The sequence below is a fragment of the Uliginosibacterium sp. 31-12 genome (genome assembly GCF_030548425.1).
Taxonomy (GTDB): Bacteria; Pseudomonadota; Gammaproteobacteria; order Burkholderiales; family Rhodocyclaceae; genus Uliginosibacterium; species Uliginosibacterium aquaticum.
On the sequence record NZ_JAUOOA010000003.1, the window covers coordinates 283190 to 387570 of the forward strand.

103 protein-coding genes and 1 pseudogene (1 of these 104 cut by a window edge) are annotated in these 104381 nt (G+C 63.5%); 57 read left to right on the forward strand and 47 right to left on the reverse strand.

All coding sequences use genetic code 11. The features are described 5' to 3' along the window. Window positions 1–186, reverse strand: partial view of a hypothetical protein gene (locus tag Q3Y64_RS08440; protein ID WP_303560936.1) — the 5' portion only. The gene continues 411 nt to the left of window position 1, outside the view; the window shows 186 of its 597 coding nt (coding positions 1–186); its start codon is at window positions 184–186; its stop codon lies beyond the left edge, outside the window. 204 nt (window positions 187–390) lie between these two features. Further along, the gene (locus Q3Y64_RS08445; RefSeq protein ID WP_303560939.1) at window positions 391–1614 is read right to left on the reverse strand and encodes a murein transglycosylase A; all 1224 of its coding nucleotides are present in this window, start codon (window positions 1612–1614) and stop codon (window positions 391–393) included. 118 nt (window positions 1615–1732) lie between these two features. Between Q3Y64_RS08445 and Q3Y64_RS08450 the strand changes: the two genes are divergently transcribed. From Q3Y64_RS08450 to Q3Y64_RS08460, 3 genes are read left to right on the forward strand one after another with little or no spacing between them, the layout of a single operon-like run. Next, window positions 1733–2599 carry an ATP-binding protein gene (locus Q3Y64_RS08450; protein WP_303560941.1) on the forward strand — a complete coding sequence of 289 codons (867 nt, stop codon included), beginning with the start codon at window positions 1733–1735 and terminating at the stop codon, window positions 2597–2599. Window positions 2600–2609: 10 nt separating this feature from the next. Continuing rightward, window positions 2610–3308, forward strand: a complete 699-nt coding sequence (locus tag Q3Y64_RS08455) for a M15 family metallopeptidase (RefSeq protein WP_101942124.1) — start codon at window positions 2610–2612, stop codon at window positions 3306–3308. 12 nt (window positions 3309–3320) lie between these two features. Further along, the gene (locus Q3Y64_RS08460) at window positions 3321–4256 is read left to right on the forward strand and encodes a Nudix family hydrolase (RefSeq protein ID WP_303560944.1); all 936 of its coding nucleotides are present in this window, start codon (window positions 3321–3323) and stop codon (window positions 4254–4256) included. A 63-nt stretch (window positions 4257–4319) separates the two neighbouring features. Here the strand turns inward: Q3Y64_RS08460 and Q3Y64_RS08465 are convergent, their stop codons facing one another. The 4 genes from Q3Y64_RS08465 to Q3Y64_RS08480 all read right to left on the reverse strand — a co-directional run bounded on the left by Q3Y64_RS08465 (window position 4320) and on the right by Q3Y64_RS08480 (window position 8437). Next, window positions 4320–4523 (reverse strand): DNA gyrase inhibitor YacG, encoded by a 204-nt coding sequence (locus tag Q3Y64_RS08465; RefSeq protein WP_101942126.1) that lies wholly within the window; start codon window positions 4521–4523, stop codon window positions 4320–4322. Further along, window positions 4520–6313, reverse strand: coding sequence for a diguanylate cyclase (locus tag Q3Y64_RS08470; RefSeq protein WP_101942127.1), 1794 nt, complete (start codon window positions 6311–6313; stop codon window positions 4520–4522). Before Q3Y64_RS08470 ends, Q3Y64_RS08465 begins: the two co-directional genes overlap by 4 nt. A gap of 11 nt (window positions 6314–6324) precedes the next feature. Continuing rightward, the gene (gene argA, locus Q3Y64_RS08475; protein WP_170021278.1) at window positions 6325–7653 is read right to left on the reverse strand and encodes an amino-acid N-acetyltransferase; all 1329 of its coding nucleotides are present in this window, start codon (window positions 7651–7653) and stop codon (window positions 6325–6327) included. Between the two features lie 61 nt (window positions 7654–7714). Beyond that, complete coding sequence (locus Q3Y64_RS08480) at window positions 7715–8437, reverse strand: 16S rRNA (uracil(1498)-N(3))-methyltransferase (RefSeq protein ID WP_101942247.1); 723 nt, start codon at window positions 8435–8437, stop codon at window positions 7715–7717. 94 nt (window positions 8438–8531) lie between these two features. Here Q3Y64_RS08480 and Q3Y64_RS08485 point away from each other — a divergent pair, with 94 nt between their 5' ends. The 7 genes from Q3Y64_RS08485 to fba all read left to right on the forward strand — a co-directional run bounded on the left by Q3Y64_RS08485 (window position 8532) and on the right by fba (window position 17639). Further along, the gene (locus Q3Y64_RS08485; protein WP_170019528.1) at window positions 8532–9332 is read left to right on the forward strand and encodes an inositol monophosphatase; all 801 of its coding nucleotides are present in this window, start codon (window positions 8532–8534) and stop codon (window positions 9330–9332) included. Continuing rightward, window positions 9329–10213, forward strand: a complete 885-nt coding sequence (locus Q3Y64_RS08490) for a phosphoribulokinase (protein WP_170019526.1) — start codon at window positions 9329–9331, stop codon at window positions 10211–10213. Before Q3Y64_RS08485 ends, Q3Y64_RS08490 begins: the two co-directional genes overlap by 4 nt. 163 nt (window positions 10214–10376) lie before the next feature. Beyond that, window positions 10377–12383: a transketolase gene (tkt, locus tag Q3Y64_RS08495; protein ID WP_303560949.1), complete on the forward strand. Its 2007-nt coding sequence runs from the start codon at window positions 10377–10379 to the stop codon at window positions 12381–12383. Window positions 12384–12512: 129 nt separating this feature from the next. Further along, window positions 12513–13523 (forward strand): type I glyceraldehyde-3-phosphate dehydrogenase, encoded by a 1011-nt coding sequence (gene gap / locus Q3Y64_RS08500; RefSeq protein WP_170019522.1) that lies wholly within the window; start codon window positions 12513–12515, stop codon window positions 13521–13523. A gap of 63 nt (window positions 13524–13586) precedes the next feature. Further along, window positions 13587–14768, forward strand: coding sequence for a phosphoglycerate kinase (locus tag Q3Y64_RS08505; RefSeq protein ID WP_303560952.1), 1182 nt, complete (start codon window positions 13587–13589; stop codon window positions 14766–14768). Window positions 14769–14947: 179 nt separating this feature from the next. Next, window positions 14948–16375 carry a pyruvate kinase gene (gene pyk, locus Q3Y64_RS08510; protein ID WP_101942135.1) on the forward strand — a complete coding sequence of 476 codons (1428 nt, stop codon included), beginning with the start codon at window positions 14948–14950 and terminating at the stop codon, window positions 16373–16375. Window positions 16376–16574: 199 nt separating this feature from the next. Then, entirely contained in the window at window positions 16575–17639 is a 1065-nt protein-coding gene (fba, locus tag Q3Y64_RS08515) for a class II fructose-bisphosphate aldolase (RefSeq protein ID WP_101942136.1), read from the forward strand. Window positions 17640–17698: 59 nt separating this feature from the next. Here fba and Q3Y64_RS08520 read toward each other — a convergent pair whose 3' ends face one another. Beyond that, entirely contained in the window at window positions 17699–18061 is a 363-nt protein-coding gene (locus Q3Y64_RS08520; protein ID WP_101942137.1) for a hypothetical protein, read from the reverse strand. A gap of 133 nt (window positions 18062–18194) precedes the next feature. On the opposite strand from Q3Y64_RS08520, the gene Q3Y64_RS08525 reads away from it, so the two are divergent. From Q3Y64_RS08525 to Q3Y64_RS08550, 6 genes are all read left to right on the forward strand, one after another. Next, window positions 18195–20210, forward strand: coding sequence for a helicase-related protein (locus tag Q3Y64_RS08525; protein ID WP_303560957.1), 2016 nt, complete (start codon window positions 18195–18197; stop codon window positions 20208–20210). A 66-nt stretch (window positions 20211–20276) separates the two neighbouring features. Beyond that, entirely contained in the window at window positions 20277–20549 is a 273-nt protein-coding gene (locus tag Q3Y64_RS08530; RefSeq protein WP_101942139.1) for an oxidative damage protection protein, read from the forward strand. An 88-nt stretch (window positions 20550–20637) separates the two neighbouring features. Continuing rightward, window positions 20638–21534, forward strand: coding sequence for a phosphoribosylaminoimidazolesuccinocarboxamide synthase (locus tag Q3Y64_RS08535; RefSeq protein WP_101942140.1), 897 nt, complete (start codon window positions 20638–20640; stop codon window positions 21532–21534). Between the two features lie 83 nt (window positions 21535–21617). After that, a complete protein-coding gene (locus tag Q3Y64_RS08540) occupies window positions 21618–22040 on the forward strand; it encodes a hypothetical protein (protein WP_303560960.1) in 423 nt (140 codons plus the stop codon). Window positions 22041–22051: 11 nt separating this feature from the next. Beyond that, window positions 22052–22522, forward strand: coding sequence for a hypothetical protein (locus tag Q3Y64_RS08545; protein ID WP_303560962.1), 471 nt, complete (start codon window positions 22052–22054; stop codon window positions 22520–22522). A 63-nt stretch (window positions 22523–22585) separates the two neighbouring features. After that, window positions 22586–23572 (forward strand): triacylglycerol lipase, encoded by a 987-nt coding sequence (locus tag Q3Y64_RS08550; protein WP_303560964.1) that lies wholly within the window; start codon window positions 22586–22588, stop codon window positions 23570–23572. Window positions 23573–23600: 28 nt separating this feature from the next. Here Q3Y64_RS08550 and Q3Y64_RS08555 read toward each other — a convergent pair whose 3' ends face one another. Next, window positions 23601–24458 (reverse strand): HDOD domain-containing protein, encoded by an 858-nt coding sequence (locus Q3Y64_RS08555; protein ID WP_158239195.1) that lies wholly within the window; start codon window positions 24456–24458, stop codon window positions 23601–23603. Window positions 24459–24549: 91 nt separating this feature from the next. Between Q3Y64_RS08555 and Q3Y64_RS08560 the strand changes: the two genes are divergently transcribed. The 5 genes from Q3Y64_RS08560 to Q3Y64_RS08580 all read left to right on the forward strand — a co-directional run bounded on the left by Q3Y64_RS08560 (window position 24550) and on the right by Q3Y64_RS08580 (window position 30518). Then, window positions 24550–26607, forward strand: coding sequence for a M3 family metallopeptidase (locus Q3Y64_RS08560; RefSeq protein ID WP_303560967.1), 2058 nt, complete (start codon window positions 24550–24552; stop codon window positions 26605–26607). Between the two features lie 19 nt (window positions 26608–26626). Next, window positions 26627–27088, forward strand: coding sequence for a glutaredoxin family protein (locus Q3Y64_RS08565; protein WP_303560969.1), 462 nt, complete (start codon window positions 26627–26629; stop codon window positions 27086–27088). Window positions 27089–27378: 290 nt separating this feature from the next. Then, window positions 27379–28221 (forward strand): hypothetical protein, encoded by an 843-nt coding sequence (locus Q3Y64_RS08570; RefSeq protein WP_101942146.1) that lies wholly within the window; start codon window positions 27379–27381, stop codon window positions 28219–28221. A gap of 2 nt (window positions 28222–28223) precedes the next feature. Further along, on the forward strand, window positions 28224–29501 hold the full coding sequence (locus Q3Y64_RS08575) for a hypothetical protein (protein WP_303560972.1): 1278 nt from the start codon (window positions 28224–28226) through the stop codon (window positions 29499–29501). A gap of 27 nt (window positions 29502–29528) precedes the next feature. Continuing rightward, a complete protein-coding gene (locus Q3Y64_RS08580; RefSeq protein WP_303560974.1) occupies window positions 29529–30518 on the forward strand; it encodes a GGDEF domain-containing protein in 990 nt (329 codons plus the stop codon). A 15-nt stretch (window positions 30519–30533) separates the two neighbouring features. Here the strand turns inward: Q3Y64_RS08580 and Q3Y64_RS08585 are convergent, their stop codons facing one another. Beyond that, the gene (locus Q3Y64_RS08585; RefSeq protein ID WP_101942149.1) at window positions 30534–31847 is read right to left on the reverse strand and encodes a hemolysin family protein; all 1314 of its coding nucleotides are present in this window, start codon (window positions 31845–31847) and stop codon (window positions 30534–30536) included. A 112-nt stretch (window positions 31848–31959) separates the two neighbouring features. Here Q3Y64_RS08585 and Q3Y64_RS08590 point away from each other — a divergent pair, with 112 nt between their 5' ends. Next, window positions 31960–32880, forward strand: a complete 921-nt coding sequence (locus Q3Y64_RS08590) for a class I SAM-dependent methyltransferase (RefSeq protein ID WP_303560977.1) — start codon at window positions 31960–31962, stop codon at window positions 32878–32880. 508 nt (window positions 32881–33388) lie between these two features. Here the strand turns inward: Q3Y64_RS08590 and Q3Y64_RS08595 are convergent. Next, the gene (locus Q3Y64_RS08595; RefSeq protein WP_303560979.1) at window positions 33389–33790 is read right to left on the reverse strand and encodes a hypothetical protein; all 402 of its coding nucleotides are present in this window, start codon (window positions 33788–33790) and stop codon (window positions 33389–33391) included. A gap of 115 nt (window positions 33791–33905) precedes the next feature. Here Q3Y64_RS08595 and Q3Y64_RS08600 point away from each other — a divergent pair, with 115 nt between their 5' ends. The 5 genes from Q3Y64_RS08600 to Q3Y64_RS08620 all read left to right on the forward strand — a co-directional run bounded on the left by Q3Y64_RS08600 (window position 33906) and on the right by Q3Y64_RS08620 (window position 39541). After that, window positions 33906–35009, forward strand: coding sequence for an autotransporter outer membrane beta-barrel domain-containing protein (locus Q3Y64_RS08600; RefSeq protein ID WP_303560981.1), 1104 nt, complete (start codon window positions 33906–33908; stop codon window positions 35007–35009). Window positions 35010–35167: 158 nt separating this feature from the next. After that, window positions 35168–35926 (forward strand): exodeoxyribonuclease III, encoded by a 759-nt coding sequence (gene xth, locus Q3Y64_RS08605; RefSeq protein ID WP_303560984.1) that lies wholly within the window; start codon window positions 35168–35170, stop codon window positions 35924–35926. A 101-nt stretch (window positions 35927–36027) separates the two neighbouring features. Next, entirely contained in the window at window positions 36028–38352 is a 2325-nt protein-coding gene (locus Q3Y64_RS08610) for a heparinase II/III family protein (RefSeq protein ID WP_303560986.1), read from the forward strand. A 71-nt stretch (window positions 38353–38423) separates the two neighbouring features. Further along, window positions 38424–38792, forward strand: coding sequence for a VOC family protein (locus Q3Y64_RS08615; RefSeq protein ID WP_303560988.1), 369 nt, complete (start codon window positions 38424–38426; stop codon window positions 38790–38792). 50 nt (window positions 38793–38842) lie between these two features. Further along, entirely contained in the window at window positions 38843–39541 is a 699-nt protein-coding gene (locus tag Q3Y64_RS08620) for a YafY family protein (RefSeq protein WP_303560990.1), read from the forward strand. 39 nt (window positions 39542–39580) lie between these two features. Here the strand turns inward: Q3Y64_RS08620 and Q3Y64_RS08625 are convergent, their stop codons facing one another. The 17 genes from Q3Y64_RS08625 to Q3Y64_RS08705 form a co-directional block, all read right to left on the reverse strand. Further along, window positions 39581–41203: a methyl-accepting chemotaxis protein gene (locus Q3Y64_RS08625; protein WP_303560992.1), complete on the reverse strand. Its 1623-nt coding sequence runs from the start codon at window positions 41201–41203 to the stop codon at window positions 39581–39583. A gap of 165 nt (window positions 41204–41368) precedes the next feature. After that, entirely contained in the window at window positions 41369–42388 is a 1020-nt protein-coding gene (locus Q3Y64_RS08630; protein WP_303560994.1) for an acyltransferase, read from the reverse strand. Beyond that, window positions 42381–42824 (reverse strand): energy transducer TonB, encoded by a 444-nt coding sequence (locus Q3Y64_RS08635; RefSeq protein ID WP_303560997.1) that lies wholly within the window; start codon window positions 42822–42824, stop codon window positions 42381–42383. The genes Q3Y64_RS08630 and Q3Y64_RS08635 overlap by 8 nt, the downstream gene beginning before the upstream one ends. A 19-nt stretch (window positions 42825–42843) precedes the next feature. After that, a complete protein-coding gene (locus Q3Y64_RS08640; RefSeq protein WP_303560999.1) occupies window positions 42844–43848 on the reverse strand; it encodes an energy transducer TonB in 1005 nt (334 codons plus the stop codon). Between the two features lie 11 nt (window positions 43849–43859). Beyond that, window positions 43860–45785 (reverse strand): ribonuclease catalytic domain-containing protein, encoded by a 1926-nt coding sequence (locus Q3Y64_RS08645; RefSeq protein WP_303561001.1) that lies wholly within the window; start codon window positions 45783–45785, stop codon window positions 43860–43862. 60 nt (window positions 45786–45845) lie between these two features. After that, window positions 45846–46730: an EamA family transporter RarD gene (rarD, locus tag Q3Y64_RS08650; RefSeq protein WP_303561003.1), complete on the reverse strand. Its 885-nt coding sequence runs from the start codon at window positions 46728–46730 to the stop codon at window positions 45846–45848. Further along, window positions 46727–47299, reverse strand: a complete 573-nt coding sequence (locus Q3Y64_RS08655; RefSeq protein WP_101942249.1) for a YqiA/YcfP family alpha/beta fold hydrolase — start codon at window positions 47297–47299, stop codon at window positions 46727–46729. The genes rarD and Q3Y64_RS08655 overlap by 4 nt, the downstream gene beginning before the upstream one ends. Before the next feature lie 122 nt (window positions 47300–47421). Next, entirely contained in the window at window positions 47422–48510 is a 1089-nt protein-coding gene (locus Q3Y64_RS08660) for a hypothetical protein (protein ID WP_303561007.1), read from the reverse strand. A gap of 9 nt (window positions 48511–48519) precedes the next feature. Beyond that, on the reverse strand, window positions 48520–48756 hold the full coding sequence (locus tag Q3Y64_RS08665; protein WP_303561009.1) for a hypothetical protein: 237 nt from the start codon (window positions 48754–48756) through the stop codon (window positions 48520–48522). A 219-nt stretch (window positions 48757–48975) separates the two neighbouring features. Continuing rightward, a complete protein-coding gene (locus tag Q3Y64_RS08670; protein WP_303561012.1) occupies window positions 48976–49797 on the reverse strand; it encodes an undecaprenyl-diphosphate phosphatase in 822 nt (273 codons plus the stop codon). 175 nt (window positions 49798–49972) lie between these two features. Then, entirely contained in the window at window positions 49973–50224 is a 252-nt protein-coding gene (locus Q3Y64_RS08675; RefSeq protein WP_101942174.1) for a YkgJ family cysteine cluster protein, read from the reverse strand. Between the two features lie 65 nt (window positions 50225–50289). After that, the gene (locus tag Q3Y64_RS08680) at window positions 50290–50607 is read right to left on the reverse strand and encodes a DUF3325 family protein (RefSeq protein WP_303561014.1); all 318 of its coding nucleotides are present in this window, start codon (window positions 50605–50607) and stop codon (window positions 50290–50292) included. After that, the gene (locus Q3Y64_RS08685; protein ID WP_303561016.1) at window positions 50600–52300 is read right to left on the reverse strand and encodes a PepSY domain-containing protein; all 1701 of its coding nucleotides are present in this window, start codon (window positions 52298–52300) and stop codon (window positions 50600–50602) included. The genes Q3Y64_RS08680 and Q3Y64_RS08685 overlap by 8 nt, the downstream gene beginning before the upstream one ends. Window positions 52301–52310: 10 nt before the next feature. Continuing rightward, window positions 52311–52619, reverse strand: coding sequence for an iron uptake protein (locus tag Q3Y64_RS08690; protein ID WP_303561019.1), 309 nt, complete (start codon window positions 52617–52619; stop codon window positions 52311–52313). 98 nt (window positions 52620–52717) lie between these two features. After that, window positions 52718–55096: a TonB-dependent receptor gene (locus Q3Y64_RS08695; RefSeq protein WP_303561021.1), complete on the reverse strand. Its 2379-nt coding sequence runs from the start codon at window positions 55094–55096 to the stop codon at window positions 52718–52720. 133 nt (window positions 55097–55229) lie between these two features. Then, entirely contained in the window at window positions 55230–56384 is a 1155-nt protein-coding gene (locus Q3Y64_RS08700) for a FecR domain-containing protein (RefSeq protein ID WP_303561022.1), read from the reverse strand. 105 nt (window positions 56385–56489) lie between these two features. Beyond that, complete coding sequence (locus Q3Y64_RS08705) at window positions 56490–57011, reverse strand: sigma-70 family RNA polymerase sigma factor (RefSeq protein WP_303561024.1); 522 nt, start codon at window positions 57009–57011, stop codon at window positions 56490–56492. Window positions 57012–57215: 204 nt separating this feature from the next. On the opposite strand from Q3Y64_RS08705, the gene Q3Y64_RS08710 reads away from it, so the two are divergent. From Q3Y64_RS08710 to Q3Y64_RS08750, 9 genes are all read left to right on the forward strand, one after another. Next, entirely contained in the window at window positions 57216–57665 is a 450-nt protein-coding gene (locus tag Q3Y64_RS08710; protein WP_303561026.1) for a hemerythrin domain-containing protein, read from the forward strand. Beyond that, window positions 57665–57898: a DUF2249 domain-containing protein gene (locus tag Q3Y64_RS08715; protein ID WP_303561028.1), complete on the forward strand. Its 234-nt coding sequence runs from the start codon at window positions 57665–57667 to the stop codon at window positions 57896–57898. Before Q3Y64_RS08710 ends, Q3Y64_RS08715 begins: the two co-directional genes overlap by 1 nt. Before the next feature lie 126 nt (window positions 57899–58024). Beyond that, window positions 58025–59320, forward strand: coding sequence for a hypothetical protein (locus tag Q3Y64_RS08720; protein ID WP_303561030.1), 1296 nt, complete (start codon window positions 58025–58027; stop codon window positions 59318–59320). A 191-nt stretch (window positions 59321–59511) separates the two neighbouring features. Then, window positions 59512–59817, forward strand: a complete 306-nt coding sequence (locus Q3Y64_RS08725; RefSeq protein WP_170019451.1) for a chaperone NapD — start codon at window positions 59512–59514, stop codon at window positions 59815–59817. Beyond that, on the forward strand, window positions 59814–62441 hold the full coding sequence (napA, locus tag Q3Y64_RS08730) for a nitrate reductase catalytic subunit NapA (protein WP_101942185.1): 2628 nt from the start codon (window positions 59814–59816) through the stop codon (window positions 62439–62441). The genes Q3Y64_RS08725 and napA overlap by 4 nt, the downstream gene beginning before the upstream one ends. Before the next feature lie 55 nt (window positions 62442–62496). Continuing rightward, entirely contained in the window at window positions 62497–63294 is a 798-nt protein-coding gene (napG, locus tag Q3Y64_RS08735; protein ID WP_303561035.1) for a ferredoxin-type protein NapG, read from the forward strand. Then, a complete protein-coding gene (gene napH / locus Q3Y64_RS08740; RefSeq protein ID WP_303561038.1) occupies window positions 63291–64151 on the forward strand; it encodes a quinol dehydrogenase ferredoxin subunit NapH in 861 nt (286 codons plus the stop codon). Before napG ends, napH begins: the two co-directional genes overlap by 4 nt. After that, window positions 64148–64609, forward strand: a complete 462-nt coding sequence (locus Q3Y64_RS08745) for a nitrate reductase cytochrome c-type subunit (RefSeq protein ID WP_101942188.1) — start codon at window positions 64148–64150, stop codon at window positions 64607–64609. Before napH ends, Q3Y64_RS08745 begins: the two co-directional genes overlap by 4 nt. Window positions 64610–64759: 150 nt before the next feature. Continuing rightward, on the forward strand, window positions 64760–65437 hold the full coding sequence (locus Q3Y64_RS08750; protein WP_303561042.1) for a NapC/NirT family cytochrome c: 678 nt from the start codon (window positions 64760–64762) through the stop codon (window positions 65435–65437). A gap of 67 nt (window positions 65438–65504) precedes the next feature. Here the strand turns inward: Q3Y64_RS08750 and Q3Y64_RS08755 are convergent, their stop codons facing one another. Then, window positions 65505–66494 (reverse strand): succinylglutamate desuccinylase/aspartoacylase family protein, encoded by a 990-nt coding sequence (locus tag Q3Y64_RS08755; RefSeq protein WP_303561045.1) that lies wholly within the window; start codon window positions 66492–66494, stop codon window positions 65505–65507. A 139-nt stretch (window positions 66495–66633) separates the two neighbouring features. Between Q3Y64_RS08755 and yciA the strand changes: the two genes are divergently transcribed. Together yciA and Q3Y64_RS08765 are read left to right on the forward strand one after the other, a co-directional pair. Beyond that, window positions 66634–67077 (forward strand): acyl-CoA thioester hydrolase YciA, encoded by a 444-nt coding sequence (yciA, locus tag Q3Y64_RS08760; RefSeq protein WP_101942191.1) that lies wholly within the window; start codon window positions 66634–66636, stop codon window positions 67075–67077. Window positions 67078–67183: 106 nt separating this feature from the next. After that, complete coding sequence (locus Q3Y64_RS08765) at window positions 67184–68098, forward strand: diguanylate cyclase (protein WP_303561047.1); 915 nt, start codon at window positions 67184–67186, stop codon at window positions 68096–68098. Window positions 68099–68364: 266 nt separating this feature from the next. On the opposite strand, the gene Q3Y64_RS08770 is transcribed toward Q3Y64_RS08765, so the two are convergent. Next, window positions 68365–69843: a diguanylate cyclase gene (locus tag Q3Y64_RS08770; protein ID WP_303561049.1), complete on the reverse strand. Its 1479-nt coding sequence runs from the start codon at window positions 69841–69843 to the stop codon at window positions 68365–68367. 200 nt (window positions 69844–70043) lie between these two features. Here Q3Y64_RS08770 and Q3Y64_RS08775 point away from each other — a divergent pair, with 200 nt between their 5' ends. Further along, the gene (locus Q3Y64_RS08775) at window positions 70044–71648 is read left to right on the forward strand and encodes a methyl-accepting chemotaxis protein (protein WP_303561050.1); all 1605 of its coding nucleotides are present in this window, start codon (window positions 70044–70046) and stop codon (window positions 71646–71648) included. A 5-nt stretch (window positions 71649–71653) separates the two neighbouring features. Here Q3Y64_RS08775 and Q3Y64_RS08780 read toward each other — a convergent pair whose 3' ends face one another. Further along, window positions 71654–73240, reverse strand: a complete 1587-nt coding sequence (locus tag Q3Y64_RS08780) for a YdiU family protein (RefSeq protein WP_303561052.1) — start codon at window positions 73238–73240, stop codon at window positions 71654–71656. Window positions 73241–73381: 141 nt separating this feature from the next. On the opposite strand from Q3Y64_RS08780, the gene Q3Y64_RS08785 reads away from it, so the two are divergent. Further along, on the forward strand, window positions 73382–73885 hold the full coding sequence (locus Q3Y64_RS08785; RefSeq protein ID WP_101942197.1) for a DUF1993 family protein: 504 nt from the start codon (window positions 73382–73384) through the stop codon (window positions 73883–73885). On the opposite strand, the gene cadR is transcribed toward Q3Y64_RS08785, so the two are convergent. Then, complete coding sequence (gene cadR, locus Q3Y64_RS08790; protein ID WP_303561055.1) at window positions 73870–74340, reverse strand: Cd(II)/Pb(II)-responsive transcriptional regulator; 471 nt, start codon at window positions 74338–74340, stop codon at window positions 73870–73872. The two genes, Q3Y64_RS08785 and cadR, sit on opposite strands and share 16 nt — an antisense overlap. Before the next feature lie 100 nt (window positions 74341–74440). Between cadR and Q3Y64_RS08795 the strand changes: the two genes are divergently transcribed. The 3 genes from Q3Y64_RS08795 (at window position 74441) to Q3Y64_RS08805 (ending at window position 76494) form a co-directional block, all read left to right on the forward strand. Next, on the forward strand, window positions 74441–75058 hold the full coding sequence (locus Q3Y64_RS08795; protein ID WP_303561058.1) for a cation transporter: 618 nt from the start codon (window positions 74441–74443) through the stop codon (window positions 75056–75058). Window positions 75059–75123: 65 nt separating this feature from the next. Then, window positions 75124–75438, forward strand: coding sequence for a YbjQ family protein (locus tag Q3Y64_RS08800; RefSeq protein ID WP_101942200.1), 315 nt, complete (start codon window positions 75124–75126; stop codon window positions 75436–75438). Window positions 75439–75447: 9 nt separating this feature from the next. Beyond that, window positions 75448–76494 carry a YbjQ family protein gene (locus tag Q3Y64_RS08805; RefSeq protein WP_101942201.1) on the forward strand — a complete coding sequence of 349 codons (1047 nt, stop codon included), beginning with the start codon at window positions 75448–75450 and terminating at the stop codon, window positions 76492–76494. A gap of 10 nt (window positions 76495–76504) precedes the next feature. On the opposite strand, the gene Q3Y64_RS08810 is transcribed toward Q3Y64_RS08805, so the two are convergent. Further along, entirely contained in the window at window positions 76505–77365 is an 861-nt protein-coding gene (locus tag Q3Y64_RS08810; RefSeq protein ID WP_303561062.1) for a M48 family metallopeptidase, read from the reverse strand. A gap of 87 nt (window positions 77366–77452) precedes the next feature. Here Q3Y64_RS08810 and Q3Y64_RS08815 point away from each other — a divergent pair, with 87 nt between their 5' ends. The 11 genes and pseudogenes from Q3Y64_RS08815 to Q3Y64_RS08865 all read left to right on the forward strand — a co-directional run bounded on the left by Q3Y64_RS08815 (window position 77453) and on the right by Q3Y64_RS08865 (window position 87345). Then, entirely contained in the window at window positions 77453–77668 is a 216-nt protein-coding gene (locus Q3Y64_RS08815) for a VF530 family DNA-binding protein (protein WP_101942203.1), read from the forward strand. Next, window positions 77665–79011, forward strand: coding sequence for a chromate efflux transporter (gene chrA / locus Q3Y64_RS08820; RefSeq protein ID WP_303561066.1), 1347 nt, complete (start codon window positions 77665–77667; stop codon window positions 79009–79011). The genes Q3Y64_RS08815 and chrA overlap by 4 nt, the downstream gene beginning before the upstream one ends. 8 nt (window positions 79012–79019) lie before the next feature. Further along, window positions 79020–79379, forward strand: coding sequence for a YbaN family protein (locus Q3Y64_RS08825; protein WP_303561068.1), 360 nt, complete (start codon window positions 79020–79022; stop codon window positions 79377–79379). A 61-nt stretch (window positions 79380–79440) separates the two neighbouring features. Continuing rightward, a complete protein-coding gene (locus Q3Y64_RS08830; RefSeq protein WP_101942251.1) occupies window positions 79441–80940 on the forward strand; it encodes an AMP nucleosidase in 1500 nt (499 codons plus the stop codon). 92 nt (window positions 80941–81032) lie between these two features. After that, window positions 81033–82766 carry a DUF4037 domain-containing protein gene (locus tag Q3Y64_RS08835; protein ID WP_303561070.1) on the forward strand — a complete coding sequence of 578 codons (1734 nt, stop codon included), beginning with the start codon at window positions 81033–81035 and terminating at the stop codon, window positions 82764–82766. Window positions 82767–82881: 115 nt separating this feature from the next. Beyond that, the gene (locus tag Q3Y64_RS08840) at window positions 82882–83484 is read left to right on the forward strand and encodes a DUF4125 family protein (protein WP_303561072.1); all 603 of its coding nucleotides are present in this window, start codon (window positions 82882–82884) and stop codon (window positions 83482–83484) included. A gap of 53 nt (window positions 83485–83537) precedes the next feature. Further along, window positions 83538–84398: an SPFH domain-containing protein gene (locus tag Q3Y64_RS08845; protein WP_303561073.1), complete on the forward strand. Its 861-nt coding sequence runs from the start codon at window positions 83538–83540 to the stop codon at window positions 84396–84398. A 12-nt stretch (window positions 84399–84410) separates the two neighbouring features. Continuing rightward, window positions 84411–84875, forward strand: a complete 465-nt coding sequence (locus Q3Y64_RS08850; RefSeq protein WP_303561075.1) for a hypothetical protein — start codon at window positions 84411–84413, stop codon at window positions 84873–84875. Window positions 84876–84908: 33 nt separating this feature from the next. Then, window positions 84909–85277 carry a YajD family HNH nuclease gene (locus Q3Y64_RS08855; protein WP_368506646.1) on the forward strand — a complete coding sequence of 123 codons (369 nt, stop codon included), beginning with the start codon at window positions 84909–84911 and terminating at the stop codon, window positions 85275–85277. Window positions 85278–85630: 353 nt separating this feature from the next. After that, window positions 85631–86995: a choice-of-anchor tandem repeat GloVer-containing protein gene (locus Q3Y64_RS08860; RefSeq protein ID WP_303561076.1), complete on the forward strand. Its 1365-nt coding sequence runs from the start codon at window positions 85631–85633 to the stop codon at window positions 86993–86995. After that, a pseudogene (locus tag Q3Y64_RS08865) lies at window positions 86992–87345 on the forward strand (YajD family HNH nuclease). Before Q3Y64_RS08860 ends, Q3Y64_RS08865 begins: the two are co-directional and overlap by 4 nt. Before the next feature lie 98 nt (window positions 87346–87443). Here the strand turns inward: Q3Y64_RS08865 and Q3Y64_RS08870 are convergent. Further along, entirely contained in the window at window positions 87444–88214 is a 771-nt protein-coding gene (locus Q3Y64_RS08870) for a hypothetical protein (protein ID WP_303561078.1), read from the reverse strand. An 828-nt stretch (window positions 88215–89042) separates the two neighbouring features. On the opposite strand from Q3Y64_RS08870, the gene Q3Y64_RS08875 reads away from it, so the two are divergent. Then, a complete protein-coding gene (locus Q3Y64_RS08875) occupies window positions 89043–89525 on the forward strand; it encodes a hypothetical protein (protein WP_303561080.1) in 483 nt (160 codons plus the stop codon). A 165-nt stretch (window positions 89526–89690) separates the two neighbouring features. Next, window positions 89691–90197 carry a hypothetical protein gene (locus tag Q3Y64_RS08880; RefSeq protein ID WP_303561082.1) on the forward strand — a complete coding sequence of 169 codons (507 nt, stop codon included), beginning with the start codon at window positions 89691–89693 and terminating at the stop codon, window positions 90195–90197. A 183-nt stretch (window positions 90198–90380) separates the two neighbouring features. Here Q3Y64_RS08880 and Q3Y64_RS08885 read toward each other — a convergent pair whose 3' ends face one another. The 8 genes from Q3Y64_RS08885 to Q3Y64_RS08920 all read right to left on the reverse strand — a co-directional run bounded on the left by Q3Y64_RS08885 (window position 90381) and on the right by Q3Y64_RS08920 (window position 95357). Then, complete coding sequence (locus tag Q3Y64_RS08885) at window positions 90381–90833, reverse strand: Hsp20 family protein (protein WP_303561084.1); 453 nt, start codon at window positions 90831–90833, stop codon at window positions 90381–90383. A 205-nt stretch (window positions 90834–91038) separates the two neighbouring features. After that, window positions 91039–91425, reverse strand: coding sequence for a VOC family protein (locus Q3Y64_RS08890; RefSeq protein WP_303561086.1), 387 nt, complete (start codon window positions 91423–91425; stop codon window positions 91039–91041). Window positions 91426–91492: 67 nt separating this feature from the next. Beyond that, complete coding sequence (locus Q3Y64_RS08895) at window positions 91493–91852, reverse strand: DUF1304 domain-containing protein (protein ID WP_303561088.1); 360 nt, start codon at window positions 91850–91852, stop codon at window positions 91493–91495. A gap of 16 nt (window positions 91853–91868) precedes the next feature. Further along, window positions 91869–92168, reverse strand: coding sequence for a putative quinol monooxygenase (locus Q3Y64_RS08900; protein ID WP_303561091.1), 300 nt, complete (start codon window positions 92166–92168; stop codon window positions 91869–91871). Between the two features lie 78 nt (window positions 92169–92246). Beyond that, the gene (locus Q3Y64_RS08905) at window positions 92247–92885 is read right to left on the reverse strand and encodes an NAD(P)H-dependent oxidoreductase (RefSeq protein ID WP_303561093.1); all 639 of its coding nucleotides are present in this window, start codon (window positions 92883–92885) and stop codon (window positions 92247–92249) included. A gap of 48 nt (window positions 92886–92933) precedes the next feature. Next, on the reverse strand, window positions 92934–93614 hold the full coding sequence (locus tag Q3Y64_RS08910; protein WP_303561096.1) for a type 1 glutamine amidotransferase domain-containing protein: 681 nt from the start codon (window positions 93612–93614) through the stop codon (window positions 92934–92936). A gap of 27 nt (window positions 93615–93641) precedes the next feature. Then, complete coding sequence (locus tag Q3Y64_RS08915; RefSeq protein ID WP_303561098.1) at window positions 93642–94670, reverse strand: NADP-dependent oxidoreductase; 1029 nt, start codon at window positions 94668–94670, stop codon at window positions 93642–93644. Window positions 94671–94766: 96 nt separating this feature from the next. Next, a complete protein-coding gene (locus tag Q3Y64_RS08920; RefSeq protein WP_303561100.1) occupies window positions 94767–95357 on the reverse strand; it encodes a TetR/AcrR family transcriptional regulator in 591 nt (196 codons plus the stop codon). A gap of 264 nt (window positions 95358–95621) precedes the next feature. Here Q3Y64_RS08920 and Q3Y64_RS08925 point away from each other — a divergent pair, with 264 nt between their 5' ends. Further along, on the forward strand, window positions 95622–95957 hold the full coding sequence (locus Q3Y64_RS08925; protein WP_303561102.1) for a hypothetical protein: 336 nt from the start codon (window positions 95622–95624) through the stop codon (window positions 95955–95957). A gap of 445 nt (window positions 95958–96402) precedes the next feature. On the opposite strand, the gene Q3Y64_RS08930 is transcribed toward Q3Y64_RS08925, so the two are convergent. From Q3Y64_RS08930 to Q3Y64_RS08955, 6 genes are all read right to left on the reverse strand, one after another. Further along, window positions 96403–98499, reverse strand: a complete 2097-nt coding sequence (locus Q3Y64_RS08930; RefSeq protein WP_303561104.1) for a TniQ family protein — start codon at window positions 98497–98499, stop codon at window positions 96403–96405. A gap of 4 nt (window positions 98500–98503) precedes the next feature. Further along, entirely contained in the window at window positions 98504–99574 is a 1071-nt protein-coding gene (locus tag Q3Y64_RS08935) for a TniB family NTP-binding protein (RefSeq protein ID WP_303561106.1), read from the reverse strand. After that, window positions 99571–100299: a hypothetical protein gene (locus tag Q3Y64_RS08940; protein WP_303561108.1), complete on the reverse strand. Its 729-nt coding sequence runs from the start codon at window positions 100297–100299 to the stop codon at window positions 99571–99573. The genes Q3Y64_RS08935 and Q3Y64_RS08940 overlap by 4 nt, the downstream gene beginning before the upstream one ends. Continuing rightward, window positions 100296–101654, reverse strand: a complete 1359-nt coding sequence (locus tag Q3Y64_RS08945; RefSeq protein WP_303561110.1) for a DDE-type integrase/transposase/recombinase — start codon at window positions 101652–101654, stop codon at window positions 100296–100298. Before Q3Y64_RS08945 ends, Q3Y64_RS08940 begins: the two co-directional genes overlap by 4 nt. Continuing rightward, window positions 101590–102357: a hypothetical protein gene (locus Q3Y64_RS08950; protein ID WP_303561112.1), complete on the reverse strand. Its 768-nt coding sequence runs from the start codon at window positions 102355–102357 to the stop codon at window positions 101590–101592. Before Q3Y64_RS08950 ends, Q3Y64_RS08945 begins: the two co-directional genes overlap by 65 nt. Before the next feature lie 1491 nt (window positions 102358–103848). Further along, complete coding sequence (locus Q3Y64_RS08955; protein ID WP_101942211.1) at window positions 103849–104295, reverse strand: DUF4085 family protein; 447 nt, start codon at window positions 104293–104295, stop codon at window positions 103849–103851. Window positions 104296–104381 lie beyond the last annotated feature (86 nt).

A 104381-nucleotide genomic window follows, 5' to 3' on the forward strand; every position in this document is an offset into this window, starting at 1 on the left:
CTCGCGCGCCGTCAGCACCACCAGCGCGCCACGTGACTGACGATAGGGCCGTATCTGGCGCAGGCGCAGCGGCGACTGGCAATACGCCCGCCAGCCCAGCCACAGGGCCAGGCACAACAAACTCACAGTCAGGATCCGGGGCAGCAGTTCGATCATGATGGTCAGCGAGGAGCTTCCTGCTGCCATTCAAGCCGCGCTTTGCCCCCGGCGCCATGATCTGCCTCGGACGGGCAGTGCCACCTGCAAGGCAGGCACCGCGTGCAAAACCAGCGCTCAAGCGCCTCTTCACGGATATCCCGGCGCCCCCTGCCCCGACGGGTTTAAGCCGGAAGCGATGTTTCCTGCCGGTCGCGCCAGCCGCGCCGTGTCAGGTTTGGTCCGACCTGCGTCTCATGGCGCCACCGGCAGGGCGGCCCCCTTGGGCCACAGCAGCCACATCTTGCCCTGCTGACGCATCTTGCCGGCCTGCGCGCCGGCTTCCGCACCGAAGCCCCAGAAGAAGTCCGCCCGCACCCGGCCACGGATCGCGCCGCCGGTATCCTGCGCCAGCATCAGGCGGCGCACCGGCTTGCCATCGGGCATCGCAAAGCTCAGGAAGACCGGCGCCCCAAGCGGCACCGTGCGCGTATCCACGGCAATCGCGCGTCCGCCCGTGAGCGGCACGCCCAGCGAGCCCTTGGGGCCTTCACCATTAGCTGCCTCCTCGCGGAAGAACACATAGCTCGGGTTGGCATTCAGCAGCTCGGACAGGCGCTGCGGATTCTCCCGCGCCCACTTCTGGATACCCTGCGCGCTGGCCTGCGCCAGGGTCAGCTCGCCACGGTCAATCAGCCAGCGGCCAATGGACTTGTAGGGGTGGCCGTTCTGGTCGGCATAGGCGATGCGCACGCGGCTGCCATCGGCGAGTTGCACCTGTCCCGAACCCTGCACCTGCAGGAAGAAAAACTCCACTGGGTCGTGCGCCCACAGCAGCACCTTGGCCGGGAAAGCCTCGCCGGCCGCTTCAATCTGCGCCCGCGACCAATAAGGCAGCACCTTGCGCCCCTCGATCCGCCCGCGCAGGCGCAAGCTCTTCGTCTCCGGATAGACCTCGGCCAGATCGAGTTGCAGTAAATCCTCCGGCACCGCATGTACCGGCACCGGATTCTTGGCACTCTTCCAGCGGCTACCCTGGATCAGCGGCTCGTAGTAGCCGGTGATCAGGCCTTCCTGCGAGCCATCCGCATTCTGGATCTGCAGCGGCTGCAGACGTTCCTCAAGGAAGCTGCGCACCTGCGCACTGGAGGGCTTGTCACCCAAGATCTTCGCGGCTTCGCAAGTGGGCGCCCAGGCGGCCTTCACCTCGGCCTGGCGGATCGCCCGGCACGAGGCCAGCAAGCCCGGCCACGCTTCGCTCAAGGTGTCACGCGACCAGTCCGGCAACTCGCTCCAGGCGGCTTCTCGGAAGGCCGGCGCGGCCGGCGCTGACTGGCTCACCGGTGGCTCAGGCTTCTTCTCCGGCTCGGGACACACCGGGCACACCGGACAGCTCTCGCCACTCGCCGGCTCAAGCGGCACGCTTTGCGAAGCACAACCTGCGATCAACAGCCCTGCCAGAATCCACGCCTGCTTCATGCTTGCCGCCCTCGTTGGTGAAGCCGGGAAGTATACTGGGCGGCCCACGCCAATGTGTGGGAGCGGCCATCGGCCGCGCAGGGTTCGCGGCCGATGGCCGCTCCAACAGGAAAATCGCATGAGCCCCGAACTTGAACGCCTGCTGCTCCGCGCCGAACACGTACTGGCGCACTTCGAAGCCCTGCTCCCCCCTGCCCCACCCGCACCGGACTGGAACGCCTTGGCTCACCGCTGGCGCACCCGTCAGGGCCGGGGCTGGCTGGAGCCACTGCACAACCTGCACAGAATCCGCCTCACCGACCTGTGCGACATCGACGAGCAGAAAGAACGCGTCGCCACCAACACGCGCCAGTTCGTACTCGGGCGCCGTGCCAACAACGTACTGCTCACCGGCGCACGCGGCACCGGCAAGAGCTCGCTGGTGCGGGCCGTACTCACGGAATACGCCGAGCAAGGGCTGCGTGTGATCGAAGTCGACAAGACGGATCTCACCGACCTGCCGCACATCGTCGAGCTGGTCGCAGCTCGGCCAGAGCGCTTCATCCTGTTCTGCGACGACCTCTCCTTCGAAGATGGTGAGCCGGCCTACAAGGCCTTGAAAAGCGTACTAGACGGCAGCTTCGCGGCGGTGCCGGACAATGTGCTGATCTATGCCACCAGCAATCGCCGCCACCTGATGCCGGAATACATGAGTGACAACCTGCAGGCCCGCCATGGCGACGCCGAGATCCATCCGGGCGAAGCCGTCGAGGAAAAGATCTCGCTGTCAGACCGCTTCGGCCTCTGGGTGAGCTTCTACAGCTTTACCCAGGATGAATACCTTGACATCGTGCGTCACTGGCTCACAGTTTTCGGCGTCAGCCTTGCCGCGTGGGAGGACAGCATCCGTGCCGAAGCCCTGCTCTGGTCGCAGATGCGGGCCTCGCGCACCGGCCGGGTGGCCTGGCAGTTTGCGCGGGATTTTGCGGGACGCACCAACGCCTGACGACACCCCCATGCTTGACCCGCTTCAGCTCACCGGTCGCAGCGACAGCCACATCCGCGAATTCCAGTTCGCCGATGGCACGACGTTTCGCGCCCACTCCGAAGCGGCCTTCGCGTTTCTGCGCATGCGCGAGGCCGCCGCTGCCGAACGCATCGATCTGCGCCCGGCCAGCGCCTTCCGCAGCTTCGATGCGCAGCTCGGCATCTGGCAACGCAAGTGGCGCGGCGAACTGCCTTTGTACGACGAGGCCGGCAAGCTGATCGACGGCAGCACCCTGGACGACGCCGGACGCGTCAGCGCGATCCTCGAATGGTCTGCCCTCCCCGGCGCCAGCCGACACCACTGGGGTAGCGATTTCGATGTCTTCGATCAGGCCGCGCTGCCCAGCGGCTACCGCCTGCAACTGCTGCCCGAGGAATACGCCGCCCACGGCATCTTTGCCTATCTGAATCAGTGGCTGGACCAGAACATGACCCGCTTCGGCTTTTTCCGGCCCTATGATGCCGAGCGTGGCGGCCTGCATCCAGAACCCTGGCACCTCTCCTACGCGCCCGTCTCGCAAGCTGCGCTCGCCTCACTGAATCTCACGCTGCTCGAAGAAGCCATTCGCCCGGCAGAACTCCCGGGTAAATCCATCGTACTGAATCGTCTGGCCGCCATTCATGCCCGCCAGGTCTGTCTCGTCTCCAATGCCAATGCTCTGGCCTGACTCCTCCCTATCATGAAAAAAATCACTCACGTCGCCGCCGCCGTCATCACCCGCCCGGACGGCTCATTCCTCCTCGGCCAGCGCGCGCCAGACACCTTCTACCCAGGCTACTGGGAATTCCCCGGCGGCAAGGTCGAAGCCGGCGAAACGCCGCGTGAGGCGCTGGTGCGCGAGCTCGCCGAAGAGCTCGCCATCGAGGTCGAAGTGGCCCACCCCTGGCTGACCCGCGAGCATGTGTATGAGCACGCCCATGTGCATCTGCACTTCTTCGAAGTCACACAGTGGCGGGGCGAAGCACACGCCAAGGTGCACAGCGCGCTGGCCTGGCAACAGGCCGATGCACTTGAGGTAGGCCCGATGCTGCCGGCCAACGGCCCGATCCTGAAAGCCCTGCGCCTGCCGCGCGTGATGGGCGTGACGCAGGCTGCGCAGGTCGGCGTAAAAGCCCAGCTCGCCGCGCTGGATCGGGCGCTGGCCAATGGCCTCAAATGGGTACAGGTGCGCGAGCCGGACATGCCGCCCGCCGAGCGCGCCGCCTTCATCGCGGAAGTCGAAGCCCGCTGCGCCAAGGCCGGGGCCCTGTGCAGCCTGAATGCTGCCGAGATCGAAGCCTCAGCTCACCCTGGCGCAAACCTGCACCTGCCGGCCCGCCTGCTCATGCAGCTCACCGCGCGACCGGAATCTGAATGGGTCGGCGCCTCCTGTCACACCCGCGCCGAACTGGAAAAAGCCGCCGAGCTCGGGCTGGACTACGCGCTACTGGGGCATGTGCAGCAGACCCCCAGCCACGCCGGTCAGCCTGATCTGGGCTGGGTGCGCTTTGCCGAACTGTGTGCCGGGCTGCCTCTTCCGGTGCTAGCCATTGGTGGCCTTACGCCGACGGACATGGCTCACGCCCGCGCGCATGGTGCGCACGGCATGGCGATGATTCGCGGGGCGTGGGGCTGACTTGCAGGAGCGCGCGCGGCCACTGGCCGATGCTGCATGAAACCCAGCAGCCAGCTACGTTACTCAGTCCTTGTCGCTGTCATCCGACAGCGGCTCTTCCTGCCCCGGCACCACATAGGCACCCGACGCCCAGGCGCCTGTGTCAATGAGTTTGCAGCGCTCGGTGCAGAAGGGGCGGTACTTGTTTTCGGGCGCAAACAGCGCGGGTTTGCCGCATTGCGGGCAGGTAACAGTACGGGGCTTGGCGGGGCTGGAGGGCTGACTCACTGCAAGGTCTCGGGAGCGTTGGAAATGAAACGGGCTACATGCGGCTCTTCGCCATTCCAGCGGAAAGCCATGCGCCAGCAGTTGCGGCCATCGGCCTTGGCCTGATACAGCGCACGATCTGCAGCCTGCACCAGGCTGTCGACATCATGCGCGTGCAATGGGGCCAGCGCGACACCGATACTGATGCTGAGCTGGCAGGCTTCGTCGTTGAATTCGAGGCGGAGTTGTTCGGCGCGCTGGGCCACTCGCCGCGCGATATAGGCGACGCTCTCGAGGGTCGGCTGGGCCACCAGAATGGCGAACTCGTCACCACCGAGGCGGAACAGCAACTCGTTGCGGCGAATCACCTGACGCAGCTCGGTAGCCAGCGCACAGAGCATCTGGTCACCGCTCTGATGACCATGGGCCTCGTTGATGTCCTTGAAGTTGTCCACGTCAAAGATCAGCAAACCCAGCGCCTCCTTGCGCCGGTTGCTCTCGGCGAGCATGCGCCCCAAGTCTTCATGAAAGCGGCGCCGGTTATAGAGACCGGTGAGCGGATCGCGCTCGGCCAGTTCGGTGAGGCGCGCCTGGGTCTGCAGGGTTTCGGTGATGTCCTCGAAGATCCATACCCGTCCGATCAGCATGTCGCCTTCAGCGGAGGGCACGCCTGACGAGCGCTCGCGGATCACCCGGCCATCGCTGCAGTAGATGTCGTAGACGGTGTTCTCCTGCTGCTGGCTGACGACCTCTTCAACGTGCTGCAGGTAGGCCTGGTTGTCGACACGCTGCGCCCCGGTCTTGGCCAGAACGATCTCGTCGCGCACGCCCACCATGTCGTTGCGGTCGCCCAGCCCCCACATCGCCGCACAGCGCTGATTGGCATACACCACGCGGTGGTCGTGATCGACGAACAGGATGCCCACGCTGAGCATTTCCAGCAACGCCGCCAGACGCATGCGTTCATCATTGCTGCGTTTGAGGTAGTGCTCCTTGAGCGCCTGGGCGCGGCGCAAGGCAGCCACGTTTTCGAGCAGTTTGAGCTCGGCATCCTTACGCGCCTGCACATCCTGAGCGGACATGCGGATGCCGCAGATGCCGCCCTGCGCATCACGCAGTGAATACCAGCGGCAGGCATACCAGCGCAGCGTGCCGTCGCGATGCTGCACACGCAATTCCTGGCCCTCTCGCGGCTCGCCCTGCAGCGCAGCCGTCAGCATGGCCCGCAGGCTGCCGTGATCCTTGGCATACACCCACAGACAGGCCGGGTCAGCGGCCTGGAGGCATTCAGCCGCACTGTAGCCGGTCAGCGTGTGGACCGCCGGATTGGCCCACACCAGGCGCCCATCCAGATCGAAGAGCAACTCGAGGCCAGGCATGTCCTCAGCCAAGGGGCGGTAGAACTCCAGCTCGCGCTGCAGACTGGCGATCTTCTCGTCACGATCTTCCAGCAAGCGCAGCGTGGCCTCGCGGCCGCGATCAAAGAGTTCCCAGCCAAGGCTCGGCATATGCGGCAGGCTACCGTCAATGACCGAGTCTTCCAGCCGCCGGATCATGCGGCGGGCATTGTTCTGGGCGATCTCGCGCGATGCGAGAAAAGCGCCAGTCACCAGCAGGATCGTGACCAAGGCCGTGATACTCGCCGCCAGCAGCGTGGTCGCTTCGACGCCCCCATTGGCCAGGCTATCCACCACGAGGTCCACCGAGCCAGCGACAAGGCCTGCGCTCAGCGCATAGATGCGCAGCATGCGCAACCAGCGGCGATAGTGAAGGTCTTCCGGAAAGAGGCGCTTGCGCAGGTCGTGCAGCACGCGTCTGATCCTCAGCCCGGCAGCAGGGATTTGATGAAAATCTTGGAGCGACGCTGGAAGTTGTACAGATCGCGCTTGCGCTCGGGCAACTCCTCCGGCCCGGCCTCGCGGAAGCCCCGCTCGCGGAACCAGTGCTGGGTGCGTGTAGTGAGCACGAAGAGCTCCCTGTAGCCAGCGCTGCGCGCGCGCTCGGTGATGTGCTGCATCAGGCGCTCACCGAGACCGGCGCGACGGAATTCAGAAGTCACCGCAAGACAGGCCATCTCGGCCATGCCATCTTCAGGGAAGGGGTACAGCGCAGCGCAACCGACCACCACACCATCGTGCTCGGCGAGCACGAAACGATCGATCTCCATCTCGATCAGCTCGCGGCCGCGCCGTACCAGGGTGCCATCGGCTTCGAGCGGGCCGAGCAACTGCAGCAGGGTGGCCACATCGTCGATGGTCGCGTCGCGCAGGCGATGCAAGGGCTCACGGCTGACCATGGTGCCCACACCCTGACGGGTGAAGAACTCCAGCAGCAGCCCGCCGTCCTTGTCGCGATCGATCAGGTGGGCACGTGCCACGCCGCGCCGCACAGCCTTGATGGCGCGCGGCAGGAAGAGGTGCAGATCCTCGGTTAGACCGACGCCGGCATTGAGCTTGCGCTCGGCCTCTTCGGCGGTGATCGCCTCGATCAGGCGACCTTCTTCATCCAGCAAACCCGGTGCATCGCACAGGTAGATCAGCTTTTCGGCCTGCAGGGCAATCGCCACCGCTTCGGCGACTTCTTCCATCACGAGGTTAAAAATTTCGCCGGAGGGTGACACGCCGAGGTTGGAAATCAGCACCACGTTCTGCTGATCCAGATCGGCCTTGATTTCCTCGGCAATCACACGCCGCACGGTGCCGGTATATTGATAGTCGACTCCGTCAACGACACCAATCGGCCGCGCGGTAATGAAGTTGCCGCCAGTCACACGCATGTAGGCGCCGGCCATGGGCGTATTCGGCAAGCCTTGCGACAAGGCCGCCTCGATATTGATGCGGGTGACACCAACCGCCGCCTTGACGCACTCCAGCCCGGCTTCGTCGGTGATGCGCAAGCCCTTGTGATAACGCGACTCCTGCCCGCGCCGGGCCAGTTCGGCCTCGATCTGCGGCCGAGCGCCATGCACCAGCACCAGACGCACGCCCAGCGCGGCCAGCAGATTGCAGTCGTGACACAAGTCTTCCATCAGCTCGCCCTGCGCCACTTCACCGCCAAAGGCGAGCACGAAGGTCTTCCCACGGAAGGCATGGAAGTAAGGCGCGGCGCCGCGCACCCAGTCTACGAAGCGAATCGCCTCGTCATCGCCCATGCGCACCGCGGCGGAGAGGTTGGCGCTGAGTACCCGGTTTTCCTGATTCATTCTGTCCATCTCAATAGTCGCCCCACAGGGCCATCATCGCGGCCAGCGCCGCCAGACCCGCCGTCTCGGTACGCAGCACGCGCGGTCCGAGGCTCACGGGTTTGCACCCAGCGGCCTGCGCAGCCGCCAGCTCCTTGTCACTCCAGCCCCCTTCGGGGCCGATCAGCAGGCTCACTGGCTCCGTCGGGCGCGGCATCACCGACAGCTTAGTACCGCCCTCCGGCGCCAGAATCCAGCGCTCACCGGCCATCGGCTGTGCCAGCCAGGCCGGCAGTTTCTGCAGCTCACCCACCGCACATAGATGACTGCGCCCGCATTGCTCAGCGGCGGAAACCGCCACCTGCCGCCAATGCTCGATGCGCTTGCCAGCGCGATCGCCGGCAAGCTTCAGCACACAGCGCTCGGCATCCACCGGCTGAACGCCCACCGCACCGAGCTCGACCGCTTTCTGCACGATCCAGTCCATCTTGTCGGCTACCGCCAGCGCCTGTACCAGCGTTACCGCCAATGGCGCCTCACGCTGCACATCCAGCTTTCTGTCGAGGCGCACGGCCGCCTCACCATCAAGTTTGATCAGCTCGCCAAGATACTCCGTGCCCGCACCATCGAACACCACGATCGGCTCGCCATAAGTCAGGCGCAGCACGCGCAGAGCATGGTGCGCCACTTCGGCGGGCAGGCGCAGACTCTGGTTGGCAGCAAGTGGCAGGGGGCAATGGAAGCGTGGGGGCATGGTGCTATGATCGTTCAGCTCGCACGCGCGAGCGTCGAACATTATATGGCCGGGCATCCCTGGCTGCCTCGCCGAATCCACCCGAGAGTCCGCCATGCCTCTGCTTGCCCGTGCCCGTGCGCTGGAATCCGTCGTCCGCGATGTCGCCCGCGAGGCCATCATGCCGCACTTCCTGCGTGCCGCCCGTGAGTTCAAGGACGACGGCAGCTCGGTCACCGCCGCCGATCTGGCCTCGCAGCAGGCCTTGCTTGAACGCCTGCCGGAAGTGCTCGACGCCCCGGTGATCGGCGAAGAGATGACGCCCGAGCAACAGCTCGAGTGCTGGCAGGCCGGCCAGGAAGGTGTGTGGTGCATCGATCCGATCGACGGCACCACCAATTTTGCCAACGGCGTCCCGCTCTTCGCCGTCTCTGTTGCCTATCTGGTGGGCGGCGAAACCCAGTTCGGAGTGGTCTACAACCCCACCACCGACGAATCCTTCTACGCCGCCAAGGGCGCCGGAGCCTGGCTCAACGGAAAACGCCTGCCGCTGCGCGCGCCCGCCAAACGCCTGGCCTTTTCGGTGGCCGGGATCGACTTCAAACGCATTCCGAACAAGCTGGCGGCCAATCTGGTCATGACGCCACCGTATTACTCGCAACGCAACTTCGGCTCCTCGGCGCTGGAGTGGTGCTTTGTCGCGGCCGGCCGGCTGGACGTTTACCTGCATGGCGGCCAGGCCCTGTGGGATTACGCAGCCGGGCGCCTGATCCTTGAAGAAGCCGGTGGCGTGTATGGCGTGCTGGATGGCGGCCCACTGGAAGCGGCCCCGCTGCCCAAACGCGCTGTGGTGCTGGCGGCGGACCCCGGCCTCTACGGCGAATGGTTGGCCTGGCTGCAGGTTCATCGTCAATGAGCGCTCGTCACCCGATCATCGCCGTCACCGGCTCCTCCGGCGCCGGCACCAGCACCATCTCGCGCACCTTCGGCCACATTTTCCGCCGCGAGGGCATCCGCGCCGCCTGCGTGGAAGGCGATGCCTTTCACCGCTACTCACGCAGCGAAATGCAGGAAAAGATCCTTGCTGCCGAGCTACGTGGCGAGCGCGGCCCGAGTCATTTCGGAATCGCCGCCAATCTCTTCGACGAGCTCGAAGCCCTCTTTGCCGGTTATGCCGAAACCGGCCAGGGCCTCAACCGGCGCTATTTGCATGACACCGAAGAAGCCCTGCACCGCGGCCTGCCACCGGGCAGCTTCACCCCCTGGGAAGCCTTGCCCGAGGATAGCGAGCTACTCTTCTACGAAGGTCTGCACGGCGGTGTGGTGACCGACAAGGTGGATGTGGCGCGGCACGTGGATCTCCTGATCGGCGTAGTACCCACCATCAACCTGGAATGGATCCAGAAGCTGATGCGCGACATGCAGGAGCGTGGCCACAGCCTGCCTGCCGTGCAGGACACCATCCTGCGCCGCATGGACGACTATGTGCACACCATCGTGCCGCAGTTCTCGCGCACCCATATCAACTTCCAGCGCGTGCCGATCGTCGATACATCCAACCCTTTCGCCGCCAAGGATGTGCCACTGCCCAACGAAACCCTGGTGGTGGTGAGTTTCCGCAACCCTGCCGGCGTCAACTTCCCGGAACTGCTCACTCTGCTGCACGGCAGCTGGATGACCCGCCCAAATACCCTGGTCATGCCAGGCCCAATGCTGGAGCTGGGCCTACAGGTGATTTTGCTGCCTCGAATCAAGGCTTTGCTGGAGAAACGCGCTGCAGCGCAGCATTCCGGGTAAACCCGAACAGCTTGAGTTCCATCAATTCCAGCACACCCCGGCTCAGCTATCGTTTCTACGAAAATTCGTAATTCAAGGCTATCAATCGCCGGTGGCGAAGCAGCGGGGCTTGTCAGATAATGCAAGGTTCCCGACCCCTGATGGCGCACCGCCGAGATCCAACATGAGCACCCGCACCCCCAGCATCGAATTCACTCCCCTTACCGGCGCCATCCGTGCGCTGGCCATGGATGCCGTCCAGCAAGCCAATTCAGGCCACCCCGGCGCGCCCATGGGCATGGCCGAGATCGCCGAAGTGGTGTGGCGCCGCCATCTGCGCCACAACCCGGCCAACCCGGGCTGGAGCAATCGCGATCGTTTCGTGCTCTCCAACGGCCACGGCTCGATGCTGCTCTACGCGCTGCTGCATCTCACTGGCTACGACCTGCCGCTCGACGAGCTGAAAAAATTCCGTCAGCTCGGCTCCAAGACCCCTGGCCATCCTGAAGTGCATTACACCTCGGGCGTGGAGACCACCACCGGCCCGCTGGGTCAGGGCATCGCCAATGCCGTCGGTTTCGCGCTGGCCGAGAAGATGCTCGCCGCCAGCTTCAACCGCCCGGGCTTTGAAGTGGTCGACCACCGCACCTGGACCTTCCTCGGCGACGGTTGCCTGATGGAAGGCATCAGCCACGAAGTCGCCTCGCTCGCCGGCCTGTGGAGGCTCGGCAAGCTCACCGCTTATTACGACGACAACAACATTTCCATCGACGGCGAAGTCGGCGGCTGGTTTGCCGACGACACCAAGAAGCGCTTCGAAGCCTATGGCTGGCAAGTCATCGGCCCGATCAACGGCCACGATGCCGCCGCCCTGCAAGCCGCGACCGAAGAGGCCAAGGCCGACAGCGAACGCCCGGCCCTGATCATCTGCCGCACCACCATCGGCGCCGGCGCCCCGACCAAGGCCGGCACCTGCGACGCCCACGGCGCCCCGCTCGGCGCCGCCGAGATCGAAGGCGTGCGCAAGGCCATCAACTGGCCGCACGCGGCGTTTGAAATCCCCGCCGACATCTACGCCCAATGGGACGCCAAGGCCGCTGGCGCCAAGGCCGAAGGCGAATGGAACACCCTCTTCGCCGCCTATGCCGCTGCGCATCCGGAACTGGCCGCTGAACTCAAGCGCCGCGTTGCTGGCGAACTGCCGGCCAGTTTCAAGACTGCCGCTGACGCGCTGATCGAAAAGGTTCAGGCCAAGGCCGAAACCATCGCCACCCGCAAGGCTTCGCAGAACGCCATCGAAGCGCTGGCCCCGAGCCTGCCCGAACTGCTCGGCGGCTCCGCTGATCTGGCTGGCTCGAACCTCACGCACTGGTCTGGCACCAAGGATTTCCTGCCGGGCGTGACTGACGCCAACTACATCAACTACGGCGTGCGCGAGTTCGCCGAGGTAGCGATTGCCAACGGCATCGCGCTGCACGGCGGCTTCATTCCCTACACCGCGACCTTCCTGGTGTTCTCGGATTACTGCCGCAGCGCGATCCGCATGGCCGCGCTGATGCACATCCGTCAGGTGATGGTGTTCACGCACGATTCGATCGGCGTCGGCGAAGACGGCCCGACCCACCAGCCGGTGGAGCACACCGCCTCCCTGCGCCTGATCCCGAACCTGAATGTCTGGCGTCCGGCCGACACCACTGAAGCCTCGGTGGCCTGGATCCACGGCATCGAGCGCGCCGATGGCCCGACCGTGCTAGCCCTGACCCGTCAGAACCTGCCTTTCAGCGCTCGCAGCGCTCAGCAACTGGCCGACATCCGCAAGGGTGGCTATGTGCTGGTGGATGCCGCCGACGCCAAGGCCGTGATCATCGCGACCGGTTCCGAAGTCGGCGTGGCGCTGGCTGCGCAGAAGCAACTGGCAGAAGCCGGCGTACCGGTGCGCGTGGTGTCGATGCCTTGCAACCGTTTGTTCGACGCACAAGACAAGGCCTACCGCGACAGCGTGCTGGGCAAGGGTCTGCCGCGCGTGGCCATCGAAGCCGGCGTGTCGGACGGCTGGTACAAGTATGTCGGTTTGGATGGCATCGTCATCGGCATGGACCGCTTCGGTGAATCCGGCCCCGGCGGCACGCTGTTCAAGCACTTCGGCTTCACGCCCGAGAAGGTGGTCGAAGCCGTCAAGAGTCTGGTTTAGACTGTTTGTTTTTCGCGCACCGGGGTGCTCCCCCGCTCCGGTGAAGCCGGCAGGATTCAACAGTCCGGCGCAGCACGCGATGGTGGTGGATTGTTCAACAATTATTTTTGTTCTCAGGAGTAAGACAAGATGGCAATCAAAGTCGGCATCAATGGTTTCGGTCGTATCGGCCGCATGGTGTTCCGCGCCGCCGTGCAGAACTTCAAGGACATCGAGATCGTTGGTATCAACGACCTGCTCGAGCCTGATTACCTTGCTTACATGCTCAAGCACGACTCCGTGCACGGCAAGTTCAAGGGTGAAGTCTCCGTTGAAGGCAACACCCTGATCGTGAACGGTCAGCGTATCCGCCTGACCGCCGAGCGCGATCCGGCCAACCTGAAGTGGAACGAAGTCGGCGCCGATGTCGTCGTCGAGTCCACCGGCCTGTTCCTCGAGAAGAGCGGCCAATGGGGCGCTGACAAGCACCTCGCCGCCGGCGCCAAGAAGGTCGTGATGTCGGCTCCGTCGAAGGACGACACCCCGATGTTCGTGTACGGCGTGAACCACGCTAGCTACGCCGGTGAGGCCATCATCTCCAACGCATCCTGCACCACCAACTGCCTGGCTCCGGTCGCCAAGGTGCTGAACGACACCTTCGGCATCAAGCGCGGCCTGATGACCACGGTGCACGCAGCTACCGCTACCCAGAAGACCGTTGATGGCCCGTCCAACAAGGACTGGCGCGGTGGTCGCGGCATTCTGGAAAACATCATCCCCTCCAGCACCGGCGCCGCCAAGGCTGTGGGCAAGGTGATCCCCGAGCTGAACAAGAAGCTGACCGGCATGTCCTTCCGCGTGCCGACTTCCGACGTTTCCGTGGTCGACCTGACCGTGGAACTGAACAAGGAAGCCAGCTACGAAGCCATCTGCGCCGCCATGAAGGCTGCCTCTGAAGGCGCCATGAAGGGCGTGCTGGGCTACACCACCGAGAAGGTCGTGTCGACCGACTTCCGTGGCGAATCCTGCACCTCCGTGTTCGATGCCGACGCCGGCATCGCCCTGGACTCGACCTTCGTCAAGATCGTGTCCTGGTATGACAACGAGTGGGGCTACTCCAACAAGGTGCTGGAGATGGTCCGCGTCGCAGCCAGCAAGTAAGACCCGAACGAGCCGCTGAGAACCAGCGGCTCGTTTTTTTCGGCTCCCGCCGGGAGGTTGGCCATGCAGTTCCGGAAACTCAGCGATCTCGATCTCGCCGGCAAGCGCGTGTTCATCCGTGCCGACCTCAATGTGCCGCTCGACGACAGCGGCAACATTGGTGACGACACACGCATCCGCAGCGCACTACCGGCGCTGCAGATGGCCCTCGCTCAGGGCGCAGCGGTGATGGTCACCTCGCACCTGGGACGCCCCGCCGAAGGTGAGCCAAACCCTCAGGACTCACTGGCACCAATCGCTACGCAACTGAGCCGCTTGCTGGGCCGCCCTGTACCGCTGGTTCCGAACTGGATCGGCGGAGATTTCGAACTCGAACCCGGCCAGATCGTACTGCTCGAAAACTGCCGCCTCAACAAAGGCGAAAAGAAGGACAGCCCCGAACTCGCCGCCCGCCTCGCGAAGCTCTGCGACATTTACGTCAACGACTCTTTCGCCACCGCCCACCGCGCCGAATGCACCACCCACGCCCTGGCGCTGGCTGCGCCGATCGCCTGTGCCGGCCCATTGCTGGCCGCCGAGCTGGAAGCACTCAGCAGCGCCCTGGAAACGCCAGAACGCCCCTTGCTGGCGATTGTTGGTGGCTCCAAGGTATCCACCAAGCTCGCCATCCTTGATAGCTTGGCCGACAAGGCCGATCAGCTGATTCTTGGCGGCGGGATCGCCAATACCTTCCTGCTGGCGGCCGGTTACCCGATCGGCCGCTCGCTGGTGGAGACCGATCTGGTGCCTGACGCCCGGCGCATTCTCGACAAGATGGTCGCACGTGACGCAGCAGTGCCCCTGCCGGTGGACGTGGTGGTGGCGCGGGAATTCTCGCCGCACGCCGAAATTTCGATCAAAAGCGTCGCCGATGTGGGCGATGAAGACATGATTCTTGATATTGGTCCGGAAACCGCTGGAAAACTCACGGCACAATTGCAGACTGCCCGTAGCATCGTGTGGAACGGACCGCTCGGCGTCTTCGAATTCGACGCCTTCGCCGAAGGCACCCGCATGCTGGGCAAGGCGATTTCAGAATCCTCGGCCATGAGTCTGGCAGGTGGTGGCGACACCATCGCCGCCATCGCCAAATTCGGCATCGCAGAACAGATCGGTTACATCTCGACCGCCGGCAGTGCTTTCCTCGAGTTTCTCGAAGGCAAGACTCTGCCAGCCATTGAAGCCCTGCAGCAACGCGCACACTGAACCGCCCGGAATTCACTACTACCGCTAAACTCCGCCTCCCGATGAGCAAACAAGATACTCCGGCTGCCAAGCCTGCAAAGAAACCCGCCGCGCCGCGTAAAGCTGCGCCCAAGGCTGCCCAGGCAAAAACCGCCACTCAATCCCCCTCTCTCCAAAACACTTCCAACGAAGGAGTCTCCATGCAACGTCACACCAAGATCGTCGCCACCCTCGGCCCGTCCTCCAATGATGCCGAAACCCTCGAGCGCATGATCCGCGCCGGTGTCGACGTCGTGCGCCTGAACTTCTCGCACGGCAAAGCCGAAGATCACATGAACCGTGCCAACGTGGTGCGCGAAGCCGCCAAGCGCGTCGGCAAGCCGGTCGCCATCCTCGCCGACCTGCAAGGCCCGAAGATCCGCGTCGGCAAGTTCGCCAACGGCAAGACCTTCCTCGAGAAGGGTCAGAGCTTCATCCTCGACGCTGAATGCGAACTGGGCAACGACGAGCGCGTCGGCCTCGACTACAAGGAACTGCCCAACGACGTGAAGCCGGGCACCATCCTGCTGCTGAACGACGGCGCCATCGTGCTGGACGTGGAAAAGGTCATCGGTGCCGAGATCCACACCCGCGTGCGTCATGGCGGCGAGCTGTCCAACAACAAGGGCATCAACCAGAAGGGTGGCGGCCTGACCGCTCCGGCGCTGACCGCCAAGGACATGGAAGACCTCAAGACCGCTGCCGCCATCGGCATCGAGTACGTGGCCGTGTCTTTCCCGAAGAACGCGGCGGACATGTACATGGCCCGCACCCTGCTGCGCGCTGCCGGCTCCAATGCCCTGACCATCGCCAAGATCGAGCGTACCGAAGCGGTTGAACCGCAAACCCTGCGCGAAATCCTCGAAGCCTCTGACGGCCTGATGGTCGCCCGTGGTGACCTGGCTGTGGAAGTCGGCGAAGCTGCCGTGCCGGCCCTGCAGAAGAAGATGATCAAGCTGGCCCGCGAGATGAACAAGCTGGCCATCACCGCGACCCAGATGATGGAGTCGATGATCTCCAGCCCGGTGCCGACCCGCGCCGAAGTGTCCGACGTGGCCAATGCCGTGCTGGATGGCACCGATGCCGTGATGCTGTCGGCCGAAACCGCTGCCGGCAAGTACCCGGTTGAAGTGGTCGAAACCATGGCCCGCGTCTGTGAAGAAGCCGAGAAGTCCTACCCGAACACCCTGGACCAGGACTTCCTGAACCGCAACTTCACCCGCATCGACCAGTCGATTGCCATGGCCGCCCTGTTCTCGGCCCACCACCTCGGCGCCAAGGCGATCGTGGCCCTGACCGAATCGGGCTCCACTGCGCTGTGGATGAGCCGCATGCACTCGGGCACCCCGATCTACGCCCTGACCTCGCAGCAAGACACCGTCGGCAAGACCGCGCTGTACCGTGGCGTGTTCCCGATCGCCATGCCGCGCATCACCGACAGCAGCGAACACCTGCTGCACGAAGCCGAACTCACCCTGATCAAGCACAAACTGGTGCAGCCGGGTGACATCGTGGTCGTGACCGTGGGCGAACCGCTGGGCCAGTCCGGTGGTACCAACAGCCTGAAGATCGTCAAGATCGGCGGCTGAGCCTAAGCCCGCTATGCGGGTTTATGCAGCAGCCCGCCTGAAGGCCAAAAACGGCTCTCCTTGCAAAAGGGGGGCCGTTTTTTCATGAGGCGGGAATTGTGCACATGCGATAACAAGTTCAGCACGGTAGAATCGCGTCCTGCAGGGTGGCTGCCAGCAGTCATCACGAACACTTCGACAATCCCAGAGGACTCCCATCATGGCTCTCGTTTCCATGCGCCAGCTGCTCGACCACGCAGCCGAATTCAGCTACGGCCTGCCCGCGTTCAACGTAAATAACCTTGAACAGGTCACCGCCATCATGGAAGCCGCCAATGAACTGGACAGCCCGGTGATCATGCAAGCCTCCGCCGGCGCCCGCAAATACGCCGGTGAAGCTTTCCTGCGCCACCTGATCGACGCCGCCGTCGAAGCCTATCCGCACATCCCGGTCGTCATGCACCAGGATCACGGCCAGAGCCCGGCCGTGTGTATGGCCGCAATCAAGAGTGGCTTTTCCTCGGTGATGATGGACGGCTCCCTGCTGGAAGACGGCAAGACCCCGTCCTCCTATGAATACAACGTCGAAGTCAGCCGCGAAGTGGTGAAGTTCTCGCACGCCATCGGCGTTTCCGTGGAGGCTGAACTGGGCTGCCTCGGCTCGCTGGAAACCGGCATGGCCGGTGAAGAAGACGGTATCGGCGCCGAAGGCAAGCTGGATCACAGCGCCATGCTGACCGATCCGGATCAGGCCGTCGACTTCGTCAAGCGCACCCAGTGTGACGCACTGGCGATTGCCATCGGCACCAGCCACGGTGCCTACAAATTCACCCGCAAGCCCACTGGCGACATCCTCGCCATCGACCTGATCAAGAAGATCCACGAGCGCCTGCCCAACACCCACTTGGTGATGCACGGCTCGTCCTCCGTGCCGCAGGATCTGCTGGCAATCATCCGCCAGTACGGCGGCGACATCGGCGAAACCTACGGCGTGCCGGTCGAGGAAATCGTGCAGGGCATCAAGTACGGCGTGCGTAAGGTGAACATCGACACCGACATCCGCCTGGCCATGACAGCCGCCGTCCGCAAGTACCTGTTCGAGAATCCTTCCAAGTTCGACCCGCGCGACTACCTCAAGCCGGCCCGTACCGCCGCCCAGGCCATCGTCAAGGCGCGCATGGAAGCTTTCGGTTGCGCCGGTCAGGCCAGCAAGATCCGCCCGATCGCGCTGGACAAGATCGCCGCGGCCTACAAGAGCGGCGCACTGGCCCAGCAGGTCAAGTAAGCAAGTACTTGCCGCACTGACAAGGCCTCCCGCGCGGAGGCCTTGTTCTTTTCAAGGACTCAGTAACGCCCGGTGCGCCGATCGTAGGCCTGTGAAAACCGCTGGCTCAGATCCGGATCACGCTCGACCGGTCCTTTGGCATCGAACTGCACGCGCACGCTACCATCGGCCTGCCGCCAGACCTGAATCGTCACCGCGATACCTTCGCGCGAGCCCCGGATCACGCCACTGGCCTGATCCTGACTGCTCAGGGTGATCCCGGCATCCTGTGCTGCGGCCAGCGCACCGTACCAGGCCCGCTCGAAGTTGCTTGGCGAAGCCGAAAGCTGGCCAGGGCCAGGGGGCGATTCGTAATAAACACACGCCGCCAGCACGCTGGTGGTCAGTGCCGCAAGAAGAGCGGAGCGAAGAATTCTATACATGCGACCTCCCGACAACGCGTGCTTGGCAGCCGCATTGTGCCATCAGGCCGCAGCCGTCTCGCGCAATAAGCCCTCACCTGCACCAAGGTCCAGCTAAGATCGGCCTCACGCCTCGTACCGACAGATCATCACCTTGCCACATACCGCTCCCCCTTCCGACGCAGCCGAAGAACTCGAACTCGCCGCCTCTGACGACGCCATCGAGGCCTATCTCGCCCGCTTCAATGCCCGCCTGATCCACGGCAACGACGCCATCTCCATCGAAGTGAGCGGCGAAGCCGCTGGCGTGCCCTTCCGGCTGGTGCCGGATCGAGGCTCGCTGGCGCGGGTGATGAAGTGGCGCAAGCTGCATGCGGTGCAGCGTCTGGCCCTAGTACAGGAGCGCCTGAATGCCGACACCCTGGCCGAGTTGCAGGTCGAGATCGAGCACTTCATCGCCGGCGTTGAGCGCCGCGCACGCCAAGCGGGGCTGGATGCGCTGCCTTTACTCGGCGCGCTGCAAACCGGCCGCGAGCTCGCCAGCCGGCGCTTCCAGGTGGTGGAAGACCGCCTCGCCGAGGCGCTCTTCCAGCAGAAAGAACACAGCCAGGCCGAGGCCGCGCTGCACTCCGTGCGCCTCGCCCGTTACCCGGAATCCTTCGAGCTGGCCACCGGCATGCGCCGCCGCTTCATCGCCATTCTCGGTCCGACCAATTCCGGCAAGACCCATCAGGCCATGGAAGCGCTGGCCGCGGCCGCAAGCGGTGTGTACCTCGCACCACTGCGTCTCTTGGCACTGGAGAACTACGAGCGTCTGGTGGATCGGGATGTGGCGGTGAGCCTCGTCACCGGTGAAGAGCGCCGCCTCACCGAAGGTGCTACCCATGTCGCCAGCACCATCGAGATGATGGACGCAACGCGCGCAGTGGAAATCGCCATCATCGACGAGATCCAGATGCTCGAAGATCTGGAGCGCGGCTCGGCGTGGACCGCTGCGGTCTGCGGCGTACCGGCAAAAACCGTGTACCTGCTCGGCTCACTGGCGGCGCGCCCGGCGATCGAAGCACTCGCTCAGCGCCTGGAGTGCCCGCTGGAGGTCATCACCTTGCAGCGCAAGTCGCCACTGGAGATGGAAGCGCAGTGCGTTGGCAATGTCGGCAAACTGCAGCGCGGCGACGCGCTGATCGCCTTCTCGCGCCGCGAAGTGCTGGAATGGGCGGCAAACATCACCAAAGCCGGGCTCAAGGTGGCAACGATCTACGGCAATCTCTCGCCCGAGGTGCGCCGCGCCCAGGCCCAGCGCTTCCGCGATGGTGAGGCCGACGTGGTGGTCGCCACCGACGCCATCGGCATGGGCCTGAACCTGCCGATCCGGCGCGTGGTGTTCAGCACCGCAAAAAAATACGATGGCATCTCCGAAGACATCCTGCCGGCCTGGCTCACCCACCAGATCGCCGGCCGGGCGGGGCGCTACGGCATTCACGAAGCCGGCCATATCGCCGGATTCGACGATCACACCCACCGCCTGATTGCACGCCTGATGAAGACCCACGCCAGCGCCCTGCCGCGGCGCGGCTTCTACGTCACGCCTTCGCTGCAGCAGCTCGAAGCCATCGCCCGCGCCACCGGCGAGAAATCGCTGGCCAAGCTGCTCGAACTCTTCTCGCGCAACATCGATCTATCGGACGATTTCTTCCTGCCCGGCAATCTGGAGGAACAGATCAATCGGGCTTTATGGCTTGATCAGCTGCGCCTGCCGCTGGCGCAGCGCTTCACCTTCTCGCTGGTGCCGATCTCCAGCCGCGTACCGATGCTCAACGACGCCTGGCAGGGCTGGGCGCGCAATGTCTCCCGGCAACGCCCCAACTACCTGAGCGAAGATCTGGAAGCCTTCGAGCGCGCCCGCTTTCCGCTGCAAGCTGCCGAAGACGCCTGCAAGAAATACTCGGCCTATGCCTGGCTTGGCTATCGCCTGCCGGATTACTTTCCGGACGCCGAAGCGGCCGTGGCGATTGCCCGCGAAACCTCGGAGCGCGTCGACCAGATGCTCGCCAGCCAGCACCAGAGCCACCAGCGAGCTGCCGTGCGGGACGACCGCTTCGGCCACAAATCCGGCCAGCGCCGCAGCAGCGGGCCATCGCGCGGCGGGCATCTGCGCCGGGGGCGCTGAAGATTCGCCTTGCCGCAGGTTTCCACTACAATTGCGCCTCCCCCAACGCAACACAGGAATCCCGTCATGGCACGCATGGTCAAGTGCATCAAGCTCGGCACCGAGGCCGAAGGCCTCGACTTCCCGCCCGTTCCCGGCGAACTGGGCAAGAAAATCTGGGAAAACGTCTCGAAAGAGGCCTGGCAGCAGTGGATCAAGCATCAAACCATGCTGATCAACGAAAACCGCCTCAACCTGATGGACCCGAAGGCCCGCAAATATCTCGCCGAACAGATGGATCGCCATTTCTTCGGCGGTGGCGCGGATGCCGCCACCGGCTTCGTTCCGCCCGCCCAGTAAGCGGCCAGAGACTGCGCCCGGCGCCGGATAGCTTCCGGTGCCCGAGCCTGTTTCCGCTTCCCTTCATTCCTTTCCACGGTTTCCCGCCATGAGCCAGCCCCTCTACGAATCCTCGATCAACAGCCTGCCGCTGCTCGCCCGCGGCAAGGTGCGCGACATCTACGCTGTCGATGAGGACAAGCTGCTGATCGTTACCTCGGATCGCCTGTCGGCCTTCGACGTGATCCTGCCGGACCCGATCCCGCGCAAGGGCCAGGTGCTCACCCAGACGGCCCTGTTCTGGTTTGACAAGCTGGCCCACATCCTGCCCGGCCAGCTCACCGGCATCGCTCCGGAAGACGTGGTGACCGCCAGCGAACGCGATCAGGTGCGCGGCCGCGCGCTGGTCGTGAAGCGCCTGAAGCCCCTGCCGATCGAAGCCGTGGTGCGCGGCTACATCATCGGCGGTGGCTGGAAGGATTACCTCGCCACTGGCCAGGTCTGTGGTCACACCCTGCCGGTCGGCTTGAAGCAGGCAGCCAAACTGGCACAGCCGCTGTTCACGCCCTCGACCAAGGCCGAGATGGGCACGCACGACGAGAACATCGACTTCGCCAAGTGCGTGGAACTGATGGGTGAAGACCTGTCCGCCCGCGCCCGTGATGCCGCCATTCGGCTCTACGCCGAAGCGCGTGACTACGCCGCCAGCCGCGGCATCATCATTGCGGACACCAAGTTCGAGTTCGGCGTGGATGCTGCCGGCACCCTGCACCTGATCGACGAAGCGCTGACGCCGGACTCCTCGCGCTTCTGGCCCGCCGACAGCTACGCCGAAGGCATCTCGCCGCCGTCCTATGACAAGCAGTATGTGCGCGACTATCTCGAGACGCTGGACTGGAACAAGACCGCCCCGGGCCCGCGCCTGCCGGCTGACGTGATCGAGAAGACCAGCGCCAAGTACGTGGAAGCCTACGAGCGCCTCACCGGCAAGCAACTCGCCGACTGAGCCTGCCGCACCTCCCCGCACTCAGCAAGGGCCGCCCAGTGCGGCCCTTGTCACGTCTACGGTGCCTGAGCATACGTCCACGCATGGCCCCCCAGCGGCCTTGCTACAATCGTTCGCACAAAAACACTCCGGGGATATCCATGAAACACATCGCACTGGCAACGGTTTGCCTGATATTGGCGGCCTGCGCCTCCACACCACTGATCGTTGAAGGGCGCTTCCTGCAGATCGGGCCCGCGGACGCCGCATTTTCAGAAATCCCGTTCGAAACCCGTGGCACCTGCGAGATGGTCTTGAAAGAGATGCCTTACCGCCAGCGCAAGATCAGCCACTGCGCGGCCAGCAGTGCAAAGCTGACTTACGGTTTTGACAGCAAGCCGCCTCTGTTAGAACCACTTGTCATTTCCGCACGCAGCATGGAAGCCTGCGAGAAAGCACGCGAAGGCAGCTTGAAATCCGAAGCCAAAGGCAACGGCAAGGTCTTGTCTGAATGCCACAAACTCTGATCGGACACCCAATGCGCCACTCTCTTTCACTCGCGCTGCTATGTCTCACGCTCAGCGCCTGCGGCGCCAAGATTCTGCGTGCCGACGGCCCCTACCTGCAGGTCGGGCCGACCGATGCGCCACTGAATGAACTGACCCTGCCGGACAAGGAGCATTGCGAATATCTGATCGGCATTTTCGGCAACCAACCTGTACGCTGCACGGCGGAGTCCATCAAGCTGCCATTTGCCGGCAAGGTCCACAACGATTTCTGGAAACTCTCGATCGCGGTCACCGGCCGCACACTCACGGCCTGCAGCGAAACCCTCAGCCGGATCGGCAAGAGCAAGGGCTGGGACATCGAGGAGGCCTGCGTTCAGGTGGGTGAGCCGATTGCAGCAACAGCGGCCAGCGTCGATATGGACAAGCCAGCATCACGCAGCACCCTTAGTCCAAAGAGACAAACGCCCGCAGCTCAGAACGGCCAAGCGGCCACTCCCTGATTCCGGCAGGCACAAATCGGGCAGAATGCTTGCTCCCGCCCGCTGCTGCCGGAGCCCCTGCCCATGCGCTGCCCTGCTGCCCTACTGACCCTGCTGCTTGTACTTGCCGGCTGTGCTGCCCCCACGCCTTCCAGACCGGCACTCAGCATCGAGCCGGGTCGCCTGCCAGCAGCAGATCTGGCACTGGACATTCCCGGCCTCGGCCCCTGCACCGACAACCCGGATCGCACCCTGCGCATCCGTAGTGGCGAGCCGGTCAACATCATGGTGCATGGCTGCTTCGGCTCCAGCGGTGAATTCCGCTCGCTAGCCCAGGTGCTGGCCTTCCACGGCCAACAAAGCGCCTGCTTTACCTACGATGATCGTGCCGCGCTGGACGACAGCGCCAGCGCCCTGCGGCGTGCCCTGCATCTGCTCGATGAGGGTGGCAGCCGCCCGGCCGTCACGGTGATCGGTCACAGCCAGGGCGCACTGATTGCACGCCGGGCGCTGAGTGATCAGCCTCTGACCGAAGCCTTGCCAGCAGGAGGTAGCAAGGAACTGGTGACCGTCTCCGGTCCCTTTGCCGGCATCAAGGCTGCCGCGCCCTGCGGTATAGGCTGGCTCCGCGTCGTGACGCTGGGGCTGATGCCGGCTTCCTGCCACATGGTCACCGGCGCCAAGTGGGCGGACATCACCTGGTCCTCACGTTTCATCCGCCAGCCCGGTGGCCTCGCTACGCAGGTGACTCGCCACCTGAAGATCGACACCGACGAGCGCAATACCTGCCGCCGTTTTGAAGGAAGCCGCTGTGTGGAGAGTGACGAGATTTTCGCGCTCGCCGAGCAGCAGCAGCCTGCCGTCGATGGTGATCCACGCACCACACGGCTGGAGTTGCAGGCCGGTCATGTCGAGATCATTGGTGATCGTGAGGTGGCGCCACTCAAGCTGATAGCCGCCCTGCAAGCAGAAGGCGTGATCCGGCCCACCCCGATCACGCAGCGCCCGGCCTTCCGCCAATTGCTGGCGCAAGTCTATGGCGATGCACGCCTGGTGGCCGCCCGCCCCTGAAACCCCACTCCCGCGTTCCAGGCCTGAGTCAGGCCGTAAGCATCGCCATCGCCGCCGCGCGCCGGATGCGCGCTTCATCAAGCAGGCGGTTCACCAGTTCGTGATCGGCACCGGCGAAAGCTGCCTGGCGACGGGCAATCTGCTCTTCGAGCGACACGGTGGAGAAAGGATTCGGCGTACCAGCGGCCGAGTTGGCGAGAAACAGGATGTCCGAAAGCTTGCGCGGCGGCCAGCTGCCACTGCACTCCTCCTGCGCGTCGAGCGCGTCGGTGATGGTTTCCGGCGTACCGAGCGACTGCAGCACGGCCTGGCTCACGCGCCGGTCCCAGTACAGGATGAACTCAGCCAGCTCGCTCTGCTCTTCGAGCAGCTCGGGGAATTCGTGCGCACGCGCCAGGAGGTAGAACTGGCCGATGTCATGCACCATGCCGGCCAGCAGCGCGGTATCGGGCACCGTGCTGTCGAGCTGGATGGCAATCGCGTAGGACAGCGAGGCCACGTCCAGCGAATGCCGCCACAACTGGTCAGCCAGGCGCCACACCGGCGCAAACTCCTGAGCCGTAGCCAGCTGATCGCCGATCACGGCCAGTGCCAGGGTACGGGCGTTATTCACCCCCACCCGCATCAGCGCGCGCTGCACATCCGTCACCTCCACCCCGGCCGGGTTGAAGAAGGCCGAGTTGGCCATGCGCAGCAGCTTCACCGAGAGCAGTGGCTCCAGGCTGATCACCCGGGATACCGACGTGAGGCTCGAATTCTGATCATCCAGCGCGCGCCGGATCTTCATCGTGGCCTGCATGCTGGTCGGGAAGACCAGTTCACCGCTCTTCAATTCCTTTTCGATGGCGGCACTGAAAGCCGCCCGTCGATCGCCTGTTTCCGCCATAGTCCAACCCTCTCGCGCCGATTTTTGCCGCTCTGCCTTATTGACGGCAGAATGGCACCTGAACTTCAGTATTTGCCTCCAGGACTCGAAAATGACCTCTCCCCTGCTCGATTTCTCCTCCCTGCCCCGTTTCGATGCCGTCACCCCGGAAGAGGTCGGCCCGGCCATTCGTGAGCTGCTGGAAGCAGGCCGCGCCCTCATCGCGTGCCAGACCGCTCCTGAAGTGCCAGCCACCTGGGATGCCTTCGTAGCCCCGATGGTGGATGCCGGCGAGCGGCTGTCGCGCGCCTGGGGCATCGTTGGCCATCTCCACAGCGTGCTCGACGTACCGCCCTGGCGCGATGCCTACAACGCCCTGCTGCCGGAAGTAACGCGCTACTACTCCGAGCTCGGGCAGAACCTCGCCCTCTTCGCCAAGTACAAGGCCCTGCGCGCTTCGTCAGAGTTCGCCCGCCTGAGCAGCGTGCGCCAGCGCATCATCGAGAATGAGATCCGCGATTTCCGCCTCTCCGGCGCCGAGCTGCCCGAGGAGCAGAAGCCGCGCTTCCAGACCATCCAGCAGGAACTGGCGGCGCTGGCCGCCAAGTTCTCGGAGAACGTGCTGGACGCCACCAATGCCTTCACCGAGCTGGTCAGCGACGAAGCGCGTCTGGCCGGCCTGCCGGCCGACGTGATCGCCGCCGCACGCAATGAGGCCGAGTCCGCCGGCAAAGAGGGCTGGCTGTTCACCCTGCGCATGCCCTCCTACCTGCCAGTGATGCAGTACGCCGAAGACCGCAGCCTGCGCGCAGCCATGTACCGCGCCTCGGCCACCCGCGCCTCGGAGTTCTCGGCAGAGCTGGACCACCCGGAATGGGACAACGCGCCGAACATCGCCCGCATCGTCGAGCTGCGCCGCGAGCTGGCCGGCATGCTCGGCTACCAGAGCTATGCCGAAGTCTCGCTGGTGCCCAAGATGGCCGAGTCGCCTGCGCAGGTGCTGGCCTTCCTGCGCGATCTGGGCGCAAAAGCCAAGCCCTTTGCTGAGCGCGACATGGCCGAGCTGCGCGCCTTCGCCGCCAGCGAACTGGGGCTCGCCACGCTGGAAGCGTGGGACGTGGGCTATGCCGCCGAGAAGCTGCGCGAAGCGCGCTACAGCTACTCCGATCAGGAAGTGAAACAGTACTTCCAGGAACCCAAGGTGCTGGCGGGCCTGTTCGGCGTGGTCGAGCGCCTGTACGGCGTGCAGATCCGCCCGGATGCCGCGCCGGTGTGGGATGCCGACGTCCAGTTCTACCGCATCGAACGCGGCGGCCAGCTTGTCGGCCAGTTCTACCTCGACCTGCATGCCCGCGCCACCAAGCGCGGCGGCGCCTGGATGGACAGCGCCATCACGCGCCGCCGCACCGCTGCCGGCGTGCAGACCCCGGTGGCCTACCTGGTGTGCAACTTCCCCGGCCCGGTCGATGGCAAGCCCGCCACCTTCAGCCACGACGATGTGCAGACCCTGTTCCACGAAGCCGGCCACGGCCTGCACCACCTGATGACGCGCATCGAGGAGCTGTGGGTATCCGGCATCTCCGGTGTGGAATGGGATGCAGTCGAGCTGCCGAGCCAGTTCATGGAGAACTTCTGCTGGGAGTGGGACGTAATCCAGGGCATGACGGCTCACGTCGACACCGGGGCGCCGCTACCGCGCGCGCTGTTCGACAAGATGCTCGCCGCACGCAACTTCCAGAGCGGCATGCAGACCGTCCGGCAGCTTGAGTTTTCGCTTTTCGACCTGCGCCTGCACCATGACTGGGCTTTCGATCCCGCGGCCGGCGTGCAACCGCTGCTCGACGAAGTGCGGCGTGAAGTGGCGGTGAATTTCCCGCCGGCGTGGAACCGCTTCGCCAACAGCTTCAGCCACATCTTCGCCGGCGGCTACGCGGCCGGTTACTACAGTTACAAATGGGCAGAGGTGCTGTCGGCGGACGCCTTCGCGGCCTTCGAAGAAGCCCGCCCAGCCGGCGGCAGCGTGTTCGACAGTCAGGTGGGCGAGCGCTTCCTCACCGAGATCCTCTCGGTGGGCGGCTCACGGCCGGCGCTGGAATCCTTCCGCGCCTTCCGCGGCCGTGATCCGGAAGTGGACGCCCTGTTGCGCCACAGCGGCATGATCGCCGCCTGAAATCCTGCAAGGAGGCAGCATGAAGCATTCGAAGATTCTGTTGGTCATTGCCCTGCTGTGCCTTGCCGGCACGGCGAGTGCCGAGGTCTATCGCTGGACGGACAAGAGCGGCAAGGTGCATTACTCCGACACCCCGCCCACGGAGACCGAGGCCCAGACCCGTCGCCTCTACGACAGCAGCATTGAGCAGGAAAAGCTGCCCTACGCAACGCGCCAGGCAGCCAGTCGCTTCCCGCTGGTTCTGGTCACCGGCGAAGGCTGCGGTGAGCCCTGCAAGCTGGCGCGCGACTACCTCGGCAAACGCAAGGCGCCCTTCAGCGAGAAGTTGCTCAAGACCCAGGAAGAGATCGACGCCTACAAGCTCCAGACCGGCAAGAAGGAGTTCAGCGTGCCGACACTGATGGTCGGCAGCCGGGTGCTAGACGGTTTCGAGCCGGGCACCTGGGGCAGCGAGCTGGATCTGGCAGGCTATCCGAAGTAAGCCGCCCACCAGAACTTTCTCAGCGTCATCTCCCGCAGCGGGCCATCCGGCCCGCTCCCGCTTCCCTGCATCGGCGCCCCGCCGCAGGCAGGAGGCGCTCGCGCGTCCACAGGCAGAGCACCAGGAAATCCCCACCATCATCACTCCAACCGAATATTTGTAATCCTTTGCATTGTTCAATGGCTGGATTTAGCATATTTGCCACTAATATCGATTTTATACTTTGGTATTAGTCGCAAATAACTCCAGGGCTCCCGAAAGTCCGCTCGAACCAACAGGGAACAACAACGATGAACAAGAAGAGCAGTCGTAAGAAGGGCAAGCTTCATCCCGGGCTTCTGCGCGAGACCATCGTCAAGAGCGTGGAACTGACCCGCTATGCTATTCGCAAGGGAAAACCGGACCCGAGCAAGCCGGTAATGACAACCGGGAAGAACCTCGCCTTTGTCGACAAAGGCGTCTCCAGCTGGCGTTTCGAGCTATCGGACCCGCATGCGATCCGTCCGGTGGCTGAACGACCGCCGATGGTGAAGGTGGAGGCACGCTGGTTCTCAACGCAGGAAGCGCTCGAAACCGGCATCAAGGTAGTGAGCGGCGGCAGCGCCAACGTGTTCGGCGCGATGGGCTGCCTGCTGGTGCCGGAAGACTTCAGCATCCCGACCGTCATCGCCACGCCCGACAACGTCGGCTACTACGGCCTGCAACTGATCGAAGCCGGCAGCGATTTCGTGCTCTCGTCGCCCAAGTACGAAATCGCCCTGATGGAGTACGACTACACCAAGGACTACAAGAAAGACTTTCTGATGAAGGTCCACGGTGGTGGTGGCATCTTCGTCGAGACCCACGACTTCCCGCACATCCATATCCCGACTTCGGAAGCATGCGGCGGCTACATCGTGATCGGCAAGCAGATTGCAGAGGAAGTCTTTCACTTCACCGCCTTCCAGATCCCGTATGGCTATGCGCTCTACACTCCGAGCGGCACGATCCACGGCGATGGCACGCTGGTCGGCGTGTATGCGCTGACCGTGGCGGACTCTGCGCTGGCCAGTGCCAACACGGTGCTGGTGTATGACAAGGACAGCCTCGAGATGGCACGCAATGTGGTGCCGGACTGGCGGCCAGGGCGATGAGCGTGCCTGATCCTCGCCCCCATCCCGCCCCCTTCCTGCCAGCCGACCAAGTCACGACGCTGCCGGATCTGGGCGTGCCTGCGCAGACGCAGTTCGCCGGCTACGCCTCGATTCGCCCCCAGCCCGGTGGGCCGGATGATGAGGCCTTGTTCTACTGGTTCGCCGGCACGGCTGACTACAAGAACAGCCCGACCATCCTGTGGTCCAACGGCGGCCCAGGCTCCAGCAGCTTCTGGGGCCTGTTTATCGAAAACGGCCCCTTTGTGTTCAATGAAGACCAGAGTGGCAGTTTCAGGATTGCCAACAATCCAAACGGCTGGAACCAGGTCGCGAACTATCTGGTATTCGAGCATCCGCTCGGCGTCACGCTGTCCTTCGCGAAGGATGAGAAAAATCTCCCGCAGAACGTGAAGCAAGGCATCGATCAGCTCTACCAGGCGCTGATCAATTTCATCCGCCTGCATCCGGAAATCGCGGCCAATCCGCTGATTCTGGCAGGCGAATCCTACGCCGGCACCTATCTGCCCCTGCTGGCCGAAGCCATCCTCACCGGCAATCAGGTGCCGGGCAATCCGGTGCTGGATCTGCAGACGGTAGTACTCGCCGATGCCTGGGTCGATCCGATGACCCAGATGGCCACTGACACCAGCTATGCCCTGAGCCACGGACTGATCACGCCGGAGCAGAAGCAGACGCTCGATACGGACTATGCGCACAATTACCCGCAGATCAATCAGGCCATCCAGCAGCTCTGCGGCCTCTACATGGCGAATACGGCGCAAACCGAGGACCCACCTTTCCAGCCAGTACTGGACTACATCAACCGGGCAGACGTCCGCGCGGCGATCCATGCGCCCGCGGAGCCTGTCGTCACTGAATCGTGGTCCGCAGCAATCGGCAATCTGTATGCGTTTGGCGTGAATGACTCGTATCTCGGTACGGTACAGAAGCTGCTGGACGGTGGCCTGCAGTTCATCATCGTGTCTGGCCTGAATGATGCAAAGGACTGCAACTTCCTCGGCACCGGCGCGTGGCTGCGCCGCCTGCAGGGCGACAGCGCCGCGGCCTTCCAGCGCGCCTCCACGCAGCAATGGAAAGATGATCCCCAGGGGCCAGTGCTGGGCTTCATCCAGGATGGCGGCGGCCTCAGCTGGATCAAGGTGCTGAACGCTGGCCATCTCGCCGCCCACGATCAGCCCCGCCTGATTGGCGCGTTGCACAAGTTGAGCCGAGCATGGTCTTTGCATGCAAAGAGCCCCGATACCTGCGGCCCCGGCTAACCCCACCACCTCTGAGAAACTCCGGCCATGGACTACATCGACAACTTCAAGCCCGCCCAAAAGATCGAGCCCAGGGATGACGACTGGGGGATCTACAAGACGCTGCTGGAATCGACCAATGCGATCCCCTGGAAACTCAACTGGGAGACCAAACAGTTCGACTATATCGGTCCGCAGATCGAAGCCTTGCTAGGCTGGCCGCAGGAGAGCTGGCTGGGCGCCATGGACTGGATCAACCGCATCCATGAGGAAGAGCGTGCTGCCATAGCAGCCTTCTGCATCCGTCAGTCGGAAGAAGGCATCGACCATGAGGCGGACTATCGTGCGCTGAAGGCAGACGGAAGTTTCGTGTGGATTCGCGATGTGGTGCATGTGATCCGCGACGCCAAGGGCAAGACGACGGATCTGGTCGGTTTCATGTTCGACATCTCCGAGCGCAAGCGGATGGAAGAAGAGCTGCTCTCCCTCAACGAGAAACTGCAGGAGATCTCTCGGCGCGACGGGCTGACCGGTATCGGCAACCGCTTCCTGTTCGATCAGCACCTGAAGAGCGAATGGGCGCGTGCGCAGCGCAGCCAGTCGCCGCTGTCCCTGATCATCTTCGATATTGATTTCTTCAAGCAGTACAACGACAGCTACGGTCATTTGCAGGGCGACGAGTGCCTGCAGCGCCTCACCCGCGCGATCACTGGAATCCCGGTCCGCTCAACGGATCTCTTTGCCCGTTACGGAGGCGAGGAGTTCGTGATGCTGCTGCCCGACACGCCCAATGAGGCCGCTGCACTGATCGCGGAAAGGTGCCGTCAGGCCATTCTTGAGTTGGGCATCCCGCACCGCGGCTCGGTCTGCGCGCCCTCGGTCACCATCAGCCTGGGCGTCAGCACCTTGGTGCCAACGTCCGAGATGGCTCCCGAGGCACTCCTCGAGCATGCGGACAAACTGCTCTATCAGGCCAAGGATTCGGGGCGCAATTGTGTGTGCGCCGCAGCGTGCCCGACGGGCCCTGCCGGGCACTGAAGCGCCAGCGGCACTTCAGCCCGGCACAGCCGTAACAGGGCCCGAAAGGCGGCTCGCCAACACCTGGTCCACCCGATTGCGGTCGATGTCGACCACTTCAAATTCCCAGTCTTCCCACACGAGGCGTTCGGCCTTGCGCGGGATATGCCCCAGCGTAGCGAGCACGAAGCCCCCCACGGTGTGATAGGTGCCCATCGAGTCGATCGGCAGCTCGCGCAGGCCCAGCTTGTCGCGCATCTCATCGATTGGCAGCAGGCCATCGAGCAGCCAGGAGCCATCGGGGCGCTCCACCGCCAGCGCTTCGTCCGGATCATCCGAGAAGGGCATCATGTCGCCCACCAGCGAGGTCATCAGATCCCCGAGTGTCACGATGCCTTCGGTGAGGCCGAACTCGCTGACGACAAAGGCGAAGTCCGCCCGGCGCTGGCGGAAGGTACGCAGCAGATCACCAAGGGTCAGACTGGAAGGCACGAACAAGGGCGGCTCCAGCGGCAGCGAGCCGAACTCGATCCGGCCTTCGAGCGAAGCCTTGAGAATGTCATGGCTCTGCACGATGCCGATCACCTGCTGCACATCCCCCTTGCATACCGGCAACTGCGAATGCGGCGACTCGACCATGCGCTTGAGATTGTTCTCCTGTGAGTCGAGCAGATCGATGTACACCACGTCGCTCACCGGCGTCATGATGGTCGCCATGCGCCAATCCTCAAGGCGCACCACATTGCCCAGCAGATGGCTTTCCTCACGCTGGATCGAGCCGGTGCGCTCGCCCTCGGTCACGAAAGCGAGGATGTCTTCCATGCTGGTCACAGCCGGCGCGGCCTGCACCGGCAGCAGCGCAATCACGCGGTCAGCCAGGAAGGAGAGCAGGTAGATGGCGGGCGACAAGGCACGGATGAAGAGCGTCATCATCGGAGCCAGCGAGGCTGCCAGGCGCTCCGGGTAGGCCAGCGCAATGCGCTTGGGCACGATCTCGCCAAACACGATCGAAGTCGCCGTCACCACCACGATCATGCAGCTGAAGGCAATCATGCCGTTCCAGTCCATCAGCGCCGGGGCATGCAGATCAAGCCAGCGAACCAGCTCGCTGGTCAGCGCCGATTCGCCATATACGCCCATCAGCAGTGCCGCGGCGGTGATGCCGGTCTGCGTAGCGGCCAGCAGGCGGCTCGACTGCTCCTTGATCGCCAGCGCGGCCACCGCGCCTTCATCGCCGTCTTCCGCCATCTGCATCAGGCGCGCGCGCCGCGCCGAGGCAAAAGCCATCTCAGCCAGTGAAAACAGGCCGGACACCGCAATCAGCAATACCAGAATCCAGAGGGCTGTCATCGGAAAGCGTCTTCGTGGGAGTGCTGCATTCTAGCCCGCAGCCGCAGGCGAAAGCGCCACTCGGCCAAGACGCTGGCAGAATGGCCGCCCTCATCCCCACCCTAGCTCCCCCATGCAAGCCTTGCTGGACGCCATTGCCCACACTGATCTGCCCACCGATGCCGGTCGCATCTTTCACGGCCGGGGTGGCCTGCACCCGGGCTGCGAACACCTCTCGCTCGACTTCTACCCGCCGGTCTGGCTGCTCACCAGTTTTCAGCCGCTCGAAGAGGCGCAGCTCGGCGTCGTGCACAACGCACTGGCCACCCGCGTGGCCAGCCTCGCACCGGGCCAGGCGCTCAACTGGATCTACCAGTTCCGCCAGGATGCCCGCGCCGAAACCCGCCTGATGGCCGGCAGCGTGCCAGAGCCGCATATCGTCAGCGAAGACGGCGCACGCTACGGCGTGCATCTGCTGCGCGGCCTCAACCACGGCTTCTTTCCGGACATGCGGGAAGCCCGGCGCTGGCTGCGCACGCATCTCGCGGGCCACAACGGCGGGCACGTGCTGAACCTCTTCGCCTACACCTGCTCCTTCTCGGTAGCCGCCCTGCAGGCCGGCGCGGCACGCGTAGTGAATGTGGACATGAGCCCGGGCGCGCTGGCCATCGGCAAACGCAATCACCAGCTCAACGGCCTGGAGCGCGGCGCCAGCTTCCTGCCGCACGACATCTTCACGTCCTGGGGCCGGCTCGGGCGGGAAGGGCCGTATGAAATCGTGATCGTCGATCCGCCCAGTTACCAGAAAGGCAGCTTCGTGGCCGAGAAGGACTACATCCGCCTGCTGCGTCGCCTGCCCGGCCTGCTGGCCCCCGGCGGCCACGCCCTGGTGTGCCTGAACGCGCCCAAGCTCGACACGGCCTTCCTCACCGAGCGCATGCAGGAGGCTGCGCCAGAGCTGGAGTTCGTGCGCCGCCTGGCCAACCCGGATGTCTTTGCTGACCAGTCGGAAGAGCGCGCGCTGAAAGTGCTGCTCTACCACCGCCCCGACTGACGCAAAGTAGCCGGCCAGGCTGCCAGAGATCACCCACCCCAGTCGCTCCTGCGCGAGGGCTCATACGCTAGCTCTGCTAGCCCTAACGGGCACAACTTTTCCGTCACAATCTAGGCGGTTGTCATCACTCGGATGCACTGGCACACTTCCCCGGTCAAAAACTAAAAGAACAAAGGTCCGCCATGCCCCACGGACACCCCCCCCAGAGAAAGATCGCACTACTGATCGCAGCGCTCGCGCCAGCCGCCGCCATGGCCGGGAATTGCGACAGCAATGGCCAGATCTTCTATGTCGGCAACACCGTCGGGCAGGGCCGTTCGGTCTGGCTCTCCGCGACGAGCGCCGGCGAATTCTCTGTCGAAGCCCAGGGAACCGAACGGGATCGCTGGAGCCGCAGCAACGCAGGCGCACACCTGACCCTGTCTGATGTTGTATCCCCGGGCAATGGGGGCACCCACAAGCTGTATGGCACAGACGGCAACAAGTCTTGCCAGCTCGACAGCCAAAATCAGAAAGGCGGACTCACGGTGCCGCCCAACTGGCGCCCGCCGGCAAGACCTCCGGTTGCCCCCACGCCGCCAATCGCGGTACTGCCCCCGGAGGGCATAAAGCCCACACTCCCGACCAGACCAACTCCGCCGATTGGTGTACTGCCACCCGAGGGCGTCACGCCGCCCCTCCCCAGCCGGCCGGCGCCACCGATTGGTGTGTTGCCACCTGAGGGCGTCACTCCTGGCCTGCCGGTCAGGCCCACTCCCCCTATCGCGGTGCTGCCACCGGAGGGCGTGACACCTACGCTCCCCTCCAGGCCGACGCCACCGCTTGGTGTGCTGCCACCGGACGGTATCACCCCGAGCGTGCCGGTCAGGCCCACGCCGCCGATCGGTGTACTTCCGCCCGAGGGCGTCACACCGTCTCTCCCCAGCCGGCCGGCGCCACCGATTGGCGTGTTGCCACCTGAGGGCGTCACTCCTAGCCTGCCGGTCAGACCCGCTCCCCCTATCGCGGTGCTACCTCCAGACGGCGTGACACCTACACTCCCCTCCAGACCGGAGCCACCGCTTGGTGTGCTGCCACCGGACGGTATCACCCCGAGCGTGCCGGTCAGGCCTACACCGCCGATTGCCGTACTGCCGCCAGAGGGGCTGCAGCCTGAGCGCCCACCTGCCCAGCGCCCGGATCAGGGCATGCCTCTAGTCATGACCCTCCCGTGTCACGGCCAAGCTTCCGCGCAGATCGACGCAAGCGCCCAGCGCCTCGATCCCTGCAGCGCGCCCGAGCAGCAGACAAACACGCAAGTGCCCCTGACGCCGGGCCGCGACTTGCTGGAGGACTCGCTCTGGAACTCATGGGCCGACGCACGCGCGCTCCGCACCAAGGATCAGCGTTCGGGTTTTGAAAGCAGCAGCCGGAGCGGCACCCTGACTTTTGGAGTGGACCGCCAGGTTCACAGCGGTCTGGCCATCGGAATCATGGCCTCTGCGCTCGACGCCGAAAGCCGGCGCTATTCCGGCTCCGTCACCCAGGAATCCAGCGGCTTTTCGGTCGGCCCCTACCTCTCCCAGCGCATTTCGGAGCACTGGTCCCTGTTTGGCAGCATGGGCCTCGGCTATCAGCGCGATGATCACCAAGTCGTCAGCCTATCCGGTGAAGCCAACGTACGACTTTTCAGCGCGAGCCTCAATGCCCAGGGCCAGCACGCCTTATCGGAAGAAAGCTTCCTGCGACCGCGTATCGGCCTCAGCTATCAGCACACGAAGACTGACTCCTTCATGCTTGCCGGCCAGATACTTGGCCAGAGCGTGAGCGTCGGTCTGGACGCACAACAGAGCGAGAGCTGGTCGGCGGAAAGTAGTTTCGAAATCAATCGGGAAATCAGGCGGGGCAAGGACCAGCTCTACGTGCCCTTCGCGGAATTCGGAGCCCGTTACACCAAACAGTGGCCCAATTCGGCCAGCAGCAACGTGTTGCAGTCCGACTATGCCGAATGGCTGGGCTTCGTTCGTCTGGGCGGCCGCGTTTCGCTCGGTGCCCGCACACAGATCGAACTCAATGCCAGTTATCAAAGCATCGGGGTCAGCAAACTGGATAGCTGGGAGGCCGGGCTGTTCCTGTCGCACGCTTTCTGACAACCTCATGCCCCGCCTGCATCGACTGCCTTTCCTGTGCCGGACACAGCCAAGGCAGTGTGCCCAACTGCCGGCCTGCCACAAGCAAATCATCACCGGCGTAGCCGGATGACTGCACCACCCTCAACACCCTTGCGCCGCAAAGAACACGAGCCGCCATGAAAATTGCCACCTGGAACGTCAACAGCCTGAAGGTCCGCCTGCCGCATCTCATCGACTGGCTAGCCAGCGAACAGCCCGACGCCGTCTGCCTGCAGGAGCTCAAGTGCGAAGACAAGGCCTTCCCGCTCGCCGAGATCGAAGCCGCCGGCTATCACGCGGTGTTCAACGGCCAGAAAACCTACAACGGCGTGGCCATCCTCTCGAAGCTGCCGGCGCAGGACGTGCAGCGCGACATCCCCGGCTTCGCCGACGAGCAGAAACGCATCATTGCCGCCACCGTAGGTGATGTGCGCATCATCAGCGCCTATGTGGTGAATGGCCAGGCCGTGGGCTCGGAGAAGTTCGCCTACAAGATGGACTGGCTCGCGGCACTCACCGCCTGGATCAAGGATGAGCTCACCCGCCACCCGAAGCTGGTGCTGGCCGGCGACTACAACATCGCCCCGGAAGACCGCGACGCGCATCCGGACTGGAAGGACGAGATCCACGTCTCCACACCCGAGCGCGAAGCCTTCCGCCGCCTGCTTGATCTGGGCCTCGCGGATGCCTTCCGCCTCTTCGAGCAACCCGAGAAAATCTATTCCTGGTGGGACTACAGAATGATGGCTTTCCGCCGTAATTTCGGCATGCGCATCGACCACCTGCTGCTCTCGCAGGCCTTGGTGCCGCAGGCCACGCGCTGCTGGGTGGACAAGGCGCCGCGCAAGCTGGAGCGGCCTTCCGATCACGCGCCGGTGCTGGTCGAACTCCTGTAGAAGCGAGGCGGGTTTTCGTAGGGCGGACTTCAGTCCGCCGCCACACTCCGCGTGCGACTGAAGTCGCACCTACGTTGCACAGCTTTTTCGTGAGAACCCCCATGCGCCAGCTGCTCTGCCTCATCGCCTTCCTGAGTCTGCCCGTCTTCGCGCAGAGCGACGCGAATCTGGTCGCTACGCGCAGTGCCGAGTTCAGCCAGAAAATCGCCAACACGCATCCGCGCCTGCTGCTGCGCCCGGCCGACCTGCCCGCCCTGCGTGCCTTCCTGAAAGACTTGCCGGCGCAACCGGACGGCGCCACGCTCGCGAAGCTGGCCCTGCCCGCGCTGGACAACAAGCCACTGATCCCCGAACCCCGCGCCGTGAAGAACGGCACGAGCGAGGGCACCCAGCTCTGGCAGGCCGGCTACAAGGCCGCCAATGACACCGCCGCCTGGGCACAACGCTACGCGCTGGCCTGGCTGCTCACCGAAGACCCCGCCTACGGCCGCGAAGCCGCGCGCTGGCTGCTGCATCTGGCCAGCTGGTCGATCGACCGCGACACCTATCGCAGCAACGACGAGCTCTTCATCCAATCCCTGCGCCCCATGCTGTTTGCGTACGACGGGGCTCATGGCGCGCTCAGCGAAGACGAGCGCAAGACCGTGAGCCGCGCGCTGATTGCACGCATGGAAGTGCTGGCGAGTCAGGTTCAGCCCAAGTTCAGCCTCACCCGCCCGACCGTGCCGGACAACTCGCTGAGCCACCCGATGCGCTTCATCTCCACGCTCGGTCAGGGCGGCCTCGCGCTGCTGCACGAACACAAGGCTGCAGCGGACTGGCTGGCCTGGAGCCATGAGTACTACCTGCGCCAGTTCCCAGTGTGGGGCGGACCGGCCGGCGGCTGGGCCGAAGGGCTCAACTACTGGAGCACCGGCATCACCCAGCACCAACGCTTCCTCGAAGGCATGGCCCTGCTGGGCTTCAGCGAACCGCTGGCCCGCCCCTTCTGGCGCAACACCGCCTACTTCGGCGTGTACAACCAGATGCCCTATGGCGGCTCTTTCTTCGGCGATCTGAACAACATCGCCAACCCCTCCGGCAGCATCGCGCTGATCCTCGAAAAGGCCGCGGTGCTGAATGCCGACCCCTACCCGCTGGCCTATGCGCGCCTGCTGCGGCAGAAACCACCGACCAGCTTCGGCTACTACACCTACGATGGCATCGACGCCTTCCTGCAACGCTTCCGCACCGGCCAGGCCGCGTTGCCTGACGTGAAGCTCACGGAGCTGCCGCAGAGCCGCTATTTCGACGACATCGGCGTCGTCAGCATGCACTCAGCACTCGGCTCGCCGGACGACATCATGCTGGCCTTCCGCTCAAGCCCACAGGGCTCGGCCTCGCATGGCTTTGCCGACCAGAACAGCTTCGTGCTCAACGCCTTCGGCCAGCCGCTGGCGATCAACTCGGGTTACCGCGAGTTCTACGACAGCCCGCACCACGTAGGCTGGAGCCGCCAGACGAAATCCAAGAACGCGCTGCTCTTCGGCGGCGAGGGCCAGCGCATCAAGGACGCCTCGGCCAGCGGCACGATCACGCGCTTTGCCGATGGCGCCAGCTTCAGCTTTGCCACAGGCGACGCCAGCCGCGCCTATTCCCCGCATGCCGAGCGCGCTCTGCGCCACGTGTTCTTCGTCAACCGGCGCTACTTCGTGATGCTCGATGAAGCCAGCGCAGCGGAGGCGGTGAAGTTCCAGTGGCAACTCCATGCCCGCAGCGAAATGAGCCTCGTGCCGGAGCGTGGCGAGATCACCCAGCAGCAGAAGGATGCGCGCCTCACGGTGCGCTTCCTCAGCCCGGCAGCGAGTGCCCTGACGATGCGCCAGAGCGACACCTTCGAACCGCCGGTGGGCGCCAGCTACCAAGCGAAAATGCCGAACGAATGGCATGTCACGACCGAAACAAGGTCGCCCGCGCAGCAGCAGGATTTCCTCACCCTGCTCTATCCCTGGCGGGCAAACGAAGCGGGTCTGCCCAATGTGCAGACTCTGCCCGCCAGCAAGGGCTACGCCGCCCGGATTGGCGATGATCTCGTCCTGATCGCCCGCGAGGCCGAGAAGCAGGTCGAGGCGGCGGGCTGGCAGCTTGCCGGGATGGCCGCCAGCTTCAGCAGCGAGAGCGATACGCTGCGCTTCAGCCTGATCGAAGCCCGCAGCCTGGCGGGCCCGCTGGAGCTCTCCGCCAGCGCAGCGCTCAGTCTGGAAGGCCTCCGCACGCCCCACGGGCTGAGTCTCTCCGCCACGCTGCGCGAGCCACTGAGCTTGCGGCTGCGCCCCGGCTTTGGCGTGAAAACCCTCAGTGGCGCGCAAAGCTGGCAGCAGCAGGCGGACGGCAGCGTGCTGCTGCAACTCGCTGCAGGGCCGCTGCAACTGAGTCTGCAGCGCTAGCCTGCTGACACCACGCTGTCAGCAGGCCCCGCGCAACATGACGTCTCCTCAACCGCAACAAGGAGTCTGTCATGCATGCCATTCACTGGTTTGAAATCCCCGTCGCCGATTTCGAGCGCGCCCGCCGTTTCTACGAAACCATCTTCGCCATCGAACTCAAGCCGGAAGCCTGCGGGCCGGACAGCCGCATGGCGATCTGGCCGCACGCAGGCGAAGCGGTAAGCGGCTGCCTGATCGAGATGGCCCAGGCCCGCCCGCACAAGGACGGGGTACGTATCTATCTGAACGGTGGCGACGACCTGGGCCAGGTGCTGGCGCGCGTCGAAGCAGCCGGCGGCATGATCGTGACGCCCAAGACCCTGATCCGCCCCGAGATCGGTTACTTCGCCCTGCTCTTTGATACCGAGGGCAATGTCATCGGCCTGCATTCAATGCACTGAGCGGCCTGGTGTAAGGTGCGATTCTTCAGCTATCCGCTCCACTCTGCCTGATGCGCCGCGCCGACCGCCTCTTCCGCCTCGTTGAACTGCTGCGTGCCCGGCGCCATGCCACCGGCCAGTGGCTCGCCGAGCAGCTGCAGGTGTCCTTGCGCACCCTGTACCGCGATATCCACGACCTCACCCTCTCCGGCGTGCCGATCGAGGGTGAGGCCGGAGTCGGCTACCGCCTGCGCTACCGGCTGGATGTGCCGCCACTGCTGTTCAGCCCGGAAGAACTCGAAGCCCTGCTGGTCGGCTCGCGCATGGTGCAGGCCTGGGGCGATGCGGAACTGGCGCGTTCGGCCGGCGCTGCGCTGGCCAAAATTCACAACGTGCTGCCGGAAGCGCTCAAACGCGAAGCCCAGCTCGCCCGCCTGTTCGTGCCACCGATCGGCGCAGATCTGCTCCCCTGGCTGCAGCCGCTGCGCCTTGCAGTACGCGAGCACAAGATCGTGCACATCGCCTATGTGCGCGAAGACCAGACCCCCTCACAGCGCCGCCTGTGGCCGCTGGGCCTGTTCTTCTGGGGACGCGCCTGGACCCTGATTGCCTGGTGCGAACTGCGCGAGGGCTTCCGCCATTTCCGTGTCGACCGCATCCAGCATCTCGACACCCTGCCCGTCCGCTTCCCTGATCTGCCGGGCCGGCGCCTCAATGATTTCTTCGACGAACTCGAAGCCAGTCATGGCGTCAGCATTGCGCGTGACTGACGCCGCAGCCACGGAAACCGCGCCAACTTTACTCCCCCCTCACAGCCGATAGGCCGCCACGATTTCGTGCATCTGGCGGGCCAGCTGATCCAGGGCACGCGCCGCGTCGGCACTCTCGCCTGCGGCGGCGCTGCTTTCTTCGGACATCTGGGCGATCTTCTCGACCTGGATCGCGATCGAGTTGGTGGCGGCGCCCTGCTCACGGATCGAGGTGGCGATTTCTTCCACGCGTTGCACCGCGTCGCGGCTACCGCTGCGGATCACCTGAATCGCCTGGTTGGTTTCTTCCGCGCCAGAGACGCCGGTGCCGACCCGCAGCACGGCTTCCTGCATGCAGGCCACCGCCGCAGAGGCGCTGCCGCGCATGGCCTCGATGGTGGAGCCGATCTCCTGGGTGGAGCTGCGGGTGCGCTCGGCGAGCTTGCGCACCTCGTCGGCCACCACGGCAAAGCCGCGCCCCTGCTCACCGGCCCGGGCGGCCTCGATGGCCGCGTTGAGGGCCAGCAGATTGGTCTGATCCGCTACTTCCTTGATCACGGCCACCACGCTGGAAATGCGTTCGCCATGTGCCTCCAGCTCGTGGATGCGGGCCGAGGAATCCGCGACGACCACGGCGATGTCATTGATGTCACGCACGGTCTGGCCGATCACCAGTTCGCCGTTGGCCGCCAGTTGTGCCGACGCATTGGAGAGCTGGTTCGCCTCCTGAGCGCGTTCGGCCACATGGTTGACGCTCACCGTCATCTCTTCGACGGTCGCCGCCATATCGGAAGCGGCTTCGCTCTGCTGCAGCGAAGCGCGTGCGACCTGTTCGGAGGATCCGGCCGTCTGGCTGGCGGCGGCGGCGAGGGACTGGGCGTTGCCGGCAATGGTCTGCAGATTGCCCTGCATGCGATCGATCAGGCGATTGATCGCCCCTGCGATGGCCCCCAGCTCGTCGCGCTGCAGTACCGGGATACGCCGCGTGAAATCCAGCCGGCGCTCAATATGCTCGACCGTATCCTGCACCGCATGCAGTGACACACGCACGCTGCGGATCAGCATGAAAGCCAGGCCACCACTGATGAGGGTCGCCAGCAAGGCCACGATCCAGGAGACCGTCAGCAGTAAAGAGGCCTGACTGGAGGCCGCCTGCACCATCCGGTCCGCCTGCCGATGGTTGTACTCGCGATGGGCCTTGATCGCCTCCGAAACCTTGTTGCCCTGCGCCACGCCGATGCCGGTGAGGGCATCGCGGGCGCCATCCACATCGAAATCATCGGACTTGGCCAGCACCTCGTCGCGCACGCGATCGTAAGTGGCCACTTCCTTGCGCACCGCCTCGAGCAGGCTGCGGTCCTCCTCGTCGACCACCATCTCCCGGCTGTAACGCTCGAAGGCGGCATCCATGCGCTGACGTGCTGCCATGATCGCAGCGCGATCCTCCTTCTTCTTGGTGTCATACAGCTCGGTGACGTGCACCGTGATCAGGCGCCGCACGGCCAGGAAATCGCGCTCGATATCAGCCACCAGCTCCATGCTTGGCAGCAGGTTCTGCTGGAACTGCTCAAGGCTCTGTTGCGGGGCTCTGGCGGCAAAGAAACCGGCCAATGAAACCAGGAACAGGGACAGGATGGATGCGCCGCTCATCACGAGCAGGCGGCTGGATACGCTGAGGTTCATGGCCGTGGGGAATGCACAGGAGTCAAAGGAGAGGCCGTATCTGCGTCACGCTCAGGGTGACAAAGGAAGCGGGCCATCAGGTCCTAACGGCCGGCCACAGCCAAGCTTGAAGCCACCCGCGCCTTACTTGACCCAACTCAAAACGCTAGCGTATGCAGCCTTCGCTCAGCGGACCAGGCGCCACATCCCCGGCAGCCGCGCCAGCAAGGCCACACCGGCGGCCGAGAGCAGCAGCACCAGTCCGCTGAGCAGCGGAATGCCCAGTGCCGGATGCCAGTGCAGGGCCGTAAGGCCGGCTTTCGACAGACCCAGCAAACACAGCGGATGGACCAGGTAGATGCCGAAGGAAAGCGGCGCGAACTGTGCGAGCCACCCGGCCCAGGCCTTCCCCGGCAACAGGCGCAGGCCCAGCATGAAGGCACAGGCGCCCATGCCCAACACCAGCGGGTTCGGGTAGGCATACATCCACTCAATGGCCTGTGCTCCCAGCAGGGGCAGCAGCAGCCCGGCGCCCACAGCCACCCCAGCGCCGGCCAGCAAAAAACCGGCCCACAGCCAGCGCACAGGCGGCTGGGTTGGCTGGGTGAACAACAGCCAGCCCAGCAGATAGCAGCCCAGATACGCCAGGCTGCTGCTCAGGAAAAATTGCTTGCTCCAGCCCAGCGGCACCTCAAGTGCCGCCAGCACGCTGAGCCCTGCACACAGCCACCACAACTGGCGCCGCGAGCAGCGCGCCACACAGAGGCGTAGCGCCGGCGTGGCCAGATACAGGCCCGGCAACATCCACAGATACCAGAGGTGGTAATAAGGCGTGCCGCGCACGAGCAAAGCCAGCAGGCCCGGCAGCGACCAGTGCGCAGCCTGCCAGGCCTGCAGCCCGAGATAGATCAGGCTCCAGCCGACCAGCGGCCACACCAGGCGCGCCGCGCGCTTGCGCCAGAAATGAGAGGCCGGCTCGCGGCGACCGAGCAGCAAGGCGCCGCTGAGCATCACGAAGACCGGCACGCACCCGTGCGCAAAGCTGTCCCACAGATTCGCGCTCCACCAGCTCACGGCATCGGACGCAGCGAGCAGGGCGGTCGCCGCCACATGCACGCAGACCACGGCCGCGGCGGCCAGCACGCGCAAACTTTCGAGGGCCGCCTCTGGCCCGCTGGAAGCGTGCGTGAGGCGCTTCTCAGTCACCGAAATTGAAGGGCAGGATCAGGACCATGTGATCGTAATCCTTGCTCAACGCCGGTGAAAAAGCGGGATAGGGCGCGGCCGCCTGCACGCTTTGCAAGAGCGCTGCATTCAGGGCCGCACTGGTATCCGGCTGGATCAGCTCGCTCGCCACCAGCCTGCCATCGGCAGCCACTTCCAGCGACAGCAGGCTCTTGCCATGGGCGACCTTGCCTGCCGCATCGCGCGGCACCCGCTCGCGCAATTCAGAGAGGATCTGTTGCAGGCAGGCCTCACGATAGAAGGCCAGGCGCGCTTCGCGGCTGCGCAGGGCCACGACGATGGTACGCGGCGCGGCGGCTTCAGCTGGCGGGCTGGCCGCCGCCAGTGGCGCCTCGTCAGCCCGGGCGGCCGGCAGCAGGGCGAGCAGCAGGAGGCTGGCGGCAATCAGTCTGGACATGTGTGATCCCTGTCAGCGCTCACTGCTCGACGCTGATCTCGTCGCGCGTGAAGTTCATGGTGCGCGCCAGCACCAGGATGTCGTAATCCTTGCGCAGCTCATCCGGGATGCGCGCATAGGGCGCAGCCAGCCGCACGATGCGCAGTGCGGCTTCATTGAGCTTGGGATTGGCGTTCGGGCGGGCAATCTCGGCGGATTCGAGCGAACCGTCCGGGCGGATCTCGACCACCACCATCACGCTGCCGTACATGGAGCCGCGCGCGCTGCGCGGAAAATTCACCTCGCCGATACGCTCCAGCTTGAGGCGGAAAGCTTCGCCGTACATGGCCAGCTTGTGTTCCTTGGTGCGCGGCGAGATGAAGCCCTTGCGCGGCCGCGAGGCGTAATCCTTGACGAGCTTGTCCACCACCGCCTCCTGGCGCGCGATGGCCTGAGCCGAATTCAGATCAAGGCCACGCTCGGTAGGCTTGGTTTCGCTAGGGGTTTCTTCGCTCTGCTTGGCCCGCTCGGGTGCCACCTGCTTCTTGCTGCCCTGCGCCAGGGCCAGCAATTCACGCTGGCGCGCCTCCATCTGGCGCACACGCTGCTGGGCTTCGGCCACGGCCTCGCCATCACGCACCGAATCCTGCGGCGGCAGCGGCGAAGTCGGCATGTGTTTCTGGTCAGCCTGCTCGCCCCCCCCATCGAGGTTGGCCTGAGCCAAGGCCTGCGCATCGCGCGGGGGCTTCTTGTGGCGGGAATTCACCAGCACCACCTGGAGGCCCTTTTCCTCCAGCTTCTTGAGGCCGCCCGGGGGCGCCACGAAATTCATCGCGCCGAACACGCCGTGCAACAGCACCGACAGCGCAATCCCCAAGCCCAGGGCATGGCCGCCCAGCCAGGACAGGGAACGGCCCCGCACCCGCTTGCGCGCCGGCTTGCCGGAAGAAGACGACTTAGCCGAGGCAGCAGGTTTCACCGCCGCAGCAGGCTTTTCAGCCTTGGCTGCTTTGGGGGTGGAGGGGCGGGGAGTAGCGGCAGACATGCGCGGGAATTCTACGCGAGCGGCGTTTCTTCTTCTTCGCCGTCGGTCCCGTCTTCCGCGGTGGTCAGCGGCGCCAGGGTGGCGAGGTACTTGCCGCGCAGCTCGACGTCGATCAGATCCACCTTGTCGACGCCCACCTGCACGCGCTCATGCGCATTCACACCCGCCGGCAGGGAGTGCAGCTTGAACACCAGCGGCACCTCTTCCAGGCGCAGGATGTTTTCGCGCAGCACCTTGGCCGGCGTTTCCTTCACCCCGGCCTGACGCAGCCAGCGCAGGCACCAGTAGCGCTCCATGCCGCGCTGGAACTCGTTGTAGGCGCTGTAGGTGGCGTCGAAATCGCTCATCGCGTGCGCCAGCTCGGCCGAGCCCGGTGCGAACGGGGCTGCTTCGCCACGCAGGTGGGCGATCAGCTGCCACTGGTTGCAGAGGTCGACATAGCGGCGCAGCGGGCTGGAGCTCCAGGCGTAGTTATCCACGCCCAGGCCTTCGTGCGGGCCGGCCGCCGTGCTCATGCGCACCCGGCCACCCGCCTGGATGCGGTAGATCGCCGGCAGGCCGGCTTCATGCAGCAGCTTGCCCCAGCTGGAGTTGGCCAGGATCATCAGCTCGGCGACCAGCTTGTCCAGCGGCGAGCCACGTTTGCGCTGCTCGATGGTGATGAAGCCCGGGCCATCCTGCGTCTCCTGCGACCAGTCGACGTAGTAGTTGAAGTCCATCTGATTCTGGTTGGCCGAGGGCTTGCCGCGCCCGGCCTCCAGCACCGTGGCGAACTCCCACAGGGTCTTCAGCTCAGTCATGTAAGGCGCATCCGGCAAGGCCTCGGCCTGCAGGCTGTCTTCGTTGAACACCGGTTCGATGTCGTGATGGCGCAGGTTGGCCGACACATGCACGCGCTCGATACGGCTCGCCATGCCGGCGATGCTGAAGTCGCGATTCACTTCGACGTAGAGCGACAGCGCGGGGCGGGCCTGGCCTTCTCCGAGGGTGTAAGCACTGACCACCTCATCCGGCAGCATGGTGATCTTGTTGCCGGGCATGTACACCGTGGACAGGCGCTTGCGGGCCACCGCGTCGATCGGGCAGCCGGGGCGGATGCCCAGGCCCGGCGCGGCAATGTGGATGCCCACTGTCCAGCCACCTTCGGCACGCGGCACCAGCGAAAAGGCGTCGTCGATCTCGGTGGTGGTGGCGTCGTCGATCGAGAAGGCCGAGGCCCGTGCCAGCGGCAGATCCTCCGGCAGGGGCGGGGCGGCCAGCGCCGGGAAGGCCGTGCCTTCCGGGAAATACTCGAACAGGAAGCGGCCCAGATGCAGTTCGTGGCTGCTCTTCAAGGCGCCGGCCTTGAGCAGCAGGCGCGGCGCGGACTGACCGCTCTCGTCCACCGCCGCTTCAAGCGCCTTGGTCTCCAGGCGGTTACGGTCCGGCTTGTAGAGCAAGGCCTGCAGCATGGCCGGAAATTCGGCGGGCAGCGTGCCGGCCATGAGTTCGGTCTTCATGCGCTCGACCTGCTCCTGTTGCAGGCGCTTTTTCTCGGCACCGGCCAGGGCGGCCGCGAGGATTTCGGGCGGCGCCTTGCGGAAGCGGCCCTTGCCCTTGCGATGGAAGTGGATCGGCGAAGCGAAGAGCTTCACCAGCACGGCGCTCGACTCGACCGCCGAGGGCGTGTGACCGAAATAATCGGCCGCGAACTCAGCAAAGGCGAACTCGTCGTCGCCACACATTTCCCACAGGAATTCGGTATCCATGTCGGCCGTGAGTACATCGGCCTGGGCCAGCAAATCAGCCGCAGAGGGGCTGGCAAAACGCAGCAGCACATTCGCCGCCTTGAGCTTCACACGCTTGCCCGTGGCGGTTTCCACCTGCAGGGAGGAATCGTTATCGGTGAGGATGGTGGCGGTCTTGAAAGACCCGTCCTCTTCAAACAGCACATTCATCAAATTCAGCCTGCGGGGGTTGCGACCGGCGATTATAGCGGGCGCCGCCCCGGAAGCTGCTCAAGCCGCACGGGCGCGGCGCAAGGCGTCCAGTGAAAACACCGCCAGCCCGGCCCAGATGAACATGAAGCTGATCAGCGCAACATGGCTGAAGGGCTCATGAAACAGGAACACCGCCTGGGCGAATTGCAGGCTGGGGCCCACATACTGGATGAAGCCCAGCGTGGTGTAGCGCAGGCGGCGCGCGCCCACGGTGTAGAGAAAAAGCGGCAATGCGGTGATCAGGCCGGTGCCGATCAGCGCCGCAATCGTGCCGGCACCGCTGAAATGGCTCTCGCCGCCGGCCTGCAGCCACAGCAGCCAGCCCAGCGCCACGGGTGCCGCCAGCAGGGTCTCGACAAACAGCCCGTCCAGGGCTCCGATCGGCGCGCGCTTGCGCAGCAGGCCGTAGAGCGAGAAGGTCACGGCCAGACTCAGCGACACCCAGGGCAGCGTACCCAGATGCCACACCCGCCACAGCACGCCGGCACAGGCCAGGGCCACCGCCAGTTTCTGCCAGGCATGCAGACGCTCACGCAGGAAGATCGCGGCCAGCAGCACATTGATCAGCGGCGCGATGAAGTAGCCAAGGCTGGCTTCCAGCACATGGTTGTTGACGATGGCCCACACGAAGAGCAGCCAGTTCACCGCTGTGAGGGTCGTGGTCAGCGCCAGCAGACCGATCAGGCGCGGCTCGCCCGCCAGCCGGCGCAACACCGTGAAGCCCCCCCGCCAGGCCATCACGCCAGTCAGCATCAGCAGCGACCAGACGACGCGGTGGGCCACCGTTTCAAGCGCTGGCACGCCGGTCAGCAGCTTCCAGTACAGCGGGGCCACGCCCCAGATCGAAAACGCCGTCAGCGCCGCCAGGAAACCGGCGCGCGTGCCTTGTTGTGCTGCGTTCATGCGGCCAGCCCAGCGCGCTCGATCACTGCATCGAGGTAATCATCCCAGCGCGTGAAGCTATGGTCGCCGCCGGGCAGCACGCTCTGGTGGCAGCCGGCGTAACGCTTGAGCGCATGGCGGTAGTCCAGCACCTCGTCGCCCTCCTCGGCCAGCAGCCAGAAATTCTCCGGCCGACTGATCCGCGCCACATCCAGCGCGGCGATCTGCGCGGCGTGTTCCGCCGTGAAGCTGAAGCGCTCACCGCTGTAGATCATCTGGTGCTCTCCGATGAACAGACTCTGGTCAAAGCCGGCATGGGGCACGAAGGGATTGATCACCACAGCCTGCAGCGCATGCTTCTCGGCCAGATGGGTTGCGTAGAAGCCACCCAGCGAACTGCCCGCCAGCAGTGGCGGCGTGGTGCAGCGCGCAAGCTGCGCCTCGGCCTGGGCAATCGCCTCGCAAGGCACCGGCGACAGCTGTTCGCACCACAGGTAATCGCCCAGGCCGCGCTGCGCCATGCGCAGGGCCAGCGCCTGCACCTTCTGGGATTGGGGGCCGGAACGGAAACCGTGGAGGTAAAGGATCATGGCAAGCGGCCAGAAATCGGCAAACCCGGATTCTGCCAGCCTGCGCCGCTCAGCGTGATGCATTGCAACAAAGAAAAAGGGCGCAGCCAAAGCTGCGCCCTCGCGACTACGGCAATAGCGAATCAGTAACCGGTGGTCACCCCGAGGCCGCTGGGTAGCTTGCCGGCCAGCTGCGCCGGGCTGTAAGCGCCCTGGGTGGTCCATGCCATCCAGTCCAGATTGCTGCGGAAGGCCACATTGCGGTTGTCACCGAACTGGACATAGTCCTGCCCCACCGCATAGGTGCGCTGCATGTTGGTGGTGCTCAGCGGGCCCAGCAAGGGGGTGGAGTCGCCATCCACATACACTGCCACGGTACCGGCGTAGGCGCTGGTCAGGGTCACCGCGATCTGGAAGATATGCGGCTGGGTCATGTCGATCTTCGCAACCACATCACTCCCACCCTGTTCGACAGTCTGCAGTCGCACATTGCTGCTGCTGGCGTCTCCGCGCAGCACCAGCACCACACGGCTGTCGGCAAAGGCCAGTTCGAACTCAGCCAGGCGGGTATTGACGTCATAGCTCACACCACTCACCGGCATCACGCGGGTCAGGAAAGTCATGTAACGCGGATAGCTGGGGCTCGCGTTGAGCGTGTTATTGCTGCGGATCAGGCTGCGGTTCAGCGGCACGGCTGACGAATCTAGGCTCAGCGTGCCACCACTGGCGCTCATGTAATCCATGAAATATGCGGTGCCACTGCTTGAGCTGGCCGCAGAGCTGCTCGTCGAACTCGTGCTGGAGCTCGAACTGGAGGCCGGCAACGAATCGGGGATCGATCCGCCGATCAGCACGAACTTGCTGCCACTCCCACTCCCGAGAACAAGCGCGCCGTCCGCAGTCGGATGCAGCGTTCCGTTGTAGCTGTTCCAGCTCACCGATGCCGGCACGCTCAGCGAAGAGCTGGAGGCGCTCGAAGCACGCGAGGAACTCGAAGCCGCAGTTGCACCGGTCGCAACACTGAAGCTCACCGCCACATCCCGCGACGACAGGGTGGCCCCGGCTGCGTTACGCAGGGCGACGTTCACGATGCTGCAGTAAAAACCCGCCGCCAGCGTGGAGGCATTGGCCGTCACCGTGGCATAGCCGCCGGCCAGATTGGGGGTGATCGTCAGCCAGGCATCGGTCTGGGTGATGTACACGGTGGTCGCTGCCGGATTGCTCACCGTCATCGTGACAGTCTACGAGGAAGCCAGGGGCGAGCCCGCCGTGCCAGTGAGGCTCACCGCCGTCGTGGACAAACTGAAATCGGCCGTAGCCGTACTGGTGCTGCCGGCGCAGGCCGCGGCAGACGAGCTGCTACCAGCCGCGGCGGCTGTTGCCGGCGCGCTCGCACCACCTCCCCCACCGCCACCACCACACGCAACCAATACCAGCGCCGTCAGCAGCGCGGCACACCCCGATCCGTACTTGAACATCTTTTCCCCCGTACAACTTGTTAAAAATTTTAAAGACGGGGGAGGCTAACAAAGAGACCGGGCTGAAGGCGACCAGTTTCTGGCGAAGCTTTCGCGGCATGTGATCCGGGCGTCGCGTCCGGGCAACACCCCTGCAGACGCCCCCGGCCTGGCCGGCCCAAGGCATGAAAAAGCCCGGTCACAGCCGGGCTTCTGAACAACAGAACTCAGGCATCAAACTCAGTCAGCCCAGTGCACCCAGCCCATCTGCCAGGTGAGGAGCACGATCAGGCCGAACACAATGCGGTACCAGGCGAAGACCTTGAAACTGTGGGTGGACACGAAACGGATCAGCCAGCGCACGCAGACAAAAGCCGAGATGAAGGAGAACAGCATGCCCACCGCCCACATGCCCACATCGTCAGCCGAGAGCAGGGCTCGCTCTTTATAGAGCTCGTACAGGCTGGCGATGCCCAGCGTGGGGATGGCGAGGAAAAAGGTGAACTCGGTGGCCGCGCGGCGCGAAAGGCCAAAGAGCATGCCGCCGATGATCGTCGCGCCGCTGCGCGAGGTGCCAGGGATCAGGGCGAAGCACTGGGCAATACCGACCTTCAGCGCGTCCAGCCAGTTCATGTCGTCCACCGCAGCGACGCGCTCGTGGTGATTCTTGCGCTCGGCCCACAGGATGATCAGGCCGCCGAGGATGAAGGTGGTGGCGACAACCGGCGCGTTGAAGAGGTGCAGCTTGAGCCATTTGCCGCACACCAGACCGATCGCTGCGAGCGGCACGAAGGCAATCGCCACATTCACCAGCAGGCGCAACGAAGCGGCCTCGTGCATGGCACTTGCCACGGCATGGCCAAGGCGCTGGCGATATTCCCAAACCACTGCGAGGATCGCTGCTGACTGGATGACGATCATGAACAGCTTGGCTTTGTCGCCGCTGAAATCAATCAGCGCACTGGTCAGGATCAGGTGGCCGGTGGAGGAGATCGGCAGGAATTCGGTGAGGCCTTCGACGATGCCGAGAATGGCGGCCTTGAGCAGCAGGATGAGGTCCATGAAAATGCGCCGTGCTGGGGGAAACCCGGATTATACGGGCGCACTGCGGCGAGGCCGCGCCATGATGCATGCCGGCGTGATGAACTTGGCCTCGGGGCACATCAGGGCTACAGCCCGCGCGTGGCGTACGCCTGCAGAATTCGATCGCGACAGACGGCGGCGACGCGCGATGCGATCAGCGCGTGGCCTGCTCCAGCGCGCCGATCCAGTGCATCGCCTGCTCGCGCGAATCGCCACACATTTCCGCCGAAGGCTGCAGCCCGCCACACACGGCCGGGCGACCGGGCATGCCGAAGATCTTGCAGCGCAAGGCTGCATCGAGCTGGATGCAGGGCACCCCGGCCGGCTTGCCTTGCGGCATGCCGGGGATGGGGCTGGAGATCGAGGGCGCGATGCAGCAGGCGGCGCAACCAGAGCGACAGTTCATACGGACGGGAAGCAGGAGACGAAGCCCCGAGCATCGCAGCGATGGGCCGCGTCGTCGAGGGCTTCTCAGCCTCGCAGGGGGCACAGCCCGCGCAACAGGGCCGGTCGCCAGGCGAGCGTCAGGGCCACCGTCAGGGCACTGGCAGCAAGCAACATCAGCCACACCAGCAGCGCCATCGAAGGCCGGTCAGCCAGCAGGCAGGCAGCGGCCGCGAGGGCCAGGGCGCAGGCGCCCGTGCCACGCAGCAAAAGGCGTACACCAGCCGCCCGGGCCGCCGGCTGCAGCATGACCTGCTCCCAATGCACAGCCATCGCCAGGGCCAGCCAGGCCATGCCGGCCAGACTCAGCAGACTGGCAAGCAAGAGCCAAATAGCTTCAGGCATGAACCACCTCCGTCTCCGGCGCAGCACTCGGGCTGAGCAGCGCGTGCTGCTCACGCCGCGCCAGCCGGCGCGCCGCCAGGGTGGCGAGGCCGGCGGCGGCCAGCAGGCTCAGATCCACGCCGGCCACGGCCCAGTACGGTTCGAGGATGATCGTCTGCAGCAGGTGGTCGCCGGTGCTCAGCCAGTTCAGCAGCACCGCCGCCAGCGCCAGCGCGGCGATGGCCCAGCACTGCTCGCGCCAGGCCGGATTGATGCGTGCCTGCGCCACGGGAGCGCCGCGCAGGGCGGCATGCACGAAGGCCAGCAACCACAGACCCCAGAAAATCTGCTGCTCCCACTCCCCCTTGCCGCTGAGCCCGGAGGGCAGCAGGCGATTGGCCACCAGCATGCCGACCGCCGCGATCACCATACCGGTGACGCAGCCTACGGCCAGGGCATCCACTATGCGGGCGCCCTGACTGCCGGCTGCGGCGTGTTGCCGCTTGCGCTTTTCGACGAAGAAGATGAAGCCGGTGGCGATGCAGGCACAGCCGAGCAGACCACCCAGCACGTAGAGCCAGCGCAACAGCCAGTGCTCGAAATGCTGAAGGTGCAGGCCGGTGAGGAATTCGTTGAGCGCCGGCACGGCCGCGCGCGGCGGCTCCTCGCGCAGCACTTCGCCGCTGCTGGCCTTGAAGTGGATGGCTTCGCCGACCAGGGCCACGCGGTCGCTGCCGGCGCGATAGATGCTCACATAGCCGTTGGCGTCACCCAGGTGATGCAGTTGCAGGAAGCCCACTTCGCCGGCCATGTCGCGCGCGGCCCAGCGCCGCTTGGCCTCCGCCATCATGGCGTCGACCGAAGCCAGCGGCGCCGGGATGCCGGCACGCTGATGCGGCAGGCCGGTTTCGCGCGCCTCGATGATCTCGTGCTGATCGTGCAGGGGCTTGAGCTGGAACTGCGACACCGGAAAGTAGTAGAAGCCTGCAAAGATCAGCAGGCCGGTGAAGGCAAAGAAGAAGTGGAAGGGCAGCGCCACCACGCCGGTGAGGTTGTGTAGATCAAGCAGGCTGCGCTGGGGCTGTTTCTGCGGGCGGAAGGTGAAGAACTCGCGGAAGAACTTGCGGTGCATGATCACGCCGCTCACCAGGGCGACGAGCATCACCAGGCCGGCGAGGCCCACGGTGAAGATGCCCATGTTCTGCCACGGCCAGTTCAGGCTGTAGTGCATGGGGTAGAACCACTGGCTGCCGATCTTGAGCTGGTCCGAAGGCACGGCCGCGCCGCTGCGCGGATCGATCGTGGCGTTGGCGTGGATATGGTTTTCCAGGCCCGGATCTTTCGGCTGCGGCACGCGGAAGCCGGCGCCAATGGCCAGCACCGGATCACGGTGGGTGGTGTAGGCCCAGTACTCGTCAGGCGGCAGTTCCTGGCGCGGGGTTTGCGGGCCTTTGGCCGCATCGTGCAGCGCCGGCATGTTGAGGGCATAGTCGGCGGGGTCCGCTTCGAGTCGCGCGAAGGCCGGCAGCAAGACCTTGTCGAAGGAAGGCATGGGCTGCGGTGCGAAACGCGTTTCGGGCAGCGCCCAGCGGTCGATCTCGCGGTCGAACACCGACAGCGCACCGAAGAAGAAACAGGCCATCAGCACATAGCCCAGCGCAAGGCCGAACCAGGTATGCAGCCAGGCCATGGATTGGCGAAAACTCGTGAACATGACGGCGCCCTCAGGACAGGATCGCGCGCTGCAGCAGCAGGGCCGCAGCGTTGAAGAGCAGGGCACCGCCGACCAGCACCGCACACACCCGCAACACGCTGCGCGCAGCGAAAGACCACAGGAAGACGCCGGCAAAAACCAGCAGGCCCAGCATCAGCAGAGCCGTCTCGGCATCATGAAAGGGCGCGCCGAGGGCCACCAGGGCCGCCGTGCCGCAGGCCACGAAGCCCCAGGAAAAAGCCCAGCTCCCGGGGATGGCAGCGAGGATGCGCAGGGCAATGCCGAGTTGCTGCAGGGGTCGCGAATGCGTGCGTGTCATGTCTTTGGGCTAAGCCTGTTGGGTGAAGCAGGTCCGGCAGGTCCGGTCTGGATGGCGTACGCCGGACCGGCATCAAACTGCCGGTCCGGGCTCAAAGCTCAAAGCTTGTAATCAAGCGTGAGGTAAGCACTGCGTGGCTCGCCATAGACCGCGCCATAGGCAATCCCGGTGACGTACTTCTGGTTGAACAGGTTGTTGACGTTGAGCCGGGCCGACATCTCCGGGGTGATCTGATAGCGGGCGAAGGCATCGGACACGGAATAAGCGTCCTGGCGGGCGCCGCCGTTCTTCCTCACGTCGGAATTCCAGCGTGTGGAGAGGCCCAGACGCAACGCGGGCAAGCCAGGGATGGCGCTGTCGAAGCGCGCCTTCACCTGCGTGCGCGGCACCCATTCATAGATGTCATTGCCATCCGGCCCTGTCAGCTTGATGCGGGTGAAACCCAGGGCCAGGTTCGCGTCGCGACCGATCTTGCCGGTGGCCTCAAGCTCAAAGCCGGTGGATTTCACATCCTTGGGCACGTAGGCGTACTGACCCGCGCTGGTCATACCGTCATAGGTAGCCAGGCCTTCCTGCTTGGCGCTGAACACGGCGACAGTGGTCAGCAGGCGCTTATCGAGCCAGTCGGCCTTCAGGCCGGCTTCGCGGTTGACGCCCTTCATCGGGTCCAGATAGGCCCCGCTGTAGTCGGTCTGGTCCTGATTCTGGAAGATCTCGGAATAGGAGAGGTAACCCAGCAAGTTGCGTGTGATGTCGTAGGTCAGGCCGTAATAGGGGCTGGACTTACGGGTGTCGGGATATTCGGTGGTGGTGGTGACCGAGCCGTAGCGCGAGCTGCCTTCACGCTCGAGCTTCACGGAGTTCAGACCCACGATCGCACGCAGCTCATCAGTCAGCGCCAGACGGGTCGCGCCATAGAGACGGGTCAGGGTCTGCTTGCCCCCGGAGGCCGGTGTGCGTGCGCCCCAGTTCGGCTCCGGATAGACGTTGCCGCCGTAGGGGAAGGCCGGCAAGGCCTGCAGCATGTAACTGGAATCAAAACCGTAGGTATCGGTGTCAGTTTCCTCGATGGAGTGACTCAGGCCGGTGATCAGCTCGTGCTTGCGGCCGAACAGGTTGAAGTTGCCGCTCAGGTTGAGGTCGAAGAGATCGCTGTCAGTCGTCGTGAAGCTGCCATAGGGCCAGCCGACCAGGCCGGTGTTGTCATTGTTGAGCGCCCCCGAAAGCGAGTAGGCGTAGAGCAGGCGCGTTTCTTCCTCGGCGTGGCGCTTGTTGTAGGTGAACTTGCCTTCCCAGTTATCGCTCAGATAGTGGGTGTATTCAGCGAAGGCGGTTGTCGATTTGGTGTTCCAGTAGGTCCAGTCCTGCGAGGTGGACGCACTGGTATCGAAGCTGGCCTGGCTACCGTCCGCGTAGTTGAGCGTCAGCGAGCCCCACATCGGTGACTTCTGGCGATGATCCTGGTCCGTCACGCCCACCGTCAGCACACCGTTGCTGCCGATCTGGCTGTCGATCACGCCGTACAGCGTGGTGTCGCGATCGTTCAGGCTGCGGATCCAGGAGTCCTTGTCCTGATGGATCAGCACGACACGGCCAGCCACCGTACCGTCTTCGGTCAGCACCTTGTTGTAATCGAGCGCAACGCGCTTCTTGTCGTAGGAGCCGCCTTCCAGCACCACCTGGCCCTCGTCCTTGTTGGTGGGGCGCTTGCGCACGTAGTTGACCGTGCCGGAGGCGTTGCCCACCCCGGTCAGCAGGCCATTGGCGCCGCGGATGACCTCAATCTTGTCGAACAGGAAGGTGTCTTGCTGGCCCACGACCGTGCCCCAGCTGTTGGTCATGCCCAGACCATCCATCTGGGTGAGCTGGATCTCGAAGCCGCGCGATTCAAAGGTCGCCCGGTTGGTCTCGTACTGCTCCACATTGATGCCGGTGACCATCTGCAGCGCCTGATTGCTGCCGGTCACGCCGTAGTTCTGCATGTCGACTGAGTCAAAGGTGCTGATGCTCTGCGGCGTTTCCTTGACCTCCATCGGCAGACCGGTCGCGCCCTTGGAGACGCGATTGGCGCGCAGACTGCTCACCACGACCGCGGCCAGTTCCTTGTCAGCGCCGGCCGTGCGCGGCGGGGCCTTCTTCACCAGCACCGCGCTGCCGTCCACGCTGGCTTCGAGATCACTTCCGACGAGCAGGCGATCGAGCGCCTGACGCGGTGTGAGCTGGCCGGATACGGCCGGTGCCGTCTTGCCGGCCACCAGTTCGGCCGGGAAGCTCAGCTGCAGGTTGGCCTGCCGCGCCAGCTCGTTGAGCGCATGGCCCAGTGGCTGGGCCGGGATGTTGATGCTCAGCGCGGCAGCCGCCGGGGTGCCACTCTGAGCATGGGCCGGCGCCGTGGCCGCCAGGGTCAGGCTGAGGGCGACAGCCAGGGCCAAGGGCGCCGGGGTGAAGCGTTTCTTGTGGTGCAGCGCTGCGCACATGGGGGAACTCCTGAATCGGTCGTTGATTGCCGGACCGCAGCTCGCCGCTGCGGATCCTCCTGCCGATGAAGACGCACCACCCCCAGCGAATCCTCATGTTGCAAATGAGAATTCTTCAAAGTTTTTTTTGCCGCTACCTTGCCACCACCTCCGTGAGCGCGCCGCGCGATTCCAGCCGCACGGGCAGAAGCTGCGGCAAGGCCCGGGCGAACTGCTGGAACTGGCGCAAGGTGTAGCTGCCGCCCACCGGCAGCGCCGCCACGGCCGGATCACGCACCACCAGGCCGGTATGGCCATAGCGCTCGAACTCAGCGATGGCATCGGCCAGCGGCGTCTGGTCAAAACTCACCCGCCCCTCACGCCAGGGGGCCACGGCGGTGGGTGGCAGTGCGGCGGGCGCACTGAGCTGGCCGCGGCCATCTGCCACCACACGCTGGCCGGCATGCAACTCCACGCTCGCCAGGCGGGCATCAACGGTGGCGGGCGCCACCCGCACCCGTCCCTCCTCTACTTCCACTACCGTCTGGCCGGCATCACGGCCACTCTGGCTGTGGCGCACTGAAAAACGGGTGCCCACCACGGTGACGCGCACCCCTCCGGCCCACACATGGAAAGGGCGTTGCGCGTCCGGATGCACGACGAACATGACCTGACCTTCCTGCAGGTGCACTTCGCGACGGTCGCGGAACAAGCGCACCTCGGCCCGGCTGGCCGTATCAAGCTGCAGCGTGCTGCCCTGGCTGGCCGCATCCGGCAGGGTCACGCTGAGCTGCTGCCCGCGCTCGGTGGCATAGGCCTGCACGAAGCCCGGTTGCAACTGCCACTGCTGCCAGCCCAGCCAGGCACCTGCCACCACGACACAGGCCAGCGCCGCCGCCATGGCCTGCGGCAACCAGCCGCCCTGCAGCCATGCCCTCCAGCCGCTGCGAGCCGGCGGGCGCGGTAAGGCAGGCGGCCAGGCCGGGGCCGGAGCCTGCGGCGGAACGCCTGCAGCCCGCTCACCCAGGCCGGCCCTGAGGGACGCCAGATGCTCGTCGGGCAGATGCCGCAGCTCATCGAATGTGTGCTCCATGTCCTCAAGGGCCGCACCATGGCGCGGATCCGCCTTCAGCCAGTCCGCCAGTTCAGCCTCACCCGCTGTGTCCAGACCATTGCGCCGGCGCAGCGCCCAGGTCGCCGCCTCGATGTCGAGCGGATCCTGATCCTGAGCAAAGGCGTCGAAGTCGCGCGCATCCTCTTCGGGATCCGGGGAGGCGGCGGGGGCGTGGTCGTGTGGGCGCGAGTTCATGGGCAGGGGGCGGAAGACATGTTCTTGTTCTGCAGACGCATGAGGGTGGGCATTTCCTCACCCCTGCGACAGACGGGCGTACTTTTGGGCGGACTATAGCCGAGCTCAGACGCAGCCGGAGCCCGCCCCACGCAGCTGCCGCTCACACAGCTTGCAGGCCACCATTGCGCGCACCATATGCTTCTCCACCATGCTGACCGAAACCCCCATGTGCTGTGCAATCTGCGCATGGCTGAGGCCTTCCAGGGTGGACAGCACGAAGGCTTCACGGCAACGCGGCGGCAGCGCCTCGATGGTGGCCACATAGGCACGGATGATCTGCTGCGAGGCCAGCACCTCTTCGGGTTGCAGATGGCGTGGCGCCGGCGGATGAAGCTCTTCGGGCAAGGCATCGAGGGGCTCGTGCCGGCGCACCGCATCGCGCCGATGGAGATCGACAATCAGATTGCGGGCCGTGCGATAGAGCAGGGCCCGCACATCCAGGATGGCCTGGCCGCTGCCCTGCACCGACAGCACCCGCAGGAAACTCTCCTGCGCAAGATCAGCCGCCGTATCGCGATCGCTCACCTGGCGATTCAGGAAATTCAGCAGCTCGCGGTGATAACGCTCCAGCACGACAGAATCCACGAATGAGTTGAAACAGCTTGAAGCTGTTCATGATTTCTTAACAAGAACCATTCTCATTTAACCACAGAGTCGCACACTTGTGTCGGCCTCGCCGCGACGAGACGCGCACCGCCGCCAGCGGCGCTGACGCGCTTGATACGAGTCAATTACAGCCGGGGGCGGCAATTCCCATACTCAGACCACACTCAGAGAATGGATAAAACAATGAGCTCCCCTGATTTCGTGACCTATCTCACCACCGATCACCGCCATTGCGACGAGCAGCTCGGCGCGCTGCGCCGCAGCGCCATCGGCGGCGACTGGCAGGCCGCCAACGCCGCTTTCGAAGCCCTGCGCCATGACATCCTGGCCCACTTCGCCGCCGAGGAGGAAGTGCTCTTCCCGGCCTTCGAAGCCAGCTCCGGCATGACATGCGGGCCCACTGCCGTCATGCGCATGGAGCACGAGGAAGCGCGCGAACTGCTGCTTGATCTGGCCGAATCCATCGCCTCACAGGAGACGGACGGCGTGCGCGGCTACGGCGAAGCCCTGCTGATCCTGCTGCAGCAACACAACATGAAGGAGGAAAACATCCTCTACCCGATGGCGCAGCAAGGCCTTGGGACGGGCGTCGATGAGCTCAGCGCACAGATCGTGCTGCGCCGGGAGGCCTGATGGAAACACTGGATGTGCGCGGCCTGCCGCCACCCGAACCCTTCGAACGAATCATGGCCGCACTGGATGTGCTGCCGGCCGGCGAAGCGCTGGAAGTGCTCATCCACCGCGAGCCCTTCCCGCTTTACGACTGGCTGCGCGAGCGCGGCTGGACATGGACGGCTAAGCGCGAGGATTTTTCGGGTTACGAGCAGTTCCGCCTGCACATCGCGGCGGCGGGACAAACCTCGTAGGTGCGACTTCAGTCGCACACCCCGCGTGGCAGGCCGGCTGAAGTCGCCCCTACGAAAACAAGTCTCTGACCCGGCCACAAGCACCCCGACCGAAACCTTCGCGGCCAGTTCCGCTTGTACACGCCCATGCAACTCGTCTCCACCGAAGCCTCGCCTGCGCCTGATCTTTCCTTCGCCCACTTTCTGGCCGGCCTGGCCGGCATGGGCGCGGCGGGAATCCTGCTGGCCTGGCAGCCTGAAGCGCTGCTCACGCGCTGGCATCCGGCCGCGCTGGCCGCCGTGCATCTGTTCGCCCTGGCCGGCCTGATGCCGGTGATGCTGGGAGCGCTCCTGCAGTTCGTGCCGGTAGCCTGCGGCCTGGCCCTGCCGCGCTGGCCACGGCTGGACTGGCTGATCCTGTTCGCGCTGCTGGCAGGGGCCTACGCGCTCGCCGGCGGCTTCCTCTTCGCCGACCCGGCCTGGCTGCTCACAGCCGGCCTGCTGCTGGCCGCGAGCCTGCTGAGTTTTCTGGCCAAGCTGCTTCGCGCGCTGTGGCAGCAAAAGCTGCAAGCCACCCTGCCCGCCGCCCTGCGCCGCAATGCCCTGGCCTTTGCCGCCACCGTACTGCTGGGCCTCACACTGATTGGCGTGATGCGTTTCGGCTGGGCACTGCCCTTCCTGCAACTCGTTGACTGGCACGCGCAGTGGGGGCTGATCGGCTGGGTCGGCGGGTTGATCATCAGCGTAAGCAGCGTGGTGGTGCCGATGTTCCATGTCAGCGCGCCCTATCCCAGGCACTGGGAGCTGGCTACGCGTGGCCTGCCACTGCTGCTGCTCGCCGGTGGCCTCGCCAGCCTGGCCGGCTGGAGCACGCTGGCACAACTCTGTACGGCCTTGCTGGCCGTTCTGTGCCTGGCTTTCGGCCTGCTCACCGGGCTGCGCGTGGTGGAAGCGCGGCGCGGCGAGCGCGATGCCTTCCACTGGGGCTGGCTGGCGGTCGCTGCATTGAGCAGCGGGCTGGCCTTGCTGGGCCTGCTCGCCAGCCTGGCGTCGGACCCGCACTGGGGCGTAGCCTTCGGCGTGTTGGCACTGACCGGACTGGGGGGTGGCACGATCAGCGTGATGCTCTACCGCATCGTGCCCTTCCTGATCTGGCTGCACTGGCAGCGCGCCAACAAGGCCCGCGCGCGTCTGCCCCTGCTGCACCAGATCGTGCCTGAGCGCGCCCAGCGTGCGCAGTTGCTGGCCGATTTCGGCGCCAGCCTGGTGCTCACGACGGCCGCCTTCGTTCCCGTGCTGGTCCTGCCCGGTGCGGCCCTGCTCGCGGCGAGCAAGCTCGTCCAGCTGAGCTTGCTGGCTCGCGCGATGCACGCCTACCGCCAGCGCCTCGCCCTGCTTCACACCCTGCCACCTCGCGTTCGCCCGGCCACGGGTAATCCCTGAGTCTCGCAAAGTCTTGCAGAGCAAGGGCTCTGGCCATTCTTGACACGAATCAAGGAGGCCGCCCCGGCGAAACGACTCCAATCACCCTGATGGCACCAGTGCGGGGCATTTCCCTTTTGGGCGAAATGACGCACCACAGCAGTGCATTTTTACCAGACTGCTTTGATAGCCCACCGGGATTGGAGAACCACATGAAGATCGTAAGTCTGCTGGTCAGGGTCAGGCCGGAACAGGCCGCCGAAGTCGCCGCCCGCCTCGTCGGCATTGCCGGCGTAAGCCTGCACGGCACGACACCGGATGGGGGCCGCCTGGTGGTAATGCTGGAAGACGGCGAAGGCTATGCCGTCACCGATTCGATTCTCGCCGTGTCCGTCGCCAGCGGCGTGCTGGGCACCACGCTGGCCTACGAATACACCGACGAAGAAGTCACCCCAGACGAACTGGCAGCAGCCATGGCCAGTTCCAAGAAAAGACACGTACAGGAGATGCAGGCATGACCACAAGACAATCGCAGGACCGGTCCAAGATTGACTTGACCCCCGCGGGGGGTGACCCGGCGGCTAGCCGGGTCGGGGGCGGTGCAACGCTCAGTCGTCGCGATTTCATCAAGACCCAGGCGCTGGCCGCTGCCACCGCAACCGCCGTGGGCAGCCCGCTGGTGCATGCCGCCACGGCCGCAGCCACCCCCAGCGAAGTGCGCTGGGACAAGGCCGCCTGCCGCTTCTGCGGTACCGGCTGCTCGGTGCTGGTGGGCGTGCAGAACGGCAAGATCGTAGCGACCCAGGGCGACCCGGACGCGCCGGTCAACCGGGGGCTCAACTGCATCAAGGGCTACTTCCTGTCCAAGATCATGTACGGCGCCGATCGCCTGACCCAGCCGCTGCTGCGCATGAAGAACGGCCAGTACGCCAAGGACGGCGAATTCGCGCCGATCAGCTGGGACAAGGCTTTCGACATCATGGCCGAGAAATGGAAGGCTGCGATCAAGGAAAGCGGCCCGAATTCCATCGCCATGTTCGGCTCAGGCCAATGGACGATCTGGGAAGGCTATGCCGCCAGCAAGCTCTACAAGGCCGGTTTTCGCACCAACAACCTGGACCCGAATGCGCGCCACTGTATGGCCAGCGCCGTCACCGGCTTCATGCGCACCTTCGGCATTGATGAGCCAATGGGCTGCTACGACGATATCGAGCAGACCGATGCCTTCGTGCTGTGGGGCTCCAACATGGCCGAGATGCACCCGATCCTGTGGAGCCGCATCACGGATCGCCGGCTATCCCACGATCAATGCCAGGTGCACGTGCTATCCACCTTTGAGCATCGCTCCTTCGACCTGGCCGACAACGGCATGGTCTTCGTGCCCAACACCGATCTGGCGATCCTGAACTACATCTGCAACTACATCATCCAGAACAAGAAGGTGAATCTGGATTTCGTGAAGAAGCATGTGAACTTCAAGAAAGGCGAGACCGACATCGGTTTCGGCCTGCGCCCCGGCCACGATCTGGAAAAGAACGCCACCAACAACGGCTACCCGGGGGCAGACGGCAAACCCAAGGGCGACGTGGGCAAAGCCGAAGCGATCAGCTTCGAAGAGTTCGCCAAGTTCGTCTCCGAATACACAGTGGAGAAGGTCAGCAAACTCTCCGGCGTGCCGGCCGCCAAGCTGCAGAAAATGGCCGAGCTGTATGCCGACCCGAAAAAGAAGGTGATCTCCTTCTGGACCATGGGTTTCAACCAGCACACCCGCGGCACCTGGGTGAACAACATGATCTACAACGTCCACCTGCTGGTGGGCAAGATCAGCGAGCCCGGTAACAGCCCCTTCTCGCTCACCGGCCAACCCAGCGCCTGTGGCACCGCACGCGAAGTCGGCACCTTTGCCCACCGCCTGCCGGCGGACATGGTCGTCACCAACCCCGAGCACCGCAAGCACGCCGAAGAGATCTGGCAGCTGCCCGACGGCACCATTTCCGACAAGGTCGGCCTGCACGCCGTGGCCCAGAGCCGCGCCCTGAAGGATGGCAAGGTCAAGTGCTACTGGACCAGCACCACCAACAACATGCAGGCCGGGCCGAACATCAATGGCGAGGTCTACCCGGGCTGGCGCAATCCGGCCGCCTTCGTGGTGGTCTCGGATGTATATCCCACGGTGTCCGCACTGGCCGCCGACCTGATTCTGCCCAGCGCGATGTGGACCGAGAAGGAAGGTGCGTTCGGCAACGCCGAGCGGCGCACCCAGTTCTGGCGCCAGCAGGTCAAGGCGCCGGGCGACGCGCGCTCGGATCTGTGGCAGTACATCGAGTTCTCCAAGCGCTTCAAGGTCGAGGAAGTGTGGCCGGCCGAGCTGATCGCCAAGAAGCCGGAACTGAAGGGCAAGACCCTGTATGACGTGCTTTACGCCAACAAGGTGGTCAACAAATTCCCGCTCAGCGAAGTCGAGAAGGTGAATGCCCACGCCATTACCGGCTACATGAACGACGAGTCGAAAATCTTCGGCTTCTATCTGCAGAAAGGCCTGTTCGAGGAGTACGCGAAGTTCGGCCGCGGCCATGGTCATGATCTCGCCGATTTCGACATGTATCACAAGGCGCGTGGCCTACGCTGGCCGGTGGTGGATGGCAAGGAAACCCTGTGGCGCTTCCGCGAAGGCTTCGATCCCTATGTGAAGAAGGGCGAAGGTGTGAAGTTCTACGGCCACAAGGATGGCAAGGCCGTCATCTTCGCGCTGCCCTATGTGAATCCACCGGAAATGCCGGACAAGGATTTCGACCTGTGGCTATGCACCGGCCGCGTGCTGGAGCACTGGCACACCGGCTCGATGACGCGCCGGGTGCCCGAGCTGCACAAGGCGGTGCCGGAAGCGGTGATCTTCATGCACCCGGACGACGCAACGAAGCGCAAGCTGCAGCGCGGCATGCTGGTCAAGGTCGCCTCGCGGCGCGGCGAAATCACCGCGCGCATCGAAACGCACGGTCGCAACAAGCCGCCGGTGGGCCTGATCTTCATCCCCTTCTTCGATGAAGGCCGGCTGGTGAACAAGCTCACGCTGGATGCCACCTGCCCGATCTCGAAAGAGACGGACTTCAAGAAGTGCGCGGTGAAAGTGACCCGCGCCTGAATGCGCTGATCCCGGCCGGGTCCGGGATCACGCCTGAACCTTGACTCCGCCCCTCATGAGCGAGCCCACCAAGCCAGCCAACGCCAGCCCGCGCCGCCGTTTCCTCAAGGAAATGGCCGGTGCGGCCGGGGGCGCCTGCCTGCTCGCCATGGGCGTCACGCTCTATTCGAAACAGGCGGGAGCGCGGCCCGCGCAAGCCATCCGCCCGCCCGGAGCGCTGGCTGAAAACGATTTTCTGGGCGCCTGCATCCGCTGCGGCCTGTGCGTGCGCGATTGTCCTTACGACACGCTCAAGCTCGCCACGCCCGGTGATGGCGTAGTCAGTGGCACGCCCTATTTCACGGCTCGCGACATCCCCTGCGAGATGTGCGAGGACATCCCTTGCGTGAAGGCCTGCCCCAGCGGCGCGCTCGATCACGCGCTCAGCGACATCCGCGAGGCCGAGATGGGCATTGCGGTGCTGATCGACCAGGAGAACTGCCTCAACTTCCTCGGCCTGCGCTGCGACGTGTGCTACCGCGTCTGCCCGGTCATCGACAAGGCGATCACCCTGGAGATGCGGCGCAACCCGCGTGAAGAGCGCGAAGGCCCGGCCGCCACCCGCCACGCCATGCTGATACCCACCGTGCATGCCGACGCCTGCACCGGCTGCGGCAAGTGCGAGAAGAGCTGCATCCTTCCTGAAGCCGCCATCAAGGTGCTGCCCGCCCGCCTGGCTCAAGGCAAGGCTGCCGAGCATTACCGGCGTGGCTGGGAAGAGAAGGACAAGGCCGGTGGCTCACTGATCAGCGAGCAGCTGAAGCTGCCCGTACGCGGCCTCGACGCGCAATCGGCGCCGGGAGGCCAGCCATGAGCGCGCAGCGCCCCGGCCTCGAAGCCATCGCCGACAAGGGCTGGTTCGCCGCCCACAAATGGCTGCTGCTGCGCCGCGCGTCGCAGTTGCTGATCCTCGCCGCCTTCCTCGCCGGACCGTGGTTCGGCGGATGGCTCGTGAAGGGCAACCTCGCCTCCAGCCTGACCCTGGATGTGCTGCCGCTGACCGATCCTTTCCTGTTCCTGCAGATGCTGGCCACCCGCCACTGGCCTGAGATGAGTGCGCTCATCGGCGTGGCCATCGTGCTCGGTTTCTACCTGTTGGTGGGCGGCCGGGTGTTCTGCTCCTGGGTCTGCCCGATGAATGTGGTGACGGATAGCGCCGGCTGGCTGCGCCGCCGCCTGGGCCTCAAAGGCGGGCGCACGCCGCACGACGCCACCCGCCTGTGGCTGCTCGGCTTTGTGCTGCTGGCGGCCGCGCTGACCGGCTCGCTGGTGTGGGAATGGGTGAATCCTGTATCGATGCTGCAGCGCGGCCTGATCTTCGGCTTCGGTGCCGCCTGGGTCTTCGTGGCCGGCGTGTTTCTCTACGACCTGCTGCTGGCCGGACGCGGCTGGTGTGGCCATGTCTGTCCGATGGGCGCCCTCTACGGCCTGATCGGCAAGACAGCCCTGCTCCGCGTTTCCGCTCATGGCCGCAGCGCCTGCAACGACTGCATGGACTGCTTCGCCGTATGCCCTGAACCCCAGGTGATCCGGCCGGCCCTCAAGCCACGCGATGCGGCCGCCAGCCCCCTGATTCTGGATGGTGACTGCACGAACTGCGGTCGCTGTATCGACGTATGCAGTCAAGAGGTCTTCCGATTCGGCAGCCGATTCAACAGGAGCAAAAAATGAAAAAACTGATACTGATCCTCACCGCCTGCCTGATGCTGGCCCCGGCCTACGCCCAGAAAGCCGAACCCGTGCCTGATCCGCTTGCCGGCGTGAAGGCTTTCGGCATGCGCGGCGTACCGATCGACGGCCCGGAAGCCGCGTCGGACAACTTCCGCAACGAGCGCGACCAGCCGCCACTGCCGCGGGATTTCGTGCAACAGCCGCCGCTGATCCCGCACACCGTGAAGGGCTACAACATCACCAAGAACTTCAACAAGTGCATGGATTGTCACGCCTGGAACCGTACCAAGGACACCGGCGCCACCAAGGTCAGCGTGACTCACTTCAAGACCCGCGAAGGCACCGAACTCTCCAACATCTCCCCGCGCCGCTACTTCTGCACCCAGTGCCATGTACCGCAGACCGATGCCAAGCCGCTGGTGGCGAACAAGTTCCAGCCGGCGGCCGGCATGCGCTAAGCGGGTATCCGCCGACTACGCACGCCAATCTCGTGACTCCGATGCTCGCCGTACCACTCGTACGACTTCGCCTCTCTTCACGACCTTGACGCGCTCGCTATGGCGGCTCCTCCGCTTAGTCCCAGAACTCGATCTTCACAGGACAAAAACATGACAAGCGAAAACACCACCTGCAACGGGATCAAAGCGAAGCTGTGCGCCCTGCTCAAGAAAAAATGGTTCATCGGCCTCGGCGGGCTCACCGTGGCCTTCGCCGCCGGCATCATCTTCTGGGGCGGCTTCAACACTGCGATGGAGCTGACCAACCGCGAACAGTTCTGCATCGGATGCCACGAGATGCAGGAAAACGTCTATCAGGAATACCGCAACACCATCCACCACTCCAACCGCACCGGCGTACGCGCCACCTGTCCGGACTGCCATGTGCCCAAGGAGTGGGTGCCCAAGGTGATCCGCAAGATCCAGGCTTCGAAAGAAGTGTGGGGCAAACTCACCGGCAGCATCAGCACCCCCGAGAAGTTCCAGGCCGAACGCCTGCGCCTGGCGCAGAACGAATGGCGGCGCATGAAGGCCAACAACTCACAGGAGTGCCGCAACTGCCACAACTACGATTCGATGGACTACGCCGAGCAGAACCGCCGCGGCGCGGCCATGCACCAGAAGGGTTTTGCCGACGGCATGACCTGCATCGACTGCCACAAGGGCATTGCCCACAACCTGCCGCCGATCGAACAGCACATCGGCGCCGAGCGTGATGCCGTGCCGCCGGAAGTGATGCACCCGTCTGTCGCGCCCAAACCTGAGGCGGCCGCTTCTCCGGCGAACTGAAACCGCCCCGCCAGAAAGCACAAGGCCCCGGTTTACGGGGCCTTGTGCATGAAAGCCTGCGCAGGATTCAGAGCGGCCGATCGCTCGGCAGGGCAAAGTAGAACCACTCGTTGCCGGGCAGGGACTTCGGGTTCGGAAAGACGATGAAGCCGGTGCCCTGCGCACGTACCTCCGTGCCATCGTGGCGGATGCCGATCACCTCGCTCGCCTCGACCGGGTCGAAGCTCTTCCATTCCTTCACGAAACGGTCGTCCGGGTGCATGCGGTCGATCACATCCACCAGACGCAGCAGTTCCGGCGCCGGGTGCGGCGCCGGAACGGGCGCGTCGATCAGCCCCAGCAAGGCCAGCGTATTGCGGATCGCCTTATAGGCCACTTCCGGTGCCGCCGGATCTTCATGCTGACCGCATTCCAGCGTGATCGCGTAGCCCGCCTTGGAGCGCATGTATTCGGTGGTGCCCACGCCATAGCTCGGATCCGTGCTGAGCATCTGCGCGCGCAGGCTGGCGTCCGGGTAGGCGAGACGGCGGGCCACGCCACGCGCATAAGTGTCCAGCCAGCCTTCGACGATGCGGCGCACGCCCAGGCGCACGGCCAGCGCCTGCTCCTGCGCAGCATGGCTGAATGGCTCCAGGGAGCCGGAATTGTCCTGCGGGCCAAGCATCGCAAAAGGCTCACCGCCGGTGTGGAAGGAATGCAGATCGAGCAGCGCGTCATGCGCCTCGAGCAGGGGGCACAGCGCATTGGCGATGTGATCCTCGAAGTCGACCGGCTCGGCGGTGGGGCGCAGGTTGCGGTTGAGATTGCGGTCGCCCATGCGCTGCTTGAGGTGGTAGGCCAGCGGATTGGTGATCGGCACGAATGTCAGGGTGCCGCACTTGAGGCTCATCGCACCGGAATCGAACTCGGCAATCAGGCGCTCGATGGCACGCGAGCCGCACACCTCGTTGCCATGCACGGCGCCCAGCACCAGCAGCTTCGGGCCTGGTTCAAGGCCGGCAAAGCTATGCACGCGCAAGGCGGTGGTGGAAGGCTGGGTGTGGACGGGGTGACTCATGGGGAACTCCGGATGAAGATCGATTCAGCGGGCACGTATTGTCGCAGGAAGCCATGTGCAGCGGGCTATCAGCATCATCACCCCGGCCAGATCGGGCTCGCGGCATAATGCCCCTGCCCCCCACACAGGAACACTTTCCATGAACGACCTGACCCGTACCCCGCGCGGCAGCCTGCAACTGCGCACCCTGGCCATGCCGGCCGACACCAACCCTAGCGGCGACATCTTCGGCGGCTGGCTCATGTCACAGATGGACTTGGGTGGCGCCATCCTGGCCAAGGAGCTGTCACGCGGCCGGATCGTCACGGTGGCCGTCGATGCGATGAGCTTCCACCGCCCGGTCGCAGTGGGCGATGTGGTCTGCGTGTATGGCGAATGTGCGCACGTCGGCCGTACCTCGCTGAAGGTGAAAGTGGAGGTATGGGTCAAGAAAGTGACCGGCGAACAGATCGGCGAGCGCTTCTGCGTCACCGAAGCCACCTTCAGCTACGTCGCGATCGGCGCCGACAAGCGCCCACGTGTGATCCCGCGCGAACACAACCCGGAGCTGGAAGCGGCCATCGCGGCCATAGCCGCCGCCTGAGGTCGGCCGCCCACCCGCCAGATGCGCGAACCTCCGGGCCGTCCGCCTTGAGGCGGTCGGGGGCGACTGCTATAGCAGAGCATGTGCAGCCTTCCGCGAGCCCGCCATGCTTCCGCTTGATCCACAGCTGTTTCGCCTGTTTCTGGAGTCCCTGGAAGCCCCGGCGCTGCTCCTTGACGCACGCGGCGAGATCCTTTTCGCCAATCCGGCCTGGAATCTCAGCCCACGCGTCAGCAGCGCACCGGACCAACCCTGGCCGGGGCAGAACTACCTCACGCTGCTGAATGCGGCGGCCGGCGGCGGTGACCGCAGCGCCGGTGCTACCGCTGAAGGTTTACGTCGGCTGGCGGAAGAAGGGGGCGAAGGCTTCAGCCAGGATTACTTCAGCAAGGGCCCGGAAGCGCACGACTACTACCACCTCAAGGCCTGGCGCATCGAGTACGCAGGGCAAGTTGTGCTGGGCGTTCTCCACAGCCCGCAATTGCAGCACGACGCGCTCACCGGCCTGGCCACGCGTCAGCTGTTCGCCCTCAGCCTCAGCGCTGAGCTGGGCCGCGCCCGACGCCAGAAACAGCCCTTGAGCCTGCTCATGCTGAACACCGATCACCTGCGCACGATCAACGAACTTCACGGCACACGCATCGGCGATGAATGTTTGATCGCCATTGCCACCCTCCTGCGCGAACACGCCCGCCGGCCCACCGATCTGGCAGCACGCTACGGCGGCGACGAGTTTGTCGTGCTGCTGGGCGACACGCCCGGCACCGAGGCGCGCCGGATCGCTGAGGCCATGCGCGCCGAAATTGAGGACCTGCACATTGCCGCCGGCCCGCAATATTTACTTAGCGTCAGCATCGGTGTGGCCGATGGGACGCCAGGGCTACGCCACATCAGCGAAGCCATGCTCCTCGAGGCAGCCGAAGTCGCCCTCTACCGGGCTCGCCGGCGCGGCCAGAATCGCGTGGTATGGGCCCAGACCGAGCCGGACCTGCTCAGCGCGCTGCTCAAGGGCCTGTCCTGATTCAGTCAGCTCGCACGTGCCGGTTGCGCAGCCTCTTGCGTGGCACACGCAGCCTCTTGTGCGTTTCCAAGGCTAAATGGTCAGACAACCAATGCCGCGCTGAGCACCGTTAACAGACTGCTTTTCGGATTTTTCTGCAAACAGGAGACGACTGCGGCCTGGCCGGGTCGATACGTTCCACCAGCTCCGGAAACACGCGGTGGTCATCATGCAACGATAGGTGCGGGCACGAAAACCTGCGCTTCCCCAAACTCAGCAGGCTTGAATCACACTTCGACCCGGTTGCGACCTGTCGCCTTGGCCCGGTAGAGCGCCGCATCGGCACGCGCCAGGATGGCCTGCCAGTCGGCATCGGCGGGCGTGCTGCTGGCCACGCCAATGCTGATCGTCACCTCCAGAGCGGCCACCCGGCTGGACGGCCGCGAGCGTGCGCTCAGGGCACGCAGGCGTTCGGCGATCTCGGCCGCCCCCTCCGGCCCGGTATCCGGCAGCAGCACACCAAACTCTTCACCCCCGAGGCGACCGAGCAGATCGCCACGCCGCAGGGCCTGCGCCCACAGTGCTGGCAGCGCTGCCAGCACCTCATCACCCACCGCATGACCATGCCGATCGTTGATCTGCTTGAAATGGTCGATATCCATCATCAGCAGGCTGAGCCGGCCCTTTGCCCGGCTTACCCGCGCAAACTCCCGTCCTGCCTGCAGGAAGAAGGCGCGCCGGTTCATCACCCCGGTCAGTTCATCCTCCATCGCCAGACGCTGGATATGGTGCTGGGCCTTGAAAAGAGAGCGCTGGATGCGGTGCATGAATCCGGCAAAAGCCAGCGCCAGCACGCTCAGGACGCCGGCCACCGTAAACACCAGGCGGCGGGTGGCGAAATAGGGCTCGAGCGCTTCATCGAAGCCACGGGTTGCCACGACAAACAGCGACTTGTCCGGCAAGTGCTCGAAGCTGACGATGCGCCGCACGCCATCGCTGAAGCGGCCATCGGACTCGAAATGCCCCCGCTCCGCCGTATGAAAACGCGGAAAGTTCGGCGAGCCGCTGACATCCTTGCCAAGCATGGCCGGATCCATTGGTGCGCGCGACAGCAGACGACCATCCGCACGCACCAGCAGCAGGCCGCCCCATTCCTTGAGGCGCCATTGCTCATGCGGTTTGATCAGCCGGTCAAGCTCGACCACAGCAACCACCATCTTCAGCCCGGCACGCTCGTTTTCGAGGCGCCAGGAAATCGGGATGCCCCATGTCCCCGTCGTGCGCCTCACCACCGGGCTGCCGATGTACAGGCGGCGCTCGCCATGCCCCAGCTGGGCCTTGAAGTAATCACGGTCGCTGACATTCACCAGCGCGCTTCCTGCGACCTCAGCCCCAGGATGCACCGTGCCATCGCTGCTAAGCAGACGCAGATCGATCAGATCGCCGGAGAGGCGCCGCAGCTCCGCAAGCAGCGCAAGGAAAGTCGGGTCTGTCAGCGGATCGGCACCCGTATGGGCCTGCAGCCAGAGATCCACAACCCGCAGATCGGTTTCAACACTCTTCAACAAAGCCAGAGTGTGCTGGGTCACCACGCTGTTGAGCTGCTCCAGCTCCCGCGTCGAAGACGCCAACAGGCGATCGCGATACATCCCCGAAAACACCAGCACCAGGCCCCACATCACGGCCAACAGGGCGAACATCGACAGCCATAGCCCGCGACGCAGGATGGAGGGGGCGGAATGATGGATCTGGACAGAGTGAGGCATGAGAACCTGAATGCCGTACACGGCGCTATCCCACGCTTAACGTCACGCCAACGCAAATCTTGCGTGCCCACCTGTGCGGGTTTTCCTGCGGCGCCGGGCCGTGAGCCGGGCCATCGCGGCAAACGTCCGTTCAAGAAGCCTCCGCCGGATGCCGTACAGCATTGAATGAGCGCCCCCCAACGCCCCCACAGAGAGAAATCATGTCCATCGCCCGCAAGCTGATCATCCTGGCCCTATGCGCAGCCACTGCCCTGATCCTGGTGGGCGCAGCCGGTCTGTACGCCGCCCGGGAAGGCTCCGCAACGCTCGAAGACATCAACAACCGCGCCATTCCGGGCCTGAACTTGCTTCACAACGTACGCTCGGAGCAGCAGCAGATCGCCATCGGCCTGTTCCGCCACACGCTCAGCACGGATCCCGCCGTCAAGGCGCAGATCGAGCAAGACATGGAAAAACGAGCCGAGCGGGTGAAGCAGGACATGGCCGGCTACGCAGCGCTGATCCAGACCACCGAAGGCAAGGAACGCTTCCGGGTGACCAGCGGACTGGTCAAGGAATATCTGGGACTACTTGCCGAATTCATCACCAAAGCCCGCGCCAGCGGCAGCGCACCCGAGATGTCCGGGCCAATGGGCGCCAAGCGCGCCCAGTTCTCGAAGCTGCTCGATGAACACATCGAGTTCAACATCGACTCGGCCAGCCGGGAGGCCAAAACCGCTGAAGCAGATGCCCGGCGCGACATGCTGATCTCCCTGGCCATCATCCTCCTCGCCCTGGCCGTAATTGGCGGCCTGAGCTTCTCGGTGATTCGCAGCATCAAGCGCTCGCTCGACGACATCCAGCAGGCGATGCAGAAAATTGAAGGGGATCTGGATCTTTCGGTACGCGCTCAGGTGAATGGGCAGGACGAGATCGCCACCGTGTCGAATGCACTCAATCGCCTGCTCACCAAGCTCAATGCCAGCTTTTCTTCGATTGCCGGTCATGCCGACAAAATCAGCACTTCCTCCAGCCAGATGAGCGACACCGCCGGGCAAGTAGCGCACGCCGCAGCCCTGCAGAGCGACTCAGCCTCCGGCATGGCCGTCGGCATCGAGGAGATGACGGTCAGCATCAACCATGTGAGCGACCGCTCCACCGAAGCACGTGATCTGGCCCAGGAATCCGGCAAACTGGCCCACGACGGCATCCGCGTGATCGACGAAACCGTCAGCGACATCAACGCCATCTCGCGTTCGGTGAGTCATGTGTCCTCGCGTATCCGCGAGCTCGAAGCACATGGTGACCAGATCTCCTCGATCGTCTCGGTGATCAAGGAAGTGGCCGACCAGACCAATCTGCTGGCGCTGAACGCCGCCATCGAAGCTGCCCGTGCCGGCGAACAGGGCCGTGGTTTCGCGGTGGTGGCCGACGAAGTGCGCAAGCTCGCCGAACGCACCGCCAGCTCAACCACCGAGATCAGCAACATGGTGAGCGCCATCCGCAACCTCTCCCAAGAGGCTGCCACCAGCATGGAAGAGGCTGTCAGCATGGTCGAAGCGGGTGTGGAGCGCGCCGGCATTGCCAGTCAGGCCATTCACCGCATCAGCGAAGGCAGCCACAACTCGCAGAGCATGGTGGAAGAAATCTCCAGCGCGATCCGCGAACAGAGCACAGCGAGCAACAGCATCGCCGTGCATGTCGAAAAGATCGCCCAGATGGCTGAAGAGAGCAGCGCCGCAGCACGCAGCAGCGCCTCCCTGGCTAATGAGCTGGACCAGTTCGCGCAGGAAATGCAGGGCGTGGTGTCCGCTTACAAGCTCTGAACCGACTAGGAACTGCAGGACAAGGCCGAGCAGCCGGGCTCGTTACGTGCCCAGTCCGGCCGGCGGCCGGCCAGATCGGCAAATTCGGGCTGCTCCGTGCAGGGCTGGCGGATCGCCGTCATGAGCCGCTCCAGCACGCTCAGGTCACCTGCTTCGGCAGCCTTGATGGCGTTCTGGGCCAGCCAGTTGCGCGGGATCAGCCAGGGGTTGGCGGAGTTCATGCGTGCCACCCGCGCGGCAGCCGGCTCCGGCGTAAGCGCAATCCGCGCCTGCCAGGCGCCAAGCCAGTTTGCGAAGGCTTCGCGCGCCTGGGTGGACGGCTCAGCATAGAAAGCCGGAGCCAGAATCTGCAGCGCGGCTTCGCGTTCCGTCTCCACATGAATGCGGGCCAGCGCGCGGTAGAAGATTGTCATGTCTGTATCGACTGTCGCGAAGCAGGCAAACAGCGCGCTGACCAGTTCGAAGTCCGGCTGCGCCGGCCCGTCCTGCGGCAGACCCAGCTTGTCGCGCAGCATCGCCAGATAGTGGCGCTCGAAGGCCTCGCCATAGGCATCGAGGCAACGCTCCAGCGCGCCAATATCGCCCACCAGCGGCAGCAGTGCATTGGCCAGGCAGGAGAGATTCCAGCCGGCCACGCGGGCTTGCTCGGCATACGCATAACGCCCGCCACGATCGGTGGTATTGGGCGTGAAGCCGGGCTCGAAGGCGTCCAGCCAGCCATACGGGCCGTAATCGATGGTGAGGCCCAGCACCGAGAGGTTGTCGGTGTTCATCACGCCGTGCACGAAGCCCACCCGTAGCCAGTGCGCCATCAGCAGCGCGGTGCGCTCGCAGACCTCCCGGAACCAGGCCAGATAGACCTCCTGCGAGGGGCTTCCAAGCTGCGGAAAGTGGGTCGTGATCGTGTAGTCGACCAGTTGGCGCAGCAGGCCGAGGTCTTCGCGCGCAGCTGGCAGCTGATAGTGGCCGAAGCGCAGGAAACTCTCCGCCACCCGGGTCACGATAGCGCCGGGCTCCTCGCGTGCCCGGCCGTCGTAGAACATGTCGCGCACTACCGCCTCTCCCGTGCCAACCAGGCACAGCGCGCGGGTGGTCGGCACGCCCAGATGGTGCATGGCCTCGCTGCACAGATATTCGCGGATCGAGGAGCGCAACACCGCCCGGCCATCGGCATGGCGCGAGTAAGGCGTCAGCCCCGCCCCTTTCAGCTGCACTTCGAGGCGCAGCCCGTCTGCACCGATCACCGTGCCGAGCAGGGTGGCACGGCCATCACCGAGCTGGCCGGCCCAGTTGCCGAACTGGTGGCCACCGTAGCAGGTGGCGTAAGGCTGGCTGCCGGGGAGCAGGCGATTGCCGACGAAGACTTCCGCCGCAGCCTGCGCATCGACGGGCAGCGCACCGAGCCCGAGCAGGGCCGCGCAATCGGCCGACCAGTGCAGGAGACGCGGGGCGGCCACCGGGCTTGGCGCACAGAAGGAATACACCGCGCCCTGGACCGTGCGCGGCTGTGGCAGATCCAGCGGATCGGCCGGCAGGGCGCGCAGGAAACGGGGGTCGAAGCGCAGGGCGGCGAGATCGGCGGGCAAGGGCATGGGAAGCGTGCGGTGAAAGGCTCAGTCTTCAGTCTACGGTTTTGGAGCAAGATTTCAGCCACGTCCGGAGTAAGGTCGGAAGCCTGTTGGCGATGCGCTAAGCTTCAGGTCCGCCCTCCGGGAACTTCAAAAGAGAAAACCATGAGCATTTCGATGTACGTCGCCAGCAGCCCGCGCCTGATTGCCCAATTGAAGGCGCTCGACGCCATCCTCGCCAAGGCCGCAGCCCATGCCGAAGCCAAGAAGATCGATCCGGCCGTGCTGCTGGCCAGTCGCCTGTTCCCGGACATGTTCGCCTTCACGCGCCAGGTGCAGATCGCCTGTGACTTCGCCAAGGGCACGGTTGCCCGCCTGGCCGGCGTCGAAGTGCCGAGCTACGCGGACAACGAGCAGACGCTTGCTGAACTGCACGCGCGCATCGCCAAGACCATTGCCTTCATCGAAACCATCCCGGCTGCGCAGATCGATGGCTCGGAGACGCGTGACATCACCGTGAAGGCCGGCCCGCGCGAGCTGCAGTTCAAGGGTCTGGACTATCTGATCGGCTATGCCCTGCCGAACTTCTACTTCCACGTCACCACGGCCTACAACATCCTGCGCCACAACGGCGTGGAGATCGGCAAGCGCGACTACCTCGGCGCCTGAGCCACCGGCGGCTCCGTGCCGGGCGCATGGCAGGCACAGGCCTCGCCATGCGCGGCGGCCACCAGCTCGTGCAGGATGCCGCAGTCTGCCACCTGATGCGGCTGGGCGCAGCGCCCGCGCAACTCAATCAATTGCCGCTCCAGCGCCTGCATGCTGGCCAGGCGGGCGCGCACCCGCAACAACTGCGCGTCAACCAGCAGGTTGATATCGTCGCAATCGGCCTGTGGCCGCTCCAGGAAATCGAGCAGGCGGCGGATATCCGCGAGGCTCATATCCAGCGCACGGCAATGGCGGATGAAGGCCAGCTGCTCCAGATGCGCAACCGCGTAAGCCCGGTAGCCATTGGCCTGGCGCGCCGGGGGCGGCAGCAGGCCGGTTTTCTCGTAGTAACGGATGGTTTCGACCTCGATCCCGGTGGCCCGGGCCAGCTCGCCGATGCGCCAGATGGTGTTCATGTTTCGCTCCTTGCAGGCGGTGATACTAAAGGCTTGACCCTGAAGTGACTACAGGGTGTTGAATCCAGTCATTCCTCAACCTCCCTGCAAGGAAATCCTCATGGCCTGCTGTTCCTGTGAAACCAGTTGCTCCACCAGCACCGCCCCGAGCCCGCGCTTTCGCCGTGCGCTGTGGATCGCGCTGTGGGTGAATGCGCTGATGTTCGGCGTCGAGATCATTGGCGGTCTGAGCTCCGGCTCGGTGTCCCTGTGGGCCGATGCGGTCGACTTCGCGGGTGATGCGGCGAACTACGCACTGTCGCTGGCGGTGCTGTCACTGGGCCTCGTCTGGCGCGCCCGCGCAGCCTGGCTCAAGGGCGCGACAATGGCGGCCTTCGGCGTCTTCGTGCTGCTCCGCGCGGGCTGGTCCGCCTGGCAGGGCATTCCGCCAGAACCACTGACCATGGGCATGATCGGCCTCATCGCGCTGGCCGCTAACGCCGGCGTGGCCCTGCTGCTCTACGCCTTTCGCGAAGGGGATGCCAACATGCGTTCGGTGTGGCTGTGCAGCCGCAACGATGCCATCGGCAACCTCGCCGTGATGCTCGCTGCGGCCGGCGTGTTCGGCACCGGCAGTGCCTGGCCGGATCTGGCCGTGGCCCTGGTGATGGCCGGGCTGGCGCTGTCCGGTGGGTTCTCGGTACTACGCCAGGCACGTCAGGAACTGGCCAGCGCCTGATCCCGACTTGACCCGCCCGGCATGTTCCTGCAAGGTGCGCCCCACATCTGAATGCAGGAGCTGACATGCTGTTGAGCAATCTGGAAATCGTGCCGGGCCGGCGCATCAAGGAACACTTGGGCATCGTCGAAGGCAGCACGGTGCGCAGCAAACATGCCGGGCGCGACATCATGGCCGGGCTCAAGAACATCGTTGGCGGCGAACTCAAGGCCTATACCGACCTGCTGGTCGAGGCGCGCCAGCAGGCCACTGACCGCATGGTGGCGCAGGCCGAGGAGATGGGCGCCAACGCGGTGCTCAACATCCGCTACACCACAACCTCCGTGACCACCGGCGCCGCCGAGATCCTCGCCTACGGCACCGCCGTCATCCTCGAGTAAGCCCACGTCATGGAACTGCTGATCAAGCTCGGGGTTTTCCTCGTGCTGGTGACCATCGGCTACTGGCGCGGCCGCCGCAACGAGCGCGCCCATCTGCGCAGCCTCGCCGCCGAGGAAGACGCGGTGGCCGATGTGCTGGTCTTCGCCACGCGCTATCCGCCGCCCTCCGCCCAAGTGCTCGATCCGCTGCTGGTCACCGGCAGTGCAGTGATCGCGTCGGACTATTTCCGCTTCTTCGTGGCCGGCCTGCGCAAGATCGTCGGCGGCAACTACCGCGCCTACGAACAGCTGCTGGAACGCGGTCGTCGCCAGGCCATGGTCCGTCTGAAGCAGGCGGCCAAGGCGCGCGGGGCTAAGCACGTATTCAACGTGCGTATCACCACCAGCCGCATCTCCAACAGCCGGGGTGGCGAAGCCACCCAGGTGGAAGTGCTGGCGGTCGGCACCGCCTTCGTCCTCGCGACAGGCTCGGTCGCCGAGAGCCGCGCCCACTATCGGACAGGACCGGCGCTGGCGTCGCCGGAGAACTTCAGCCTGTTCAAACACCGCTTCACGCGTGCCTGGCTGCTCGCGCTGGTAGCAGCGGTGATCTATGCCTTTGTCGAACTCATCGGCGACGCACGCTTCACGCATCAGTGGCGCTATGCCCATGGTGCGCCGACGGCGCTGTTCTTCATGCTGGCCTGCATTGTTGGCCTCGCCCTGCTGCTGTGGGCCCGCCGCGCGAAGACACCGTGGTCCAGTGCCATCGTGCTATCCCTGCTGACGATTCCCGCCCTGCAGGCCACGCTCTATTTCGGCGTGCTGCGCCTCAACAGCCTGCTCAGCCACGGCCCGCAGCAGGTAGCGTACAAGGTCGCCAGCGAAGGCCTGCTGCAGCCGGTGACAGCAGACCTGCCGGAGCTTTACTTCTACGACTACGCCGATTACTGGGCGGCCCAGCCTGAAGGCAGCCCGGTACACCTCACCGTGCTGCGCGGCGCACTGGGCGTGCTGCAGTACGACCTGCGACCGCTCGGGCCGCAGTACGAGGCCTGGTACTCGGCACAGCACTGAAAAAACAAGCTCACGGTTCGGCTCGCCCCAAGGCCAGTGCTCCGCTCAGCGGCGTGAGCCGTGCCGCATCCTGCCCAGCGGCGCGCGCATGCTCCGCCCGCTCGGCCGGCAGCGGGTGGCTCTGCAGCCAAGCCGGTGCGCGCACGCCGCGCTCAGCCTGAAGGGCCGTAAAGGTTTCGAAGAGCTTCACGAGGCCCTGATTGCCACCGTGCAAGCGCTGGCTGGCGAGCTGCGCCGTGGCATCCGCCTCGCGCTCAGCCTCACGGCTATAGGCCAGCATCTGCAACTGCTGCACATCGCCGATCAGCCACTGATTGAGCGCCGGGCTGCGCACGCCGATCAGGCCCAGTACGCTGGCCGTCATCACCCCGCGACTGAGTTGGCGCACCATGTGACGATTCGCCACATGGCCGATTTCGTGAGCCAGCACGGCATCGAGTTCCTCCTCGTAGCGCAGCTTTTCGAGCAGGCCGCGAAACACGAACACATGTCCGCCCAGGGTAGCAAAAGCATTCACCGTATCCCCCGCCACGTAATGCAGCTGGATCGGCATCTGGGACGGCAGCTGCAGGCTGGCTGTTATCCGCCCGGCATGTTGCTGCAGGGCTTGCTGGATCGCCGCATCCTGTGGCCCCGGGGCGCCGCCGCCCAGAGTGGGCGCCAGGCGATCCAGTTTGAGGCTCTCGGCGAGCTGCACTTCGGCCGCAAAGGGTAAGTGCGGCGCCAGCCACACGGCCAGCCGATCTGCCGCGAAGAGACAGGCCACGAGGATCAGACTCACGCTCAGGAGCAGGCGCAGCAGCTCACCGTGCTCACCACGGGCGGCATCTTGAGGATCGGGTCGGCGGGTAGCGGCATTGCGATAGCGCATGGTGGTCCTAGCGAAACAGGGTGCTGGCATACTAGCGCGGAACGCCGGAGCATTCCGCTGCCGGCTCCAGCGCTCCGTCCCCTCCTCATGCATCCGCAGCCCAAGAATCCTCTCCACGGCCTCACGCTCGAATTCATCCTGACTCGCCTGGTCGAGCACTACGGTTGGGAAGAACTCGGCCGGCGCATCGAAGTGCGCTGCTTCATTCTCGATCCAAGCATCAAGTCCAGCCTGAAATTCCTGCGCCAGACCCCCTGGGCCCGCACTCAGGTCGAAAACCTGTATCTGGATACTTTCGCTTGAATCTGCCCGCCAGCATCCCTTTCTTCACCGCCCTGCGCTTCTGGCTCAAGCTGGGTTTCATCAGCTTCGGCGGGCCGGCCGGGCAGATTGCGATCATGCACAGCGAACTGGTGGAAAAGCGACGCTGGATTTCGGAGAAGCGTTTCCTGCATGCGCTCAATTACTGCATGCTGCTGCCGGGGCCGGAAGCCCAGCAGCTCGCCACCTATCTGGGCTGGCTGATGCACCGCAGCTGGGGTGGCATCGCGGCAGGGGCGCTGTTCGTGTTGCCATCGCTGCTGATCCTGATTCTGTTGTCATGGCTTTACATGGCTTACGGCCAGCAGCCGCTGATGGCGGGCTTGTTCTACGGCATCAAGCCAGCGGTGTGCGCCATCGTGCTGCAGGCGGCCTGGCGTATCGGCGGGCGCACCCTGCACAACCGCTGGCTGTGGGGCATTGCGGCGCTGGCTTTCATCGCGATATTTGTAGTGCATGTCCCCTTCCCGGCCATCGTGGTGGGCGCGGCAGCGCTGGGCTGGCTTGGCGGGCGCCTGCAGCCCGCAGCTTTCAGCACCGGTGGCGGTCATGCTGGCGCGGCAAAATCTTACGGCCCAGCCTTGATCGACGATGACACGCCCACACCGGAGCATGCGCGTTTCCGGTGGCCCCGCCTGATCCTGATCTGCGGCCTGGGCGCCGTGCTGTGGCTGCTACCGATGGGCTTGCTGGTGACTTTCGCTGGCTGGACGCACTTCTTCAGCCAGACCGGCTGGTTCTTCACCAAGGCGGCGCTGCTGACTTTCGGCGGTGCCTACGCGGTGCTGCCCTATGTGTATCAGGGCGCGGTGCTGCACTACGGCTGGCTCAGCCCCAGCCAGATGATCGACGGGCTGGCGCTCGGCGAGACCACACCGGGTCCGCTGATCATGGTGGTGGCCTTCGTCGGCTTCGTCGGCGGCTGGAACGAGGGCACGCAGATGGCCTCAGGTGCCTTCCTGTCCGGCCCAGCCATCGTGTTCACGGCGCTGGCCGGCGCCTGTCTGGCCACCTGGTTCACCTTCCTGCCGTCCTTCCTGTTCATCTTCGCCGGCGCTCCGCTGGTGGAATCGACCCGCGATGCTCTTCACTTCACCGCTCCGCTCACTGCGATCACAGCGGCCGTGGTGGGGGTCATCGTGAATCTGGCGCTGTTCTTCGCGTACCACGTGCTGTGGCCGCAGGGCTTTGGTGTGGGCTTCGAGTGGCCAGCTGCATTGATTGCGCTGGCGGCTGCAGTGGCCTTGCTGCGTTACAAGGCGAATGTCATGGGCGTGATCGGTCTTTGCGCCCTGGCCGGCCTGCTCGTGAAAGGCCTCCTCTGATGCGCCGGATGCTGGCTCTGATCCTGTGGCGCCTGCTGGCGGGTAGCGCGCTGCTGCTGGGCTTCATCGGCATCTTCGTGCCGGGCCTGCCCACCGTGCCCTTCCTGCTGCTGGCGGCCTGGGCTGCCGGGCACGGCTGGCCGGCGCTCGAAGCCTGGCTGCTGAATCACCCGCGCTGGGGCGCCAGCATCCGCGCCTGGCGTGAACACGGTGCCATGTCTCGCCGCGCAAAATGGGCCGCCTCGATCATGATGACGGCCAGCGCCGGGCTGATGTATTTCTCCGGCGCCCCGCGCCTGATCACCCTCGGCGTGGCACTAGTGATGCTGACGGTGGCCATCTGGCTGTGGCGGCGGCCGGAGCGCTGAAAACGATCTACCGGCATGCGGTATGCTTGATCCAGACTGGAATATCACGGAGAAAAACACCATGCCCCATCGCCCGCCCTTCATTGCCCCGCTGCGCTTCACCGATGCCGATGCCGCGCTGGCCCAGGTTCAGCTGATCTACAACGCCAGCATCAACCACCTGCGCGAAGCCCTCCAGCAATACGTAGCCGGCACCGTGCCGGAAGCCGAAGAGGAACGCGCCCGCGCCTGCTATCCCTTCGTGCGTATCCACACCAGTACCGTTGCCAAGGCGCGTACCGCTGACAAGCGTCTGTCATACGGATTCGTCGCCGGCCCCGGCCACTACGAAACCACCCTGACCCGACCGGACCTCTTCGCCGGCTATTTCCTCGACCAATTCCGTTTGCTACTGCAGAACCACGATGTGGAGCTGGAAGTAGGCATCAGCTCGCAACCCATCCCGGTGCATTTCTCCTTCGGAGACTATGACCACATCGAAGGCAGCATGAGTGCCGAACGGCGCATGCTGATGCGCGATCTCTTCGATCTGCCGGATCTCTCGGTGATGGACGACGGCATTGCCAACGGCACCCATGCCACCGCGCCCGGTGAAGCCCATCCGCTCGCCCTGTTCACCGCCCCGCGCGTGGATTACTCCTTGCAGCGCCTGCGCCATTACACCGGCACCTCGCCGGAGCATTTCCAGAACTTCGTGCTGTTCACCAACTACCAGTTCTACATCGACGAATTCGTGCGCATGGGGCTGGAGGCGATGAATGACCCGGCCAGCCCCTACCTCGCTTTCGTCCAGCCCGGCAACGTCATCACGCGCCGCGTCGGCGAGCCGGCGGGCGAGCTGGATGCGCTCGGCAAACAGCCGCCGCGCCTGCCGCAGATGCCGGCCTACCACCTGGTGCGTGCCGATGGCAGCGGCATCACCATGGTCAACATCGGCGTTGGCCCGGCTAATGCCAAGACCATCACCGACCACGTCGCCGTGCTGCGCCCGCACGCCTGGCTCATGCTCGGCCACTGCGCCGGCCTGCGCACCACCCAGGCGCTGGGCGACTATGTGCTGGCTCATGCCTATGTGCGTGAGGACCATGTGCTCGACGAAGACCTGCCGATCTGGGTGCCGATCCCCGCGCTGGCCGAAATCCAGCTCGCCCTCGAATCCGCCGTGGCCGACGTCACCGGCCTGCAGGGCCCGGCGCTGAAGAGCATCCTGCGCACCGGCACGGTGGCCACCACCGACAACCGCAACTGGGAGCTGCTGCCGGACAACACCCCGCAGCGCCGCTTCTCGCAGAGCCGTGCGGTGGCGCTGGACATGGAGAGCGCCACGATTGCCGCCAACGGCTTCCGCTTCCGCGTGCCCTACGGCACCCTGCTTTGCGTGAGCGACAAGCCCCTGCATGGCGAGATCAAGCTGCCCGGAATGGCCAACAATTTCTACCGCGAGCGCGTCGACCAGCATCTGCGCATCGGCATCCGGGCGCTGGAGATCCTGCGCGAGCGCGGGCCGGATGCGCTGCACAGCCGCAAGCTGCGGAGCTTCGCCGAAGTCGCCTTTCAGTAAGGCTGCATGCCTGGCGGCTGGACTTGATCTGAGACCAGCCGCAAATACCCGCTCCTTGCTAGGCTGTCGGAAACTCCAGAGAGGATTCACCGATGGACATCCAGCAGGTCCTGCAGCAGCTCGACAGCCTTTTCCAGCGCGGCGCCTACGATCAGGTCGAAGCCTTCATGCTCGACCACATCGCCCGCGCCGAGGCCGAGGGCGACAAGGGCGCGGTGCTCTCGCTGCTCAATGAGCTGATGGGCTACTACCGCAGCACCAGCCGCTTCAAGGATTCGCTCGCTGCGGCCAGCAAGGCGCTAGGCCTGCTCGAAGAACTGGGCCTCAAGAACAGCCTGCACTACGCCACCACCCTGCTCAACGTGGCCACCGCCTGGCGCGCAGACGGCCAGTTCCAGCGCGCCATCGAGCTCTTCGAGGAAGTGGGGCGCATGTTCCTCGCGCTGGGCGTGCAGGATGCCTTCCTCGTCGCCACGCTCTACAACAACCTCGCCCTGGCCTGGCAGGAAGCCGGTGATCACGCCCGCGCGATCCAGTTCCTCGAAGCCGCGCTGCCGATCAGCCGCAGCAACCCGGGCGCCGAACACGATGTGGCGGTGAGCCTCACCAACCTCGCGCAGTCGCGCGTGCGCTTGGGCCAGCTCGCCGAAGCGCGTGCTGCGCTGGAGGAGGCCGACCGGCTGTTCGCCGCACTGCCGCGCCCGAGCGGCCATCACGCTGCGGCTATCGCCGCGCTGGGCGAGGTGTGCTTCAAGGAGGGGAACGCGAGCGAAGCCGCCGCGCTGTACGAACGTGCCCTGCGCGAGATCGAGGCGCGCTTCGGCAAGAACCAGCCTTATGCCGACATGCTGGAGAGCCTCGCGCTGGTGCTCGAAGCCTCCGATCCGGCGCGCAGTGCAGCCTGCAAGCGTGAGGCACAGCAGGTAGCCGCCGCGCTGCGCCCGCAACTCAAGGGTCTGGAGCTTGCGCGCCAGTACTACGAAGCCATGCGCGGCAGCCTGCTGGCCGACTACGCGCCGATTGCACACCGCATCGCCGTGGGTCTGGTGGGCCACGGCTCGGAGTGCTTCGGCTTCGATGACGAGCAGTCCCGCGATCACGATTTCGGCCCCGGCTTCTGCATCTGGCTCACGGATGAGGATTACGCCGCAGTCGGCCGCCAGATGCAGGCCGACTATGAGCGCCTGCCGCCCGAGTTCGCCGGCTTCCCGGCGCGCCGGCCCGGGCGTCGCAGCGGCCAGCGCGTGGGCGTATTCAGCATCTCGGGCTTCTATCGTGAATTTCTCGGTGCGGCCGAGCTGCCGCAGTCCGAGGCGGACTGGCTGCAAATTCCGGAGCCGCTGCTGGCCTGCGCCACCAATGGCGAAGTCTTCTCCGACCCGGCCGGTGAGTTCAGCCGCATTCGCGCTGCGCTGGCTGCCTACTACCCGGATGGCATCCTGCGGCGCAAGCTCGCGCAGGCCGTGGCGAAGATGGCGCAGAGCGGGCAGTACAACCTGCCGCGTGCGCTCACGCGCGGCGAGCCGGCCGCTGCACTGATGGCGCAGGCCGAGTTCATCCGCCAGGCCTGCGCGGCGATTCATGTGCTCAACCGGCGCTATACCCCGGCCGACAAGTGGCTGGTGCGCAGCGTCGGCAGCCTGCCCAAGCTTGCCGCGCTGCACGGTCGACTCACACAACTGGCGCAGACCCTGGCCGCCGAGGCCACGCCGCTGGTCGAAGAAATCTGCGCCGCTGTGCTGCAGGAAGTGATCGCGCAGGGCTTCAGCCAGCCGGGCGAGGCCTATCTCGAAGCGCATGTCGACAGCATTCTCGCCAACCCGTAGGTGCGGCTTTAGCCGCACACCACGCGTGGCGGCGGACTGAAGTCCGCCCTACGCAAGCTTCGCCATCCATGCGTGCGGCTGAAGCCGCACCTACGGAACACACACAGGAAACCCCATGAGCCTCATCGACGACATCGTGCAACTCGAATGGCAGGCCTTCGACAAGGTGCAGAACGAAGGCGGCCGCGCCAGCTGTCAGGACAATTTCGAGACCTTCGAAATCATGCGCAAGAGCCAGTTTCTGGCCTGGGATTCCGCCACGCTGGCCAGCTACTACGCCGATCTCAAGCGCGCCGCGCAGCTGGGCCGCAATCTCGTGCAGGAGAAATACGCCCGCATGATGGCCTCCACCGCGCCGGCCGAATACGCCGCCTTCGCCCATCTGCTGCCGCCGCTGAGTGCCTGGCAGCAGCGCACCATCGAGCGCATCATCGAGATCCAGCTGGAGTGGCGCGAAGCCTTCGCGCGCGACTGGCCGCGCATGTCGGATCAGGCTCGCCTGATCCGCACCGAGGAGGACGGCCCGCAGGGCACCTCCTTCGAAACCTATCTGCGCGGCGAGCTTGGCAGCTATTCCGAAGACACCCTGCGCGCCTACCTGCGCATGGTGGAGGAATATCAGGAGGAGGGGCGCAACCTCACCACCGTGACCATGGAGCACACCGCGAAACTCTATGGCTACGCCAGCCTCGCGGCGGCTGAGCAGAAGCTGGCTTAACACCCCGATGATATGCTGATCGGATCACACGACACTTAAACAGGGAGAGCAGGATGCAGGCGCAATGGTTGTCCAGACTCGGTAGTTTCTTTTTTCTGATCCTGATCCTGTTTTTCGCGTTCAGCGGCGTGTTCGGCACCATCGGCACTGGAAACGTGGGCATCCGCACCACGCTGGGCGTGATCTCGCCGGACGAAATCGGGCCGGGCATCTACATGAAGTGGCCCTTCATCTCCAAGGTGCAGGAATTCACCGCCAAGGAAATCGCCATCGACGTGCAGGACCTCACGCCCAAGGCGCGAGACAACCTCAGCCTGCGCGACATGGACATCACCATCTACTACCACGTCGCCCCTGGCGGCATCACCGAGCTGCAGGCCAAGTACGCCAACCAGTCCGCCCGCGATGAAGAGAGCGGCGTGTGGTTCCCGGCCCACGGCCTGGTCTCACGTCTGGTGCGGAACGCGGCTTATGAGGAAGTCTCCAGGGTCGATTCGCTGATCCTGCATACCAAGCGCGACGAAATCGCCGCGGCCATGCACAAGAATGTGCAGGCCCAGCTCGAAGCCAATGACCCGAAGGTGTTCTCCGTGTCACGCGTGGTGATCCGCTCGGTAATGACCGATCCTTCCATCGAAGAATCCATCCGCGCCGCCGTGGCCAACCAGAAGCGCCTCGAGGCCATGACGATCCAGACCGAAATCGCCAAGCGCGAAGCCCAGATCAAGATCACCGAAGCCGAAGGCATCGCCAAGGCCCAGGCCATCATCTCCGGCTCGCTCACCCGCGAATACCTGCAGCACGAAGTGAATCAGGCCCTGGCCAAGTTCGCTGAGAAAGGCTCGGCCCATACCGTGGTGATCCCGGCCAACATGAGCAGCACGCCGCTGATCAACATCCCTTCACCGAAGTAAGCGCCCTGCAGCATGCAGCGATTCCTCTCCGCCCTGGCCTGCAGCCTTGCCCTCATGCCAGCGCAAGCGGCCTGCCCTGAAGAGGCGGCCCTTGCGCTGCGCTTCATGCAAGGCTATCTCGCCTACAACGATGCCGTGTTTCTGGGCAGCAGCAGCCAGCCCGTCGAGGCCTGGCTCGATGCCAATCCGCTTGCCTCACCGGGCTTGCGCAAGGCCTACCGCGCCAAGCAGGCTGAGGGTCTGCAACAAGACCCAGAACTCGGCTGGGGTTTCGATCTGCTCCTTGATGCCCAGGATTACCCCGAGCAGGGCTTCGAGTTGCGGCGCTGCCCGGCGCCCGGCTATGTCGAACTGCAAGGCAGGGGCTGGCCGGAATTCAGCGTCACCGTGAAAACCGTGCGGCTCGGCAAAGCACTGCGCATCGACGGCGCCGGGGTGCTCAACATTCCGCCCGCCCGGCGCGCCAGGCAGCACTAAGTCCCCACGCCCTCATCCTCCGGAACAATACTCATGGCCCAGCCCAAAACCCCCGACCCCAGCCGCCTTGACCGCCTTGTGGCCGAGGCCCGCAAGAGTGCCGAGCAGCGCGAGCAGGGCTACCGCGAGCGAGCGCTGAAGCTCTACCCCTGGGTCTGCGGCCGTTGCACGCGCAGCTTCACACGCGACAATCTGCGCGAGCTGACCGTGCACCACCGCGACCACAACCACGACAACAATCCCCCGGACGGCAGCAACTGGGAGCTGCTGTGCATCTACTGCCACGAGAACGAGCACTCGCGCCAGCTGGAAGCGGCGGCCGGGCACGGCATGGGAGAGAACGGTCTGGCGGCGGCTACGCACAATCCCTTCGCGGCGCTGAAGGATTTGCTCAAGAAATAGTTTTTGGCATGAAGGTCTGCGACCGGCTAGATGAGGCTGCCGCCCAAAACCCGGGCGTTATAATGGCCAGGACAGTTTATGCTTCAACGAAAATAACGATTTCGGGGAATATGGTACGAACAACTCAATCCAGCTTGCTCATGACGGCTGTGGCGTGCCTGATCTGTGCGTGCGGCGGTGGCGAAGGCTCGGAGACGGGCACAGCGGTAGGCCCGGCCTCTGGAAACAGTGCATCAAGTGCCGCCAGCGTCAGTGCTTCGAACAGCGGAGCCGGTTCGAGCGCGGCCAGCAGCTTCTCCTCCAGCGCTTCCAGCTCTGCTGCATCGGCTTCATCTGCGATCGCAAACTACACAGTGAGCGGTAACGCCACAGGTGTCGATGGCGGTACACTCAAACTGCAGAACAAGCTCACCAATACGGTGACACTCGTCAAGGATGGCAGTTTCAGCTTTCCTCCCGCGCCTGCGGGCAGCACCTACAGCGTGGGGTTGAACCAGCAACCCGCAGGCAAGCACTGCAAGGTAAGCAACGCGTCCGGCACGCTGAACAGTGATGTCACCAACATCACGGTGAGTTGCACGTCCATGCAGTTCTCTAGGCTGGCCACGTTCACCGCCAACGGAGTCGATGGACTTTATCCCGTTTCGGACGCGCTGGCGATGGACAGCAATGGCAACCTTTACGGCGCCACCTCTTCAGGCGGCAGCTATGGCCGGGGCGCGGTATTCGGCCTGACGCGCAACGCTGATGGCAGCTATGCGCCGGCCACCACGCTGTACTCCTTCACCCTGGCGGATGGTTACTATCCCTACGGAGCACTCGCGATAGACAACGCCGGCAACCTGTTCGGCATCATGGTCTGCGGAGGCAGCGCTGGCGCCGGAACCATTTACAAGCTTGCCCGCAACCCCAACGGCAGCTACACATCCGCCACCACGCTGCATGAATTCACCACAGGCATCGCTGGTGGAGTACCCATGGGCGGTCTGATCGTGGATGCTGCCGGCAATCTGTTCGGCACTGCCTCCTATTTCGGAGCCAACAACCAGGGCACGGTGTTTGAGCTGGTACGCAAGGCGGATGGCGACTACTTGCCTGCCATCACGCTGCATGCGTTCACGGGGGGTGCCGATGGCGGTGGTCCGTCAGGGCCGCTGACCATCGATAGCACGGGCAATCTGTTCGGCATAGCCGGTGGCGGCAGCCACGGCAAGGGCGTGGTATTCAAGCTGGCGCGCAAGGCAGATGGCAGCTACGCACCCGCGATCGCCGCGTATTCATTCACCGGCGGCACCGATGGCTCCGCCAATCCCTTCTGGGGCCTAGTGATCGACGGCACTGGCAACCTGTTCGGCGCTGCGGAGAGCGGCGCGAACAAAGGCATCGTGTTCAAGCTTGCACGCAATGCAGATGGCAGCTATTCATCCACGACGCTGCACTCGCTCAGCACAAATGGCGTAGTCAACTATCCGCTCGCAAGTCTGTTACTCGACAGTGCCGGCAATCTTTTCGGGAAGACTGACGCAGGCAGTTACGGCCATAGCTCCATTTTCCAGTTTGTGCGTAACGCAGACGGCAGCTATGCACCGCTCACCACGCTTTACTCCTTCAGCAGCGGACGCCCGAGTGCGCTGGTGCTGGATAGCGCCGGCAATCTGTTTGGAACGACCGGTAGTGATGGTGTTGGCTATGGCACGGTGTTCAGTTTGAAAAACTGAGGGCGATATTGCTGCGACTCCGCGTTGTGCGCGATTCTCGCAAGAGTGCCGAGCAACGCGAGCAGGGCTACCGCGAGCGGGCGCCGAAGCTCTACCCCTGGGTCTGTGGTCGCTGCACCCGCGAATTCACGCGCGACAATCTGCGCTAACTGACGGTGCACCACCGCGACCACAACCACGACAACAATCCCCCGGACGGCAGCAACTGGGAGCTGCTGTGCATCTACTGCCACGAGAACGAACACTCACGCTACCTCGAAGCGGACTCGGGGCAAGGCAGCGGCGAGAACAATCACAGCGGGGCGACGCACAATCCCTTTGCCGCACTCAAGGATCTGCTCAAAAAGTAAGGCCAGCCGCAGGTTTGCAATGCCTGGCCGGGCGTTCAGCCCCCCGCTCCAGATGAAAGGCTTGTCCACGCAACCCCTGGCTGGCCCCGGCTGAAGACTCAGCGCGCCCCGCTGGCTGCGACTCCCGGCTCCGGTTCAAAGGCCGCAAGCGCGAAGGTGTTGGCGGCAGGATCGAGGCAGACGCGATAGCGGGCAAAGAAATCGTAGCCGAGCAGACCGTGCAGCGTCGGGATCGGCAGTTCCATCACCCGCAAGGGCCCGGGCTTGAGCGCCTGCCCGGCCAGCGTCACGCCGTCGATCGAAAGAGTTTTATCTGACAAGGCCGCGCCGGCTACACCGGGTTTGATGAGATTCTGATTCGCCCCGGTATCCAGGCCCAACAGGAGCGCCTGACCCGCATGATCAAACTGTACATAGGGTAGCGAGCCCAGGCGGTGCAAGGGCACCGGCGCGCCGGCACATTCGGCATGTACCGCCCCGCGCGGATAGAGCCTTGCCGCCTGTTTCGCGTAATCGAACACCAGCTTGTAACGCTGAAGATAGGCCCAGCCCAGATAACCATCAATGCCCGGCGGGATACGCGTCTTTTTCCAGACCGTGGCCGGCACCGCTTCAAGCTCACCGGGCGCAAGCGCCAGTAAATGCTCACTCGCCTCACCCGCCGCCCCGGCCTCCGCCCAGTCCGGCCGTAGGGCCAGAGCCGAAGCGCCGCCCAGATCCAGAATCAGGGATGCCTCCCGGCCATCCACCTGCACCTGAAGAATCGGCACCTGTTGCCTCAGTTCAAAATGCAGCACCCGCTCCGGCTCCAGCGCATGCGCCTTGGCCACACACAGCAACGCGAGCCAGCCCAGAAAGTGTGCTTTCACCCGTTCATCTCCATTCGCCAGACCTGCACATCACTATACCTGCGCACGACATCTGTCCCGCCCACCGCCCACCTCCACGCCCAGAACGCTACCCCTCCATTGACCGCAAACCTCATACAGACCTCCGGAGTACAGAGGGCGATGACAAACATGAAGCCCGGTTTGATATTTCTCACACTTCCAGCCTGAAGCCGATTGACGCTGGCGGAGAGGCTGGAGAAGATGCGGTAGGCATGTTCATGTCAAGCGCGGCACGCCGGAGAGATAGGGCGACCTGCACCCAAAAACAGGTGCTCATGGTTTATTAGTCACCATGACACCAAGCAAGACCTCGGATGCGTTGTAAAACAGTGATTTACAAATCTGAATCGTTTTGACAAATAAACCTTTATTTCCTCATTTTGAGGACTACTTCACGTTAGGCTTCTCTTCTCACATGCGCGAACATTTGTTCAATATCGCGGAGTCTTTTGAGGTCAGTGGTCAAGGGCTGGTGTTTGCATCTGACCGGAAGATTCATCAAATTCCGCAACTGCTAAAAGTCGGCCACGTATTGGAGTTTTGCCCCGCCGGGGCCCCATCGTTTCGCACTAAGGTAACGTCTCTTCAACATACGTCGCCATTCAGCCCTTACAAGCCCCAAGGATTTAGCGTTGAGTCCTTTGTCAAAAAAGAGCAAGTCCCAATTGGCACGCCTGTCTGGTTGATAGCCGATGCGTAAGCCTAACAATTCCGTCGAGAGGGACCGCCTACAAGCTGCGCTTGTAGGTTCCCTTCGCGGCTTCGCCGCTACGGCGGCCCCTCACGTCAAACGTTAGCAAGATCATCATGCGTATTAGCGGTTCAAAGATATTCTGGTCAGCAATTGCGAGTATAGGGGTGCTGTATTTTGCAAATGGAGTCATGCGGTACTCTTCAATAATAGAATCGAAGTCCCATCTTCCGTCTCGAGAATGCGCTCCTTGGGCCGATTTTTGCTCGATGCGGGACAATTTTTATGATTTGATAAAATCAAAGGACATGAAAGATGGGAAGCGAATTGCTGCAACTCTGGAGTGGCTTGCTCGGAAAGATAGCTATTTTTTGCAAGGGCCACCCCTGAACTGCCCGCCAGCATTTGAAAGTCTATCGCTTTCTGTTGAAAATCTAATAAATGTTCAATCTTCCTCAGATCCTCGCGACTATTACGATAGCGCCCATGAGGCCCTTCGACTTTATAATGTAACTGTTGATGAGATGATGAGGTGTCAAGGCTCCTACAAATTTGGCGTCAATAGAAATGACTTGCCAAAAATGAAAGTATTCATGTGAGCGTACATGCTAACCCTTCCGTCGAGAGGGGCCACCCACAAGCTGCGCTTGCAGGTTCCCTTCGCGGCTTCGCCGCTACGGCGGCCCCTCACGTCAAACATTAGCTGTGCGCGCCATGAGCAAAATCTCTGCTACGGCAATCTATGAAGTCATCCCTTGGTTTGCATGACTCAACACCTTAGACGCCTCGCCATTGCTCTGTGGCTCATCAGCTTTGTTGTGCCCACAGGCACATTGCAAAACGGAACAGTCGCGCTTGGTGCGCAGGTCGCCCTGGCAGGCCTGTTCGGCATGGCTTTCATATTCCCCGTCGGCTTGCTCGGTATGCCATTTCAGGCCATCAGCCTGCTGAGCAATTTGCTCATGCTGGACGAAATACGGCGAGAGGCAAGCAGATCGGGCTATCCAAACACCCTTTTCAGAACGCTTCTGCTTGTTTCGGCTGCAGTGCTGAATGTCGTCATTGCGCGGCAGTTGAGGTCCGTTTTACCTGACCTCTTCTCTCATCCTGGCTTCTATCTGTGGTCCTCTTCCTTCGTTCTTCTGGCATCCATCGCGGCATTTGAAGAAAGGCTCTTCTTTCTTGCGCTCCTGAAGCGAAGCCTGGCGCTCGGTGTTGTTGCCCTCGTCGTGTTTTTTACAGGGCTCGTAGCCATCTTTGTGAGTCATTAGCGAGTACGCCCTGAGCCGCTTCCAACATCTGCTGTACTTCGCTACACGCGTTGGATGGGGTGGCACTATTCACGATGCCCTGCGCCTGAATGCCCGCCGTTCGAGCCCCCGGATGAGCCCAAAAATCAAAAGCCCCCGCCGGTAACTCCGGATGGGGGCTTTGTGTTGGGCGGACTTTGGAACTTACGCGGCTTCACCCCTGATCAGCGGCAGGGAGTCACCGCCGTCGATGAGGATCTTGCGCGGCTTGTGGGCCTCGGGGATTTCGCGCTCGAGCTCGATATTGAGCAGGCCGTTCTCAAAGCTCGCGGCAACGACTTTGACATGGTCTGCAAGCTGGAAGCGTTGCTCGAAATCGCGCGCGGCGATGCCACGGTGCAGGAAGGTGCGCTCACCGGGCTCGGTGGCTTTCTTGCCGATGATCTTGAGGGTGTTTTTCTCGGTTTCCACGTCCAGCTCATCGCGGCTGAAGCCGGCCACGGCCATGCTGATGCGGTATTTATCTTCCGACACCAGCTCGATGTTGTAGGGCGGGTAGCTGGGCTGCTCGGTGCGCAGCGCGGTTTCGGCGAGCTGGGCCAGGCGATCAAAACCGATGGCGGAACGGTACAGCGGGGAGAAATCATAGGTACGCATTTTTCATATCCTCGTAAGCGATATAAGGGTTCAGCAGGCCTCACCGTGAGCGCCTGCCCTCCCTATCTGCGTACGCCACACGTGATTTTCAAGTGCTTGAAATCATGTGGCTTTATCCCCATCTGGGCTTGTTTTGAATGCGCCCTTGAGCTTGTTTGTGCGCATTCACTCTGCGCTGCCCGGGTTTGCGAGCCAGAACGCCTTGTCAGCAATCCGGCAGGGGCTCTGATATTTCGATCAGGTTCAGATCCGGATCACGCAGGTAGATCGATCGGAGCTTATGGGTGGCCCCCGTGCGCGGCACCGGGCCCTCAATGATCGTTCCACCAGCCTGGGTGATGCGGGCGATCACTTCATCCAGCGGGATGGCGGCGATGAAACACAGATCTAACGCGCCCGGTACAGGCAGGTGCGCCCTGGGCTCGAACTCGCTGCCACGCACATGCAGATTGATTTTCTGGTTGCCGAATTTCAACGCATGCCGCCCGTTGCCGAATTGCTCCAGACGCATGCCCAACAAACCGGTGTAGAAGCGGACGGTGGCTTCCAGATTGGTGCTTGTGAGAACGAGGTGGTCAAGGTGGTCGATCATGCGGGCTCGCCGGACTGGGTTGGGGAATGGCCTCGGAACCTGCACTGTGTTCAGGGCGAAGGTGGTCTCAGGCTGCCAGCCACACCAGCCCCATGGCCAGCGCGGCGGGAATGCCTTGCACGAAGAGGATCTTCTTGCCGACGCTTACCGCACCGTAGAGACCAGCCACCAGCACACACGCGAGGAAGAACAGACGGATCGCCACGCCTTCCGGCCCGAGCCACAGGCCCCAGAGCAATCCAGCGGCAAGGAAGCCGTTGTAGAGCCCCTGGTTCGCTGCCAGCACACGGGAAGCCTGCGCGAACTCGTCACTCAGGCGGAAGGTTTTCTTGCCGAGCGGGTGGGTCCAGAGAAACATTTCCAGGATCAAGATCCAGCTTTGGAGCAGGGCGATCAGGAGGGTGGCGAGGCTGGCGGCGGTCTGCATGGAAGCGTTGGCTGGATCAGGCTGCTACATCCACGGCGCTGGTGATGCTGATCGTGAGCGGCTGGGCGAGTAGCGGGGTGATCTGTTCCTTGAGGGTGAGGAAGTGAGCGGACTGGGCATGCGCAACGAGCGCGGCCTGGTCCACATACACCTCATAGAACTGGAAGAAGGCTTCGCCCTGCACGGACTTGAACAGATCGTAGCGCAGGCAGCCAGGCTCCTTGCGCGACTGTGCGACGGCGGCAAGCAGGATCTGTTCAGCGGCTTCGAGGTGCTCGGCTTTGGGGGTGACGCTGGCAAACACGTAAATGCTCATGGTTTTTTCCTTGAATCAGAGGTGACGCGAGCTGCGGCAGGGAGCGGCGGCGCCTGGACGCCGCGCTCCCCGGCGGGCTTACTTGAGCTCGATGATGAACTTGTCGCGGCTACGACGCACTTTCTTCAGGTTTTGCAGCCAGTCGCCCTCGTCGGCGCGGTAGCCGAGCGGCAGGATGATGACGGAGCGCAGACCGCGTGCCTTGAGACCGAGGATTTCGTCGACCTTGGCCGGATCGAAGCCTTCCATCGGGGTGCTGTCCACGCCTTCTTCGGCGGCGGCGATCAGCGCGGTGCCAAGGCCAATGTAGGCCTGGCGGGCAGCGTGCTGATAGTTGAGCTCGGCATCACGCGGCACATAGCTGCCAAGCACTTGCTGGCGATAGTTTTCCCAGCCTTCGTTCTTGAAGCCGCGCTCGTCGTTCACGAGGTCGAACATCATGTTGATGCGATCACTGGTGTAGTTATCCCATGCGGCAAAGACCAGCAGGTGCGAGGCTTCGGTGATCTGGGCCTGGTTCCAGGCATGCGGCTGAATCTGGGCACGCAACTCGGGGTTGCTGACGACGATCACCTCGTAGGGCTGCAGGCCGCTGGAGGTGGCGGTGAGGCGGATGGCTTCGAGGATGCGCTCGACCTTCTCTTGCGGCACGCGCTTGGCCGGATTGAACTTCTTGGTGGCATAACGCCACTGGAGCTTTTTCAACAGATCAGACATGAGGACTCGCTTTCGATGTTTCAGAGGAGGGGATGAAACCGGAGGGCTTCAGGATAATGCCAAAAGGATTTTCTGGGCGACCAGTTCGGAAGAGGCCGGGTTCTGGCCGGTGATCAGTGTGCCATCAACCACGGCGTACGGCGCCCAGTCCGGCCCCTTGCTGTAGTGGCCGCCATTGGCCTGGAGCATGTCTTCAACGAGGAAGGGCACCACCTTCGTGAGCTGCACGGCCTCTTCTTCGGTATTGGTGAAACCGGTCACGCGGCGCCCCTTTACCAGGGGCGTGCCATCGGCATTTTTCGGATGGCGCAGCACGCCCGGGGCGTGGCACACGGTGCCCAGCGGTTTTCCGGCAGCAAGGGCGGCTTCGATCAGGGCGATGGAGTGCGGATCTTCAGCCAGGTCCCAGAGCGGGCCGTGGCCGCCGGGGTAGAACACGGCGTCAAAGTCCGCGAGCCGGATGTCGGCAAGGCGCTGAGTACTGGCGAGATGAGCGACGGCCGCCGCATCCGCGCGGAAGCGATGGGTGGCTTCGGTCTGGAAGTCCGGCTCGTCGCTCTTGGGGTCCAGCGGCGGCTGGCCGCCCTTGGGTGAAGCGAGAGTGATGTTGAGGCCGGCATCCTTGAACACATAGTAGGGGGCGGCGAATTCTTCGAGCCAGAAGCCGGTCTTGAGGCCGGTGTTGCCAAGCTGGTCATGCGAGGTGAGAACGATGAGGACGTTTTTCATGCTCTTGCTCCGTGTCGGAGGGGATGTTCAGTCAGCCAGCTTGACGATCAGCTTGCCGAAGTTGCGGCCCTTGAGCAGGCCGATGAGTGCTTCGGGGGCGGCCTCGAGGCCGTGCACGATGTCTTCGCGGAACTTGATCCGACCGGCCGCGAACCATTCGCCCATTTGCTGCAGGAACTCCGGATAGCGATGGCCGTAGTCATCAAAAATGATGAAGCCCTGCATGCGGATGCGCTGCTTGAGAATGGTGCTGGCCAGCAGCGGCAGGCGATCCGGCCCCTCCGGCAGGCCGGTGGCGTTGTAGCTGGCGATCAGGCCGCACACCGGCACGCGGGCCTTGGTATTGAGCAGGGGCAACACGGCATCGAAGACCTTGCCACCGACATTCTCGAAATACACATCGATCCCGGCCGGGCAGGCAGCGGCAAGTTGTGCGGCCATGTCGTCCGCGTGGTGATCGATACAGGCATCAAAGCCGAGTTCCTGCGTCACATAGGCGCATTTCTCCGCCCCACCCGCAATGCCCACCACACGGCAACCGAGGATTTTGGCGATCTGCCCTACCACCGCGCCCACCGCTCCACTGGCGGCCGCGACCACTACGGTTTCGCCGGCCTTGGGCTGGCCGATATCAAGCAGGCCCATATAGGCGGTGAAGCCGGGCATGCCCAGCACGCCCAGCGCAAGGGAAGGCTGGGCGAGATCACCGAGCCTGTGCAGACCACTGCCGTCGGAGAGGAAGTAGTCCTGCCAGCCGGTATAGGCCAGCACCAGGTCACCGGCCTTGAAATCCGGATGCAGCGAGTTTTCGACGCAGCTTACCGTGCCGCCCACCATCACATCGCCGAGTTCCACCGGCTTGGCGTAGGACTTGGCGGCGCTCATACGGCCACGCATATAAGGATCCAGCGAAAGGTAGAGCGCACGCAGCAGTACCTGGCCCTGGGCGGGCTGCGGTACGGGTGTGGTTTCGAGGCGGAAATTGGCGGCCGTGGGCTCGCCGACAGGGCGGGAAGCCAGCACGATGCGGCGGTTGAGAGAGGCAGATGCGCTCATGGGAGAGTCCTCGGGCATTTCGCACTAGACCGATCGTCTAGTTCGGGATCAAAAAAAGCGGCGAGGCCTTTGCCCCACCGCGTGCGTCGTGTTGTTTCAGTTCAGTTGCAGCAGCTCGCGGGTTTTTTCCATGGCGCCGGCAAAGGCGCTGTCGTCCCGCCGCAGCTTGGCCAGCAAGGATGCGCCGAGCCAGGCTTCATACAGCCATTGCGCCAGCGCCGCGGCATCCTGCGGATTGCCGATCGAGCCATCTGTCTGGCCAGCAGAGACATGCCCGGCCAGCTCGCGCAGCACAGCATCGGTGGCCGCCAGCATGCGAGCCCGCATCGCTTCGGAAAGATCAGCCACCTCGGCACTGAGCTTCACGATCAGGCAGTACTCGGCCGCATCATCGCCGCGCTGGGTTTCGGCCCAGCGCTCGAAATAAGTCAGCAGCCGCTGTGCGCCATCGAGCCCGGGCCGCGCGTTGAGCGCCGCCAGACGATTCAGGTAGCTGGCCTCGTAGCTCTCCAGCAAGGCCACGCCGAAGGCTTCCTTCGACGCGAAGTAGTGATAGAAGGAGCCCTTGGGCACTTTTGCGGTCGTCAGAATCTCGGCCAGCCCGACCCCCACGAAACCCTTGGCCGCAATGAGTTGCTGGCCACAGGCAAGAATGTGCTGACGGGTATCGGGGCGTTCGGAGTTCATGGCCTGGATCCTAAAGCACAAATAGACCGGTCGTCTAGTTAATTTTTGTGTGCCCAGAACGACTCGCTCCCAGGCCTGGCCATGCATCGGCGTCAGTCGCTGCGCGCGCCCTCCTCGGCAAGATCGGCATTGAAACCTGGCCCTTCTCCCCCATATCAGGAAAACGGACACACGCCCGGCCGGGGAATCTTTTGCCGGATCCGCGCTCTGAACCTCCATCTTCCCCGCACCCAGCCGGCTCGCTGGCTACAAGGATCACCTGTCATGCCTTCACCCGTTTTCATCCGTATCCCCTCTTCGCGCCCACGCACCCCAGCCGGCCCCTTTACCCGGATCATGGCGGGGCTGTTCACGCTGGTGGCGATCGTGGCCATGGTGATGTTCTCGGTGGTGGCGCTGAGCGTGGTGCTGGTCGGGGGCGCAGTGTTTCTGGGCTATTTCTGGTGGAAGACTCGCGCCCTGCGCCGTGCCTTGCGAGCCCAGCCCCCCGTGCAGCAGGAGCCCTTTGCACCACGCAGCCCAGCTGAGAACTCCGATGGCATGGTGATCGAAGGCGAGATGATCCGCGAGGTGCCTGATCATGAGGCGCAGCGCCGGTGAATTTGAGGCAGGGTCACACAGCAATACAGGCTTACCGCTTCACTCTGGAAAGACACCAAAAAAAGGCCTCGCGTACTGCGAGGCCTTTTTCGAAGGGACAAGCCTTCGGCCAGATCGCCCCTTCAATTAATTCAATAACTTACGGAAAAATTCCAAGCCTCAATCTAGATGGATCGAGGGTCTAAAACCAGATTCCCTCCAAATTCAGGGGGCTAAAGTCAGATTTGCCCGATACACCCCAAATTTTGCTAATTCCAGATTTCCTCAAAAAGACGTTTGGAGCTAACTCAAGATTTGATTGGCATAACGACTCTGCTTCTGTAGTGGCTGCGCTGCATGACAGCCATTCCATAGAAACTAGATAGACGAAAAAAAGCCGGGCAGCCAGCCCGGCGTTCTCGGAAATCTAGGCGAAACCTGGAAGCAGGTGTTTCAGCGTCTGACGCTAGCCGCTGCCCAGTTCATGATGAACAGGTATTTCATACCGCTCAAGTATCGGTTCGGTGCGCCTATACAAGCGGACGGTTCTTGTACCCGATCCAAGGAGACTGGCAATCCCGAACTGTCCCATTTTTGTCAGATTGGGACAGAGCCAGCGCTGGCGTCGCAAGCGCTTACCGATGGAGGACGCGGTCCCCTCCTTCTCCCAGATTTCCTGCACCCGGAGGAACTCGGTTCGCTCAATCAGACGCTTGCGTGCGAATGAGTGGCATCGAACCATGCCTGTCGAAATCCACGTCCTCATGAACTCGTGTGGGGTCTGATCGAGAAGCTGGGCCGCAGCATCCACTGCGATGAACTCATTTGCGATCCTGAGCTTGAGTTCATCGACGGCTGTACTGCAGAACTGCTGCTTTCGCCTCGGGCTATTGGCGGGGCTCAGCCATCCATCGAGTACGACCGAATGAAATTGCTGGTTAGAGATCTCAAGTTGGCGCGCCGCCTCTGAAACCGTCAGCAGCACTTGGAGAGCAGCGTCCTGGGTCACGCTCTTCTTGCGCCCGGCAGGAGACGTGTAAGGGGCGGTCAGCACTTTCTGGAGGTTCAGTTGTTCGAGCTCGGATCGGCGGAAGATGAAACTGACGCCGCCATCGATTCCCGGACCACTCGTTGGCGCAAGGCCGGCGGAGCGCAAGCGGCTCGACATGGTTGTCACGGACGCGCCGTGGCGCTTTGCAATGGCTGACGCAAACACGAAGGAAGACTCGAACGATTCGATCACTGCGATCGGAATGATCCACTGCACAGCTCTTTCCGGCGATGGATTCCTCTTGGCCGGCAGCACCCCCAACTTGATTGCCCGGCGGACAGACTCCGTATTGGTACCAAGACGCAAAGCTGCGGCAGACAGATCGAGCCCCGGCCTCTGATCGACCGGCTGCGGCCGAGGCAACTCACAGCGAAGGCCCGCAAGGCCCGAGCTCGCGGCACAGCTATAGCGCTGAATCTCTCCAGACTTGATCTGGGTGACCAAGCTCGCCAATGACAGACGATACGAGGCGCTGCGAAGCGCAACGGCCGACAGCGCTGTACGCTCATCCATAGGCCCACCGGCGACACACCACAACAGCTCATTGACGGATGCGGCCGAGTAGCGCCGATCTGCAGACATCTTGAGGTGTCCTGCCGCGACCAGCTTCTTGAAAGGCACCCGCCCGATTCCGAGGACGGCTTGCACGACGGCGGCTGTCCACCGAACAGTGTCCAGTTGCGGTACTGCGACGCGCGCCATGGGCTTCGCAAGCAGCTCGCCGACAATGATCTGGCACGCGTCGTCACGGCTAGCCAGCAAGGGGGCCAGCGCTACGCGAGGGTGGAGAAAATGGGTACTCATTGCAGAAGGGAGATGAGGCCAGTTTGCATGGCCCAGCTCGACGAGTGCAGAAGCGACGCCCGCCTTCTTCAGTGGGATGCCCAGTTGCCTCCAGTACTGCGTGAGCTGCCAGAGATCTCCCGCTGCATTCACCACCCGGGCATCCTGCGCCTCGAGAATCTGGGACATTCTGTCAGCAACCTCTTCCGGGCAGCGCTGCTGACGTTCCGCCATAACCTTGGGATCGCAGCCACAAGCGAACGGATCATGGCCCGGAGACCAGGGCGCCCCACAACAAGGACACGCATCATCCAGAAGCACGCGATGTTTTGCGCAGGCCTCAATGGCGACATGGTCCCATGCCGCCGGCGCGTATCCCTGCTCGAGGTAGCACTGCACACATAGTTTCGATCTCGAGAACCGGAGATGCGCCAGGCGCACGGGAAAACCTCTCCACATGATCCGATCCAGCTTTCCCCGGCCCAGGCGCGCATACGCGGCTACCCGTGCCGCCCCCTCCGGGACGCCGATGCCTTTGCACGTCGCCACGAACAGCTCGGGATTGCGAGCCAGCGTTCCCAGAGCGCAGCTGGAGTGATCAACCGCCGGATTGACCGAGAACGCAAAGCGCAACAGGGACCGATGTGCGTTTCCGAGCGCTCCCCGGAGCAGAACGCTCAAGGGAGCTTCATCGGGCTGAACTTTCGGGGTGAAGGGAAAGGGAGGCATCGTTTTACGCGGTCATCGTCAAGGCAAGCGCGTGCAGCTCACTTTGAGGAATGGTGAAGGGATTCACAGAGCGCCCTGCCAGTGCATCGATCAGGCTCCGATTCGCTCCACGGAGCTCCTGTATGGCCGCGAAATCAAGGCGCGGCTGTTTCAGAATCCTGAAGGCGCTCGCGAAGTCGCGCATCGTGACGGTTTGGGACTTCCTGCGATAGGCCATGAGGACGGCCTTCGTCACGAAATCCTTGATGCTGCTCGGAATGCCTTGAGTCGCTGTGTACAAGCGAATGGCTTCCTGGATGTTGTCTTGGAAGCGCTCGGCGCTGACGAAGAGTTGCGTCTCTTCGATTACGGCGTTCAGCAGATTGTCTGCAAATTCCGCCAGACCTGTCTCCTGATCTGAAGGCATGTCGAACGGATTCAGCCGAACCATATACGGGAACCTGCGCTCGAGCTGCGGCTCCGAATCGATGAGCGCCTGAGACTCTGGCATGCCCATCAGCACGAACGTCACATCCGTCACATTGATGATGGACTTGATCCAGTTGCGAGCACCCAGCAGGTGCTGATTGGCGTTCTGGAATCCGGCACGTCCCAGCGCGAGCATATGCTGGAATTCGTCCAGAAAAATCGCCTTGACGTTGCACTTCTGGATGTTGGTAATGAGTCGCTCGGTGAGTTCCTGGCAGTTGCCATTCAGAGCAGAGGTGTCGCCGAGCGCTCTCAGAATGGAGATCGCCATGTAACGGGAGGTGACCGTGCTTGGCAGCGACAGCGTGACGATAGTTTGATTCGCCCTGAGGCCAAGTTGAAACTCATCCGTTGTCGCCGGATGCTCGCTCCTGATGATGTCCAGCAGTGTCGTCTTTCCGCAGCCCGAATTTCCGACCAGCAACAAGTGCCGGGGCTCGGATAGAAACTCGTTTTCCCGGATGACATCCGCGATACATGCCTTGGCATTTACCAGATCGGCATGCTGAATGATGCATTCACTCACAGACTGAATCAGGCAGATTTCGTTTTCATCCAGATCCGATTGATTGGCAGCAGAATTGTTGGATACGGGTTGATTAGTCATTTCTTCATCCTTTTGATCTTTAATACCTTGTTGATTTCGAGAGACTCATGATCGCGCTGTTCCGTTATTTCCACTGAAACCGGTTTCTCCGGCGGCGCGTTTAGCTCGGGCCTGTCACCAGAGTCCGAACTCTTGGGTGGGCGCGGCGGTTTTTTAGGGCTGCTGTTTTTGGGCGTTTTCTCCTTTTGTTTAGGGATAATTTCAGAAATAGGCCTGGTTATCGGTTCGTTAACGGGATCAACATCCTCTTCACGCAAAGCGGCCAACTGGTCGCGTAATTCAACCAGGCGACGATAAGCAATCGGGTCGTTTGCCCGGCCCAGCGCGGCGTAGTACTTCAGGCGCAAGTTGAACGATTCTTCGTCGCTCATTGCGATCAGGGTGTCCTTGAGATTTTCTTTTTTCAGCGCTTTCTTTAATTTGTCGTGCTCATACAAAGAAAGATTGCTGGTGTATTTGCGTTTGGTGGACAAAGCTTTTACGACCGTTCTTCTGGCGTCCATCAGTTCGACATACACGACAGACAGATCCAGCTCATCAACACGAACACTGACGATCGGCTTTTCCCCGCGCGCACGCTGCTCGAGCTCCCACGTTTTGAGTGCGTCAGAGCGCCAATGGAGCGCGTAAGCCTCGACGCAGCCATTCGATACGGTCCTCGTCAGGATCGTGCGCCCCAGAATGTCGGCGTCCTGAGGCGATATCGTTCGGATCGGCACTCTCACGATTGCGTCTCCTCATTCCAGACTGCGATGGGGGCACGACCCAGGCCACGGTGGGGGGTGTGGTGGTAAATCCCCTGAATCCACGTCTGAACGTGCTTGTTGAGCTCTTCCAGAGTCAGGCGGGCATGCTTCTGAGATTTGTAATCCCCACGCTTCTGGGGATTTGAAAACGTCGTTCCAGGCAGCTTGTGAATGAGCGCTTCATTCATGGTCCGGAAGAAGCGCTCCACAATCGCCTTGCCGTTTGGCGACTTCGGCGGGCAGGGTTCGAGCGTGACATTCAGCGCGGCGCAGAACTTCATGAACCCGGAGTCGCGATAGTCCGATCCGTTGTCGACGATCAGCTTTGACATGACGCCGCGCGGGCAGCCGGGCTCGGCAACCACGGCCCTCTGCAGGGTCTTCATCAGCGTCGCACCGCAGAACGGGGCCAGCGAGACATAGGCAGCGAGCACGCAGCGCGTTCGAACATCGATGATCACGGTGATGTAGGGACGCCCGAGTTCCTCCGGCTGGGCGCCATCTGCCCGATTGGGTTCGACCACGATGATGTCCATGATCTGCCCATCGGATTGGCAGATTTCGAGCGGCTCAGACGCGAGTGATGAGGCGCCTGCGGCCCGGTGCTTGCGCGCCGCGTAGTGCTTGCCATACCGCTTGGCATCGCGCTCATACTTGTCGATGCGGTTGATGATGTTGCGGATCGTCTCAACGGACGGCGCAGAAAACTTTTCCGTGCTTGAGGCGTTGTGATTCGCGATGGCGAATTCGACATCTGCATGGACTGCCGAGATCGGGTTTCGATGCTCGGTCAGGTAAACCGCCTCAATCGAAGCGTTGACGATCTCCAGCACACGCGCATCCAGCGTGGTGTGGTTGACGCGGCTTGGCCTCGGTTTGGACATGAGTGCCTCGTCCTGGCGATTGCCCTTGATCCAGCGCGTCATCCAGCTCGCCAGCGTAGAGACAGCCGGGCAGCACTCGCCACCGATTTCCTGATGAAGCGCCTCCCGAACGCGCTTGATTGCATCCTGGGAGCACGGCGACTCGGGGATCCGCTTCATCAGCGCGTGAGTCCAGCTCAGCTGATAGTTGAGCTTGACCAGCTGAGAGGGCGTCAGCGCGCTACGCGACACTGCGTTTGCGTCGGCTGACGCATGCGGGGGCGTGTAGACCACCTTGATGCGCTGATCATTGAACAGATCGTTCATGGCCTTGAACTTCAGATTCTTGAACATGCCGCCCCGCGTAGGCGCCACCCGCACTTCATCCTTGCGAACAGCCGCAACTTCATAGTGGCAACCGTGCATTTCGAATTGAGCCCCAGCCGTCAGAAGTTGAAGAATGTGTTCCATGATTTGCTCCAAGCAGTGTGGATTCGCGCAACGGTGCGCCAATGGGAAAGAGGACGTCTTCGCTCAGTACAAGAGCCTCCGGGCTCATCACAGGGCACCCCGCCAGACTTGCGGCCTGTCGCAAGGCACCGAGCGTCATTGGCCCTTCCCTCAAAATTCCCATCAGTACTTCGCGCTCATATTTGGTCAGCACGACATGCGAACCTTTATTCAGTTGCATGCGAATCGACAGTAATGGCTCGAATTCCAGATCCTTCTCAGTGATCTGCCGATATGGAATTTCAAGCCTTTCCATGAACGCACGCACATACATTGCTCTTTCCATTACGGAAGGCCGGTTAAGCTGGCCTTCCGGTTTGACGTCCAGAATCGAATAGGAATGGTTTTTCCATTTCACCGCGAAGTCGCACACCAGATTTCGACCATTCGGACCCGGAAACAGAAATGGCTGGGTCCGATACGCAAGAACCTCAGGATCCACTTCCAGTGCGAGCGCCAGTTTTGCTTCCAGGCGTCCCTCGCAGGGAATGAAATTCCCGCCATTTTTTGGCGACGGAAAATGAACCACACGCACATGAGGCAGCCCGCTTCGGAATTTCCGTACGCCCTGTAATATCCCGGAGTCATCTGGTGGTTTGGTGAATACAGTATTCAGCTCTTGCATGAGAGATCGTGGGTCCTTCACCACTTGAATCTGCGTCATTGGCACTCCAGTCATAAGGGATGGTTATAAAAATTGACCTGCCAAAAACGTTTTAAGAAATTTAAGGCAAGCCGATCCCGTATCCTGGTCCGAGACGCAGACAGGACGTCGATCAATAAATTGGGTAAATGGCTACGGTCGGGAGCGAGCTGCTCAAATCCGGCTGCTGAAAGTTCAGGACTTCGTCATCTTAGGTTGATCTCCTGGTTCGCCAGACCCGCTGCTCCCGATGTCGAAAACGGGGGCTGGTCGGCTGAAGAGTTCGAAGATTAGATCAAGAAAAGAAAAATGTTTACTTTTTTTTGTCAGTCAGACGCATTTGTAATGTCCTGCAGAGACATTATTAATGTCCCGCAGAGACAGCGGATAACAAAATTGCCCAAACCATTGATTTACAAGGATAAAAACATAATGTCTCTTACGGACATTGGTTAATGCAGACAAAATCAGATGATAAAAAATTTTTGTGCGACACACGCCAGATCGCGAGGCACGGGAGTTTTAGACGTGTTTTTACAGCCAACAGGCTTGAGACGACCAAGATTCAGTGCGTGCCAATGGGCTATGAGGGTCGCTTCTGAACGTACAGGCCTGGGGGCATGCAGCAGCGATCGATCCACAGAGCGCCTCCAAATGCAGTGCAAGAACTTTCTGGCTACGACGCGCCGGGGAACGAGACGGCAAAGCTCGGGGAGGAAGAGAGCAGCGGAGGTGGGTCGCCTCGGCCTCAAGATCGCTCATCAACATCTTGGGCTCGCGACGGAGTGACTTTGTTTTGAAAACACTACACGCGCCATTTGGTTTGCTTGGCAAACCAAATGCCCGCACACAGTGCGGGCCTCGAACCATGTCGCGCATGGCTCAAGCGAGCAAGCGATGCCCGGGGGAAGTGAGGCTTGAGGTGCGGAGGCCAGTGTCTGGCCTGTGAGCCATTCAGCGCATCCTTTGGCTCTCGTACGTGTACTGCACAATACAGATGGGGATCACGCAGGTGCAGATGTTGGTACACACTCAGAGGTTGAACTGGGCAGCCCTGTTATGACGTATAGACATCAATTGCCGGAAAGGAAAGGAGACGTGGGGCTAGATGGGCACATGGCACGCGTCGCTGCCCGGTGGTCTGACAGTCGAAGGAGTTGGTCACATCTGTATTCGGTCAGGAACGGTCTGCCACTCTCGCCGCACTGAAGTTATCTGGATGGCCGCTGCGCTTTGGAACCTGTCGGATGGCCAATTCACACTGCTCGGCCTGAGCGGTTAGTCAGCGCGATGCTTGTGAGCGACAGCGTCCAACCCTTAGCCGAATTGCCGCCTCAAGTTCTTGGAGCGTGAATGCGCCACGAGACTCTGCGAACTCTAGCGCACGAATATAGTGATCTTTCAGTGCGGACATTATTAGCTCTAACGTTTGACGTGAGGGGCCGCCGTAGCGGCGAAGCCGCGAAGGGAACCCACAAGCGCGCTTGTGGGCGGTCCCTCTCGACGGAATTGTTAGGCCTGCACGCTCTCATGTGCGAACTCCAAATCTTTGAAAACCAGCCGAAACATAGCTGAGGACGCGAAGATCATGCGTAGTTCAGTGCCTTCAGAAAGTGCTTCCCACTCCCAGTATCCGATGTCGCCGAGTTCGGACCCCACGTATTCATCAGGTGGCAGATGTTGTTCGAAGATCGAAACGCCAGTGAATGTCAGGTGGTATTTCGTTTTCGTATTGAAACCGGTGTTCCACCCAAGAAAACTCAGCCGCGTTTCCTTCTTCGTAAAGTTAGACACTATCTCCTTGACCTCCGAGTCATGGAGGGTGTGGTGCGCGTCGAAGGTGACCGCTGCCTTTGGCAGGCGGTGCTTTACTGACGCGATGTACTGCTGGTACTTCTCGAAGACACCGTCAGCGCCTTCGCATCCACTGCCCCACCATTCCGAAGTGAAGTACTTCATTTTGTAGGCCTAACGTGGAAGTGAGGGGCAGCCGGAGCTGCGAAGCAGCGTAGGGCACCACAAGCGCAGCTTGTGGCTGTCCCTCT

What these genes read in the sequence shown, in the direction of transcription:
- Q3Y64_RS08445 (WP_303560939.1), bottom strand. Translation starts at nt 1,614, where the DNA reads ATGAAGCAGGCGTGGATTCTGGCAGGGCTGTTGATCGCAGGTTGTGCT.
- Q3Y64_RS08450 (WP_303560941.1), top strand. Translation starts at nt 1,733, where the DNA reads ATGAGCCCCGAACTTGAACGCCTGCTGCTCCGCGCCGAACACGTACTG.
- Q3Y64_RS08455 (WP_101942124.1), top strand. Translation starts at nt 2,610, where the DNA reads ATGCTTGACCCGCTTCAGCTCACCGGTCGCAGCGACAGCCACATCCGC.
- Q3Y64_RS08460 (WP_303560944.1), top strand. Translation starts at nt 3,321, where the DNA reads ATGAAAAAAATCACTCACGTCGCCGCCGCCGTCATCACCCGCCCGGAC.
- argA (WP_170021278.1), bottom strand. Translation starts at nt 7,653, where the DNA reads ATGGGCGATGACGAGGCGATTCGCTTCGTAGACTGGGTGCGCGGCGCC.
- Q3Y64_RS08480 (WP_101942247.1), bottom strand. Translation starts at nt 8,437, where the DNA reads ATGCCCCCACGCTTCCATTGCCCCCTGCCACTTGCTGCCAACCAGAGT.
- Q3Y64_RS08485 (WP_170019528.1), top strand. Translation starts at nt 8,532, where the DNA reads ATGCCTCTGCTTGCCCGTGCCCGTGCGCTGGAATCCGTCGTCCGCGAT.
- Q3Y64_RS08490 (WP_170019526.1), top strand. Translation starts at nt 9,329, where the DNA reads ATGAGCGCTCGTCACCCGATCATCGCCGTCACCGGCTCCTCCGGCGCC.
- tkt (WP_303560949.1), top strand. Translation starts at nt 10,377, where the DNA reads ATGAGCACCCGCACCCCCAGCATCGAATTCACTCCCCTTACCGGCGCC.
- gap (WP_170019522.1), top strand. Translation starts at nt 12,513, where the DNA reads ATGGCAATCAAAGTCGGCATCAATGGTTTCGGTCGTATCGGCCGCATG.
- Q3Y64_RS08505 (WP_303560952.1), top strand. Translation starts at nt 13,587, where the DNA reads ATGCAGTTCCGGAAACTCAGCGATCTCGATCTCGCCGGCAAGCGCGTG.
- pyk (WP_101942135.1), top strand. Translation starts at nt 14,948, where the DNA reads ATGCAACGTCACACCAAGATCGTCGCCACCCTCGGCCCGTCCTCCAAT.
- fba (WP_101942136.1), top strand. Translation starts at nt 16,575, where the DNA reads ATGGCTCTCGTTTCCATGCGCCAGCTGCTCGACCACGCAGCCGAATTC.
- Q3Y64_RS08520 (WP_101942137.1), bottom strand. Translation starts at nt 18,061, where the DNA reads ATGTATAGAATTCTTCGCTCCGCTCTTCTTGCGGCACTGACCACCAGC.
- Q3Y64_RS08530 (WP_101942139.1), top strand. Translation starts at nt 20,277, where the DNA reads ATGGCACGCATGGTCAAGTGCATCAAGCTCGGCACCGAGGCCGAAGGC.
- Q3Y64_RS08535 (WP_101942140.1), top strand. Translation starts at nt 20,638, where the DNA reads ATGAGCCAGCCCCTCTACGAATCCTCGATCAACAGCCTGCCGCTGCTC.
- Q3Y64_RS08540 (WP_303560960.1), top strand. Translation starts at nt 21,618, where the DNA reads ATGGCCCCCCAGCGGCCTTGCTACAATCGTTCGCACAAAAACACTCCG.
- Q3Y64_RS08545 (WP_303560962.1), top strand. Translation starts at nt 22,052, where the DNA reads ATGCGCCACTCTCTTTCACTCGCGCTGCTATGTCTCACGCTCAGCGCC.
- Q3Y64_RS08550 (WP_303560964.1), top strand. Translation starts at nt 22,586, where the DNA reads ATGCGCTGCCCTGCTGCCCTACTGACCCTGCTGCTTGTACTTGCCGGC.
- Q3Y64_RS08555 (WP_158239195.1), bottom strand. Translation starts at nt 24,458, where the DNA reads ATGGCGGAAACAGGCGATCGACGGGCGGCTTTCAGTGCCGCCATCGAA.
- Q3Y64_RS08560 (WP_303560967.1), top strand. Translation starts at nt 24,550, where the DNA reads ATGACCTCTCCCCTGCTCGATTTCTCCTCCCTGCCCCGTTTCGATGCC.
- Q3Y64_RS08565 (WP_303560969.1), top strand. Translation starts at nt 26,627, where the DNA reads ATGAAGCATTCGAAGATTCTGTTGGTCATTGCCCTGCTGTGCCTTGCC.
- Q3Y64_RS08570 (WP_101942146.1), top strand. Translation starts at nt 27,379, where the DNA reads ATGAACAAGAAGAGCAGTCGTAAGAAGGGCAAGCTTCATCCCGGGCTT.
- Q3Y64_RS08580 (WP_303560974.1), top strand. Translation starts at nt 29,529, where the DNA reads ATGGACTACATCGACAACTTCAAGCCCGCCCAAAAGATCGAGCCCAGG.
- Q3Y64_RS08585 (WP_101942149.1), bottom strand. Translation starts at nt 31,847, where the DNA reads ATGACAGCCCTCTGGATTCTGGTATTGCTGATTGCGGTGTCCGGCCTG.
- Q3Y64_RS08590 (WP_303560977.1), top strand. Translation starts at nt 31,960, where the DNA reads ATGCAAGCCTTGCTGGACGCCATTGCCCACACTGATCTGCCCACCGAT.
- xth (WP_303560984.1), top strand. Translation starts at nt 35,168, where the DNA reads ATGAAAATTGCCACCTGGAACGTCAACAGCCTGAAGGTCCGCCTGCCG.
- Q3Y64_RS08610 (WP_303560986.1), top strand. Translation starts at nt 36,028, where the DNA reads ATGCGCCAGCTGCTCTGCCTCATCGCCTTCCTGAGTCTGCCCGTCTTC.
- Q3Y64_RS08615 (WP_303560988.1), top strand. Translation starts at nt 38,424, where the DNA reads ATGCATGCCATTCACTGGTTTGAAATCCCCGTCGCCGATTTCGAGCGC.
- Q3Y64_RS08620 (WP_303560990.1), top strand. Translation starts at nt 38,843, where the DNA reads ATGCGCCGCGCCGACCGCCTCTTCCGCCTCGTTGAACTGCTGCGTGCC.
- Q3Y64_RS08625 (WP_303560992.1), bottom strand. Translation starts at nt 41,203, where the DNA reads ATGAACCTCAGCGTATCCAGCCGCCTGCTCGTGATGAGCGGCGCATCC.
- Q3Y64_RS08635 (WP_303560997.1), bottom strand. Translation starts at nt 42,824, where the DNA reads ATGTCCAGACTGATTGCCGCCAGCCTCCTGCTGCTCGCCCTGCTGCCG.
- Q3Y64_RS08640 (WP_303560999.1), bottom strand. Translation starts at nt 43,848, where the DNA reads ATGTCTGCCGCTACTCCCCGCCCCTCCACCCCCAAAGCAGCCAAGGCT.
- Q3Y64_RS08645 (WP_303561001.1), bottom strand. Translation starts at nt 45,785, where the DNA reads ATGAATGTGCTGTTTGAAGAGGACGGGTCTTTCAAGACCGCCACCATC.
- rarD (WP_303561003.1), bottom strand. Translation starts at nt 46,730, where the DNA reads ATGAACGCAGCACAACAAGGCACGCGCGCCGGTTTCCTGGCGGCGCTG.
- Q3Y64_RS08655 (WP_101942249.1), bottom strand. Translation starts at nt 47,299, where the DNA reads ATGATCCTTTACCTCCACGGTTTCCGTTCCGGCCCCCAATCCCAGAAG.
- Q3Y64_RS08660 (WP_303561007.1), bottom strand. Translation starts at nt 48,510, where the DNA reads ATGACGGTGAGCAATCCGGCAGCGACCACCGTGTACATCACCCAGACC.
- Q3Y64_RS08665 (WP_303561009.1), bottom strand. Translation starts at nt 48,756, where the DNA reads ATGTTCAAGTACGGATCGGGGTGTGCCGCGCTGCTGACGGCGCTGGTA.
- Q3Y64_RS08670 (WP_303561012.1), bottom strand. Translation starts at nt 49,797, where the DNA reads ATGGACCTCATCCTGCTGCTCAAGGCCGCCATTCTCGGCATCGTCGAA.
- Q3Y64_RS08675 (WP_101942174.1), bottom strand. Translation starts at nt 50,224, where the DNA reads ATGAACTGTCGCTCTGGTTGCGCCGCCTGCTGCATCGCGCCCTCGATC.
- Q3Y64_RS08680 (WP_303561014.1), bottom strand. Translation starts at nt 50,607, where the DNA reads ATGCCTGAAGCTATTTGGCTCTTGCTTGCCAGTCTGCTGAGTCTGGCC.
- Q3Y64_RS08685 (WP_303561016.1), bottom strand. Translation starts at nt 52,300, where the DNA reads ATGTTCACGAGTTTTCGCCAATCCATGGCCTGGCTGCATACCTGGTTC.
- Q3Y64_RS08690 (WP_303561019.1), bottom strand. Translation starts at nt 52,619, where the DNA reads ATGACACGCACGCATTCGCGACCCCTGCAGCAACTCGGCATTGCCCTG.
- Q3Y64_RS08695 (WP_303561021.1), bottom strand. Translation starts at nt 55,096, where the DNA reads ATGTGCGCAGCGCTGCACCACAAGAAACGCTTCACCCCGGCGCCCTTG.
- Q3Y64_RS08700 (WP_303561022.1), bottom strand. Translation starts at nt 56,384, where the DNA reads ATGAACTCGCGCCCACACGACCACGCCCCCGCCGCCTCCCCGGATCCC.
- Q3Y64_RS08710 (WP_303561026.1), top strand. Translation starts at nt 57,216, where the DNA reads ATGAGCTCCCCTGATTTCGTGACCTATCTCACCACCGATCACCGCCAT.
- Q3Y64_RS08715 (WP_303561028.1), top strand. Translation starts at nt 57,665, where the DNA reads ATGGAAACACTGGATGTGCGCGGCCTGCCGCCACCCGAACCCTTCGAA.
- Q3Y64_RS08720 (WP_303561030.1), top strand. Translation starts at nt 58,025, where the DNA reads ATGCAACTCGTCTCCACCGAAGCCTCGCCTGCGCCTGATCTTTCCTTC.
- Q3Y64_RS08725 (WP_170019451.1), top strand. Translation starts at nt 59,512, where the DNA reads ATGAAGATCGTAAGTCTGCTGGTCAGGGTCAGGCCGGAACAGGCCGCC.
- napA (WP_101942185.1), top strand. Translation starts at nt 59,814, where the DNA reads ATGACCACAAGACAATCGCAGGACCGGTCCAAGATTGACTTGACCCCC.
- napG (WP_303561035.1), top strand. Translation starts at nt 62,497, where the DNA reads ATGAGCGAGCCCACCAAGCCAGCCAACGCCAGCCCGCGCCGCCGTTTC.
- napH (WP_303561038.1), top strand. Translation starts at nt 63,291, where the DNA reads ATGAGCGCGCAGCGCCCCGGCCTCGAAGCCATCGCCGACAAGGGCTGG.
- Q3Y64_RS08745 (WP_101942188.1), top strand. Translation starts at nt 64,148, where the DNA reads ATGAAAAAACTGATACTGATCCTCACCGCCTGCCTGATGCTGGCCCCG.
- Q3Y64_RS08750 (WP_303561042.1), top strand. Translation starts at nt 64,760, where the DNA reads ATGACAAGCGAAAACACCACCTGCAACGGGATCAAAGCGAAGCTGTGC.
- Q3Y64_RS08755 (WP_303561045.1), bottom strand. Translation starts at nt 66,494, where the DNA reads ATGAGTCACCCCGTCCACACCCAGCCTTCCACCACCGCCTTGCGCGTG.
- yciA (WP_101942191.1), top strand. Translation starts at nt 66,634, where the DNA reads ATGAACGACCTGACCCGTACCCCGCGCGGCAGCCTGCAACTGCGCACC.
- Q3Y64_RS08765 (WP_303561047.1), top strand. Translation starts at nt 67,184, where the DNA reads ATGCTTCCGCTTGATCCACAGCTGTTTCGCCTGTTTCTGGAGTCCCTG.
- Q3Y64_RS08770 (WP_303561049.1), bottom strand. Translation starts at nt 69,843, where the DNA reads ATGCCTCACTCTGTCCAGATCCATCATTCCGCCCCCTCCATCCTGCGT.
- Q3Y64_RS08775 (WP_303561050.1), top strand. Translation starts at nt 70,044, where the DNA reads ATGTCCATCGCCCGCAAGCTGATCATCCTGGCCCTATGCGCAGCCACT.
- Q3Y64_RS08780 (WP_303561052.1), bottom strand. Translation starts at nt 73,240, where the DNA reads ATGCCCTTGCCCGCCGATCTCGCCGCCCTGCGCTTCGACCCCCGTTTC.
- Q3Y64_RS08785 (WP_101942197.1), top strand. Translation starts at nt 73,382, where the DNA reads ATGAGCATTTCGATGTACGTCGCCAGCAGCCCGCGCCTGATTGCCCAA.
- cadR (WP_303561055.1), bottom strand. Translation starts at nt 74,340, where the DNA reads ATGAACACCATCTGGCGCATCGGCGAGCTGGCCCGGGCCACCGGGATC.
- Q3Y64_RS08795 (WP_303561058.1), top strand. Translation starts at nt 74,441, where the DNA reads ATGGCCTGCTGTTCCTGTGAAACCAGTTGCTCCACCAGCACCGCCCCG.
- Q3Y64_RS08800 (WP_101942200.1), top strand. Translation starts at nt 75,124, where the DNA reads ATGCTGTTGAGCAATCTGGAAATCGTGCCGGGCCGGCGCATCAAGGAA.
- Q3Y64_RS08805 (WP_101942201.1), top strand. Translation starts at nt 75,448, where the DNA reads ATGGAACTGCTGATCAAGCTCGGGGTTTTCCTCGTGCTGGTGACCATC.
- Q3Y64_RS08810 (WP_303561062.1), bottom strand. Translation starts at nt 77,365, where the DNA reads ATGCGCTATCGCAATGCCGCTACCCGCCGACCCGATCCTCAAGATGCC.
- Q3Y64_RS08815 (WP_101942203.1), top strand. Translation starts at nt 77,453, where the DNA reads ATGCATCCGCAGCCCAAGAATCCTCTCCACGGCCTCACGCTCGAATTC.
- Q3Y64_RS08825 (WP_303561068.1), top strand. Translation starts at nt 79,020, where the DNA reads ATGCTGGCTCTGATCCTGTGGCGCCTGCTGGCGGGTAGCGCGCTGCTG.
- Q3Y64_RS08830 (WP_101942251.1), top strand. Translation starts at nt 79,441, where the DNA reads ATGCCCCATCGCCCGCCCTTCATTGCCCCGCTGCGCTTCACCGATGCC.
- Q3Y64_RS08835 (WP_303561070.1), top strand. Translation starts at nt 81,033, where the DNA reads ATGGACATCCAGCAGGTCCTGCAGCAGCTCGACAGCCTTTTCCAGCGC.
- Q3Y64_RS08840 (WP_303561072.1), top strand. Translation starts at nt 82,882, where the DNA reads ATGAGCCTCATCGACGACATCGTGCAACTCGAATGGCAGGCCTTCGAC.
- Q3Y64_RS08845 (WP_303561073.1), top strand. Translation starts at nt 83,538, where the DNA reads ATGCAGGCGCAATGGTTGTCCAGACTCGGTAGTTTCTTTTTTCTGATC.
- Q3Y64_RS08850 (WP_303561075.1), top strand. Translation starts at nt 84,411, where the DNA reads ATGCAGCGATTCCTCTCCGCCCTGGCCTGCAGCCTTGCCCTCATGCCA.
- Q3Y64_RS08855 (WP_368506646.1), top strand. Translation starts at nt 84,909, where the DNA reads ATGGCCCAGCCCAAAACCCCCGACCCCAGCCGCCTTGACCGCCTTGTG.
- Q3Y64_RS08875 (WP_303561080.1), top strand. Translation starts at nt 89,043, where the DNA reads ATGCGTATTAGCGGTTCAAAGATATTCTGGTCAGCAATTGCGAGTATA.
- Q3Y64_RS08880 (WP_303561082.1), top strand. Translation starts at nt 89,691, where the DNA reads ATGACTCAACACCTTAGACGCCTCGCCATTGCTCTGTGGCTCATCAGC.
- Q3Y64_RS08885 (WP_303561084.1), bottom strand. Translation starts at nt 90,833, where the DNA reads ATGCGTACCTATGATTTCTCCCCGCTGTACCGTTCCGCCATCGGTTTT.
- Q3Y64_RS08890 (WP_303561086.1), bottom strand. Translation starts at nt 91,425, where the DNA reads ATGATCGACCACCTTGACCACCTCGTTCTCACAAGCACCAATCTGGAA.
- Q3Y64_RS08895 (WP_303561088.1), bottom strand. Translation starts at nt 91,852, where the DNA reads ATGCAGACCGCCGCCAGCCTCGCCACCCTCCTGATCGCCCTGCTCCAA.
- Q3Y64_RS08900 (WP_303561091.1), bottom strand. Translation starts at nt 92,168, where the DNA reads ATGAGCATTTACGTGTTTGCCAGCGTCACCCCCAAAGCCGAGCACCTC.
- Q3Y64_RS08905 (WP_303561093.1), bottom strand. Translation starts at nt 92,885, where the DNA reads ATGTCTGATCTGTTGAAAAAGCTCCAGTGGCGTTATGCCACCAAGAAG.
- Q3Y64_RS08910 (WP_303561096.1), bottom strand. Translation starts at nt 93,614, where the DNA reads ATGAAAAACGTCCTCATCGTTCTCACCTCGCATGACCAGCTTGGCAAC.
- Q3Y64_RS08915 (WP_303561098.1), bottom strand. Translation starts at nt 94,670, where the DNA reads ATGAGCGCATCTGCCTCTCTCAACCGCCGCATCGTGCTGGCTTCCCGC.
- Q3Y64_RS08920 (WP_303561100.1), bottom strand. Translation starts at nt 95,357, where the DNA reads ATGAACTCCGAACGCCCCGATACCCGTCAGCACATTCTTGCCTGTGGC.
- Q3Y64_RS08925 (WP_303561102.1), top strand. Translation starts at nt 95,622, where the DNA reads ATGCCTTCACCCGTTTTCATCCGTATCCCCTCTTCGCGCCCACGCACC.
- Q3Y64_RS08930 (WP_303561104.1), bottom strand. Translation starts at nt 98,499, where the DNA reads ATGCCTCCCTTTCCCTTCACCCCGAAAGTTCAGCCCGATGAAGCTCCC.
- Q3Y64_RS08935 (WP_303561106.1), bottom strand. Translation starts at nt 99,574, where the DNA reads ATGACTAATCAACCCGTATCCAACAATTCTGCTGCCAATCAATCGGAT.
- Q3Y64_RS08945 (WP_303561110.1), bottom strand. Translation starts at nt 101,654, where the DNA reads ATGGAACACATTCTTCAACTTCTGACGGCTGGGGCTCAATTCGAAATG.
- Q3Y64_RS08950 (WP_303561112.1), bottom strand. Translation starts at nt 102,357, where the DNA reads ATGACGCAGATTCAAGTGGTGAAGGACCCACGATCTCTCATGCAAGAG.
- Q3Y64_RS08955 (WP_101942211.1), bottom strand. Translation starts at nt 104,295, where the DNA reads ATGAAGTACTTCACTTCGGAATGGTGGGGCAGTGGATGCGAAGGCGCT.